Origin of the sequence: Vibrio bathopelagicus, assembly GCF_014879975.1 — a bacterium.
Taxonomy (GTDB): domain Bacteria; phylum Pseudomonadota; class Gammaproteobacteria; order Enterobacterales; family Vibrionaceae; genus Vibrio; species Vibrio bathopelagicus.
In genome coordinates, this window is the sequence record NZ_CP062500.1 from 865073 (window position 1) to 980415 (window position 115343).

Below are 115343 nucleotides of genomic sequence, written 5' to 3' on the forward strand. Positions count from 1 at the left end.
GCGCGGTTACTACTGGGCAACGCGTGCAACCGATACTCGTAAGATGTTCGGCTTCGCACCAGAAAACATGCCACAAAACGCAGAAACATCATTAGACCGTGACGGCAATGGTTTCTCTGGTAAAGGCGAGATTGAATCAAAACCTTTCTACGGTTTATCAGCGCAACTTTGGTCTGAAACAGTACGTACTGACGAGCAATATGAATACATGGTGTTCCCTCGTGTACTTGCAGCAGCTGAGCGTGCATGGCATCGAGCAGATTGGGAAAACGACTACAAAGTGGGTGTTGAATATTCTCAAGATACTGACTTGGTGAATAAGCAGGCTCTAAACAGCGACTTTAATCGCTTCGCGAATATTGTTGGTCAACGTGAACTGGCTAAGCTTGAGAAAGCAGGCATTGATTACCGACTACCAGTACCGGGCGCTCAGGTTGTTGATGGCAAGCTAGCGATGAACGTTCAATTCCCAGGTGTAGAGCTTCAATACTCTGCTGATGGCGAAAACTGGTTAACGTACGATGAGCAACAACGTCCATCGGTTTCAGGCGAAACTTACATCCGCTCTATCTCTGAAAGTGGCGAGAAAGTAAGTCGAGTAACATCGGTTAAATAATCGATAAGCAACATTAATAGAAGAGCTCTCTAGCTATTATCTTACTCAGGTAAAAGTAGGGAGCTCTTTTTGTTTGCTGCGAATTAGGCTCTTCTACAAAACTGAAACATATAGAAACCGTCTTGGTTTATAACGTCAACAATGCACATAAGGTGAGGCTCATCGCAAAAGTGATGCACTTCTCATTATTCTCTTCAAAAAATAAGTCCCCTATAAAAAACTCTAAATCAAATGTGATTCAACCAATTGAATCTAATTTCGCACCGTAAAATAATGTGATCCCGATCTGTTCATTTTTCCATCTTGAGTTTTTTATTAATTTTTATGTTTTTAAGTGGCTGATTTTAATGTGTTAAATAACTTGTTCTTTTTTGATAGTGAGAGAGATCACTCTGTTTACTCTTTTATTTTGAAACGCAAATTAATTCGAGCAACATAGATTTCATGCCAGGGAGGCGACCAACTACTCAAGCGGTGAAGGTGAATGATGTACCGAAGATATGCCGCTGAAAAAATCAAACTAAGGCAGTTTACTATGAAAAAAATTATCGCTCTAAGTGCTCTTTCTCTTGCTTTCGCTTCTAGTGCTTTTGCTGGTTCTTCTTACGTAACAGGTAACATCCAAATTCACGATGACGGCCGTATCCACGGTTCTGATATGACTTCTACGCTAGAAGCCGGTCACACGTTTGACAACTCTCTAGGCGGCTTCACGGTTTACTCTGAGTTCGATGGCATCCAACTGGGTGAGCTTGAAGGTCTGACTTCAGCTGAAACTGGTGGTGCTCCAACAACAGGTAACAATACTCCTGGCATTACTGTCGGTGGTGAGCAATCTTTCAACATTACTGACAAATTATGGGTTGCTGCTGGTTACCAACACCTATTCTCTGCGGGTGAGAGCATTCAGTTCCGTCCACTAGTTAAGATTGGTTACAACTTCGATAACGGTATCTCTATTAGTAACCGTACTCGTGCACACATCGATGATACTTCTGCTAATGCTGACACAGATTACCGCATGGATAACCGCATTGCTTACACAGTTAATGCTGACCTAGCACTTAGTTACAACAACGTATACATGATTGATGCAGAAGCGATGGACCACGAGTTACGTGCTACATGGACTCGTCAAGGTGTTCAACCTTACTTTGAGTTCCGTAGCCAAGCTAACGGTGTAGATTTCGCAAACGGTGCTTCTAAGCAGAACAACGCATTCGTATTCGGTGCTTCTTACGGCTTCTAAGCTGATTCACTTGGCTACATAGTCGATTAGATTATTAGCCAAGTGAACTTCTTCGTTAATTAGCTTTTTGTTAAATAGCGTCTTCGCTAACTAGCGACGAAAACATAGCGGTACCAACAGCCCGGTTGGTGCTGCAACCAGATTTGCTTTACTGTCCAAAAGCAAAGAGCCTAGCAAGTAAACCACAGTCTTGGGTTTACTTAATGCTAGGCTCTATTTTTATAACTCCATTTTAGAATGTTGAGTCGGTTTCCTTATATTCTACTTTCCGTCGTAGTGACGGTATTCAAACACTTGACCTTTCTCGTTAAACGCATACACAGAATACTCGTCTTTCTTATCGCCATACTCCATGCCCGGTGAGCCCATTGGCATACCTGGAACCGCTAAACCAATTGCGTTGCGCGGTGGATTTTCTAAAAAGGCTTTCACGTCCTCTGCTGGAATATGCCCTTCAAATACGTAACCGTCGATCTCTGCTGTGTGGCAAGAGGCTAACTCTGGCGTTATCCCTAATTTCTGCTTGATTGGATTCATGTCATCGTGGAGTTTCTCTGTAACATCGAACCCAGCATCCCGCATATGTTCTGTCCATTCTGTACAGCAGCCACAGTATGGGGATTTGTGGTTTAGAACATCGGTAGCCAGAGCTTGTCCTGAAATTGCAGCGAGTGCAGTAAGAGTCATAATTTTACGAATCATGGTTAACCTCATGAATATGGTTTTTGTTGATATTAGAATGAGTAGGTTTGAACAATCTCAGTCTGTTGGCATTGCTAACTACCGTAATTGACGACATCGCCATAGCAGCTCCCGCAACAACAGGGCTAAGTAGAAACCCGAAAAATGGGTAGAGCACACCTGCAGCGATAGGAATGCCTAGCGAGTTATATATGAAGGCTCCAAACAGGTTTTGTTTCATGTTTCTCACGGTCGCTTGAGACAGCTCGATCGCATTGCTCACGGATAGTGGTGATGAGTTGAGCAGCGTCATTTGCGCACTTTCAATCGCGACATCACTGCCACTGCCCATTGCGATTCCTATATCCGCTTGAGCAAGAGCAGGCGCATCGTTAATACCGTCTCCGACCATGGCAACACTCTTATATTGCTGTTGAAGCTGAACAATATGTTGAGCTTTCTGCTCTGGAAGTACTTCTGAGATAACTTCGTCGATACCGACGTTCTTACCAATGGCCTGAGCAACAGAATCGTTGTCGCCCGTTAACAACACTGTGTGAATTCCGGCGGATTTTAGTTGAGCTATCGCCTGTTTACTATCTATTTTTAACGCGTCTGAAATGCCCAATATGCCTTCCAGTTTTTGGTCAATCACGACGAATATAGGCGTCCACGCTTGTGAGCGACAAAGCTCGATAAAATCTGCGCCAATGTCTGTATTGATGTTGAGTTGGTTTAGATACTTAAGTGAGCCGACTTGAACATTCTTATCGTTAATCCTTGCTTGAACCCCAAGACCTCTGCGGTTTTCAAATTCGCTGTGGGGTAGCGCTGAAACTTGTAAATTCTCTGCGTATTGGCAAACGGCTTTCGCGAGCGGGTGCTCAGATCCCACTTCTACTGAATAAGCATAAGCCAGTAATTCTTGCTCCGTTAGATTAGAGTAAAAGGCCTGTTGAACGGTTGGTTTGCCTTGGGTTAGGGTACCTGTTTTATCAAATACAACAGCATCTATCTTGCTTGCTGACTGCAACACATCGGCATCTTTAATTAGAACGCCGAACTCAGCAGCTTTGCCGACCCCCACAGTAATAGAGAGTGGTGTGGCTAGGCCTAATGCACAAGGGCAAGCAATGATCAGTACTGTGGTTGATACGACAAGCATGTAACTGGCACTAGGTTGGGGGCCGACAAAGAACCAAACTAGGGCGGCAATTGCTGCGATCGCGACGACAACTGGAACGAAAATAGCTGAGATAGAGTCGGCAAGTTTGGCAATCGCTGGTTTGCTGCTTTGCGCTTGGCGTACCATTTGAATGATTCGAGCCAGCATGGTGCTTGAGCCAATCCCGGTCGCTTCAATGATTAGGCTGCCATCACCATTAATGGTGCCTGCAGAAACGCCGTCATTAGCCGATTTTTCGTTAGGAAGTGGTTCACCGGTCAGCATCGATTCATCGATATAAGATTCACCCGATACCACAACACCATCAACCGGCACTTTTTCTCCCGGTTTTACACGCACTTGCATACCGACCTGGATAGCTTCTGCGGCGATGGTTTGTTCTTTTCCGTTGACAATGACCACTGCTTTTTGAGGCTGCAAGTTAATCAGTGCTTGGAGCGATTTTGTGGTGCGAGCTTTGGCTTTGGCTTCAATATAGTGACCCAAAGATATTAAGCCAACAATCATTGCGCTTGCTTCAAAATACACATGACGAGATGCTTCTGGGAACCACGATGGGATAAGCACAACCAACATTGAATAGAACCATGCAGCGCCTGTACCCAGAGCGACTAGCGTATCCATGGTCGCACGCTTATGCATCAGTGACTGCCAAGCATTAGTGAAGAAGCTGCGACCTGAGGTTGCAAGCAGTATCAAACAAACGACACCAATCAAGCCCCAAGCCAGTTGGTCACTAAGTGTAGCAATGGTCATGCTGCCACCGAATACGCCCCATACCATCAGCGGAGCCCCAAGCAGTAGTGCGCTCACTGAGTTTTTCAGGAAGGCTTGTTGGGTACGAAGTTGTTGCTCTTGCTGTTTTTGCTGTTGAGTCGCGGCATCGTCAACGAATTCCGCGCCATAACCTGCGGCTTTAACGGACTCTATTAGATCGCTTTCAATGATTTCTCGTGTTTTTGAGGTGAAAACCAAGGCTGTTTGCTCGGCGAGGTTAATCTGTGCTTGGTCGACGAACTCATTCTTTTTCAGTGCTTTTTCTACAGAAGAAACACAACTCGCACATGTCATACCTTCAAGTACTAGGTGATAGGTATATTGGCTAGCAGCAGGTTTATCTTGTGTCGGTACAGCAGGCGCTGGTTTTTTATCGTCTTCTGAATCTGAATTAGGTAAAAGGTCATTTGCTTCAGAGTAGGGAGTCGCGTGATAACCCCCGCTTTCGATCAGCTCAATCACCTTCGATTCTGCAAGCAAAGTAACCAACGACAATTCATGTTTGGTTACTTCTAGGTTTGAGGCTTGCTCGGTTTGTTCAAGCGCTTGAGTCAGCTTGCTCACGCATTTACCACAGCTGAGCCCTGATAATGAAAGGTGCAGCGAATTACCCATAGAATAACCAAGAGTCGCTAACTGTTTGTTGAGCTCAACATAACTAAAAGGAGTCGAAATATCGATGTACGTCGGCGATATGTTATTGATCGTCGTATTGTCGAGATCATCAAACAGTGTGCGGACTTTCTTCGCACACCCCATGCAATTTAGGCCGTTGAGCGCAGTTGTGTAATGGTTCATATCGATACTCCAATTCTCATCTACGCCTAACATAAACCTTCCCGTAAGGGTAAGGTCAAACATAAATTCAAGAATTTGATATTTGTTGGAATATTGAACGATGGAATAGATGAAGCGTATCGTAAACGTGACTACAATTTGCGTTCTGAGGGGAGATAGCTTGTGTTCGACAGTCGTTTTTCTGCTCCTACGATAGCTTTCGTACCAGATCAGCGCATTAATCATTCACTACTGATTGTAGATTTAAGCGGTGGTGATAAAATAGCGCCCAAAATTTAGTGATATTTGTCTGTTGCAGGCTTTGTAATAGCGACCACTAAAAGAATCACCTACATAATCAAGGTATTTAAATGACGGTTAAAACTCGTTTTGCTCCTAGCCCAACTGGCTATCTTCACGTTGGTGGTGCACGTACTGCACTTTACTCTTGGCTATTCGCTAAGAACCAAGGTGGTGAATTCGTTCTACGTATCGAAGACACGGACCTTGAGCGTAACTCTCAAGAAGCGGTTGATGCAATTCTAGAAGGCATGAAATGGATGGGTATGGAATGGGACGAAGGTCCTTACTACCAATCTAAGCGTTTTGACCGTTACAACGAAATGGTTGATAAGCTACTTGCTGAAGACAAAGCGTTCAAATGTTACGCGTCTAAAGAACTGCTTGATGAAATTCGTGCAGAGCAAGAAGAAAACAAAGAAATGGCTCGTTACGATGCTAACCACCCTAAAATTGTTGCAGCAAACGAAGCAGCAAAAGAAGGTGATGCATGCGTTATCCGTTTCCGTAACCCTAAAGAAGGCAGTGTAGTATTTGATGACCAAATCCGTGGTCGCATTGAAATCTCTAACAGCCAACTAGATGACCTGATCATTCGTCGTACCGATGGCGCTCCTACTTACAACTTCGTAGTAGTTGTGGATGACTGGGACATGGGTATTACACACGTTGTTCGTGGTGAAGACCACATCAACAACACACCTCGTCAAATTAACATCTACGAAGCACTAGGCGCGCCAGTTCCAACTTTCGCTCACTGTGCAATGATCCTAGGTGATGACGGTGCGAAATTGTCTAAGCGTCACGGCGCTGTATCAGTAATGCAATACCGCGATGAAGGTTACCTACCCAATGCACTAAACAACTACCTAGTTCGTTTAGGTTGGTCTCACGGTGACCAAGAGATCTTCTCTCAAGAAGAGATGATTGAATTCTTCAGTCTGAACGCAATCAGCAAGTCTGCATCTGCATTCAACACTGAAAAGCTACTTTGGTTGAACAACCATTACATCAAGACTTCTGAGCCTGAGTACGTTGCAAAATACCTGCAATGGCACCTAGACGCACAGAAGATCGATACAACAAACGGCCCAGCTATCACTGAAGTGATCAAGCTAGTTGGCGAGCGTTGTAACACGCTTATCGAACTTGCTGAGCAATCTCGTTACTTCTACGAAGATTTCTCTGAGTTTGAAGCTGGCGCAGCGAAGAAGCACCTACGTGGTGTTGCTAAAGGCCCACTAGAGCTTGCTCTTGCTAAGGTTGAAGCACTTGAAGAATTCACAACAGCAAACATCAAAGACGGTGTGATTGCAGCGGTATGTGAAGAGCTAGAGATCGGCATGGGTAAAATCGGCATGCCACTTCGCGTAGCAGTAACAGGTGGCGGTCAGTCTCCTTCTGTTGATGCAGTGATGGAGCTTGTTGGTAAAGAGCGCGTCATCGCTCGCATCAAAATGGCTCTTGAGTTCATCGCTGAGCGTGAAGCTAACGCTTAATAGAAGCTTCGCTTTAACTGAGATATAAAAGACAAGCCCGATAGCTGAATTAGCGATCGGGCTTTTTATTTAGGTGTTATTTGACTGGAGCTGTTGTTATCACGTGTCTGGAGTGAGTTACTACCGACTTAAGCCATTCATTTTTTAAGTCACTTAATCCATTTAATTATGGTTGAGCCTCTTTGGATGCGAGTAAGTCGATAGCAGACTGGCATGATAGGGTGATATGAGAGGTTAATACCTCAACCGCTTTTTCTATATTTCTTTCTAGGGCAAGTTGGAGCAACTCACTATGTTGCGCGTCTAATGTTTTACGGATCTCTTGATTCGGTTCAGCGATACGTCGATATTTATCCAAAGCAAGGTGTAGGCGAGCTGAAAAATCGAGTAAATACTTCGAGCCACTCCCTGACAATAGAATAGAATGAAACTCTTCGTGTGCCGCACTCCATGCTTCAAGATCTTTCAAAGATAAGCTTAATCGGTCCAACTTATGGTGAGTTGCAACTAGACTCGCTTCCCAGTCCATATCCCCATTTCTGATCGATAAGCGAAGTGCTTCCGTTTCTACCAATATGCGAGTTTGCTTGATATCAAGAATATCTAAATAACTTAAATTAGGAATGGAAAATCCTTTGTTATTCTCCTGGTCAATCATTCCTTGTGCGGCAAGCTGGCTCAGTGCCTCTCTTAGTGGCGTTAAGCTAATATTATAATTCTCTTTTAAACGAGATATTTTTAGCTTTTCCCCAGCAGGGTACAGCCCATCAGTAAGATCTTGTTTTATTTTTTCGTAGATTATAGAACTTTTAGTCTGACTCACTGTTTCATCCTCTTAACATTCCCTATTGACTACTTTAACACCATGTGATTAATTTGTTGCGCAGTTTTAAAATAATCGATTATTTTAAAAAGTACATAATAACAAGGATGAAATTATATGAATATGAAAAAATCTTTACCGCTTGCAATCCTACTAGGTTCTTTTTCTGTTGCTACCTTCGCTCAAAGTGACCTTGACCTACCATGTAGTACTGCAAAACTGATTGTGCCGTGGGGCGCCGGTGGTGGTACTGATATTATCTTCAGAACAATTGTCGAAGAGGCAAATGCACAAGGAGCGGATCCTAAGCTACAAGTTGTTAATATGCCGGGCCGTAGTGGTAATAAAGGGGCTAAAAAGTTTTTGAAATCTCGCAAAAACGGTTGTGAACTGCTTGCGATTCATCAGTCGGTTATGACGAGTTATCTTGGCGGCCAAGCAAAAGTGAACTGGGATGGCTACCAACCTGTAGTGCAGTTAACAGAAACTGCAGAATATATAGGCGCGAATGGTCAGCAACCATTCTCGACGCTCGCTGAACTTCAAAGTTACGCTAAAGAGCACCCAAATACAGTTGTGGCTGCCGGCTCGCTAGGCTCAACCTCTCACTACACCATGCTTATGTTAGAAGAAGCACTTGATGTTAAATTCCGTCATGTTTCTTATGATGGCACGCGTGAACGTACAACCGCTTTACTATCAGGCAATGCTCATATTGGGTTATCAAACCTAACGTCTTCTCGCAAAAATGTTGAAACCGGTGCAATTACCTTATTAGCAACAACATCCAAAGAGCGCCAAAACCAGCTTCCAGACGTTCCATCAGCGCAAGAACAAGGCTTTGATGTTGAATTTGGTGTGCGTCGCGGGATTGCTCTACCAAAAGGAACATCTCCAGAAATCATTGCTTATTACGAAGCGCTCTTCCAGAAAGCGGTATCAAGTCCAGAAATTCAAGAAACGCTAAGAGTAAAAGGCACAGAAGTTAAATACTTAGCATCTAATGATTATGCCGCAGCACTTGGTGATGAATTTGGTTCATGGGAAGCGCTTGCCAAGCAAGTTGGTATCTACAACGTAAAATAGCCTTAATTGAGGAGGCGGTTGTTTACGACTGCCTTTTTTATAAGACTTCGCGTGTTACGGAGAACAGTAAATATGAACTTCATTAATAAGGACAGTGTTGTCGGACTCATCTTATTACTTGGGTGTGGTGCTTTTATCGATGCACTTGACGATATTGAGCGTACAAACTACGGCACCATGACTTCAAATGTATGGCCAACTATAGTCCTTTCGGTCTTGACCACATTGTGTGTGATTTATTTTTTAACGTCCCTCAAACCAGTACAAAGTGAATCTTTTAACTGGAAGACTTTCTTTCCTCGTAACGTCGCCATTGTGTTTACGTTATTTGCCGGTTTTGTCTATTCGTTACCGTACCTTGGTATGTTAATTGGTGGCAGCACTTTTGTGTTCTTAGTCCTAACCATGATTGGCTATAAGACATTGAAATACATGTTGATTCATATGTGTATTGCGATAGGTAGTGTCGCCGTAATGTATGTGGTGTTTACTTTCGGGCTCAGTGTGATGCTGCCTGAAGGTGAATTACTGTACTCACTCATGTATTAAGGGATGAATTCATGTTTGTAGATGTATTAGAGGCTGCGAGTCAGCTATTTACTTTTGATACCATGATGCTGATGGCTGCGGGTACGTTTGGCGGTCTATTAGCAGGCTCAGTTCCTGGTTTTACGATAACAATGGCGATTGTTCTGACCTTGCCATTTACCTTTGGTATGAGCCCAATCCAAGGTCTGGCTACCATGATTTCAGTGATGGTCGGAGGACTATCTGGTGGCCTAATGTCGGGGATGCTGACTGGTATTCCTGGTACTCCATCTTCTATTGCCACGACATTTGATGGTTTTCCGCTGGTTCGTAAAGGTAAACCTGGTTTAGCGTTAGGTTTGGGGGTTTGGGCTTCGTTTTTTGGTGGTATTTTCTCGGCAGTTGTTTTGGTGTTACTCGCGCCTCAACTCGCTAATATCGGACTAGAGTTTGGGCCTTGGGACTATTTCTCTCTTGTTCTTTTTGCCCTCACTATTACGGCCAGTTTATCGAATGAAAGCCTAGTCAAAGGCTTAATTGCAGGTGCTCTTGGGCTGTTAGTTGCTTGTGTTGGTACTGATGATTTGAATGGTGTCGAACGCTTTACGTTTGGTACCGAGTTCTTAGTTGATGGTTTTGCTTTCTTACCTGTTCTAATTGGTCTATTTGCATTCTCACAGTTACTTGGTGATATCTCAGATAAGAACAAGGCTAAAGAGCCATTAATGAGAGAAACTGGTAAGGCAACGAAAATCAACCATATCGCAGCGATCAGGCAGGTGCTATCTAGCTGGGTAAACCTAGTCCGCTCAAGTGTAATTGGGGTTTTCACAGGTATTCTTCCTGCTGCCGGTAGTTCTATCTCCAATGTACTTGCATATGATCAAGCAAAGAAAGCGTCTAAAGATAAAGAACAATTTGGTAAAGGTCATCCAGACGGCATTATTGCCCCTGAGGCTTCTAATAATGCCACAGCTGGCGGTTCTCTTATTTCTATGATGGCGCTGGGTATCCCTGGAGACGTCGTGACTGCTGTTATGTTGGGAGCATTGATGGTGCATAATATTGTGCCAAGTCCTGGCTTTATTAGTGAACAACCTGTCCTTGCAAACGGAATTTTCATTGCTTTCTTTATTGCTCACTTCTTCATGGTTGCGTTGCAATCGTTATGTTTGAAAGCCTTTGTTCAAGTCACGCGAGTACCTATGTATACGCTTGCCTCAGTGATTCTTCTATATTGCTCAGTTGGAGTGTTTTCATTGAACAACCTTGAGGCTGATATTTGGACATTGTTTATTTTTGGAGTGGTTGGTTTTGTACTGAAAGGGCTTGGTTTTCCACTTGCTCCAATGATTTTGGGTGTGGTGTTAGGTCATATCGCAGAGGTTAACTTTTCCCGATCTCTGTCTACTGATTCCGATTTAATGGTGTTCTTAAGCCGCCCTTGGTCTTTGTTTTTCTTAGTATTAGCTGTGTTCTCGTCATGTTTTCCTGCCTACCAAAAAGGCAAGCGTAATCACGCAATGTGGGCAACCTACTTTATACCTCTGATGATGGTTTCACTCTCAGTCCCTTTATTTATGATGGGCGGTACTGTACGTACTATCATCGCAGTTGTAGTGGTTATAGCAGGTATCTATAACCTTTATAAAAATCTTAATAGTTTTAAAGTTGTTAAAAAGGAAGTTAGCAATGCTTAGTAATGATGGACTCTCTTACCCTTACTCATCTCAGCGTATGGCAACTTACGCAAAGAATGGCATGGTCGCAACGTCTCAACCTCTCGCCGCTCAAATTGGTTCTGATATCTTAAAGCAAGGTGGTAACGCAATTGACGCGGCCATTGCAACGGCCGCAGCACTCACGGTTGTGGAGCCAACGGGCTGTGGGATTGGTGGTGATGCATTCGCCATCGTTTGGGTTAAAGACAAACTCTATGGCTTAAATGGTTCAAGCTTTGCTCCTGAGGCATTGACCCCAGAGTTAATGGAACAACAGGGCAATGAAAAAATGCCTTTATATGGTTGGACTCCTGTCACTGTTCCCGGTATTCCAGCCTCATGGGCAGCTCTTAGTGAGCGATTTGGCAAGCTTCCATTTTCAGATTTAATGGAACCTGCTGCCAAGTTAGCTGAAGAAGGTTTTCCTGTGTCCCCAACAATTAGCTTTCTGTGGGACAAAGCGGCTCAAACTTTTAGTACTGAATTAGATGGTGAGCTAAAACAAGCTTGGTTTGATTTGTTTACCAAAAATGGAAGTACGCCCGTACCCGGCGAACTGTTTACTAGTCCGGGGCATGCTCAGACTTTGCGTGATATCGGTGCGACTAAAGCTGCAACTTTCTATCGAGGAGAGGTTGCCGATAAAATTGATGCCTTTTCTCAAAAGACTGGAGGGCTGATTCGAAAGTCAGATCTTGAGCGTTATGAGGTTGAGTGGGTTAACCCTATTAGTATTAATTATAAGGGCTATGATGTGTGGGAGATCCCACCCAATGGACAAGGCATGGTAGCGTTGATGGCCTTAAACATGTTGAAAAAGGATGAGTTCAAGAGTCGAGATGATTTAGAGACAATCCATAAGCAGTGCGAAGCGATGAAACTTGCTTATGTGGATGGCCAAGCTTATATCACTCAACGCGATAAGATGTCAGTGTCAGTCGAAGGGCTTCTTTCTGACGAATATGCTCAGGCGCGCCGTGATTTAATTGGTGATAAAGCGATCAAACCTTCCATAGGTAAGCCTCCTGCTGGTGGTACAGTTTACCTAGCTGTAGCAGACAATGAAGGCAATATGGTGTCGTTCATTCAAAGTAATTATCATGGCTTTGGTTCAGGGGTTGTTGTACCCGGTACCGGCGTAGCTCTTCAAAATCGAGGTGAGAATTTCTCTCTTGAACCGACTCATGACAATTATCTACAACCTAATAAAAAGACATATCATACGATTATTCCTGGTTTCATAACCAAGGGTGCTCAACCTGTTGGTCCATTCGGTGTGATGGGTGGTTTTATGCAGCCTCAAGGTCATATGCAAGTTGTGATGAATATGATTGATTTTAAATTGAACCCGCAAGCAGCATTAGATGCACCTCGCTGGCAGTGGATGGGGGATATGAACATCGGCCTTGAACAGGCAATGCCTAGCCACATTGTGACCGGGATGCTTCGTAAGGGACACAAAGTACAAGTAGCTTCTGATTATACAACCTATGGCCGTGGCCAAATTATTGTGAAAGACCCAGACTCAGGTGTGTTGTGTGGTGGTACAGAAGCCCGCACCGATGGCTCTATCGCGGCATATTAGGAGTTGGAATGAAAAAACAGATAGATTTATTTAACGCTTTCTTTCGTATTGGTATTTTTGGATTTGGTGGCGGGCCAACGATGATCCCATTAGTCCATAAAGAGGTCGTAGATAATTATAAGTGGATGGACGATGACGAATTCTCCAATGTACTAGCTATTGGTAATACTTTACCGGGGCCAATCGCGACTAAAATGGCCGGATATATTGGTTATAAAGTCGGAGGTATAGGGGGCTGTATCAATGCTGTACTTGCGACAATCGTCCCTTTAATTGTCGTCATGATTGCAGGCTTAGGTTTGCTGAACGAATATCGGGATACTCCTTGGGTAGCTGGGATGGCTATGGGGGTTGTTCCTATTGTGACGTGGATGATGGCGAAGCTGTGCTACGACTTTTTTATTAAAGGGCATAAAGCAGTAGGAGCTGTGGCTACTGGGTTGTTATCGGTAGCTTCTTTGGCGTTGATCCTTGTCTTTAATGTTCATCCCGGATTGATTGTTGCTGCTGTTCTGGTTGGTGTATTGGCTAAACCCGAAAAAAATATTGAACTTAAGACTAGCGAGAAGGAGGGGTAATCATGCAGATCTATATTGATATTTTTCTAGCTTTCTTTATTCCTAATATTGTTGGGTATGGTGGTGGGCCGGCAATTATCCCTCTGATTGAAGCGCAGGTTGTTGGACAGTATCAATGGATGGATGCGACGCGATTCGCTGAGATTTTAGCATTAGGGAATGCACTACCCAGTCCGATTGCAACAAAAATGGCAGGCTATATTGGTTATGAAGTCGGCGGTGTATTTGGTGCGTTTTTAGCTGTATTTGCGACGGCTGCACCAACGATTTTGATTATGATTATTGCGATGAGCATCCTATATAAATACCGTAATGCGCCGAAAGTGAAGGCTCTCAGTGCTTGGGTTTTGCCTGTCATTGCAGCTCTTATGGCCATCCTAACTTATAAGTTGGTGATGTCAGGAGTTGAAGCAGGCGTGATTCATTTCGTGCTGCTATTTGCTTTCGCAGCTATAACATTGGAAAAGTTCAAAGTTCACCCGACATGGGTTATCTCAAGCGGCTTGATTTACGGGGCGGTATTTTTAGGGGCTTAACGAGAGCTTCCTTTTATTGAGGTTAGAGTAACAAAGCCAGCAGGGTTTTCTTTGCTGGCTTTATTTTTGATCACTATAACGTTACATGCATCTAGAGCTTTCTAAAGATGATTGAAGTGTTAATACCGCCAAAAGCAAAGTTGTTGCTCATCAGATATTCAACATCCAATTCGCGACCTGAGCCTGTGATGTAATCGAGCTTGCCGCATTGTTCATCGACATTCTCAAGGTTTAGGGTTGGGCTGAACCAACCACTGTGCATCATCTCAAGGCTGAGCCATGCTTCAATCGCACCGCATGCGCCAAGCGTATGGCCAAAGTAGCTTTTCAATGAACTGATTGGCACTTCACCAAAAATGTTCGCGGTCGCATTACTTTCTGCAATATCGCCTTTTTCAGTCGCGGTACCGTGCGCAGAAACATAACCGATTTTTTCTGCCGGAAGTTGCGCATCTTTCAGAGCTTTTTCCATACAGATTTGCATGGTTTCCATCTGAGGTTGGGTCACATGAGCAGCATCGCAGTTGCTGGCAAAGCCGATGATCTCAGCGTAGATCTTCGCACCACGAGCAACGGCATGTTCATACTCTTCAAGAACAAGCGTGCCTGCACCTTCACCGATAACTAAGCCATCACGCTCGCTGTCGTAAGGACTAGGGGATTTTTCTGGCGTGTCGTTTTTTAAACTGGTAGCAAAAAGGGTATCGAAAACGGCAGACTCAGTTGGACATAGTTCTTCACCACCACCGGCAACCATCACGGTTTGATAGCCGTGTTTGATGGCTTCATAGGCGTATCCAATCGCTTGGCTTCCTGAAGTGCATGCACTGCTGGTGGGAATCACGCGGCCGCGCAGTCCAAAGAACAGACCTACGTTTACCGCAGCAGTGTGTGGCATCATCTGTACGTAGGTTGTCGCCGTGATAGCGCGTGTCGATTTTTCATTAAGCATCACACCAAACGCACCAACCGCATCAGTACTGCCTGTTGAAGAGCCGTAAGCGATGCCGGTTTCCCCATTGGTCAATACATCATGACCAATTAAGCCTGCTTGCTCTAACGCATTCTCGGTGGCAACGGTTGCTAGGCGCGATACACGGCCCATGCCGCGCACTTGCTTGCGCTTATAGTGTTTAGGCAATTGGAAGTCATCAATAGGAGCGGCAAGCTTAGTATTGAGTCCATCATATTGCTCAAAGCTTTGCATATACTGAGTCGCATTTTCACACGCTTTCAGCTTTGGCTCGATTTGTTGCCAGTCGTTACCAAAGGCAGTAACACCTGACATACCAGTTACAACAACGCGACGGGTCATACTAAGCCTCCATTAACTGAAATTACTTGGCGAGTGACATAGCCGGCAATATCAGACATTAGATAACTGACTAGGCCTGCCACTTCTTCTGGTTCGCCCATACGGCGTAGTGGCACCTGTGGAAGAGCATGATCTTTTACGTGCTCATTAACCATGCCTGTGTCAATTAAGCCAGGAGCCACACAATTTACGGTGATCTTGCGCTTTGCGAGCTCTAGAGCAAGAGACTTAGTCGCGCCAATCACTCCAGCTTTCGCTGCAGCATAGTTAGTTTGACCGCGGTTACCCATGATGCCTGATACAGACGCCAGAGTTATGATTCGACCGCCTTTGCGCTTTTGAACCATAGGCATCACACAAGGGTGAAGTACGTTGTAGAAGCTGTCTAGGTTGGTATGGATCACGCCATCCCACTCTTCTTCTGTCATAGCAGGGAATGCGGTGTCACGAGTAATGCCCGCGTTGTTCACCACACCGTAGTAAGCGCCATGTTCAGCAATATCAGACTCAAGCGTTTCGCGACACTCGCTGCGGTTGCTGATATCAAATTGGATAAGACGGCCTGCGCCACCCAGTTCGGTGATCGACTTTAGCGTCTCTTCAGCGCCTTGCTTGTCACCCATGTAATGAACGGCGATTTCAAATCCGTCTTTCGCGAGTTGAATAGCGATCGCTTTACCAATGCCTTTGCTGGCACCAGTGACTAAAACCTGACGGGTCATGATGGGCTCCTAGTTTTCATTTCTTGTAATTTTTGTTCGGTTGGCACGTAGACGTTGAGTTGGCATTGAGCCACCAACTCGCCTTGGTCTTCGACTCTTGCAGTAAACACGGCCATGCCACTGTCTTCCATAAGTTGCTCGGCGTAGATATCAAGGGTCTGACCTTGAGTAAATTCATCACACAGTGACTTGTAGCGACGAGAGCCAAGTAAGAAACCGATCGGGGGAGTGGTGCCGTTTTTCAGTGCATGGTATCCAGACCAAGCAGCAACAGACTGCGCCATAAACTCGATACCGACATAAGCAGGGACCGTTTGAGATTGGGCGTCAAAGAACAGGTTATGTTCACCAATATCAACCTGACAGTGGATCGACAACGCCTCTACGCTGATAGCACGATCGATTAATATCATCGGATCATCGTGGGGGAGGAGTTGGTCTACAGAAGGGAGATCAGTCATTTACTACACCAAAAATCAGGCTAATGTTATTGCCACCAAAAGCGAATGAGTTGCTTAAGATGTTCTTTACTTTAAGTTTCTGCGCACAGTTTACCAAATCAATCTCAATATCTTCAGCTTTATCCTGACATTTTTGTAAGGGAAGCGGTAAGTCATATTTTAAAATATGCCACGCAATTGCAGCCTCAATCGCACTTGCTGCACCAAGAGTATGCCCGGTGAGCGGCTTGGTTGAGCTAACGGGAACCTTGTTTGCAAAAATACGGTAAATGGCTTTGCTTTCCATCGAGTCATTGAGTGGCGTAGCTGTGCCATGAGCATTGATGTAGCCGATGTCTTCTGCTTGTAACTGTGCAGAATCTAACGCTTTTCTCATGGCTTGTTCAGCACCATCGCCCTCAGGGTGGGGCGCTGAAATGTGGTGAGCATCAGAACTATCACCACAGCCTAATAAGGCAATGCTTGACGAATTCTGGTCTGTAGCGACACCATTTAGTTTTGCCTTGCTGAGCAACATAAACGCTGCCGCTTCTCCGATGTTGATGCCATTTCGAGAAGCGCTAAAGGGCTTACAATGTGTGGTTGAAAGTGCTTCAAGACCATGAAAGCCATTGAGCGTAAGCTTACATAAGGTATCTACGCCGCCGACTAATACAGCATCAGCCATCCCGGAATCTAACAAGCGTTGGGCGGTAATAAATACGCGACCACTTGATGAGCAAGCGGTCGAAATTGCGTAGCTTGGCCCTGTTAACGACCAATATTGGCTGACGAATTCAGAGGTATTGCCTAACTCTTGTTTTGAGTAATGGTAATGTTCAGGAAACTCACCGTGTGCCAATTTATGTTTGAGAGCAGTTTCACCGTCAGAGATTCCTGATGTGCTGGTGCCAATAACCACGGCAATCCTGTCTGCGCCAAACTGTGATTTTGCTTGTTCGATAGAATCTTTGATTTGGTTGAGAGCTGATAACGCGAGTTGATTGTTGCGAGTAGCGTATTTTGCTTGATCTGATGGGACCTCTGGTAGTTTGTCCGCCACCTTACCAACGACCGTCGGCTTACCATCGTTGAGCATATCGCTCACTTCAACCATATTTGATTCGCACTCATTTGTGAGGCAGTCATGAATGTCTGCAACGCTGGAGCCTAGCGCTGAGTGGAAACCACAGTCTTGGATGTAAATAGGCATAGTGTTCAACTCTTACTTGGGTTATCAACAATCGTTGAGTTCAATGTTTGTATGGTGATGGTATAGCCTTGGGTCAAATGTTTGAAAACAATATTGCCAGCAGTTTTGTGTGTATTCGGTTCCGCTTGGTAATCAATCTTGATGATTGCCTGCTTCTTGTCATCAAATACAATGCGACTGCTATCTGTATCGACCAAATGCCAGCCAATACCTTGTAGAGGTTGAGCCCATGCTTCTGCCGGCCATAAGGTCAACATTAAGTTAAATAACACCTGTTCAGGCTGCGGCAAGGTTGCGCCAAGGCCGGATAGAACTTGAGTATCAATCGCTTGGTTCTGGTATTGCAGCGATAAGATGCGTGTCCCCCAAGAGGAAAAACCCGCCAAAACGACTTTATCTGGTGTGACTTCGACTTGAACAGGCAGTTGCTGGGTATCATCTTGCCATGTTGCGCTGATCAGCTGGCTCGCCGTAAATGAGTATCCCAGCTCAGCAGGCAGCGGCAAGGCTAGCTCGGTGTCTTTGTCGATTGAGACACTTGCGCCTGTTGGCTGTTGAGACACCATCGAACAAGCACTGAGTAATAAGCCAAATACTACGGCGAGCGCTATCTTGATTGTTTTGTTCATCTAAAAGCCTCTCGAGAGTTTGATTTTTCCGCGGCTTGTTCGTTGTTAATCGCGAGTGGTGAAAGTAACCATGCCACGAAAATACCAGTCAGGACGGTAACACCGAAACTATGAATGGCATGAGTCTGACTCAGTGACAGAAGGCCAAATGAAAGCAGAGTCGTGAGGCCAGACAAGGTGATCGCTAATAAGGTACTCAGCGACTTTTTCTGCTCAGCAAAGAACAGGGTGTAGTCGATACCAATCCCTAAAATCAGAATTAGGCCAAGCAGGTTAAATAGATTCAGTGTCGAGCCTAAAATGCCCGTGACCGCTAAACCTGCCACTCCGGCAATCAATGACGGCAACAGCATCAACAGGCTTTGTTTCACGCCGTAGCGCCAACCTAACACCATGCCAATAGCGGCAAACGCTATCAATAACAGCTCGGTAATTTTAACTCGATATTCAGCAAAGAGAGATGAGATTTCATCGGCTTTATTGAGGTATTTCACGCCTTGCTGTTGAGCAAAGTTTGAATCGAGCCATTGAGAGAACAGCTCTGAATTGGTGACATCCTTGATCATAATCACCGACGCTGCTTGGTTATTGATTGGTTGCAACCAAAGTGGACGAATAGGCTCTGATACTGGAGATTCCAAAAACTCATTCAGTGTGATCGGTTGGTATTTTGGAAGCTCTGGGAAACTCGGCCAACCGAGTGTTGTTTGTAAGGTAGCGCTTTGGTTAGCGTAAAGTTGCTTAACCAATTGATAGTTGTCGAGTTGCTCTTGCTCACTTGGCAGGTGTTGATTGACGCTGCGATAGCCAGAGATGCCTTGCTGATCGACCAACGAATCTAACTCAGAGCTGATCAATGCTAATTTGTTCAGTAACGCCTGATTACTTTTCGCAGTCACCAACAGCATGTTCTGAGCACTACCTAGTCCGGAGATCTCAGAGATGGCTTGCTCTTGTTGTTTTAGCTGGTCTGGCATTGCCTGAAGTTGTCGAATATCGTCGTCGTAGCGAACTTGGTTGATTGAAACCACGCTAATAACAGTAACAACGAGCGGCAAGCCGATTCTGAACTTAGGTTTACTCCATAAGTTTAGCCATGCATGCCATAGGTTTGCTAACGGAAGTTCGCGTTGTTGGCTCGGCTTGAAGGCCAATACTGGATACCAACACACCACACTTGCGTAAGCGGCGATAAGACCAATAGATGAGAACAAAGCAAGCTGCTGTAAGCCAGGGAAAGGAGCCACCAGCAGACCTAAATAACCTATCAAGCTAGTAAGTAGCCCAAAGGTAATTGCAATGAAGATATGTTTTAACCCTTTATCACTCTGCCAGTGACTGCCCGCAGCCAATCGATCAGTGAGATAGTGAAAAGAGTAATCGATGGATACGCCAATCAAGCTGGCCCCAAACACTAAGCTGAACAGGTGGATCTTGCCGAAGATCGCAACAGTACTTGCCAGTGCGACCAATAATCCCGTGCTGATTGAGAGCAAAGATAAGGCAAGCGGTAGGGTGCTACGAAACGTTAGCCACACCAATAAAATCACACCCGCTAATGACCCTAAACCAATGGTGCTGATCTCAGACTTTGCACTTTGAGTACCGTAATTGGCGTAGAACACGACGCCAGTGTGCTGAACTTTGACGTCAAATTGTTTCTCTATATCTCGCTCTAAAGCGTCAAGAGCCGGAAGCTGCTCTTGAATAGCCAAACTGTAGGGAGAGCCTGCTAAGGTTGCGGTAACCAAAATGTGTGATTGATCTTGCGATTGCGCCGTTAGGTAGCCCTCTTTAAGCCCAAAGTTACTCGAACTGGTGCCAACCTCGCTTATATAGTCACGAAATAACAGGAATGGGTCTAAGGTTAACTCAGTCGCTGTCACGCCTGAAAAAGGGTTGTATAGCGATTGAATCACATTCTGTGCACGTGACTCTGGTGCGTGTGCCAGTGTTTCTTTCTGTTGCTCTGTCAGTAGCTGAGCACGGTGACGAAAGTAGAAGTCACTCCACTGGCTTTGCGTGCTAGCGTTGATCTTGCCTTGAACGTGTTTGAAGAGCGGTTGTTTTCCTGTGAAAGAGTCTTGATTTAGCGATTTCTCAAACGCTTTGGTTGCCGCCATGGTGTTCTTGATGTCGGGGCTGCTCAAGATGAACACCACTTGCTCACTCATGGAGTTAGAAATTTGTTGAAAGGCTTGTTCGACCATGGGATCTTGCTGGTTTTCTGGCAGCAATTTCATGATGTTGCTTTCAATGGGGACTGAAGAAGAAAAAGTGAACTGTTTGATCAACAGTCCGCTAAACAGCACCACGACAACTAGCCAGACAATGGCAAGCTTAGAGTTGAAATTGTTGCGCTTCGGCATCTGATAATACTTCCGGTTGATGGCTTAGCTGGCTAAATTCGATCACCGTGCTGTCTCCTCGAATCTCCTTTAGCTCAATGCGCTCAATGTCATTGTGTCCTTGCAACGTGATGGCTTCAAACACCGCATTCATTGGAGAACTTTTTGGCGTTAGGGTCAGTGTCCATAACGTGTTCTCTGCACTTCCACCTGAGCTTGGCTCGTTCGCAGGTTCAAATGACAGAGAGAATTGTTCTTGAAGTGTTTGTGTGTCGCCGTGGAATACCGATAAGAAGATATGGCTGAAATAAAACGCCATTGGGTTTTCTTTGTCAGTAATGATCTTAGCGGGTTGGTCGGCAAACCTTTGGCTCAGCTTGTTATCAGTTAACACTAAGCTCACAGGAAACGGTGTGGTTTGCGTCCAAAGCAAACCACTCGACTTATCTAATAGAAACGTGCCTTGTGACGTCAAAGGCTGGGCGAACATTTCCATGTTGCGTGTTTGAGTAAACTCACCACGCACAATGCTATTCGCGCTCAATACGGTTTGCAGCTCTGAAATAGAGCCGACGGTAACTGCACTTTCATTAGCACCAGCAAAGCTACTCGCTATCATAGAAGCAAGCCCTAGCAGCGCGATGCTGATGTGTTTGCGACTGTGTTTAAACAGACTCATGTTTCACCTGTTGAGTGTTAGAGGCTTGAGATTGATGTTCCACAGCTAGGGGTAAGCAACCGAACTGGTGCCAGTGCTCGACTTTATCGGTAAACACTCTCGGCGACGCGAAGCACATCTCTTGTTCTTCAATGGTCACGGCAACCTGCATGGTGTGAGCTCGCGTCATACGAGCGCCGGTGTTGGCATCGTGAATCTCGTAGTCAACGCGCAAGCGATTTTCCCATTCGGTCAATTTAGCCGTTACTTTAATCTGATGATTAAATGGTATCGCCTTAATGTATTTCACGCGGGTATCGATGATAGGCCACATGTAGCCAGAATCCTTCATCTCATGATAGTTGTACTCAATCTTATCCATCATGATGCGCCTTACTTCTTCAAAAAATCGGAAGTAATTGCCGTGATAGATCACACCCATCGGGTCGGCATCTTGGAATGAGGTAATCAGAGTCACCTCAGATTGTAATGGATGAAGGATTTCAGACATAAATCGCTCTCAACAATATTGCGTAAAGGGGTAGCTACTTTATGAGGTTAGCTATTCTATGAGTAAAGTGACCAATGCTGACTTTGAATACGAGAAATAAAGTGGCGTAGATCGCCTTCAAGCGGGCGATCCTCGACAATAAATTCAAACTCTTTCAGGACTTCATCGCGAATGTGCTTCAGATTTTCACTCATGTGGTGCTCATCAAGCTCATTGTGGCGTTTACGAAGTTCAAGCGCTTGTGTACCCGCTAGAAGTGATGCCGCCGCAACTTGTTCAGTGAGTTCTAGAACACGTAGACAATCACGAGCCGCAATGGTACCCATGCTGACTTTGTCTTGGTTGTGGCACTCAGTTGAACGAGAGAACACGCTTGCTGGCATGGTGTGTTTCAATGCCTCTGCTGTCCAAGCTGATACACCGATCTGTACCGCTTTGAAGCCGTGGTTGATTGGTTTACGTTCGCCTTCTGCGCCTGTTAGGTTAAATGGCAGACCATTATTGAACTTGTAGTCCATTAGCTGAGCCATTTGGCGATCAAGTAGGTCTGCAAGGTTGGCTACCGCTGTTTTTAGGGTATCCATTGCCATTGCGATATGACCACCGTAGAAGTGTCCACCGTGCAATACGCGCTCATTGTCGCCATCGATAATAGGGTTGTCGTTGGCGCTGTTTAGCTCGTTCTCGATCATCTGGCGAAGCCAAGGTAGAGAGTCTTGAACGACACCGATAACATGCGGAGCACAGCGCAGCGAGTAACGATCTTGTAGGCGATCACTGTTACGTGGTGGGCGATCTGCTTGCAGATCATCACGCAGCCATGCCGCAACTTGTTGCTGACCCGGATGAGGTTTAACTGCAAACAGCGCTTCATCGAAGTGGAAGTCATTACCTTGCATACCGACAGACACCATTGCGGTGATCTTAGTCGACAGCTGAGCTAGGTATTCCGCACGTTTGTAGGCAATACAAGCCAGCGCTGTCATCACAGACGTGCCATTCATCAATGCTAAGCCTTCTTTGGGCTTAAGCTTTATAGGGCTAATTTCTAGCTCTTTGTAGACGTCACTAGTCGGGCGAACTTCGCCTTTGTAGATAACATCGCGCTCACCAATGAGTGTGGCCGCCAGATAAGACAGCGGCGTTAAATCGCCACTGGCACCAACCGATCCTTCTTGAGGAATACGCGGTGAGATGTCTTGGTTAATCAGAGTGACGATCTGGTTGAGCAAATCATGAGTCACACCAGAGACACCTTGTGATAAAGAACACAGGCGCGTTGCTAATACTGCACGAGATTGTTCGTGAGACAGTATTTCGCCTAAACCACAGCCGTGAAAACGTGTTAAATGCAGCGGTAGTTCGTCAACTAGGTTCGGCGGAATTGCAACGGTACATGAGTCACCGTAGCCCGTTGTCACACCATAGATCACACCTTCTTCTTTCAATAGGCGTTCTAAAAAAGCGACACCACGGTCGATTTTTGATGTGAACTGGTTACTAGAGTTCATCGAGGCTTTTGCGCCTTGTGAGATAGCGACAACATCCTCAATCGTGAGGCGTTCGGCACCAAAGGTGATGCTATTTGGATTCTTTTTCGTCATGGTGCTTGCTCAATGTCCAAAAATTAAAAAAGTTGTACCACTGAAGCGGTGCTTTCAGTGTGTAATGCTGAAGTCGGTTCGCATATTTTTGCACGACTTGCTGTAAAGATTGTTCGCGTGTCTTTCTTGGTAGCTCGATTTCGTCGCTAAAATGCTCGAAATAGACATTAAAATGCGGCTTAGCTTGTGAGTCATCACGTAGCCCAAATAATAAAAAGACTGGGGCTTTGAGAACAGAGGCTAACATAAATGGCCCTTGAGGGAAGGGCGCTTCCTTCCCCAAGAACTCTGCCCATACTGAACGGCTCTCTTTGCTGGTGGAAGTTCTATCACCAACAATCACAATCCACTCGCCTTGCTCCAACTTCTGCTGCAACAAGATAGCGGTATCTGGCCCCATAGAAGTCACTTGAATCAGGTTTAAATCAGACTGTGGATTGACGGCTTTCATTACCGAATTAAAGCGTTCTGCATGTTCCGTGAAGACCAGTGCATTGATTTTGATGTGTGAGTGTCTACGGCCCAAAGCACGGCATAGTTCGATATTGCCAAGGTGAGAACCAAGAATCAGTATACCTTGCTTATTTTCTACCATGCTCTCGAATTGCTCGTGGCCATGAATGGTCAGGTTATCTACCGAAAAATCGCCTTTCCATGCGGCTAATTTGTCTAGCATTGTGTGACCAAACGAAAGTAGATGCTTATAACTGGTTAACTCGGCTGGTAACTCAATATTCTGTTGCTCAGCGTATGCTTTTAGCTGGAATAGGTATTGCTCAGATGCGGTTCGAGCTCGCTTACCCGTTAGGTGGTAGTAACGCATCACACCACGTAAAATTAGGTTAAATACGCCACGACCCAGCAGAGTATAAATGGCCAATAAAAGCTTGATGCCAAGTACTGTGCCGCGTTCTTGAGTCCGTGACCAGTGTGGCTGTTCAGTGTATTTAGATGTGTTTTGGGGCTGTTGGTGTTCAGACGTTAAGTTACTTACAGACGTCGGCTTAAAATGACGGGCGATCAGTTTCGGTGCTCTTGGAAGCATGCCGAAGAACAATCGCGTATGCATCCAACTGATTTTGACGTTATCCCACAATGCATCGAAATGAGAGATGCCATTTTCAGGATAGATAACCTGAGTTTCAACGAAGTCGATGTCGCAACCTTCCCAATACAGGCGAACCAGAATCTCGATATCGAAGTCCATTCTCGAACCAACATCATACTTATTCAACACCGCTTGAGTTTGGTTTATTGGGTAGGCTCTAAAGCCACACATGCTGTCTTTAATCGATAGAGATAGTGTTTCTATCCACACCCAAATGTGTGTCGCGTAGCGCCCATAGAGTCTTGCTTTGGGCACACTCTCGTCATAGATAGGCTGACCTGATATCAAGTGCTGTGGTTTGTCTTGCGAAGCTTGGATTAATGCGGGTAGGGCGTCTAGGTCATGTTGTCCATCAGCATCAATCTGAATGGCATGACTAAAGCCGAGATCTTGCGCTCGCTTAATCCCAGCCTTTACTGCGCCGCCTTTGCCTTGGTTTTGTTCAAGTGTCACCAAGGTTACGCTTGGGCTATCGGAGAGTGGAGTCAGAAACTGTTTAGTCGTGAGTTCACTGCCATCATCAACAATAATAATCGGAAGTTCGAATTCAAGGAGTGATGAGACTACTGCGGGCATGGTTGCGCCGTGGTTAAAGCACGGGATAAGGAAGCAAGCTTTGTAGCTGCTTTCTTTTAGCGTTTGTTGAGAAACAGCCTCGATGGAAGCGCTATTCACTTTTTTCTCCCAGCTTCATTTTGCCTGAAGAGTGAGTCTGTTCGCCGCTGTTTGAGGTGTAACTAAAGCTCAGCTTGCCTTTGTCAGCATCCCATTTGAGTGATAGCTGAATGGTAGAGTCTGGCAGGATAGGCTCTTGGAACTTGATGACTTCCATGCCTTTAAAGTAACCAGGGACATTCAGCTCTTGGGCTGCGTAGTGAAGTGCCCAATCAATCTGTGTAACACCTGGAAGAATAGGGAAGCTCTTGAAGTGCCCCTTAAAATCGGTGATGTCTCCAGTAACATGGAGGGTCAGAATCGATTCTTTCTCTGTAGTGTCAACAGCAATAACGTTTGGCTTTCTCTTATCCATAGCGTGTGCTTAGAATCCTTGGGCTGAAAATGAGTGTTCTGACAAAAATATAAAAAGATAAACTCAGTGTAAAACACGATAAGTGATTTCTATGATTTTACGAGCTGCTCTATGTGAGAGGTCAATCGCTTACCTTGGCTGTTGAGGGGAATCTCATCAACAATACGATACTTTCTTGGGATAGCGATCGGCTCTAACCACTTTCTGAGTTCTGAGCGTAGCATCAACCAGAATTTCCCTTTACTCGTGGCCGCAAGAGTGGCTTGGCCTTCATCTGATAGTACCAAAACCGACGCTAAGATTAAGCGCTCAGGTTCTTCAAATGGAATCACCACGCATTCACTGATCCAAGGCAGTTGCTCTAGTCGCTTTTCTACTTCAACCAGTGATACTCGTTTTTCTTCAATCTTGATCACGCGATCAGTTCGGCCCTTCAATATGAATTGATTATCCGAGACCATTTCGCACTCATCGGCGGTTTGATACCAGTTGTTTTTATCGATATACGGCGACAATAACTTAATGCAATTCTCACTGTTGAGACTAGCTTCAATACAGTCAAAAAGCTGCCAAGGTGTTTGAGCGTTTTCTTGTTGGCGAAAGGCGATACCGCCGGTCTCTGTGCTGCCAAATACCTCGATAGGTAAATGTCCCAGTAGATCTCGTGACTGATGAGCCGACTCGGTAGGTAGTGGGCCGCCAGAAGAGAACACACCAGCAAGCTGTACGGATTTTGTCTCGTGCTTTAACCGTTTGAGCAGCGCTGGGCTACTGATCAACACGCAGTTTTTATTGGCATGAGACAGAATTTGTTCAGGGTACTCAAGGTTGCTTCGAGCAAATGGAATACCTGAACAAAGCGGCCATAAGATTCTGAATAATAAACCATAGATATGTTGATGCGAAACCGTGCTCTGGATTCGGTTTCCTCTGAGTAACTCGCCCCAGTTTCTATTTAACTGAGCCGTCTCAATATCTAGGTGTTCTAATGTTTTATTGATTGCCTTGGGTGTGCCGCTTGAACCTGAAGTAAACAGGGTCAATTGGATGGCTGCTAAATCAATGGCTGGAAGATTATTGGTTAGAGGTTGCTGTGCCTCGGTGTTTGAGTCCAATAAGGTTTGTATATTGCGAGCGTCATTTACCTCAACCATGCCAATCGAGTCATCAACCAACAGGCAATCAAAATGTTCACTTAACTCGGCAAGCGCACAGGGCTGGTAATTGCCCGGTAAGATAATGTGTTTGTTGGCTGCAGCACATGCCAAAAAGGCCACCGAAAATAGGTAGCTGTCTTGGGTGCAAATCGCGACTCGTTGAAAATGAGATGAAGCTAAAAGGTTCACGAGTTGAGATAAGTCGTCGTTAAATGTTTGCCACGTAATCTCGTTATTGTCGTCAAAGCAGACAATCGATTCAGGGGCTCTTTTTTGGCTGAGAAGCTCAGACAACGAGATGCAAGATACGGTTTGTGTCATAACAATTTAACTCTGACGAATGCGCTGTCTTACTATCCACTCTCCTGCAAAGAGTAACCCTGCGAATAAATAGCTGAGTAAGCCATTGTATAGGGTCCATATTTCAAGAGGTTGGAAGCAGGTGTAAAGAGCAATAGAGCCATTGATAACAAAGAACAAACACCAGACTTTAGTGACTTTTCGAGTGTAATCAATGCCGCTTTGCGGAAGTTCAGGCTCTTGGAGTCGAGCAAGCCGCTCGATAATCGTTTGCGGTTGCCATAGGCTTGAAGCGAACACTGCCAACATACAAACGTTAACGATAACGGGATAATAGGTTAACCAGCCATGTTGCTTAAAGGCTAACCCTAATGCCAGTAGAACAATCCCGGCACTTCCACTGATCCAAGCTAAGTGCTTTAGCTCTTTGATTTTAGCCTGACCGCCGGTAAAAATGCGGACAGCAAAGATAGCGGCTAAGGCGATACCAACAGTTTGTAGGCCAAACTTGTTAAGCCCAAAGTAAACCGCTATTGGATAAGTGAAAAGTATGATTGCCGACAACAAAGTCAGCAGAGGACGCATTATGCGTCCTTCAATAGTTCAACCACAGACTCTACAACGTCATTAACGGTGCGTACTGCTTTGAACTCTTCAGGTTTGATCTTCTTACCTGTTACGTTCTGTAGGTGAACGACCAAATCAACCGCATCAATGCTGTCGAGGTCTAGATCTAGATAAAGGTGGGCTTCAGGAGTGATATCTTCAGCATCAAGCTCGAACAGCTCAATAAGCGCATCTTTAACCTGGTTGTATACTTCTTGTTGGTTAGCTTGTGTCATAAAGATCTGTCTAGTTGTTCGTTTGAGATGAGATGTAATTCGCTAGGTTTTCAACCGATGCAAAATGCTGGCGAGTGTTTGAATCGTCGGCATCGATAACAATGTTGTACTTTTTCTTGATAGCAAGGCCAAGTTCAAGGGCATCGATAGAGTCTAGTCCAAGTCCATCGCCGAATAGTGGAGCTTCAGTTTCAATTTCATCAATGGTCATGTCTTCAAGGTTTAATGCGTCGATGATCAGTTGTTTCAGTTCGTTGTGTAATGTTTCCACTTTGGCCTACTTAATGCTTTATCTAAATGCTGCTTTAAGGGGGCGATTCTACATTATACGAGGTATTTTCGAAATGCTGATATCGCCAGTTGTTTATTGATGAGCTAAATATTTTCTTCGGAAGGGAAAATAGTTTGTGCAAGATGATGATTAAGGCGCCTTGCTGCCGAAGTTAAGTTATTCGAATTCTCAATAAATGGTGTAACTTCTATTTTACCTTTCACCGCGATATGAAAAAAGGGTTTCGTAGCAGGAACTTGATACCATTTTTTCTCTTTCGTTAAGAATGTCGGAGAAACTGTAATATGAATTACACGTAAATCGGTTTGTGTTCGAGTGGCAATTTGCGCCGCACCACGTTGTAAGGATGGTTCAATTCCCGGTGTTGTGCGAGTACCTTCTGGAAAAACTAACAGTACATTGCCACGTGAAAAACGCTCTTCACAACGCTCTAAAAGATCGTCAGGTGCTTGATTAGGGATGTATCCCGCGGCTTTGACAATTCTCTTCATAAAAGGGTTTTCCCATATAGCCGCTTTAACGAGGCAATCACACTGGGGAAGTTGAGAGGCGATGAGTACATAGTCTATCAAACTCGGGTGATTGGCTACGATAATGCAGTTACGATCTTCGCGCAGTAGCTCAGCGCCATCAATCCTGTAATCGATTGCGCCCGTGAACTTCATGATTTGGCCGAATATATTGAATGAGAACTGAATCAGTTGTTGCGCCTTGAGTTCTCTTCGAATGGTGTTCGAGGTTGTGAGTGCTATCGATGGTAAGACCAAAAAGCTCAAAACCAACCCGCCTAAGCCAAAGATCGTAAAACACAGTCCGGTAGCGAAGACTCTCCAGTATTGGTCGGCTTTGCTCACTATGCAGATCCTTCGTTGTTTGTTCTAACCCAAGACCAAGCCTGATGTTTGCCTGAAATAGTCCAACTCTGTTGTTCTAGAAGGATATTCTGCAGCGTTTGAAGGCCTTGTGGTAAGTCGCTATGCGTGTTGTCCGTCTCATTCTCTACCTTCCTTGAAATCGAATAGTCGTTACCTGAAGTCAATACGAGGCCTAACGCGTAATCGGCATAGTGCTGCGTTTCGTATTCTTGGTAGAGCTCAGGTAAAGGTTGGTCGAAGTCGATGACTAATACACGGTGTGACGGGTACTGGTGAAGATAAAGGTAAGCTTCAATCAGGGCATTATGGAAAGTATCTTGCCCAGCAGCGATCGAGGTAAGGGGAATGGGAGCTTTTGCGGCAATGGTTGTTAGGCCTGCTGCGGTATTGTGTACCGACTGCGAGAATGCCATTGGCGAGGCGTCATCACCTTCTAGTATTGATTGAATCAATGTGGCGGTTCGGTGTAGCTCACCATGTCGACTGGCAAAAACCAGATAATCAATCTGGGTGTCTTTTAATAGAGTTGATGCCGTTTGAACGGCCAACTTACTTTGTAAGCTCATTCTGCGGCGCATCATAGGAGGGATGGCTTTAAATTCAGTTGAGCCGCCTTGTGGCCAATCTAAATTAGCACTCCATGTTTGCCATTCGGCATCGGAACTGAGACCGGCCGAATTTGCCGACCATTTCTCAATATTAAACGACATTAATTGGGATTGATTTGACATAGAGTATTGATTTGCTTTGGGTCTAACTAAATACTATGCGTGTTTATAAACAAACACAGATAAGGAATTTAAATGAAATTACTAAAAATAGCCGTTTCAATGTTATTTATATTCGTTCTTGCAGGGTGTGGACGTGTCCAGCCTGTAATGAATGTTGAGGATACTCCAGTTGCACTGAATCTTCAAAGTAAACAGGTGAAATCAGCTATTTATGAATCTGCTGAAAACCGAGGCTGGTTGGTTTCTGAAATTAAACCGGGCTTGATTCGTGCTGAACTGTATGTTCGTTCACACCATGCCGTCGTTGAAATTCCTTATAACGACAAGTTTTACTCTATTCTTTACGTTGAGTCTGAGAATTTGAAGTACAACGATGGTGAAATACACCGTAATTACAACCGTTGGGTGAATAACTTAAACGTTGATATTAAACGTAAGCTTGCGCAAATGGCAGCTGAGTAATCCTCTATTATTTAAAGTTAGGTTTTTTGTGTCGGAATATAAATTAGATCCATTCAATGCATTACAAGCAAAAACAGAAGCGCAAAAATTGTCTTTCGCTCCTATTGTTTTTCACACTGCTCGTACACTTCGTGATTTAGGTATTTTAAAAGCCTTAGATAGCGCGAATAATGATGGCTTACCAGCAGAGACTATTTCTGAATTAACCGGTGTATCCGAGTATGGCGTGAAAGTTCTGCTCGATATGGCGTTAAGTGCTCATATTGTTACTTGGGACAAACCTAACTATAAAATGGCTAACCTCGGTTTTTACCTTTTGCACGATGGCATGACCAATGCAAATATGGATTTTACCGCCGATGTTTGCTACGCCGCGATGATGCATTTGACGGAGGCCATTGAAGAGGGTACTCCGGCAGGACTAAAAGAATTAGGTGATTGGGAAACCATTTATCAAGGTTTGTCTCAATTGCCGGAAAAAGCGAAAGAGAGCTGGTTCAAGTTTGATCATTTCTATTCGGATCGCTCGTTCCCCGTGTTGCTTGAAAAAGTTTTCAGCAAGAACCCTAAATCACTGGTGGATATCGGTGGTAACACGGGTAAATGGGCAATGCAGTGCTGTAACCACGACTCAGATGTAGAGATAACGATTGTCGACTTGCCACAGCAACTAGAAATGGCAATGGCAAACGCGGCAAAGCATGGTCATCAAAACCGAGTGACGCCATTCCCAGCCAACATGCTCGACAAACAACAAGCGTTACCGACGGGCGCGGATGTGTGGTGGATGAGCCAATTCCTTGATTGCTTCTCGCCAATGGAGATTCTGAGCATATTAAAGCGTGTTCGCTCTCATATGTCAGAAGAGGCGACGGTCTATATCCTTGAACTGTTTTGGGATGCACAGAAATACGATGCGGCTTCTTATAGCTTAAACGCGACTTCTCTTTACTTCACTTGCTTAGCCAACGGCAACAGCCGCTTTTACCGCAGTGAAGATTTCTTGGAAATTGTTGAAGAAGCTGGCTTTGAAGTGGTGACCCGTACCGACGATATCGGTCTTGGTCATACGCTTCTTGAATTGAAAGCTGGTATGCAATAAAAATAACAAATATGGCTTAAATGAATGAAAAAACTGTCAACTCAAGTGGTGATCATCGGAGCTGGGCCGTCAGGGTCTATTGCTGCGTCTTTATTGCACCAAAAAGGCATCGATGTTCGAGTGATTGAAAAGAGCCTCTTCCCTCGCTTTTCAATTGGTGAAAGCCTATTGCCGGCTTGTATGGAAGTGATCGAACAGGCGGGAATGAGCGAGGCGGTGGCTAACGCTAACTTTCAATTCAAAGATGGTGCGGCTTTTCGTAAAAGTGGTGTTTATACGGCGTTTAATTTTGAAGATAAGTTCTCTTCAGGGGCGGGGACCACATTTCAGGTTCAACGAGGCGCCTTTGATAAGGTATTAGCTGACACTGCCGAGGCGCAGGGTGTTGCTATTGATTATCAACATGAGTTGATGGGCATTAACTTCACCGAAGACAGTACTATTTTAGACGTACAAGTGCTTGATGGAGAATGTTATCAGCTAGAAGCTCAATATGTTTTGGATGGCAGCGGCTTTGGCCGAGTGCTACCTAAAATGCTTGATTTGGAAGAGCCATCATCGCTTCCTCCACGTAAAGCTATTTTCACGCACATTAACGATCATATTTCAGCAACGGAGACTGACCTTGAATATGACCGCAATAAAATTCTGATTTCTGTTCACCCAACTAATCCCGATGTTTGGTATTGGTTGATCCCGTTTAGTAACGGTGTGTCTTCATTTGGTGTGGTAGGGGAGCCGAAGTTCTTTGAATCTTACCCACAAGACAAGATTACTGCCATTAAGCAATTGGCAATGGAAGAGCCGGGTTTAGCTGAGGTTCTGGCTAATGCAGAGTACCCTAACCCTGCGGGCGAAATCGGAGGCTATTCTGCCAACGTAAAACACCTTGCAACAGACAAGTATGCGCTGTTGGGCAATGCCGGTGAGTTCCTTGATCCTGTGTTTTCATCAGGTGTGACAATTGCGATGAAGTCGGCTCAGTTTGCGGTTGAGTGCGTGGAAAAGCAGCTCAATGGTGAGAAGGTTGATTGGGAGCGTGATTATGCCGATCCATTGATGGTTGGCGTAAACACGTTTAGAACTTATGTTGAAGGTTGGTACTCAGGTACTTTGCAGGATGTGATTTTTTATCAAGATCCCAACCCAAAGATTAAGCAGATGGTGTGCTCAATTTTGGCTGGCTACGCATGGGATCAGACTAATCCTTATGTGAAAGAGTCAAAGCGTCGATTGACGACACTGGCAGAGATATGCCGAAGCTAGGTGGTCGATTTAGGATGTAGCAACATGCTAAAGCACCATAGTGATTTGCCTGCAAATAAAAACAGCCGCAATGCGGCTGTTTTTGTATCCGCTAAATATGGGCAGCTGATTCTCAGCTAACTCGCCTTACTGAGGTTGATACTACTTCAGGTCGATGCTGTTCAGTCGTCCCATAAAGATAAGCAGCTCAATCACATCTTTGTGAGCCTCAAGCAGCGCTCGTTTGGTTTGGCTGTAAGCCGCGAGTCTCCCGTGCTTCCTAATAGAACATACTTTGGTTCTGTATTTGTATTCACCACTTTCAGAAAATACGCGCCACTTAGCGATGTAGCATTCATCTCGATGTTCAGGATCTGTCTGAGTAGGGTTTGGTTTGAAGACTATTTTAGGTTCTAAACTGTGCGGTAAACGTGTCATCAGGTAGGGCTCTCTAAGGACTTTTGGCCAAAACTTTCCCCAGAGCTTTCTGCCAAGCTCATCTCTCAATTTGATGGTTTTCTTTAGTGCTTTGTCTTCACCCATACGAACAAAACCGACAGAACGATGTAACACCGTATCGTCAGGAGTATGGATATGGATTTTAAAAGCGGTTTGGCCTTTCGATATAAATCGATAACCGGTCGCACCAATTAGATTATTCTGGCTCATAGTTTGCTAAATGATGATTATGTTATTAATAAGGTTACGACAAATACGTTAAAACCGAAACTAATCATCATGAAAAAAATAAAGCCTTAGCATTTTTGCTAAGGCTTTATTAGAAACTGCGTGTGGGGAATGTCGTCAACTACATGATTTTCTGCATCACATCACCAATTTGAATGCTTCCCGCTAGGCTAGGTTGATCAATCGTGAGCTCGGCTTCATTTTCATAAACACGAGAAACCGTCAGCGTGATATCACTTTGAGATACCTTGTTACGCGGTAAACCTCGTTGGTCGATAAACGAACCTGTATGCCACAGTTGCAGTTTGTCACCTTTCTGCACGCCATGCATTCGCCCTAAGTCAATGGTCACCGTATTGCCAAATACAGCGGCAACCTCTGGAAGGGTGATCTTACAAGATACCTCTGACTCTAAATCCAACATGATGTTACGACTGACGCGCAACATCATACTGCCGTAGGTCGATGCCCAGAAGCGAGCACTACGGGTATCAACTTCACTGGTCTTAGCAAATGGCCACTTAGCCACTTCACGATAGCTACGGTTGTAAACTTGATGACCTGTCTTACCGTCAAAGACTTGCATCTCTAACGCAAATTGTCGGTTGATAACATCGTCCTTAAGCAACTTAGATTCAATCGTCGCGGTTAAGTCGGTAATGTCGCCACCAATGATGTATTGCGCACCCGTATCTTGAGCAATCATTTTGATCACTTCTGGTTGGCGTTTATCAATATCAAAGTCGGTTGTGCCCACTGAAACGAAACTGCGCGACTCTTGCGCCAATTGTCGGTCTACGACATGGCTGAAGTCATCACCAATGTTATAGATTCTGCCCATAACGGCTTGCTGCGGGGAAGTCACATCAATATTGCCGACGAGAAATGTCTTTTTGTATTGGCTCTCATGGCAAGCATTTGCCGAAGGGTAGATATCGATCCTTGCGGTGATCATTAAATTGCCACCACGAGTTTTCTCTTTCTGAACCAAGATGTAGCGTACTTCATGGTTGGTAAACTGGAATTCTTTTTTACTCGAATCTAGGTAGGGCGTGAGGTTGGAGATACTACCAATATCAGCACCTGAGAACTGCACTGCTTTATACACAGCGTCTTCCAGTGCGTGGATGCGTGCGGTTTCTTCCGACGATACGATGGCTGCTGTACCGGTAACTTCATACCAAGAGGCATGAGCACTGAAGCTTATGGTTATCAGTGAACTTATTGAAAATAAGTAAGATATTATTTTTTTCATCTATTCGTTACCAGTTGGGTATAAATATTGCTTAACAAATAACTATAAGCTTGAAGCTGACTTAAGTGCGTTTTTCTTAATCTGAACCATTAATGAAAAGCAAAGACTGTTCCAACATTGTAATCCATTGAAAAGAATAATGGTGAGAACATATTGGAACTGGTGGCACTAAATATATCTGGAGATAAGAGAATGAAAAATTGGCTCGTAGTAATGAGTGTCATGTTGATGACATCATGTGCTTATTCGCCCATCTATAACGGCAAGTCTGAGTATTCAGGCAGTCAGTTTATGTTGATGGACAGCCCTCGTCATACCATGGACTTTTTCGTAGAAAGTATGACTGAAGATCTGATCATTTCGAATACGAGTATTTCAGCGAGAACTCCAATTGCGATTACTTCGTTTGTGGACCTTCAACATATGGACACAACAAACTGGCTAGGTAATTCAGTTTCAGAAGGCTTCATTCACCAGTTTCAACGTCGTGGCTTCAAGGTCGTTGATTTCAAAACAACGGGCTCGATTCAAGTGACTCACCAAGGTGACTTTGCGTTAAGCCGTGATTGGAAAGACCTCGCACAGGAACAAGACGTGCAATACGTACTAACAGGTACGATGTTACGCCAAGAGGGTGGTGTGCTTGTTAATGCTCGCGTGGTGGGCATGCAAACCCGCATTGTTGTTGCTTCTGCGCAAGGCTTCTTGCCGGCAGACCGTATCGGTCGCGACCTAGATACTCTGAACAGTATTCGAACTCAAGATGGCGTTATCATTCGTTCTGATCCAACGATGACTCAGCCATACACTGTTATTCTTCGCCCTTAGGAGTTCGTGATGAAGAAGTTAATATTTGTTGTTGCTGCCTTACTGCTTGTTGGCTGCCAGCCATTGCAAAGTATGCGACCAGACGACTTTTTAGTTGCTGTTGGTTACGCAAGTATCAGTGAGCAATCAGGTCGTAACGACGAAGAGAAACGCATCCGTGCTATGCGAGCATCTAAAATTGATGCTTACCGTGAACTTGCTGAGCAAGTGTATGGGATGCGAGTGAGTGGCCGAGCTGAATTATCAGATCAGCGCTTGGGTACCGAACGAACGACAGGCGCTGTCGACGGCGTTATTCGTGGTGCAGAAGTGGTGCGCAGTTACCCTGTTGGCGATAGTTACGTGACCGAACTTCAGCTCGATATTCGTAAGATGGAACAGTTGCGTGATTACGGCGAAGTTCAAGCTGTGCCAGAGAAGAGACAACAAACGCTGTTCTAGTCTTTATGACCATTTAAGTTATATGATCGACGAATTGTATAAGTTGCCCTCGCTTTCCAGATGGCAGGGCGGCAATAAATAACGACAGTGAATGAAAAAGCGGCAAGTATGAAAATACTTGCCGCTTTTTTGTATTTACAGGTTGGGTGTGGAATCTAGGTCTGTACGAAATATAAGTGAAGTAGCGAATTAGGGATTGGTGTTGCGAAAGGTACGGGGTGAATTACAGTACTGGCTAGAGAATAGAGAATAGAGAATAGAGAATAGAGAATAGAGAAGGCTGGTGGCTTGATTAGGCTTTAACGTTGGTGCCAAGCGTAGAAATCGTATGCGTTTGACCACCGGCATTGTAGGTCATGCCGATTTTTCCGTGGCTTTGCTGCATCATATTGCTGAGTTTTTTAAAGCTGAGGTGTGCTCGATTCAAGGCTTCACCATTAACAAGGTTCGCTTGATGGCAATCGTACACAATAGATTTGATGGTTTTAACTAACTGGGCTAGATCAGGGTTCTCGGTCAGTTCGGAGATATTGCTATGCGCTTCGATTCGTTGATCGGTTGTTCTTAATTGTTCAACTAGGACAACTTTCTCTTTAGCGATGCGTTCAATGTCGGTCGATTTTCGGCTAGTAATAGCGGTTTTCTCTGAATCTAATAGATCAGATAGGGCTTTGGCATTTTGAAGTTGGAAATTAACTAAATCTGCTAGTGCCGCCATAACTTTATCCTACTAAAACCTTGGTGTTCTTTAAGTGGAGATAGCTTACATTAGGAATCTATCGCTTAAAGGCCTTTTAATTCATTCTCGAACTTGATCATGTTGTCAGCCAGTTTTTCTGGGTCGACAGTGTATGAACCGTTCGCAATCGCTTCTTTGATCGCTGCAACTTTTACTGTGTCAAAGCTTGGTTGTGCTGCCATATCTTGTTGGAGCTGGCCAATTGCTTTGCTTTGTTGACTCAGTGAAACCGCGTCTTTGCTTGTCGGTGATTTAGCTGCAACATCAGAACGTGATGCCTGAGAGCTAGAGTCAGAGCGCGCTGCTGATCGGTTTGTGGTCGTTAGGGTTTGCCCTGAACGAATATTATCAATGCCTGCCATAGTTAAGCCTTTTTCTTCAAAAATGGGAACCTGTACAGTCAATATCGACCAAGGGTTCGATTACTTTAGCAATTTTTAGCCCAATAGTCGAAAAGGGGTAAAACACAGCAGCCGTAATATTCAGCGTTAGAATTGAGAGTAAAATCGCTAACGATTACCACCCATTTAGAAGTAAAGCGTTAAAAGTAAACCGTGACTTCAGACATGTTGGTAACAATACCTTCGATTATACGCTGAGATTTGTCATTTTTCACTCTTACTTGATCGCCCATCGAGCCGTCGGTTAGCGCAGTACCTTTGGTGGTAATGGTCATGCCACCTTTTACTGCTTGTATGATAACCTTCTCGTTTCGACACACGACACAGATATCGCCTCTTTCGACAACATCACCTGGTCTTAGGTTCTTTTTTACCTTAGCGCCGATGACTTGCTTGGGAAGAGTAAACCCTTGACGGCGAAACTTGTTAAGCGAAATCATGGCTGTGGTGACATCGTATTGACCAACGATCTCGCCTCTTGCTAAAGAACGAGTGGTGGTAACGAGCGGTACCGACATTGAAAGCCGAACAGGCACGTAAATCCGCCACTCATCCGGTATACACTGCACTAAAACCGTAATGCTACTGCGGGTATTTGTCGTGGTTGAAGCGCTGGTTTCAAGAGGGACTGGGCAATCTGTTGCTTTTACTCTTGAGTCAATATTTGCTGCATTAACAAAGAGTTCACCACCTCGAGGCTGGTCAATGGTCTCAAGGATGTGTTGTTCCGCCGCAGATTGAATCATTTCAATTTGTTCTGGAGTCGCAGCTTGTACAAAAAAACTAAACAATATTGACAAAATGCCGATAAACTTAGCGACAGTTTTAAAAGTAGCTCTACACATTGCTATAGAAAAAGGAGGCAGATTTGTTTTATAATACGTCATTCTGTTTCTCTGGTAGTTCGTAGCCTGCAGTAGACTAACACTTTTTATCCAAAAAAGTTTGATATGGAGATGAGCTCATGACGGGTATTCTTGATTCGGTGAATCAGCGTACGCAACTCGTCGGTCAAAACCGATTAGAATTACTAACCTTTCGCCTAATGGGGCGTCAGCGTTACGGCATAAATGTCTTTAAAGTAAAAGAAGTGCTTCAATGCCCTAAGCTGACAAAGATGCCAAACTTGAACCCACTAGTTAAAGGTGTAGCACACATTCGTGGCCAAACGATCTCTGTGATCGATTTGAGCTTAGCGATTGGTGGCCGTCCTACAACGGATGTTGAAAAGTGTTTTGTGGTTATCTCTGAGTTTAACCGAACGATTCAAGGTTTCTTGGTCAGTTCAGTTGAGCGCATTATTAACATGCACTGGGAATCGATTCTTCCGCCGCCAGATGGCGCAGGTAGAGCTAACTACCTGACAGCGGTAACCAACATTGATAATGAATTGGTAGAGATTCTTGATGTTGAAAAGATTCTTGCAGAAATTTCGCCTGTTGATGAAACAATGGACAGCAAGATTGCTGAAGACATTGCGAAAGTTGAACAAGAGAAACCATTAGTTCGCCGTATCTTGATTGCTGATGACTCTACAGTTGCTCGTAAGCAGGTTCAGCGTGCGATTGAGTCGATCGGTTTTGAAGTGATCTCGGTGAAAGATGGTAAAGAAGCCTACGAGAAGCTGGTGCAGATGTCATCAGAAGGCAGTATTTACGATCAAATTTCATTGGTGATCTCAGATATCGAAATGCCTGAAATGGACGGTTATACGCTGACTGCTGAGATTCGCCGTCATGCAGAGCTAAAAGATTTATACGTAATTTTACACTCATCATTGAGTGGTGTATTTAACCAAGCCATGGTTGAGCGTGTAGGAGCTAACTCCTTCATCGCGAAATTCAACCCTGATGAGCTTGGTGCAGCGGTTAAAGCTGCGTTAACTAACTAAAAGAGACATTAATGACTGCTATAACAATAAGTGATCAAGAGTATCGCGATTTCAGCCGTTTCTTAGAATCTCAATGTGGCATTGTATTAGGTGATAGTAAGCAGTACTTGGTGCGAAGCCGCCTAAGCCCATTAGTAACGAAGTTTAATTTAGCGTCGTTATCTGATTTGTTGAGAGATGTAGTAACAGGTCGAAACCGTGAGTTGAGAGTGGCAGCAGTGGATGCTATGACGACGAACGAGACACTTTGGTTCCGAGATACTTACCCGTTTGCTGTGCTTGCGGATAAGCTTCTACCGGAAATAGCGGCAAATAAACGTCCTATTAAGATTTGGTCTGCGGCAAGCTCTTCAGGCCAAGAAGCATACTCAATGGCAATGACGATTCTTGAGACTCAAGCTCGTAAGCCGGGTATGTTGCCAAGCGTGTCGATCACGGGAACGGATATCTCAGCGAGTATGTTGGATATGTGTCGTAAAGGCGCTTATGACAATCTAGCGCTGGGTCGAGGCCTTTCTCCTGAACGTCGCCGTACCTTCTTTGAAGATGCGGGTGATGGCCGTATGAAAGTTAAAGATAATGTGAAGCGTATGGTCAATTTCCGTCCGCAGAACTTGATGGACAGCTATGCCTTACTCGGTAAGTTCGACATCATTTTTTGTCGTAACGTATTGATTTACTTCTCGCCTGACATGAAGGCGAAGGTACTGAACCAAATGGCAAACAGCCTAAACCCTGGTGGTTATCTATTATTGGGTGCTTCAGAATCGTTAACAGGTTTAACTGACCGTTTTGAAATGGTTCGTTGTAACCCTGGCATTATTTATAAATTAAAGTAATTACTGACACCGCATAAGGTGTAACGTTACTGTCTAATTTCAAAACCCAGCCTAGTGCTGGGTTTTCTTTTATCCGCTAAAGCTATATCTTTAAGTCAGAGTGACATTCCAATGTACTCTATTTTTTGGCTTGTATATTGCAAGTTTACCCACGAGTAACCTGTAAAAGTATTGATAGCCCGCTTTGTTTTAAAAGTTGGTATATATATTGCTTTGGTTATCTCATAACAGTCAGTTCTTGAGTTGAGGTTTACATGGCTATTTCTTTTGACAATGCTTTGGGCATTCACCAACACACGGTTGGTGTACGTGAGCGTAACGCTGAGGTGCTTTCCACCAATATCGCGCAAGCCAACACGCCTGGGTATAAAGCAAAAGGATTAGACTTTAAGAAATCACTGCAAGCGGCAAGTTCTGGGGCAAGCATTGGTCTTAGTCGTACAGATGGTCGGCACATTTCTGCCTCAACAACGGTGAACGGGGAAACGAAGTATCGAATTCCTACCCAACCTGATACAGGAGATGGCAACACGGTTGATTTGGATTTGGAAAGAAACCTTTTCATGCAAAACCAAATTAGGCATCAAGCCTCTCTCGACTTCTTAGGAAGTAAGTTCAAGAATTTAACTAAAGCGATTAAAGGGGAATAATTAGATGAGTTTATTCAATGTATTCAATGTGACTGGTTCTGCGATGAGTGCTGAATCTGTTCGTCTAAATACGACCTCGAGCAACCTTGCGAATGCGGACAGTGTAAGTAGCTCTGCTGAAGAAACTTACAAGGCTCGCCACGCAGTGTTCGGCGCTGAGTTAAATAAAGCACGCAACAGTGGTCACACTGTGCCTGTGAAAGTATTAGGTATTGTCGAAAGCGATAAGCCGCTGAGCGCGGAGTACAACCCGGATCACCCATTAGCGAACAACGAAGGCTATATCTACAAGCCTAACGTGAACGTTATGGAAGAAATGGCAAACATGATTTCGGCATCACGTGCGTACCAAACAAACGTACAGGTTGCTGACTCGAGTAAACAAATGCTGCTGCGTACGCTGCAGATGGGTCAATAAGGATAAGGAGGTAGCACATGGCTGGAATCAACAACAATGTTGGTCAAAGCGGCTTGTCCTATGTTGACCAGCTAAAGAGTCTTCAAGATGGCGCTAAAAAGCCCGACGAAACAACAGGTAAGCAGGATCTTAAACAAGAAGACTTCTTATCTTTGTTAACTAAGCAATTAGCACAACAAGACCCTTTTAAGCCGGTTAGCAATGACCAGATGATTGCGCAAATGGCTTCATTTGCGACCGTAGATGGCATTGGCAAAATGAATACACAGTTTGAAAGCTTGAATTCATCAATGACCTCTAACCAAGCATTACAGGCTTCCTCTTTGGTTGGCCGCGATGTATTGGTTCCTGGTGCGGCAGGTGTGAAACCCGGTGATGGCGGTATGGCGTCCATGGTTAAGCTTCCTCAGGCAATGGACAATGTAATCGTCCGTGTTGAGAACGAAGTTGGCCAATTGGTTCGCACTTTTGATATCGGCTCTAAACCATCAGGCGACACACGTGTTGAATGGGACGGAAAAGACGAAGACGGTAACCCATTGCCGGCTGGTAAATACAACGTGAAAGCGTCGGGTTTACTGGATGGCGAGAACACAGAGTTCCAAGTGTCGAGTTATGCGAACGTGAACAGTGTGCTTCTTGGTAAGGGTGATGGCAACGTACTACTCAATCTGGCTGGTTTCACATCGCCAGTACGACTTGCTGAAGTACTAGAAGTTGGTAAAGCGTAACTCTTTAAAAGAGTGATTATGCTAGCTAGAGAGATTAGGAGAATATTGGAATGTCATATGTAGCTTTAAGCGGTCTATCCGCTGCACAACTAGACCTGAATACAACCAGTAACAACATTGCGAACGCAAACACATTCGGCTTTAAAGAGTCGCGTGCGGAGTTTGGCGATGTTTACTCAAGTTCGTTATTCACTAACGCAAAAACGACGGCAGGTGGCGGTGCGCAAGCTAGCCAAGTGGCGCAACAGTTCCATGAGGGTTCAAGTATTTATACCAACAACCCAATGGACTTACGTGTAAGTGGTACAGGTTTCTTTGCAGTATCGAAAGACCGAATGGTACCGGAGATCAATGAACTAACGCGTAATGGTGCATTTCACCTAAACAAAGACAACTACATGGTTACTGCTAACGATGAGTTTCTTTTAGGTTACGATGTTGATCCAAACTCGGGTGAAGTTCTTTCTTACGCGCCAAAGCCACTCGACATTCCTGCTGAGTTTGGTAAGCCAAAACAGACAGAAAATATTGAAGTAGGGGTTAACCTTCCTGCAAACGGTGATCTTAAAGACCCGGCTGCATTTAACTTCAAAGATGCTGATACCTATAACCGTGCAACGTCTTCGACGGTATACGATTCTATGGGTCAGTCTTACAAGTTAACGACTTACTACCTCAAAGATCAGACTCAACCAAACACTTGGCAGACGTACTACACCATGTCAGATGAGAACGGTGAAAAGCCGGTCAACATCACTGGCGGTGACGCGACAAATGCACAAGGTCATGTTGGTCACACAATGAAGTTCAACAATGACGGTACGTTGGCTAGCCTTAACAATGGCCAACCAATTAACTCTGAAGCACTAGGTGCCGGAGCTAACCCAATTGATTTGAACGGTGCTGATCCAACGCAAGTACTTAAGTTTGGTCTAGATTCATCAACTCAGTTTGCCGCTCCATTTGAACTGACTAAGTTCGATGAAGATGGCGCGACAACAGGTTTCTTAACCAAAATCGATTTCGATGAGTACGGCAGTGTTTTAGGTACTTACTCAAATGGTGAAAACGTGATGCTTGGCCGTGTAGGCTTGGTTCGTGTACCAAATGAGCAAGGCCTAGATAAGAAAGGCGGCACTCAGTGGGATTCTACTAATGACTCAGGTTCTAAGATCTGGGGTGAATCGAACAAAGGTTCATTTGGTAGTATCAACAACGGCTCGTTAGAGCAGTCGAACATCGATATGACTCAAGAACTGGTTGATTTGATTTCTGCTCAACGTAACTTCCAAGCGAACTCGCGTTCTCTAGAAGTACACAACCAACTGCAACAGAATATTCTTCAGATTCGTTAATCGTTTCGAGCGTTTGAATCATCTGCGAATACCCAATTCAATGTTATTGAATTGGGTATTGTTGGTGAATTTGATATGGCTGTTTGCTTTTCTATTTGCCGCCCCTATTGCCGCACGGTAATGCCACTGGCAACAATTCTTCTTCAATGATCCTTTTGTGATCCCTCTTCTTAGTTGTTTTCTATTTAACGTATTGATAAATAACAGTTAAAAATATTGGCACAGTGTTTGCTTTATTAGCCCCAGAAGATGATTTTTGGAGCAAAATTATGGATCGCGCACTGTTTCTTGCCATGAGTGGCGCTAAGCAAAATATGCAAGCTTTGCAGCTACGTGCTAACAACCTTGCCAACGTAAGTACAACGGGTTTTCGTGCTGATTTAGCGCAAGCACGTTCAATGCAAGCGTACGGTGAAGGCATGCCTACTCGTGTTTTCAGCATGACAGAACGCCCAGGTCATAATTTCGCACAAGGTAGTGTGGTCACCACTGGCCGCGATCTCGATGTCACGATACAAGGTGATGGCTGGATTTCGGTAATGGACAATACTGGCCGTGAAGGTTTAACACGTAACGGTAACCTAAAGGTTGACCAAAACGGTTTGCTAACGAACGCAAGCGGTCATTTGGTGTTAGGCGAGAACGACGCTCCCATCACGCTACCTATTCCTATTAGTAAAGTAGAAATCGGCACTGACGGTACAATTTCGGTGATTCCTCAAGGCGCTCCAGCTGAAGAATTAGCGATTGTCGATCGTATCAAACTTGTGCGTCCAGATAATCAAAGTTTATTTAAAGACACGAATGGTCTATTCCGTTCGAAAAACCCAGATCAGGCATACGAAGCAGATGCAGCGGTAACGTTGCTAAAAGGTGCCATCGAAGGCAGTAACGTAAATGCTGTCGGTGAAATGACCAGCCTAATTGACTTACAACGTCAATTCGAAATGCAGGTCAAGATGATGAGCACAGCAGAGGAAATGGACAAGTCGTCTGATTCACTGCTTCGTATGAGCTAATAGAATTTAAAGGAATTTGCTATGCATCCAGCATTATGGGTAAGTAAAACAGGTTTAGACGCCCAACAAACCAATATCTCAACAATTTCAAACAACCTTGCCAACGCCTCAACCATTGGCTTTAAAAAGAGTCGTGCGGTATTTGAAGATCTGTTCTATCAGAACATCAATCAGCCGGGTGGCCAATCGTCTCAGAACACTGAGCTGCCAAGTGGCTTGATGTTGGGTGCTGGTTCTAAAGTCGTGGCGACTCAAAAAGTTCACACTCACGGTAACGCACAAACGACATCGAACAGCCTAGATATGATGATCGAAGGTGATGGCTTCTTCCAAGTTGAAATGCCAGACGGCGAAACAGGCTACAGCCGAAATGGTCAGTTCACACTGAACGGTGATGGCGCAATCGTAACGTCGGGTCAAGGTTATGCTCTGCAACCAGAAATCGTTATTCCTGAAGATGCAATTTCGGTGACGGTTGGTAACGATGGTGAAGTCTCGGTTCGTCTACGTGGTGAGCAAAATAACGTCGTGGTGGGTCAAATCACCATTACTGACTTCGTAAACCCAGGTGGTTTAGAGCCAGTCGGTCAAAACCTTTACTTACCAACGGGCGCAAGTGGCGATCCGCAAGAGGGCGTTCCGGGCTTTGATGGCTTGGGTAACATCCGTCAATCGATGCTAGAAACATCGAACGTAAACGTAACCGAAGAGCTGGTGAATATGATTGAGGCTCAACGTGTTTACGAAATGAACTCGAAAGTTATCTCGTCAGTAGACAAGATGATGAGCTTTGTTAACCAACAGCTGTAATTGGTTTATTTGCCGTTTACTTATTTACAATTAATAGACCTGTTTCTAATGAATAGACGAGTTTCTACTCATTGATCCATTTACCATTGCCTGCTGAGAGTATATCGCTATGAAACGTATTTTCTGTTTAGCCCTGTTAACATCTATGACTGGCTGTGCTGTCTTGGATCCTATTGAAACTCCAGCACAAGAAAACGCGACCACAGTAGTTGATGCAGTGGAAGGCGATAAGTCGGCTGAAGAGAGCTCTGGCATTATTGACCCCCTTCGCGGCAGAACCGATCCAATCGCGGGCGATCCTGCATGGGCGCCAATCAACCCAAAGAAGAAACCTGAACACTATGCCGCAGCGACGGGTTCGCTGTTCAATGTGAGCCATATTGGCAGCATGTATGACGATTCAAAACCTCGCGGTATCGGTGACATCATTACTGTTGCACTTGATGAGAATACACGAGCGACCAAAAAAGCTAACGCAGACATGTCTAAGTCGAACGACGCATCAATGGAGCCATTGGCCGTTGGTGGGCAAGAGCTAACCATAGACAAGTACAACTTCTCTTACGATTTGAGTAACACCAACACTTTTGCTGGTGATACCTCAGCCAACCAAAGTAACAGCATCAGCGGCTACATCACCGTAGAAGTGATCGAAGTGTTAGCCAATGGCAACTTAGTGGTTCGTGGTGAAAAGTGGATGACATTGAATACGGGCGACGAGTATATCCGCCTAAGTGGCACCATCCGCCCTGACGATATTGATTTCGAGAACACCATTGCTTCGAACCGAGTTTCTAATGCGCGAATTCAGTACTCAGGTACTGGCGTTCAGAAAGATATGCAAGAGCCTGGATTCTTGGCACGATTCTTTAATGTATCTTTGTAGAGCTTGAGACAGTGTCGACATACTGACACTCCCAGAGTTATCTGATTTCAAGCTAACTCATTATAAATTAAAGCAATACAGACAGGTTACTCAATGAAAAAACTGACACTCGTACTATTCGGCATGCTATTTCTTGCCACCAGTGCCCATGCTGCGCGTATTAAAGACGTGGCAAAAGTGGCGGGTGTTCGTAGTAACCAACTTGTCGGCTATGGCTTGGTCACAGGTTTGCCGGGTACTGGTGAGACAACTCCCTTTACCGATCAAACATTTAACGCAATGCTGCAAAACTTTGGCATTCAATTGCCGCCTGGCACCAAGCCAAAAACCAAAAACGTAGCGGCCGTTATTGTTACTGCTGAACTGCCGGCCTTCTCTAAGCAAGGTCAGGAAGTTGACGTCACCGTTTCTTCTATTGGTTCTGCAAAAAGTCTACGCGGTGGTACCTTGCTACAAACTTTCCTAAAAGGTCTGGACGGTCAAGTGTATGCGGTAGCGCAGGGTAACTTAGTGGTAAGTGGCTTTAGTGCACAAGGTAACGACGGTTCTAAGATTGTCGGTAACAACCCTAACGTCGGTATCATCTCTAGCGGTGCGACGGTTGAACAAGAGATCCCAACCCCATTCGGTCGTGGCGATTACATCACTTTCAACCTCATCCAATCAGATTTCACAACGGCTCAGCGTTTGGCTGATGCGGTTAACAACTTCCTCGGTCCACAAATGGCCTCCGCGGTAGACGCGACTTCTGTAAAAGTTCGTGCACCACGTGAAATCAGCCAACGAGTGGCTTTCCTTTCTGCCATCGAAAACATCGAATTTGACCCTGCAGAGGGCTCTGCAAAAATCATCGTTAACTCACGTACTGGTACGATTGTAGTTGGTAAGCATGTTCGCTTAAAAGCTGCTGCGGTAACACACGGTGGTATGACGGTAGCAATCAAAGAAAACCTCAACGTGAGCCAACCGAATGCATTCTCTGGTGGTCAAACGGTGGTGGTTCCTGATTCAGATATCGAAGTAACCGAAGCCGATGGCAAGATGTTCAAGTTTGAACCAGGCTTAACGCTGGATGATTTAGTTCGTGCGGTCAACGAAGTAGGTGCAGCGCCTTCTGATTTAATGGCAATCCTTCAAGCACTGAAACAAGCGGGTGCAATTGAAGGCCAATTGATCATTATCTAAGGAATAAAGCATGATTAAGAATAACAATGACATCGGCTTTATTCACGACATCGGCAGTTTAGACCGTCTTCGTCAACAAGCAGTAAACGGTGAAGAGGGTAGCGAAAAAGAAGCACTCACAGCAGCTGCAAAACAGTTTGAATCTATTTTTACATCTATGTTGTTTAAATCGATGCGTGATGCGAACTCAAGCTTTAAGTCAGATATGTTGAACAGCCAGAACGAACAGTTTTATCGCCAGATGCAAGATGACCAAATGGCGAGTGAACTCAGTGCATCAGGTTCGCTCGGTCTTGCGGATATGATTGTTGCTCAGTTAAGTGCAGGCCAAGCAAGCGACGCGACAGAAGATAAGGTTCGAAGTGAAGGTTTTGATACCTCACTGGAAAGACCTCAGTATTCAGGTCGTTCAGAAGAGAAAATCTCTCAAGTTCAACCAGCATCAGCTATGTCAGCAACAGCCATGTCAGCAGAAAAACAACCCGCTTCATTTGATTCGCCGGAATCGTTTGTTACGTCGATGAAGCCTTACGCTGAAAAAGCGGCGAGTGCACTCGGTGTTGACTCGTCTCTGCTATTAGCACAAGCGGCACTCGAAACAGGTTGGGGCTCTAAGATGATTAAGAACTCTTTGGGCAATAGTAATAACCTATTTAACATCAAAGCAGATAGAAGCTGGAAGGGCGATAAGGTCGCGACTCAAACGCTTGAGTTCCATGGCAAAACAGCCGTTAAAGAGTCAGCTTCTTTCCGTTCTTACTCTAATTTCGAAGATAGCTTTAATGATTACGTGAAGTTCTTGAACGAAAACCCAAGATACGAAACGGCGCTACAGCATCAAGGTAATTCAGAGAATTTCATCAAAGGCATTCATCAGGCCGGTTACGCAACTGACCCTAACTATGCAGACAAGGTTTTACGTGTTAAAGCCAAGATTGATGAGATGAACTAGCGTCATTAATCAACATCGAGAGCTTGCTACTGGCAGGCTCTTTTCTTATTTGCCCCTTCCAATCCTGCCACGTCTTTCATAGTTATCTCCTTATACTTCAACAGATTATTGTCTTCTAGTTACCAGTTATTTCTATTGGCACATATATTGCTTGTTATCTTGGTAATATGCGGTTGTAGTTAATCAGTTAATTCTGATTTGGTTAAGTTTTTTGGGGGCATCATGGCGTCGGATCTTCTGAATGTAGGGGCACAAAGTGTTCTTACGGCTCAGAGACAACTAAACACCACAGGTCATAACATTTCTAACGCCAACACAGAGGGCTATAGCCGTCAGTCTGTGATTCAAGGTGTGAATGACCCGCGCCAGTACGGAGGTCAATCCTACGGTATGGGTGTGCATGTGGAAAATGTTCGCCGCTCTTGGGATCAGTTTGCCGTCAAAGAACTTAACTTATCGACAACCAATGCCGCCAACAAAGGCGATACCGAAGCCAACCTCGATATGCTGTCGAGCATGTTGTCGTCGGTCGCTTCAAAGAAGATTCCAGAAAACCTCAATGAATGGTTTGATTCTGTTAAGACACTCGCCGATACCCCGAATGATGTGGGTGCGCGTAAGGTCGTGTTAGAGAAAGCAGGGCTTGTAACAAAAACCCTGAATGAATTTCATGAAACGGTACGTCAACAGTCTGATTCCACGAATAAAAAGTTAGAAGTCGGCATTGAACGTGTTAACCAAATTGCGGTTGAGATTCGTGACGTTCAGCGTCTGATGATGCGAACACCAGGACCTCACAATGATTTACGAGATCAGCACGAAAAGCTGATCAATGAGCTATCTGGCTACACCAAAGTGACGGTAACACCGCGCTCTAATGCGGAAGGATTTAACGTCCATATTGGTAATGGTCATACCTTGGTTTCTGGTAGTGAAGCAAGTCAACTGAAGTTGGTTGATGGTTTACCTGATACGCATCAGCGTCGACTAGCAATAGTTGAAGGCAAGTCTTTGAAGCCGATTACCAGTAATGATATCGATGGGAAAATCGGTGCCATGCTCGATATGCGAGACGAACATATCCCTGACATCATGGATGAACTAGGACGTTTGGCAACAGCTTTCTCTGAGAAAGTAAACTCACTCCAATCACAAGGTTTGGATCTCAATGGCAACGTTGGCCAAGACATTTTCACCGATGTGAACTCTGAGCGGGTGGCGAAATCACGCGTGACGGCTGGTAGCCAATCAAAGGCTGATGTTGCCGTATATATTGATGACACCTCTGCCTTAAAAGGCGGCGAGTATGGCCTTAAGTATGACGGCAGTGATTATGTTGTGACTAAGCCTGACGGTGAAACGGTAAAAGTCAGCACTAATTCAGCAGGTAATGCTTTTTATCTAGATGGTATGCGAGTCGAAGTTCGAAACCCGCCTGAATTGGGTGAGAAGCTGTTACTGCGCCCAACTCGTAACTTTGCTGCTCAGATTCAGATGGAAACCAAAGACCCAAGAGATATTGCCGCACAAAGTTATGAGGCATCGACCACATTCGCGAAAGGCTCGGCGGGGTTCAAGATCCTAGCGGCCGGTCAATTGCGTGAGTTTGAAGTGATTGTTTCACCAAAAGGTGAGCAGTTTGCCGTGACTGACCCGAAAGGCAATATTTTAATGCAGCCGCAGCCGTACCCACCTGAAGGGCCGGTTACGATTAATGGCACGACTTTCGAGTTGACCTCTGGCGCTGTGGCAAACGATAAATTTACGGCAAACCTTGTCCCATCAGAGGGTGACAACGGTAACTTACGTAAGCTGCAAGATCTCCAAACTGGAAAGATCTTGAATGATGGTGAGTCTACGATTTTAGACCTTTACCACAACTTGAATACCAACACGGGCCTGAAAGCGTCGACGGCAAATCGCTTAAGCGACATTGCCACCTTAGAAAAGGAATCCGCTCAGGAACGTATTGCTTCTGTGTCGGGGGTTAACCTCGATGAAGAAGCGGCAAATATGATGAAATTTCAGCAAGCGTACATGGCTTCCTCACGTATCATGCAAGCGGCCAATGATACGTTCAATACTATTTTGGCTCTGAGGTAGGAAGTATAAATGTTGAATCGTATTTCTAGCTTCCACAATTACCAATCTGTTCAGAACGACTTGCGCCGTCAAGAGAACAAGATACATCACAACCAAGCACAACTTGCCTCCGGTAAGAAGTTGCAGTCACCAAGTGATGATCCTTTGGCTACGCACTATTTACAAAATATTGGTCAGCAATCAGAGCAGCTTAAGCAATATAGTGACGCAATAGTCTTGGTTCGTAATCGATTGGAGCATCACGAGGTATTGGTCTCCAATACCGAGGGCTTTGCTGATGAAGCAAAACGAACTGTAATGGAAATGATCAACGGTGCGCTTTCCCCTGAAGACCGTTTAGCGAAAAAGCGTGAGATCCAAGAGTTAGCGAATAACTTCTTGCACTTGGCCAATTCTCAAGATGAGTCGGGTAACTACACATTTGCAGGCACTAAGCCGAAAAATCAGCCTTTCTTTCGAGATAACGAAGGGAATGTGACGTATCAAGGTGATGACTATCAACGCAAGATGCGTGTAGCGAGTAGCTTCGAGATGGCGATGAATGATCCGGGCAGCAAGTTATTTATGGAAATAGATAACCCTTTTGGTGATTACGAACCTCAGTACGAGCTTGAACCCGCTTCTGAATTACTTTTGGAACGTGCGACGAACTCAGCTGAAGATGGATCAACGTATAAAGTGACGTTCGTTGATATGCAGACAGGAAATTATGCTTATCAACTTGAAAAAGATGGCGCAGTGGTGGCCGCGGAAGATTTTGATCCTTCGACTGGCATTGTCTATGAAGGGCTGAATATCCAAATAAAAGGCCAAATTACTAAAGGTGATTCGATTACCTTGGAACCGCGAGAGACCTTCTCTATCTTTGATACGTTCAAAGAAGCTGCTGAGCAGGCTGAAAACCCGGTATCGGATGCATCAGCAACTGCGAAATTGCACCAAGTAACCGAAGAGTTCCACGCTGCGTTTATCCATTTGACCAAGGCAAGAACCGATGTTGGTGCGCGTTTAAGTACGCTAGATATTCAAGAGCAACAACATGAAGACTTTAAGTTGTCTTTGGCGAAAGCAAAAAGCAACTTTGAAGACTTGGATTACTCGAAGGCCATCATTGAATTCAATGAAAACTCTCGAGCATTGCAAGCTTCTCAACAAGCGTTTGGTAAAACTAAAGACCTGACCTTGTTTAATTATATTTAATGATCAATCAGTATTTAGTGGTGAATTAACACTCACCATTGAAGTTAGATTCTATGCCATATGTGCTATGCCGTATGCGCGAATCACTTCAAATTTTGCCGGGTTTTTATACAGGATATCATCTGTTTGAGAATAGCGGCAAAAAGCGGCAATAGGCGAATGAAGGTACTTTTCGTTCCCCAAGCTAGTTAAATCAAATCGAGTTAAGTTTTAATTTAAGTGATTGATTTTATGTATATTAAAAATTAATCAAAACAGTATCAAACTTGGCATATAACTTGTATCTGTGTTGGTCATAAAATGATTTATACAGATCTTAAACCCTGTATAGGGTTTAGCGAGTAATACACGGTCAGTGCTTATCCATATGAGAGTAAAGCTGGCCGCTTCGCAGAAAGTTTGCGAACTCATAAGGAGAGCAAAATGGCTATTAATGTAAGCACTAACGTTTCTGCTATGACAGCACAGCGTTACCTGAATAAAGCGTCTAATGATTTAGCGACCTCTATGGAGCGTTTGTCATCAGGGCATAAAATCAACAGCGCGAAAGATGATGCAGCCGGTCTGCAAATCTCTAACCGTTTAACGGCACAATCACGTGGTTTAGACGTGGCAATGCGTAATGCCAATGATGGTATTTCAATTGCACAAACCGCTGAAGGCGCGATGAATGAATCAACCAACGTACTACAACGTATGCGTGATCTGGCGATTCAATCATCAAACGGTACGAACTCGGCTGCGGAGCGTACAGCGCTAAATGAAGAGTCTTCGGCACTTCAAGATGAGCTAAACCGTATCGCTGAAACGACCTCGTTTGGTGGCCGTCGTCTGTTGAATGGTTCATTTGGTGAAGCATCTTTCCAGATTGGTTCTAGTTCTGGTGAAGCAATGATTATGGGACTCACTAGTGTTCGTGCTGATGATTTCCGTATGGGCGGTACTACGTTCGATTCTGAAAATGGTAAAGATAAAAGCTGGGAAGTGCCGCCAACCGCGAGCGACCTTAAGTTTGAATTCAGAACCAAAGCAGGTGAAGACATCGTTTTAGATATCAATACCAAAGCGGGTGATGATATCGAAGAGCTTGCTACTTACATTAATGGTCAATCTGATCTTGTTAACGCATCGGTTACCGATGATGGTCGCATACAACTATTCGTTGCTGAACCTGACCTTGACGGTGCAATGTCGATCTCTGGTGGCCTAGCATCTGAGCTAGGTATTAAGAGTGAAGGCCGTGCAACATCGGTTCAAGATATCAGCCTGACTAGCGTTGCAGGTTCACAAAACGCAATCAGCGTAATTGATTCTGCAATGAAGTACGTAGATTCACAGCGTGCTGATTTGGGTGCTAAACAGAACCGTCTAAGCCACAGTATTAATAACTTGGCAAACGTTCAAGAGAACGTAGACGCTTCTAACAGCCGAATCAAAGATACGGACTTTGCGAAAGAGACGACGCAAATGACCAAGTCACAAATTCTGCAACAAGCAGGTACTTCGATACTTGCTCAAGCAAAACAGTTGCCTAACTCTGCAATGACACTATTGCAATAGTTATTGGTTGAACTTGCTGCTCCTGTTCAGACGTGAGCCATGCAGCAAGGGAAACTGGCAAGCATACTTACTATGAGTGTTTAGCTCTCTCATCTCTCACCTGCTATTCATTTTTACGGTAAGAATGCAACGGCGCGTCAGAAATGTGTTCATTTCTCGATGATCTCCACACAGGCTCTGACCTGCCAACTAGCCCCGGTTCTCTCAAAGGAAAAGGGGCTTTTTCCTTTCTGTTTCCTATCTTTCTGATTTCTAAATTTTTGTTTTCCTGTCTTTTGCGTTTCCTGCTGGCTTCTAACTTTAGGTTTCTGATCTTTTACGTTTCAATTCAACCCATTTTCTTCGTTATAAATGTTCTGCTTGGCTAGATGAATTGCACAATCTTTATGCCCATCTGCGACCTTTGGTGATTGATCATTTCTGAGCGTTGACCAATCTTAACGACAGTTAGCGTGTTTTTTGAACAAAGCAGGATCTTTAGCCAATTAAATCCAATAGCGGTTTTAGAAAAACATTAAATTTAACCTACTGATAAATATCAAATTAATATTTTATTTGTGGTTTTTTAAAAGTTTTTCTAAAGCTTCGGGATTTTGAGCCGTTATTAAAAGTAACTTTGAGAGAACTACTTGGTTTTCCGAGACGTCGGAAACCGCTATACCGGAAAATCAATTGGAGAAATCACCATGGCAGTGAATGTAAATACAAACGTTTCAGCGATGACAGCGCAACGTTACCTAAACAACGCAAACAGCGCACAACAAACATCAATGGAGCGTCTAGCTTCAGGCTCAAAAATCAACAGCGCAAAAGATGACGCAGCGGGCCTACAAATCTCTAACCGTTTGAACGTTCAGAGCCGCGGCCTTGATGTTGCAGTACGTAACGCGAACGACGGTATCTCGATTGCACAAACTGCTGAAGGTGCAATGAACGAGACGACTAACATCCTGCAACGTATGCGTGATTTGTCTCTACAATCTTCAAACGGCTCAAACTCAAAATCTGAGCGTGTAGCGATTCAAGAAGAAGTAACAGCACTGAACGACGAACTGAACCGTATCGCGGAAACCACGTCTTTTGGTGGTAACAAGCTGCTCAACGGTACTCACGGTACTAAATCATTCCAAATCGGTGCGGATAACGGTGAAGCGGTAATGCTTCAACTGAAAGACATGCGCTCTGATAACGCTCAGATGGGTGGTAAGAGCTACCAAACTGAGAACGCGAAAGACAAAGACTGGAACGTTCAAGCTGGCGCAAACGACCTAAAAATGTCGTTCACTGATAACTTCGGCCAAGCGCAAGAAATCGATGTGTCTGCGAAAGCGGGTGACGACATCGAAGAGCTAGCAACGTACATCAACGGTCAACAAGATTCTGTTAAAGCGTCTGTAACTGAAGACGGTAAGCTACAAATGTTTACTGGTAACAACAAAGTTGAAGGCGAAGTAGCATTCTCTGGCAGCCTTGCTAGCGAACTAGGCATGCAACCTGGCAAAGATGTAACGGTTGATACTATCGACGTAACATCAGTTGGCGGCGCACAAGAGTCTGTAGCAGTTATCGATGCGGCACTTAAGTACGTAGACAGCCACCGTGCTGAACTGGGTGCTTTCCAAAACCGTTTCGACCACGCTATCAGCAACTTAGACAACATTAACGAGAACGTTAACGCATCTAAGAGCCGTATTAAAGATACCGATTTCGCGAAAGAAACGACTCAGATGACCAAGTCTCAGATCCTTTCTCAAGCTTCAAGCTCGATTCTTGCTCAAGCGAAGCAAGCACCGAACTCGGCACTTAGCCTACTAGGTTAATCGATTGAAAGGCCACGTTGATCATAAGCGTTAACGTTAGGCTTCCACAAATTAGCTCGTGGTGAGAGATGAGCGCTAAACAGACCCAGCTTCGGCTGGGTTTTTTATTGCCTGTTATTTGGTAAAAGAAGGTCTTGGGAAATAGTAGGATTGGTGATCAGGAGCAAAAGTGAGATTCCCTATCACGTTCGTTCCTCACAGTAGGGAATGACGGGATCGGGAAATGATAATTTCATCACTTATTGTACCGAAGCTACCTTTCGTCATTCCAGAACCGAGTAAAAGGAGGTATCAGGAATCTGACTTTTAATGAGAGGACTTGTTTAGTTCTTGCTTACCATTTTAGGGAATGACGAACTACTCATTAGTCGATGAGGAGATTCATCGTCATCCCAGAATCGAGTAGAACGAGATATCGGGGATCTCAGTTGGTTTTTGTATTCAATCCCATGCTTATTAATCTAAGCAAGCGGGGAACTTTAGCGAATGTCGCTCTATTAATTGAAGCCCGATCACACTTTTCTTTGTTGTTGAAAAGAATACGAAAAAAAGCACATTTTTTATTAAAGCTTCTACTTAAGGGGCCGTTAAAGGGATTGAGAGAAATGATATGTACCAATGTAAGGTGAGAGAGACACTGGTGCATAAACAAAATTGACATGTATTTGTGTGAGGTGAGAGTCACATAAGTGCATTAAAAAATGCCTAAAGGAGATCAACTATGGCGATTAATGTAAGCACTAATGTGTCTGCAATGACGGCTCAGCGCTACCTAAATAGCGCGGCTGAAGGTACTCAAAAATCAATGGAGCGTTTGTCTTCTGGCTATAAAATCAATAGCGCAAAAGATGATGCTGCAGGCCTACAAATCTCTAACCGCTTAACGTCGCAAAGCCGTGGCCTAGATATGGCTGTGAAAAACGCGAATGACGGTATCTCTATTGCACAGACAGCTGAAGGTGCAATGAATGAGTCAACCAACATCCTGCAACGTATGCGTGACCTTTCTCTTCAATCTTCAAATGGTTCAAACAGCAAATCTGAACGTGTTGCGATCCAAGAAGAAGTCTCTGCTCTAAACACTGAACTTAACCGTATCGCTGAAACGACCTCTTTTGGTGGTAACAAGCTTCTTAACGGTACTTACGGTAGCCAATCTTTCCAAATCGGTGCTGATTCTGGTGAAGCAGTAATGCTAACGATGAACAACATGCGTACCGACACTCAAGACATGGGTGGCAAAAGCTACGGTGTTACTGAAGGTAAAGATGCTTCATGGCGTGTTGCTGCGGGCTCTGACCTAACGATCAAATACAACGATAAGTTTGGTGAAGCACAAGAGTTGTCTATTTCTGCGAAGGAAGGCAACGATATGGAAGAGCTAGCAACTTACATCAACGGTCAAAGCCAAGACGTAAAAGCGTCGGTAGGCGAAGGCGGCAAACTGCAACTTTTCGCTTCAAGCCAAAAAGTTGAAGGCGATGTTGAGTTCGGCGGCAGCCTTGCTGGTGAACTTGGTATTGGTGCAGCTAAAGACGTGACGGTTAACGATATCGATGTAACTTCTGTTGCTGGTGCAAACGAAGCGGTATCTATCATTGATGGCGCACTAAAATCTGTTGATAGTAACCGTGCTTCTCTTGGTGCTTTCCAAAACCGTTTTGACCACGCAATCAGCAACTTAGATAACATCAACGAAAACGTTAATGCATCTAAGAGCCGTATCAAAGATACTGATTACGCGAAAGAAACGACAGCAATGACGAAGTCTCAAATCCTACAACAGGCGAGTACTTCTATCCTAGCTCAAGCAAAACAATCACCATCAGCAGCTCTAAGCTTATTGGGCTAAACTTACTTCGGTAAGTAGCGGTAAACTCTACTTTGGGTAGAGTTTTACTGTATGGCTCACAAAGGAGGGAGGGAGACTGTTATGGAAATACCATCCAACGCATCGAACATCCAGCCTTATGGCTCACCTAATGGCATTAAATTTGCAAGCGATGAAGGTAGTAGTGCGTCGAGTGTTTCTCGACTGAAAGAAGCAACATCCTATGGCAAGGTAGAGAAATCGAAAGAAGAGGCTACCGAAGCGGCGATTCAATTGGCTCAAGTTAGACAAGAGTTGAATGATGAGGAGCGAGTCAAGATGGTAGAGAAGGTGAACGAGTTCATATCTTCTCTCAATAAAGGTGTTGCCTTTAAAGTCGATGAAGAATCGGGGAGAGATGTGGTCACCATTTATGAGACCACAACTGGCGATATTATTCGTCAGATTCCTGATGAAGAAATGCTTGAAATTCTAAGACGCCTAGCAGCCCAAAACTCAAATAGTAGAATATTTGAGGTGAAGGTTTAAGTCGTATTATTGAGGTGGTTTAATGAGTTTTGGCCCAATGGGGATTTCGTCTGGCATGGATATCAATTCCATGGTCAGCAAAATTGTTGATTCTGAGCGTGTGCCTAAACAGCAACGAATCGACAATGAACGAACGCGAATCGACACCAGCATTAGTGCCTATGGAAGACTCAGAGAATCTCTCGATTCGATGAAAAACCTGATGACAAACTTTCGTCAGGAGAAAGCTTTCGCTGTGAGAACAGTCGAAAGTACCGATGAAGGTCTGGTTTCTGCAACAGCGACTACTGAAGCGATCGCTGGCAAATATGCCATCGATGTGTTGCAGCTTGCCCAAAGCCATAAAGTGGCTTCTGATGTATTGTCAGAAGACATGAAATTTGGTCCAGGCAAGCTGCAGATTTCATTAGGTGACAAGAGCTTTGACGTACAAGTTAGCGATAGATCGAAACTGATCGAGGTTGTTCGCGGAATTAACGGCGCAGATAAAAACCCAGGCGTTCGCGCTTCTATCATTAATGATGTAGAAGGCCCGCGACTTATCGTTGCTTCCAATCAGTCTGGTTCTGATCAACAGATCAATATCAATGTAGAGTCTGACTCTGCAAACCCCTTAAAAAAACTCGAATACAGAACGCTTGAAGAGCGTGTTAAATCGCTAGAGAAAGCTCGCCTAGCGGCTCAAGAGCTCCTTGCGCTAACACCGGCAGGACAAGCTGCCGAACTCATCGATAATGCAATCGCTAACGATGATCCAAATGCGAGTGAAACACTCGATGAAAACGGAAATATCATTCCGGCAACCCAAACTGATTCCACAGCAGCTGACGAAGGCTCCCAAAGCTTGAGCTACGGCGAACAAGCCGCAGCTGACGGCCAGGCTGCCCTAGACGCAGCCCAAGCTGCAAAGTCGGTCATGCCTGAAGACAATATCCCAGGTTGGAGTGAAACGGCCTCTGGTACGCTCCTAGACTCCTATTACTCACCTGAACTTGAGCTTGATGAAAAAGCGATAGAGAAAGCCCCTGATGTTCCAGGTTGGTCAAATGCAGCATCGGGTACGTTGACGGACTCATACGTCACGCCAAAAGAAGCCCAGCAGAAACTAGAAGCCGAACAAGCACGTATCGAAGAGAAAATCGCTCAAGAAAAAACTGAGCTGGCTGAAAAAGTAGAAAAAGGCGAATTGACCGCCGAACAAGCTAAAACCATCGAGCGCTCCAAGTTATCGCCAGAAGAGCGTGAGCAATTGGAAAAAGTCGACAAAGTACAAGCCGACCTGGCTCAAGCACAGCAATCGTTTGATACTTATAGCGGCATGACCGAAGTTCAAGCTGGCCAAGATTCAATGGTGGTTTTGGACGGCGTTGCTCAGCTTTCTAGCAACAACAATGTGATTGAAGATGCCGTTGAAGGTATCGATATTACGGTTAAAGGAAAAACCCCAAAAGATAAGCCGCCGGCAGAAATCGGTGTTGAGTACGACCGTAATAGTGTTCGCCAAGATATCGAATCCTTTGTGAGCTCTTATAACCAGTTCTATCAAGTGTCGAAAGACTTAGCGGGTGTTGATCCAACAACAGGCCAAAAGGGCCCACTCTCTGGTGACAGTACGGTACGTAATGCCGACTCAAGGCTGAAAGGCGTCTTCTCGTCGAGCATTGAAGGGGCGCCTGAGAACCTTAAATCTTTGACGGAGTTTGGTATCACGACCACTAGACAAGGTTCGTTAGAAATCAACTACGATATGCTTGACCGTCAACTCAACAACAACTTCGATAAGTTGGGTGAGTTCTTTGGTGGTAACAATGGTTTCGCCAAAAAAGTGGAAGATGCGATTCAAGGCATCACCGGTATTACGGGTTCTATTCGTACACGAGAAAAGAGCTTGGTCGAACAGAATTATCGCTTGGTTGATGATCAAAGTGCATTGGACCGTCGCATGGACAGCTTAGAAAACCGCACGCACTCTAAGTTTACCGCTATGCAAGATGCAACCAGCAAGATGCAATCTCAGCTGGGCAGTATGATGAATGCGTTGGGCTAATCGATGAATAGCCAGCTTCAAGAGCTTTGTGAACTAGATCAATTAATTATCTCTAAGCTCGAATTTAGTGAAATTAATGCTGAAGAAATAACGCAGCTTGTCGATAACAGAGAACAGTTATTGCAAAACGTGCTTCAATTCATCGACTCACACCCCGACGTTAAGCAAAGTTCTGAATGGTTTGAAGCCATTACCAGAACCAGAAAATTGGTCGAATTGATGCAGTCTGAGACGACTCGAGTAGGTAAGACCCTACACAAATACCGTCACGGCGCTAAATCAGTTCAACAATACAAAAAGTTTTTATAGAAGAGGTTTACTATGCGCGGTTCTTTACAGGCATATAAAAAGGTATCAGTGGATAGTCAGCTAACAGCTGCCTCACCCCATAAGATTGTACAAATGTTGATGGCGGGTGCAATTGAACGCTTGATTCAAGGCAAAGCGGCAATGCAAGCGGGCAACATTCCAGTGAAAGGTGAACGCCTTGGTAAGGCTCTAGATATCATTATTAGCCTACGTAGTTGCCTTTCTATGGCCGATGGTGGTGATATTGCGAAAAACCTAGATCAACTTTATGAGTTCATGATCACGCAAATTTCTGCGGCAAATCACAAAAATGATCCACAGCCAATTGATGATGTTATCGATATTATCCGCGAAATTAAGAGCGCTTGGGACCAAATTCCGAACGAATATCACAACTTGACGTCTGCTGACGTAGGTATTTAAAGAAAAACAATCCTTTCAACTAACGACACTTACGTTAATTGGTTGGTTGCCTTATTTTTTTAATCAAATAAAATAGAAGCCATTAGATAGCCTAATGGCTTTTTTCGTTGCTGATTTCCTTAATTTGTCCACGTAAAACATAATCATTGATATATTCTTCTGTTTTATAGATTACGTTGCTCACCGTTTTTCCGCATCGCACCAAAATAAAGGCAATAATTCCTACTTATGCATGGTTTGGCAAAACTGCTTGTCGTCGATGATAATGCTCAAGATCGTCACAATTTAAGCACAATATTAGAGTTTGTAGGAGAGAGCTGCGAAGTAATCAGCTCGGAACAAGCACGTAAAGTGGATTGGTCACTACAGTGGTCAGGCTGCATTATTGGCTCAATTAAAGGTAAAGGCTTCAACGCTTTACTCAATGAAAAGCTCGTTCACGCAAATCACATCCCATTGCTTGTTATTGGCAAGCATAATCATTCGGTCGATGAACTTCCCAACTTTGTTGGCGAATTGGAGCTGCCCCTTAACTACCCTCAATTAAGTGATGCATTAAGACACTGTAAAGACTTCTTAGGTCGTAAAGGTGTTCAAGTCGTCTCTTCAGCACGTAAGAACACACTGTTTCGCAGCCTCGTTGGGCAAAGTGCTGGTATTCAAGAAGTTCGCCACTTAATTGAACAAGTTTCTTCAACGGACGCGAACGTACTGATTCTTGGTGAATCAGGCACGGGCAAAGAAGTGGTAGCGCGTAATATACATTATCATTCTAAGCGTCGCTCAGGGCCTTTCGTGCCAGTAAACTGTGGCGCGATTCCGCCAGACTTATTGGAAAGTGAACTGTTTGGTCATGAAAAAGGCGCGTTTACCGGTGCGATTACCGCACGTAAAGGCCGCTTTGAATTGGCTGAAGGTGGTACGCTGTTTCTTGATGAAATTGGCGACATGCCAATGGCAATGCAAGTTAAGCTACTACGTGTATTACAAGAGCGATGCTTTGAACGCGTAGGCGGTAATAACACGATTCAAGTTGATGTTCGCGTGATTGCGGCAACACACCGCAATCTTGAAGACATGATCGACGATGATTCTTTCCGCGAAGATCTGTATTACCGACTGAATGTGTTCCCGATTGAAATGCCAGCTCTACAAGACCGTAAAGAGGATGTGCCTCTTTTACTGCAAGAGTTGATGACGAGAATGGAAGCGGAAGGCAGCATGCCTATTTGTTTCACGCCTCGTGCGATTAACTCCTTAATGGAGCATCAATGGCCAGGTAACGTTCGTGAATTAGCAAACTTAGTTGAGCGTATGGTTATCCTCTATCCAAACAGTTTGGTCGACGTTAATCACCTGCCAACAAAATATCGATACAGCGATATTCCTGAATTCCAACCAGAGTTTAATAGCTTTGTATCAGAAGAAGAGCAAGAGCGTGATGCATTGGCTGATCTATTCTCAGAAGATTTCAGCTTTGACCAACAAGATGATCTCGCTGATAACGCCAATGCTCCTCAAGAATTGCCTCCGGAAGGGGTTAACTTGAAAGAGCTTCTCGCTGATATGGAAGTGAATATGATCAATCAAGCTTTGGAAGCTCAGGGTGGAATCGTTGCTCGTGCTGCCGATATGCTTGGAATGCGCAGAACAACTCTGGTTGAAAAAATGCGTAAGTATAACCTACAGCGATAGAGCTCAGGTTCGCGTTCAGCGATATCAAATTAAGACGGGTGTTGAGTTAAACGTCGTTTTGATTGAGTGAATAGAGAGGACATAGTCGAGTTGTTGCTTGCTTAACTATGTGATAAATATAGCAAATAGCCTGACGCGTGTTTTACGTGTCAGGCTGTTTTAGTATTTGAGGCAAATTTTTGACATGCACGGATCTAACGAATCAGAAAATCAGTCACACCTAGATTCAGTTGAACAGCAGGTTGAGCGCTATAAGCAAGTGCTTGATGTGATGCCAGCAGGTGTCATCTTGTTAGATACTCATGGTGAAGTAAGAGAAGCTAACCCTGAAGCGCACCGAATTTTAGGTGTTGAACTGGTGGGCGAGAAGTGGTTTTCGGTTATTCAAAGTGCCTTTGACCCAAAAGACGATGACGGACATGAGATCTCACTGAAGAATGGGCGTAAGGTTCGTTTGGCGATTTCAGCTTCTACCACGGGTCAGCTTATCTTGATTACCGACCTGACGGAAACTCGTCTTCTACAGTCTCGCGTGAGTGATCTTCAGCGTTTGTCGTCGTTAGGCAGAATGGTAGCCTCGTTGGCACATCAGGTACGTACACCGCTTTCTAGCGCGATGCTGTATGCATCAAACCTTGCCGCGCCAAATTTACCGCCGGCAACAAAGACACGTTTTCAATCTAAGCTTATGGATAGATTGCATGACTTAGAGAAACAAGTGAATGACATGCTGTTGTTTGCCAAAGGCGGCGACAATAAGGTTGTGAAGCCATTTACAGTCGCTGAATTGATCACTGAATTTCACCCAATGGTGGAAGCGGCATTAAAATCGAACCAGATTGATTACTGCCAGGAAGTTGAAGGCGAAGATACTCAGATGTTTGGCAATGCCAACGCTATTGCTTCTGCTCTGAGCAACCTAGTTTTGAACGCAGTGCAAATTGCTGGCAAGGAATCGCAGATTGATGTGTTCTTTAGGCCCGTAAACGGCGAACTTAAAATATCAGTACAAGACAGTGGTCCCGGCGTACCGAAAGAGCTTCAAGGTAAAATTATGGAACCCTTCTTTACCACTCGCTCGCAAGGTACAGGTTTGGGGCTAGCGGTTGTGCAAATGGTCTGTCGAGCACATGAAGGCCGATTGGAATTAATATCAGAAGAAGGGGACGGCGCCTGTTTTACAATGTGCTTGCCGTTAGAGAGAAGCACTTCTTCTGAAAATGAATAAGTTTTAACTGAATTTACACTGGAGAATCCTATGGCTCAAAGCAAAGTGTTAATCGTCGAAGATGATGAAGGTCTACGCGAAGCCCTTGTCGATACACTCGCGCTTGCTGGCTATGAATGGCTAGAAGCGGATTGTGCGGAAGATGCTCTGGTAAAATTGAAATCGAACTCCGTTGATATCGTTGTCTCTGATGTACAGATGGCAGGTATGGGCGGCTTAGCATTGTTAAGAAACATCAAGCAGCATTGGCCAAATCTTCCGGTTTTATTGATGACGGCTTACGCCAACATTGAAGACGCGGTAGCGGCAATGAAAGAAGGCGCTATTGATTACATGGCAAAGCCATTTGCGCCTGAAGTGCTGCTCAATATGGTGAGCCGTTACGCTCCTGTGAAATCGGACGATAATGGTGATGCCATCGTTGCCGACGAGAAAAGCATCAAGTTAATGATGCTGGCCGACAAGGTGGCTAAAACCGACGCCAACGTGATGGTGCTAGGGCCAAGTGGTTCTGGTAAAGAGGTCATGTCTCGTTATATTCACAACGCTTCGAGCCGTAAAGACGGCCCGTTTGTAGCGATTAACTGTGCCGCGATTCCAGATAATATGTTGGAAGCGACACTGTTTGGCTACGACAAAGGCGCATTTACTGGCGCTATTCAAGCTTGCCCGGGTAAATTTGAACAAGCGCAGGGCGGTACTATTTTGTTGGATGAGATCAGTGAAATGGATCTTAGCCTACAAGCGAAACTGCTGCGTGTGTTGCAAGAGCGTGAAGTTGAACGTCTTGGCAGTCGCAAGAGCATCAAACTGGATGTCCGCGTTCTGGCAACCAGTAACCGAGATCTAAAACAGTATGTTTCTGAAGGGAATTTCCGTGAGGATTTATACTACCGACTGAATGTATTCCCAATTACTTGGCCAGCTCTGTGTGAACGTAAAGGCGATATTGAGCCTTTAGCGAAGCATTTGGTGGAGCGTCATTGCACCAAACTTGGAATGCCTGTTCCTTCTCTTTCCGAGCAAGCCATCAGTAAACTCGTCAATTATCCGTGGCCGGGTAATGTGCGTGAACTGGATAATGTCGTGCAGCGTGCCCTAATTCTGAGTGAGCAAGAAAATATTTCTGGTGAGCATATCTTACTTGAAGGTGTTGATTGGCAAGACGCTACTGGCCTACAACAAATTGTTGAAGGAAATAGTGTTGCAGCGCCTGAAATTAAGCCGATTGCTGAAGCGAATCCTATCAGTAAAGTTGTGGCAAGCAGTGAAGGTCTTGGAAATGAGCTTCGAGATCAAGAGTATGCGATTATTCTTGAAACACTGATTGCTTGTAATGGTCGACGCAAAGATATGGCTGAAAAGTTAGGGATTAGTCCACGTACGCTGCGTTATAAGCTGGCAAAAATGCGTGATGCTGGAATAGATATCCCAAACTGAGGTTAGATTAGTGGTGCCAGCTTTCTGACTGTTGTAGTACGATGTCTAGTCAAATTAATGTGTGGCACGCTAATTGCTCTGTCAATAATACAGCTAAATAGATAGTCATAATTTTGACTCCTGAGGTAGTAGATGAGAATAGATGGTTTACAAGGCGAAATGCAGGCAATGATGGTTGAAGCTGCTAGCGCGCGTCCTGCTGCAACGGGGCAAGCGGTTGGTGCAGACTTTGGCAACATGTTGACGCAAGCCATCAATAATGTGAACTCACTACAAAAGACCTCTGGCGATCTTCAAGCTCGCTTTGATAGCGGCGACCAGAGTGTGTCTCTATCCGATGTGATGATCGCTCGGAATAAATCTAGTGTGGCCTTTGAAGCGACGATCCAAATTAGAAATAAATTGGTCGAGTCGTACAAAGAGCTTATGAATATGCCGGTATAAGTTAGGTAGTTGAATAGTGGCAGAAAATAGTCAAACAACAGATTTAGCCGTAAGCGATAGCAACGACCACGCACTTATTGCCGGTTCAGAGCTAGACGGAGAAGGGCAAAATCCCGATCTAGGTGAACGCAGTTCATCGAAGTTCGATATGGCAGTAGGTGATCTTGATTTACTTCGTCAGGTCGTCTTAGTCCTTTCGATCTCTATCTGTGTTGCGCTTATTGTGATGCTGTTTTTCTGGGTAAAAGAACCAGAAATGCGTCCATTAGGGGCTTATGAAACAGAAGAGTTGATCCCAGTTCTTGATTACTTAGATCTACAGAAGATCGAGTATTCTCTTGATGGCAACACAATTTCAGTACCTGCTAGTGAGTACAACTCGCTGAAGCTGAATATGGTACGAGCGGGATTGAACCAAGAGAGAAACGCAGGTGATGACATCCTCATGCAAGACATGGGCTTTGGTGTATCACAACGTTTAGAACAAGAACGCCTCAAATTAAGTCGTGAAAGACAACTTGCGAAAGCCATTGAACAGATGAAACAAGTGCGTAAAGCGCAGGTTTTACTGGCCTTGCCAAAGCAAAGTGTGTTTGTTCGACACAATCAAGAAGCGTCCGCTTCGGTATTCCTAACGGTGAAAACCGGCGCCAACTTAAAACAACAAGAAGTGGATTCTGTTGTCGATATGGTGGCTAGTGCCGTGCCAGGAATGAAGACCTCGCGTATTACTGTGACCGATCAGCATGGTCGACTTCTGAGTTCCGGTTCTCAAGATCCAATGTCAACGGCTCGTCGCAAAGAGCACGAATTAGAGCGTAACCAAGAGCAAGCGTTGCGAGAGAAAATTGACTCTATTCTTATCCCTATTCTTGGTTTTGGTAATTACACCGCTCAGGTTGATATTCAACTCGACTTTAGCGCGGTAGAGCAAACAAGAAAGCGTTTTGACCCGAACACCCCAGCGACACGAAGTGAATACACGCTAGAAGATTACAACAATGGTAATACAGTGGCAGGTATTCCAGGTGCTTTGAGTAATCAACCGCCTGCAGATGCTTCTATCCCTCAAGATGTTGCCCAGATGAAAGACGGTGCGATGACAGGGCAAGGATCGGTTCACAAAGAAGCGACTCGAAACTTCGAACTAGATACCACCATCAGCCATGAGCGTAAGCAGAGCGGCACGGTGAATCGCCAAACAGTTTCTGTCGCAATCAAAGATCGCCAGTCGTTGAATCCAGATACAGGTGAAGTGGTACATACGCCAATCCCTGCCAGTGAAATTAATGCCATTCGTCAGGTTCTTATCGGCACCGTAGGTTTTGATGAAACTCGTGGTGACCTACTTAATGTATTGAGTATGCAGTTTGCGCCTCAAGTCACTGATATCGTCGCCGATGTGCCTATTTGGGAGCATCCAAACTTTAACGATTGGGTTCGTTGGTTTGCAAGCGCGTTGGTTATTATTGTGGTGGTGTTGGTTCTGGTTCGCCCAGCCATGAAGAAATTGCTTAACCCAGCTGCAGACAATGATGATCAGATGTATGGCCCTGATGGCATGCCAATCGGCGCCGATGGCGAAACCAGCCTAATTGGTGGTGATATTGAAGGTGGTGAGTTGTTCGAATTCGGTTCGAGCATTGATTTACCTAACCTTCATAAAGACGAAGATGTACTGAAAGCAGTACGTGCTCTTGTAGCGAATGAACCAGAGCTAGCAGCTCAAGTAGTTAAGAATTGGATGGCAGATGGCTAACGAAATTGTTCCACAACAAGCTGAAGGCGGTGAAGTGCTTGATGTCGCTAATGTGGACATCGACTCTATATCGGGTGATGAACGCGCAGCGATCTTGTTATTGAGTCTCAATGAAGAAGATGCGGCTGGTATTATTCGTCACTTAGAGCCTAAGCAGGTGCAACGTGTGGGTAGTGCGATGGCGCGTGCCACTGACTTGTCACAAGAGAAAGTAGGTGCAGTGCATCGTGCTTTCTTAGATGATATTCAGAAGTACACCAACATCGGTATGGGCAGTGAAGACTTCATGCGTAACGCATTGGTGGCTGCTCTGGGTGAAGATAAGGCGAATAACCTTGTTGACCAGATTCTTCTGGGTACCGGTTCGAAAGGCTTGGATTCTCTTAAGTGGATGGATCCTCGTCAGGTGGCAAGTATCATCATCAACGAGCACCCTCAGATTCAAACGATTGTATTGTCTTACCTAGAAGCCGATCAGTCAGCCGAGATCTTGTCTCAGTTCCCTGAGCGTGTACGTCTAGACTTAATGATGCGTATTGCTAACCTTGAAGAAGTTCAACCTTCAGCGCTTGCTGAACTGAACGAAATCATGGAGAAACAGTTTGCGGGTCAAGCTGGTGCTCAAGCAGCCAAAATTGGTGGCCTGAAAGCTGCGGCTGAAATCATGAACTACATGGATAACAACGTCGAAGGTGTCTTGATGGATCAAATCCGAGATCAAGACGAAGACATGGCAACACAGATTCAAGATCTTATGTTTGTCTTTGAAAACCTTATCGAAGTTGATGACCAAGGCGTTCAACGATTGTTGCGTGATGTTCCACAAGATATTCTTCAGAAAGCACTTAAGGGTGCCGATGAAAGTCTACGTGAGAAGATCTTCAAGAATATGTCTAAACGTGCTGCAGATATGATGAGAGACGATATTGAGGCGATGCCGCCAGTGAAAGTCTCTGAAGTGGAAGCGGCTCAGAAAGAGATCTTGGGTATTGCGAGGAAAATGGCAGACAGTGGCGAGATTATGCTATCTGGCGGTGCCGACGAGTTCCTGTAATACGAAATCTCAAAGCCCCACAGTGTTGGGGCTTTTCTTTATCCAATCTCGAAACCCGATTATTTAAGTCTAACTCTCTGAATTTAAATAGTAGTTTGACTCACACATAGATAGGTACTGATATGTCAGGTGATAGAAAACGCGGCTTCCTTCGTCCCGATGAAGATAATACGGTTGCCCAGCCTCAAAAATGGGGGCTCCCTGATTACACTTCTGACGTGAGTAAAAATGCTAAAGAGACGGCGTTTAATTACGACCCTAGCTGGATGCCTACGGTTGAAGAAGCCATTGAAGATGAAGAACTTGTTCTGACTGAAGAACAGATTGAACTGATCAAGCAAGGCGCTTATCAGGAAGGCCTTCATCAAGGGCAAGAAGCAGGTTTTAAGCAGGGCTACGAAAAAGGCAAAGAAGAAGGGTTTGTTGCAGGTCATGCAGAGGGCAATGAAGCCGGTAAGCTTGAAGGTGTTACTGCTGGGCAAGAATATATTCAACAACAAGTCGCGGTTTTTATGGGGCTTGCTAACCAATTCGCACAGCCGTTAGAGTTAATGAATGCTCAGGTAGAGAAGCAATTGGTCGACATGGTGTTAACCATGGTTAAAGAAGTCGTTCATGTTGAAGTTCAAACCAATCCGCAAATCATATTAGATACCGTGAAAGAATCGGTCGAGTCATTGCCGATCTCTGGTCACGCAATCACTTTAAAACTTAACCCTGAAGATGTCGCGATTATTCGTTCTGCACATGGTGAGTCAGAACTGGAATGTCGTAATTGGAATTTAGTGGCAGAGCCTGCACTCAACCGTGGTGATGTGCAAATTGAAGCGGGTGAGTCGAGCGTTAACTACCGCATGGAAGATCGTGTCAAAAACGTGATTCAAAACTTCTGTGGCGCCAATCGTCATCAAGGTCATGAGTAATGCTTGAACTCGCGAATCGCCTAAGCCAATACAAAGTCGAAGGGCTGAAATCACGACCAATTGCTTCGGGTAAGTTGGTGCGCGTTGTTGGCTTAACGCTAGAGGCGACTGGCTGTAAAGCACCCATCGGCAGCTTGTGTATGGTCGAAACCATGTCTGGTCAGATGGAAGCTGAAGTGGTTGGCTTCTCGGGTGATAATCTGTTTTTGATGCCGAGTGAACAAATCACGGGGATCTTACCGGGTGCACGTGTCACTCCAGTGACCTCTGAAAGTGGCATTCCTGTCGGGATGGAACTGCTTGGTCGTGTGATCGATGGTGTGGGTAATCCACTCGATGGGCTGGGTCCAATCTATACCGAGCAACGCGCTTCATTTAACGCGGAACCCATCAACCCTTTAGCTCGTAAACCTATTTCTGAGCCACTCGATGTCGGCTTGAAGGCCATCAATGGTTTGCTTACGGTGGGTAAAGGTCAACGTATTGGTCTGTTTGCTGGCTCTGGTGTCGGTAAATCGGTCACGCTTGGCATGATGACTCGAGGCACAACGGCGCAAGTGGTTGTGGTGGGTTTGATTGGTGAACGTGGACGCGAAGTAAAAGAATTTATTGAAGAGATTCTTGGCGAAGATGGCCGTAAACGTTCGGTTGTTGTCGCAGCTCCTGCGGATTCGTCTCCACTAATGCGTTTGAAAGGCTGTCAGACAGCGTTGGCTGTTGCCGAATATTTCCGAGACCAAGGTTTAGATGTTCTGCTGTTGATGGATTCACTGACCCGTTTTGCTCAAGCACAACGTGAGATCGCTCTGTCGGTCGGTGAGCCTCCTGCAACTAAAGGTTATCCGCCATCTGTATTTGCCAAGCTTCCTGCGCTGGTGGAAAGAGCGGGTAACGGCAACGATGAACAAGGTTCGATCACCGCTTTCTTCACTGTTCTAACCGAAGGTGATGACTTACAAGATCCTATTGCCGATGCGTCGCGAGCGATTTTGGATGGACACATCGTATTGTCCCGAGAGATGGCCGATGCGGGTCATTACCCTGCGATTGATGTAGAGAAGTCAGTCAGTCGTGTTATGCCTCAAATTACCACTGAAGAACATGTTTTGATGTCGAAAGCGGTGCGTCAAGTACTGTCTATCTGTCGTAAGAACCAAGACTTGGTGTCGATTGGTGCCTATAAACCGGGGACTGACCCTGCGATTGATAGTGCCTTCACCCTGAAACCGAGATTGGATGAATACTTACAACAGAAAATGAAAGAAACGGTTCCCTATGACATGTGCGTCAACATGTTGAAGCATGTGTTAGGCGGGTAAGCCGTGTTGAATAAGGTCAATCATGGATAACGCGTTAGAATTTCTTCTCGATCAAGCGAAAGACCAAGAGAACCAAGCTGTATTGGCGCTAAACAAAGCGAATTCTGAGTTGCAAGGTTACTACGATCAGGTCACGCAGATTGAAAAATACCGACTCGATTATTGTCAGCAATTAGTCGACCGAGGTAAAGCGGGGCTTACAGCCAGCCAATATGGTCACTTGAATCGATTCCTGACTCAGCTTGACGAAACGCTTTCCAAGCAAAGAGAAGCGGAACACCACTTTAAAAATCAGGTCGACAACTGCCAAGACTATTGGATGGAACTACGTAAAAAGCGTAAATCCTACGAGTGGTTGATGGAGAAAAAGCAGAAAGAGAAAGCCAAACTGCAAGACCAAAGAGAACAAAAACAAATGGATGAGTTCTCGACTCTGATGTATGGCCGAAAGAAGATGTGATCTTAAGCCACGAACGATACAGGTATTGTTCGGCAGATTGTAAAATCGAAACTTATAGGCATGTTTCTTGCTCCGTTTTATATAAAATTGCGTGTTATGCCCCACAAAGGTATGAAAAACGCCCGACTTTCTTTTTGTTGCCTAGTTTGTGGCAGCAAAGCTAGTAGATAGAGCTTGTATATATGAATGTTAGTCTTTCCTCAAACTCAGCGACCAACAAAACGTCATCATTGTTGGACACCGGTTCTGCATCTCCAAAGGTAGAAGAAACCGGCGACTCAAAAGGTTTCTTTGAGTCTTTTAAAGAAGCGCTTGGCTTTGAAGAAAGTGACAGCAAAACAACAAAAGATGCTGACAGCGCCTCCAAATCTGACGGTAAGCAAGCCTCTACTTCGGGTGATGACAGTGCATCGGTTAAATCGAGTTCAGCTGAAGCTTCTTCTGAAGTGACTAAAGGCGATGGTAGCGAACCTAAGAGCATAGACGCTGCAAGTGAAGCTCAAACTAAGCAAGCTTCTGCAAAGTTGGAGGCTGAAAAAGTGTCTAATGAAAAAGCAGTCACTGAAAAAATTGCTGCTGAACAAACGTCTGAATTAGAACCGACACTGCAAGGTACAAGCCCATCGAATCCAACCGATGACAATACACTCACCGATAAGTCACTAGCCAAAGGGGAACAACCTCAAGGTGCATCTCAAGCTAATGCTGCGATGAATGAGGGTAATAAGTTACTTGGTCAGTTGGATGAGGCAAAGAAAACACTTAATCAAACACCGAACGGCAAGGGCTTGCCTCAGCAAACTCAGTTAGACCAAGCTCAAGGTCATATCGCGGGCGCTTCTGTTGCAGGAGCTTCCGCTACAGGCGAAGTGGGCAAGGCGGTACAACAAGCCAATGTCGCAAATCAAGATAGTGGCTTGGACGTCGATTCTGAAATCGCAGTGCTTACCGGTGGTAAAGGCGTTTCTCAACTGACAGATGATGAAATCCGTCAATTGATGGATAAAGGCGTTACTCCCGAACAAATCGAAGCGAGTATGAGCCGAGAACTGAGCCAAAAAAATGTGGCTAGTGATGTTGCGGCTGTTCAAGGTCAAGCAATCTCGCCAGCAGATATTGAGCTCGCAAAGCAGGTTGATGCTCATACCAAAGCGTTGAACCAATTGAATGCGCAAATCGACTCAGAACAGTCAATCGTCGATGGTCTGCTTCAAAAGCAACAAAGCGGCGCTAAGTTGTCGGTTGATGAGCAAACCGCTCTGGCTAAAGCGACGTCTAACCTTGAAGTATTGAACCAGCAACTCATGGATGTTCAACAGCAAGCAAACGCTCTGTTAAGCCAAGCTCCGGACTTGAACGGTGTATCAGGTAAACCAGCAGCAATTGACTGGGATAATACGGATTCGGCTGAAGCGAAAGCGCTAGCTGCAGTGGCATCGACAGCGGCTGTCGCGACGGCAGCCCAACAAGCGACGTCACAGATGTCATCTCAAGCTGCAACTAATGCTGTTGCGGACAAGGCAACAATGTTACATGCCAATAATGCGCACGCGGCGCAACAGGCTGCCGCTCAACAGTTGGCAGCTCAGCAGGGTAATGCAGCTTCTACACAACAAGCAGCCTTGGATCCGAGTTTAACGGCGCAAAGCCTAGCAATGAATGCACCAGTAGCAGCGACTAAAGCGGGTTTAACGGATATGTTGCTCAAAGCTGGCGCTGGCACGGCCGCATTGTCCGGTCTTGGAAAGACTGGTGCTAAAGAAGACTCCAAAGATTCGACATTAGCTCAGCAGATAGCGTCTGCCGCTGGTGTTCAGGGTACTGCAACGACAGGTTCGGCTCCTACTCGAGCTGAAATTCAAGCGGCTCAACAGGCTCCTTTGCTGCTCACTAAAGAGCTAGCCAACGAGCAAGTGGCAGAAAAAGTACAGATGATGATGTCTAAGAACCTTAAGAACTTGGACATCCGTCTCGACCCGCCAGAATTGGGTCAAATGAAAATTCGCATGACCATGAATAATGACGTGGCGAACGTGCACTTTACGGTGAGCAATCAACAAGCCAGAGATGTGATTGAGCAGACTTTGCCACGCTTGAGAGAGATGCTTGCTCAACAAGGTATGCAACTGGCCGATTCGTCTGTCCAACAACAGAATTCTGGGCAGAGCCAAGATAGCTATAACAATGGTGAACAACAATCAGGCTCTAACCGCACAAATGATGGGCAAGGTGATGAAAACCTTGATAACGGCAGCAATCTTGAATTGAATGTCGCATCAAAGCGTGATGGAATTAGTTATTATGCCTAGTATCAGGTTTAGATCCGTTAGTCTGTGGAAATAACAGGAAGTTAGAGAAGAATATGTTTGCAGAACAAGCCCCAGGTCAAAAGAAAAGTAAGCTACTTATAATCATAATTGCTGTCGTTGTTTTACTGCTTGCTATCGGTGCTGCTGTGTTCTTTTTCATGGGCTCTAGTGACGATGCCTCTGAATCGAAATCTCAGTCTGCTACCGCTGTAGTCGCGGTTGAACCTGTGATGTATGTTAATATTCCACAACCTTTTTTGTTCAATGTCACCGGTGACAAAAAAGATCGTCTGGTACAGATCAAAGCGCAGCTTATGGTACGAGGTAGCAAGAATGAAGACCTTGCTCGATACCACTCTCCACTCGTTGAAAGTACATTATTGGCGACATTTGCCTCTGCAACGGTAGACCAATTGCGCTCACCAATAGGGCGAGTAGAACTTCGTGACAAGGCAACAGAAGATATTAAAGCAAGTCTGGCTCAAGCAGTGGGTCAGCCTGTTATTGAAAAAGTGTTATTCACTGACTTCGTAATTCAATAGGTAATTTGTGACCGATTTATTAAGCCAAGACGAAATTGATGCGCTATTACATGGTGTCGACGATGTTGAAGAAGTTGAAGATGTCTTAGAGTCCGAAAACGAGAATGCGGTTAATTTCGACTTCTCATCTCAAGACCGAATCGTTCGTGGTCGAATGCCGACCCTTGAACTTATTAATGAGCGTTTCGCGCGTCATATGCGGATCAGCTTGTTTAATATGTTGCGAAAAACGGCTGAAGTGTCGATCAATGGCGTACAAATGATGAAATTTGGTGAGTACCAAAACACATTGTATGTGCCGACCAGTTTAAACATGGTGCGCTTCCGACCGCTAAAAGGCACGGCGCTAATCACCATGGAAGCTCGTCTTGTTTTCATTTTGGTAGAGAACTTCTTTGGTGGCGATGGACGCTTCCACGCCAAGATTGAAGGTCGTGAATTTACGCCAACTGAAAGACGAATCATCCAGCTACTGCTTAAAATTGTATTTGAAGACTACAAAGAAGCTTGGTCTCCCGTGATGGGCGTTGAGTTTGAATACTTGGATTCAGAAGTGAACCCGAGTATGGCGAATATCGTCAGCCCAACAGAAGTGATTGTTGTGAGTTCGTTCCATATTGAGGTTGATGGCGGCGGCGGTGATTTCCACGTGGTTATGCCTTATTCCATGGTAGAACCGATTCGTGAATTGCTTGATGCGGGTGTGCAATCAGACAAGATGGAAACCGACGTTCGTTGGAGTTCGGCACTGCGTGATGAAATCATGGATGTACCGGTTAACTTCCGTGTTAATTTACTCGAGCAAGATATCTCGCTGCGTGATTTGATGGAACTTCGTCCTGGGGATGTTATCCCGATGAATATGCCAGAGCATGCGACGATGTTTGTTGAAGAACTACCAACCTATCGTGTGAAAATGGGCCGCTCAGGTGAAAAGCTGGCCGTACAGATTTCTGAAAAAATTCAAAGACCGCACGTGGTTAAAACCGATCTCGCTTTCCTAGGTAAAGACTTGATGTCTGAACTAGAAAATAGCGATGATAACGATTAGCAAAATATAAATGTATAGGAATTGGTAATGGAACCTAGTGAAGATCAAAAGCTAGCAGACGAATGGGCTGCAGCACTTGGTGAAGACCCTTCAGCACCGTCAATTGATGTTGATGATGTTCTCGCGGCACCACTGGATGAGTTAACGGATTCGTCATCGCCGATTTCTGAAGATGAGCGTCGTAAGCTGGATACCATCATGGATATCCCAGTGACCATTTCAATGGAAGTGGGCCGCTCTCAGATCAGTATCCGTAACTTACTTCAATTGAACCAAGGTTCGGTTGTTGAGCTAGACAGAATTGCTGGTGAATCATTAGATGTGATGGTAAACGGCACTTTGATCGCTCACGGCGAAGTGGTTGTCGTGAATGACAAGTTTGGTATTCGTTTGACTGACGTGATTAGCCAAACAGAACGTATTAAGAAGCTACGTTAATGAGCCTTTCGTCTCCAAGACTAGTGGGTTTGTATCGCGGAGTCTTAGGCATCGGCCTATTGTCTATGCCTTCCATTGCCTTTGCTGCAACGCCGCCTTCTCTTGATTTAGCGACCACCTTTGGGTCGCTAATTTTCGTTATAGCCTTCATCTTGTTTATCGCTTGGCTGCTTAAGAGAATGCAAGTGCCAACAATGTCCAACCAACAAGGCTTGTCCATTGTGAGACAGATAGCGGTTGGGACAAAAGAACGTATTGCTATCGTTCAAGCGGGTGAGGATCAGTATTTAGTGGGTATCACTACACAATCAATTCAGCTGATCTCTAAGCTTGATAAACCACTTACTCAGGAGATGCTGGAAAAAAGCACATTCTCAAGTCAGCTTTCCCAGCTAATAAAAAAAGATGCAAACAAGTAACGGACTTTTGAACTCATCTTACTTTTGCCAAAGCGGAGCTTTTCGAATGGTGAAAGTGTGGTTGGTTCCGCTCATTCTCCTATGCTCCCTAGTATTCAGCGTGTCGGTATTTGCACAAGCTGAAGATGGCACCGTGATTCCAGCGAATACAGCTGGCTCAGAGTCAGTCACTATTAGTACGATGGAGCAAGATCAAGCCAAATCGACAACCATGACCACAGGTAGTCTTACAGGTAATGGTGGCGGTATTCCGGCCTTTACTATGACCACTAATGCCAATGGTGGCGAAGACTACTCGATCAATCTACAAATTTTAGCCTTAATGACCATGCTTGGCTTCTTGCCGGCGATGGTGATTTTGATGACGTCGTTCACCCGTATTGTGGTGGTGATGTCTATCTTGCGTCAGGCGATGGGTTTGCAACAAACACCTTCAAACCAAGTCATCATTGGTATCGCAATATTTTTGACCTTCTTCATCATGTCTCCGGTGATCAATCAGGTCAATGAGCAAGCCGTTCAGCCTTATCTGAATGAACAGATATCGGCACGACAGGCATTCGATGTCGCCCAAGGTCCGATTAAGTCGTTTATGCTCAAACAGACTCGAATCAAAGATCTGGAAACCTTTGTTGAGATCTCGGGTGCGGAAGTGACCAACCCTGAAGATGTTTCAATGGCGGTTTTAATCCCTGCGTTTATCACGTCAGAGTTGAAAACGGCATTCCAAATCGGCTTTATGCTGTTCTTGCCGTTCCTAATTATTGATTTAGTCGTTGCCTCGGTGTTGATGGCCATGGGTATGATGATGTTGTCACCAATGATTGTATCTTTGCCGTTCAAGCTAATGCTGTTTGTCCTTGTTGATGGTTGGAACTTGATACTCTCCACACTCGCCGGCAGTTTTGCCTTGTAGCTGGGGGAATAATGAATCCTGAAATATTCGTAGAATTGTTCCGAGATGCACTTTGGATGGTACTGATAATGGTGTGCGCCATTATTATTCCTAGTCTGCTGATTGGTTTGGTGGTGGCGGTATTCCAAGCTGCAACCTCAATCAATGAACAAACCCTCAGCTTCTTGCCTCGTTTGATCGTAACTTTGTTGGCGTTAATGTTGTTTGCTCACTGGATGACGCAGATGATGATGGAGTTCTTTTTTGAACTTATTGAACGCTTACCACAAGTGTTGTATTAAACTGCAATGGAATACCCAACAAGCTTAGTACTCGAGTGGTTAGCCAATTACTTTTGGCCATACACTCGCATCTCAGCCATGCTGATGGTGATGACGGTAACTGGTGCGCGCTTTGTGTCGCCACGAATTCGTCTGTATCTGGGCTTAGCGATTACACTTGCCGTTATGCCAGCGATTCCTGCCGTCCCTAAAGATATTGAACTGTTGTCGTTTCAAGGCTTCCTCACGGTTTTTGAGCAGATCGTGATTGGTGTTGCGATGGGGTTCGTCACTCAGTTTTTGATTCAAACCTTTGTTATGCTCGGTCAGATTCTGGGTATGCAATCGAGTTTGGGCTTCGCCTCAATGGTTGACCCAGCAAACGGTCAGAATACGCCAGTACTTGGTCAGCTGTTTATGTTGCTCGCGACCATGTTCTTTCTGGCGACAGACGGTCACTTGAAAATGCTGCAGCTGGTGGTGTTTAGCTTTACAACATTACCTATAGGTAGTGGTTCTTTAACCGCGGTCGATTTCAGAGAGCTCGCCTTGTGGTTGGGCATCATGTTCAAAACAGCGCTGGCGATGTCATTATCTGGCATTATTGCGCTGCTCACGATTAACCTCTCTTTTGGTGTAATGACACGTGCTGCACCTCAGTTAAATATATTCTCTTTGGGTTTTGCGTTTGCGCTACTCGTGGGTCTGTTACTTTGTTGGTACATCCTTGGCGGCTTATTCAGTCACTATGAACTATTCTGGATGCTCGGCGAACAACAGATATGTCGTCTCATCAGATTGGATTGCTAGGAGACTGAAATGGCAGAGTCAGACGGTCAAGAACGCACAGAAGACGCCACGCCCAAACGCTTGCAACAGGCCAAAGAAAAAGGGCAGGTTGCAAGGTCAAAAGAGTTAGCGTCAGCGTCGGTACTGATTGTAGGCGCGATTTCTTTAATGTGGTTTGGCGAATCGATGGCGAAAGCTTTGTTCGAAGCCATGCAACGTCTGTTTTCGCTCAGTCGTGACGAAATCTTTGATACCAATAAGCTGCTGGAAATCGCTGGTGGCGCCTTGGTCAACTTGCTGTTTCCACTGTTCTTGATTCTCATCACTTTGTTCGTGGCTGCTGTGATTGGCGCTGCGGGTGTCGGTGGTGTCAACTTCTCGATGCAAGCTGCAATGCCTAAAGCGTCTAAGCTCAATCCTTTAAGCGGTATTAAGCGTATGTTTGGCCTACAAAGTTGGGTTGAATTGCTGAAATCTATTTTGAAGGTCGCTCTGGTGTCGGGTATGGCTATCTATCTTATCCAAGCCTCTCAACATGACTTAATGCAATTGAGCATGGATGTGTATCCGCAGAATATCTTCCACGCTTTGGACATATTGCTTAACTTTATTCTGCTTATTAGTTGCTCTTTGTTGATTGTGGTGGCGATTGATATCCCATTTCAGATTTGGCAACACGCCGATCAACTTAAAATGACCAAGCAAGAAGTTAAAGATGAGTTTAAAGACACTGAAGGTAAGCCTGAAGTGAAAGGGCGTATTCGTATGTTGCAGAGGGAAGCGGCTCAGCGACGTATGATGGCCGATGTTCCTCAGGCCGATGTGATTGTCACCAACCCGGAACACTTCTCAGTCGCTCTACGCTATAAACAGAATCAAGATAAAGCACCGATAGTCGTTGCCAAAGGTGTCGATCATATGGCGATGAAGATCCGTGAAATTGCACGTGCAAACGACATCTATATTATTCCAGCGCCTCCGTTAGCTAGGGCGCTATATCACACTACCGAGCTAGAACAGCAAATTCCTGACGGTCTGTTTACGGCCGTTGCTCAAGTTCTTGCATATGTGTTCCAGCTGAAACAGTACAGAAAAAGAGGAGGGGAGAGGCCGAAATTGCAAGATTCTAATATGCCGATCCCACCTGATTTACGTCATTAGATCAATTGCTTGAGCTCAGCCCAATGAAGCTGGATAATGGTGGCGTATCCGAGCGTCTTTATTTGTAAGCTGTGACGATAAATTGACGTTGAGATATTGGTACAGTGCTTGCTATATCAATGCCGAACCTTATAAGTCCGATCATGATAAACCTGATCATCATAAACCTTATTGCTATAAATTTTGGCAATATAGCTTAGCCCTGAGCCTCGAGTTGCTTAGTGGAAGAGCTACAACATAGCGATACTACCCAGATTTATGAAATTTACCCTCCCTTTTGCGGACAAGCTACCTAAAATTCCTAACCGTGCCATGCCTGCGATTGGCGCGCCTGTTATGGTACTTGCCACGCTCGCTATGGTGGTGCTACCAATTCCAGCTTTCTTGTTGGATATGTTCTTCACCTTCAACATTGCATTGTCTATGGTTGTGCTTTTGGTTTCGGTTTATACCCGCAGGCCTTTGGACTTCGCTGCATTCCCAACGGTACTTCTGATTGCAACGCTACTTCGACTGGCCTTGAACGTTGCTTCGACACGTGTGGTACTGCTCCACGGTCATGAAGGGGGCGATGCGGCCGGTAACGTGATTGAAGCTTTCGGTAACGTGGTTATTGGTGGTAACTATGCGGTTGGTTTAGTGGTGTTCTTGATTCTGATGATCATCAACTTCATGGTTGTAACCAAAGGTGCAGGTCGTATCTCGGAAGTAAGTGCACGTTTCACGTTGGATGCCTTACCCGGTAAACAAATGGCAATCGATGCCGATTTAAACGCAGGTTTGATCGACCAAGATCAGGCTCGTACCAGACGTTTTGAAGTCACCAAAGAAGCCGATTTCTACGGTTCGATGGATGGTGCGTCTAAGTTTGTGAAAGGCGATGCAATCGCCGGTATTTTGATCCTGTTCATCAACATCATTGGTGGCTTGAGTATCGGTATGGCTCAGTTCGATCTTGGTTTTGGCGAAGCAATCGAAATCTATACGCTGCTGACTATCGGTGATGGTCTGGTTGCGCAAATCCCATCGCTGCTACTTTCTATTGCTGCTGCGATGATGGTAACGCGTCAAAACACCGATGAAGACATGGGCGAGCAACTTGTCTTCCAAATGTTCGACAACCCTAAAGCCCTAATGATCACTGCCGCTATCCTTGGCATTATGGGTATTGTTCCTGGCATGCCGCATTTCTCATTCTTGAGCCTTGCCATCGTTGCGGGTGCAGGTGCGTATTACATCGATAAAAAGAACAAGAAGAAGGCTGAACAACCCAACCTTCCCGCCACGGTTGAAGCGAACGGAGAAACGGGTTCCCAGAAAGAGCTCTCTTGGGATGACGTTCAACCTGTCGATATTATTGGTTTGGAGGTCGGGTATCGTTTGATCCCGCTCGTGGATAGAGATCAAGGTGGCGAACTGCTAGAGCGTGTGAAAGGGGTTCGTAAGAAGCTGTCTCAAGATTTCGGTTTCCTGATTCCGGCGGTACACATTCGAGATAACCTAGAACTCACGCCAAACAGCTACCGTATCACTCTGATGGGTGTTGCCGTTGGCGAGGCTGAGATTAAGCCTGATATGGAACTGGCGATTAACCCGGGTCAAGTCTATGGGATGATCGATGGTGAGCCGACGATTGATCCCGCATTTGGCCTTGAAGCGGTATGGATTAGAGAAGAGCAGCGTGAACACGCCCAAGCTTTAGGCTACACGGTTGTGGATTCATCGACCGTACTGGCAACGCACCTCAGCCAATTGCTAACCAACAATGCATCACAGCTTATTGGTCATGAAGAAGTACAAAACTTACTCGAGATGCTGAGTCGCTCGACACCTAAGTTGGTGGAAGGCTTTGTACCGGATCAGCTGCCGCTTGGTGTGGTCGTAAAAGTGCTGCAAAACCTACTCAATGAAGCCATTCCAATTCGAGATATCCGCACTATAGTCCAAACTTTGTCGGAGTATTCAAGTAAGAGTCAAGAACCTGACATACTTACTGCTGCGGTTCGTATCTCCTTGAAACGATTAATTGTTCAAGAAATCAATGGTATAGAGCCTGAATTGCCAGTGATTACCTTGATTCCTGAGCTGGAACAAATCTTGCATCAAACCATGCAGGCATCCGGCGGAGAATCTGCTGGTATTGAACCTGGCTTAGCTGAACGTTTACAGACATCCCTCAGCCATGCAACGCAAGAGCAAGAACTGAAAGGTGAGCCAGCCGTGTTACTGACTTCTGGTGTATTACGTTCCACTCTCGCGAAGTTCGTGAAAAACACGATCCCAAGCTTAAGAGTTTTATCTTACCAAGAGATACCGGACGAAAAGCAGATACGCATTGTACAAGCTGTTGGTAATTAAGCCGCCTAATTAGAACGGACGATCGAATTGAAAATTAAACGATTTTTTGCAAAAGATATGCGAACCGCGCTGCTCCAAGTTAAAGAAGAACTTGGTTCAGAAGCGGTGATCATGTCTAACAAAAAGGTCGCAGGTGGCGTTGAAATTGTGGCCGCTATTGATGGCGAGTCTAGCCCGTCGACAGCCAGCCCAAAACTCAACAAGCCTCAGCAGCCTGCGCAAAGTCAATATACCCAAATGGCTGCACCAGCCGTTCCATCTGGGCGTCGTCAGTTAGATGATGACAAAGTCAGCCTGCAGTCGAATGCTGAAGGCGGACGTTCAATGACTAAGCGCTTCGCTAACATGCTCAAGCAATATAGCCATGGCGCAGACGACGAACCGCAGCACCGAGCTGAAAATGAAGACTCGTTATCCGCGTTGCTTAACCGCCAGTCTGGCAGTAATCAATCGTCTCTAGGTAACCATCAGTCTCGTGGCAGCAGCAACGTAGATTCGGCTTTTGCTCGTGAATCTGGTTTATCTAAATTGATTGCCGAAGATCGCAGAGTCGAGCGTCCAGCTCCTCGCTTAGACCCTACTCGCTACGATCGTGGCCGTGATCCTGGTCAGTCGAAAGGTTCAGACACCGAAATGGAAACGATGCGCGAAGAGATGACCTCAATTCGCCGTCTGTTAGAGCATCAAGTCTCTGGACTGATGTGGCAGGAAGTCGAACGTCGCGAACCTTTGAGAGCGATGCTTATCAAGCGCCTAGAACGTATGGGTGTTTCGGCAGAACTCGCCGATCAAATGGCCTGCTACATTCCAGAAGACACAAAACCAGCACGAGCATGGAAAGCCTTGCTTGCTCTGGTCGCTGATCAAATCTCAGTGACACAAAAAGATATTTTAAAACGCGGTGGTATTGTGGCCTTACTTGGCCCGACTGGCGTAGGTAAAACAACAACCGTTGCTAAGCTCGCAGCCCGTGCAGCAATGGAGTACGGCGCAGATAACGTCGCACTAGTGACAACAGACACATATCGCATAGGTGCACATGAGCAGTTATCGATTTATGGTCGAATTATGGGTTGTCCTGTAAGAGTTGCTAAAGATTCTAGTGAACTGGCCGATGTAATATATCAATTACGTAATCGTCGCCTGATTCTGGTTGATACTGCTGGTATGGGACAGCGAGATGTTCGTCTATCTGAGCAGTTAGACACATTGATGCAAGAGAGTGGTTCCGTTATCAATAGCTACCTTGTGTTGCCGGCAACCGCGCAACGTAAAGTGCTGCAAGAAACCATTGAACACTTTAGAAGAATCCCGTTGTCAGGATGTATCCTGACTAAGCTGGATGAATCGCTCAGTTTGGGTGAGTTCATCAGTGTGGTAATACAAAATGCATTACCAGTTGCTTACATAGCAAATGGTCAACGAGTTCCTGAGGATATCGTTATAGCTCAGCCAAAGTACATGATTGCTAAGGCGAATGAGTTATTAGAGAAATCTACAGAGAATGAACCTCATTACTGGAATAGCGATTCTGAAGGACTCTAGGCGGCGGATAAATATGAATGAAAATATGATACATGATCAAGCTAGCGGCCTCCGTCGCTTAACGAAGCCTTCAATCACTAAAGTTATCGCTGTAACTGGCGGTAAGGGTGGGGTAGGTAAATCTAATGTGACGTTAGGTATGGCTATTTGCATGGCTCGCCAAGGCAAAAAAGTCATGGTACTGGATGCCGATTTAGGATTGGCTAACGTCGACATAATGCTGGGTATTCGTTCTAAACGAAACCTAGGGCATGTTTTGGCGGGTGAGTGTGAACTTAAGGATGCGATTGTCGAAGGGCCGCATGGAATTAAGATAATTCCAGCGACATCGGGTACACAAAGCATGACTGAACTTTCACATGCTCAACATGCTGGTTTGATTCGAGCGTTCGGTTCTCTTGAAGACGAGATGGACATCTTGCTAGTCGATACGGCAGCGGGCATCTCGGACATGGTGATTAGCTTTTCGAGAGCAGCGCAAGATGTCGTGGTTGTGGTCTGTGATGAACCAACTTCGATCACTGATGCCTATGCCTTAATTAAGCTGTTGAGCCGAGAGCACCAAGTTCAGCGATTCAAAATTGTTGCAAATATGGTCAGAAGCTATCGCGAAGGCCGAGAATTATTTGCAAAGTTGACTTTGGTCACAGAGCGTTTCTTGAATGTGAGCCTCGAACTCGTAGCATGTATTCCTTTAGATGATAAAGTACGTCAATCAGTCAAGAGACAGAAAATCGTAGTAGATGCGTTCCCTCGCTCTCCTGCCGCATTGGCAATCAGTTCATTAGCAAATAAAGCATTGACGTGGCCAATACCAAAAACGCCAAGCGGACATTTGGAATTTTTTGTTGAAAGGCTGCTGAACCGTACTGAATTTGTAGAGGAACCATTTGGTGAATAAAGCGCTTACCTACGATCAGCATGCAAATCTCAATAGCCAGCAGGCATTTTTTGAGAAGTACTCTGTGTTGGTTAAACGTATCGCTCATCACTTGTTGGGGCGATTGCCGCCTAATGTATTGGTTGATGACTTAATTCAAGCTGGCATGATTGGCTTGATTGAAGCGCAACAAAACTATGATGGTACGAAAGGCGCAAGCTTTGAGACGTATGCTGGTATTCGAATTCGCGGGGCTATGTTGGATGACATTCGCCGTGGGGATTGGGTGCCAAGATCGGTTCACAAAAATAATCGAGAAATCAGCAGTGCGATTGCAGAATTGGAAAGTGTTCTGAATCGAGACCCAAGTGATGCCGAAGTAGCAAAACATATGGGGCTCAGTTTAGATCAGTACCACAGTGCATTGACCGATATTAACTGTTCAAGATTGGTCGGTATCGAAGATTTAGGCGTCTCAGATGATGTCATATCTCCGAATGAAGACTCTCAAGACAATACGCCTTTTCAAGGGGTTGCTGATGAGTCATTTCGCCAAGCTTTGATCGATTCGATAAAACAACTTCCGGAAAGGGAAGGCCTCGTGCTTTCACTTTATTACGACGAAGAACTCAATTTAAAAGAGATTGGGGAAGTGTTAGGTGTCAGCGAATCTCGTGTCAGCCAAATACTGAGCCAATCTATGCAGCGTCTACGCACTAAGTTAAGTGCTTGGACACAGAACGACTAACAACACTGGTTTTATTCAGTGGAGGCTAATTTGAACAAAAACATGAAAATTCTCATTGTTGACGACTTTTCAACGATGCGCCGAATTGTTAAAAACCTACTACGCGATTTAGGTTTCAACAACACTCAAGAAGCAGACGATGGCTTGACCGCGTTACCAATGCTGAAAAAAGGCGAATTTGATTTCGTGGTAACCGACTGGAACATGCCTGGTATGCAAGGTATTGACCTGTTAAAACACGTTCGTGCAGACGCAGAACTTAAGCACCTTCCAGTGCTTATGATCACGGCAGAAGCGAAACGTGAACAGATCATCGAAGCTGCTCAAGCAGGTGTTAATGGTTACATTGTGAAGCCTTTCACAGCGGCAACTCTGAAAGAGAAACTTGATAAGATTTTTGATCGCTTATAAGCGTCAATAATAACCTGTTTTTAGGCGCTTCTAGAGAAACACTCACAGTTAAGTTTGTTGTTTATCTCAATAGTCGAAGCGTCACAAAGTATGCGGAGTAAGGCCGAACTCAGGATGATTTCATTAGAACAAGCAAAAAAATTAGTAGAGCTGCTTGAAAACGATGAGCAGCAAGGTGCTGATTCTCTTGTTAGAAGCATTTATGAAGATAATTTTAGTCTTCAAGACAATCCAATGCTTCAAGAAATAGGTAGTCTGACTCGCGACCTCCATGACTCTTTGGCTCAATTCAATTTCGATGAGCGCATCAGCGTTATCGCAAATGATGAAATCCCTGATGCTAGGGATCGCCTTCAATATGTCATTGATAAAACGGAAGTTGCAGCAAACAAGACGATGGACGCAGTCGATCGTTGTATGCCAATAGCGGACAACCTACACGAGTGTTTACTTCAAGTAAGGCCTCAATGGAATGAACTGATGCATGGCCGCATTGAGCTGGCACAATTTAAAGCTTTATGTCACCGCATTGATGGATTACTTGTCCAAGTAGAAGGCGATAGTACTGAACTACGTGGACAATTGACTGAAATCTTGATGGCTCAGGATTTCCAAGATTTAACTGGGCAGATCATTAGCAAAGTTATTACCTTGGTAAATGAGGTTGAAGGACGTTTGGTCGAGATTCTCACGGTATTCGGTGCGAATCAGATAGAGCCAACTCCAGAGAAAGAGAAGAAAGCATCTATTGCTCCTGAGGGTCCAATCATGAACCCAGAAGCGCGCGAAGACGCTGTGGCATCTCAAGATGAAGTCGACGATTTGTTATCCAGTCTTGGATTTTAAAGGTAACGTATGAGCTACGATTTAGACGAAGATATTCTTCAGGACTTTTTAGTCGAAGCAGGAGAGATTCTTGAACTCCTATCAGAACAATTGGTAGAGCTTGAGAATAACCCTGACGACAAAGACCTATTAAATGCTATTTTCCGTGGTTTCCATACAGTAAAAGGTGGTGCTGGTTTCCTAGCATTGACTGAGCTGGTGGATACTTGTCATGGTGCTGAGAATGTGTTCGACATTCTAAGAAACGGCCAACGCAGCGTAACATCAGGCTTGATGGATACGATGCTGCAGGCTCTCGATACAGTTAATGTACAGTTTCGAGCCGTGCAAGATCAGGAAGCTTTAGTACCCGCTGACCAATCTTTATTGGATGAACTTCATCGTCTCTGTAAACCAGAGGCTGCTGATGAAGTTGCGCTAGCACCTGTCATCCCTGAACCTATTGTTGTTGCGCCTGAGCCTGTTGTAGAAAGCTCTAGCATCAGTGCATCTTCAGTCGATGATATCTCTGAAGATGAGTTTGAACGCCTACTTGATGAACTTCATGGTAAAGGTGGTTCACCAACAGCAGCTTCTGCACCAACACCGCCGCCAGCGCCAGCGCCAGCGCCCGCAGCACCTCAGCCAGTTGCTGACAGTGGTGATATTACTGATGACGAATTTGAAAAGTTATTAGATGAACTGCACGGTGCGGGCAATAGTCCGACAGCGGCAAGTTCAACGCCGCCACCGCCACCGCCCCCTGTTGCTGCTCCAGTTTCGGCGATGTCTGAAGGCGATGACCTGATGACGGACGAAGAGTTTGAGAAGTTACTTGACCAGTTACATGGTTCAGGCAATGGCCCGTCGATTGAAGAGCTGGATGCTGCAACTAAGCCTGCTGATGTAAAAGCTGCTTCTGTTGCACCTGCACCACAAATTGCGCCTAAGCCACAGCCTGCAACCCCTGTTGTTGCTAAACCTGCTGTTGCTAAAGCTGAACCTAAGCCGAATGTTCCAGCTAAGGCTGAAGTTAAAACGCCAGCGAAGAAGCAACAAGCGGAAGCAACGGTTCGTGTTGATACATCAACTCTCGATACCATTATGAACATGGTGGGCGAGTTGGTATTGGTTCGTAATCGACTGGTTAGTTTAGGCTTAAACAGCAACGACGAAGAAATGGCGAAAGCCGTCTCGAATTTAGACGTTGTTACCGCAGACCTTCAAGGTGCGGTAATGAAGACTCGTATGCAGCCGATCAAGAAAGTTTTTGGCCGCTTCCCACGAGTTGTCCGCGACCTTGCTCGTAGTTTGAAGAAAGACATTGTTCTTGAAATGCGCGGTGAAGAAACGGATCTTGATAAGAATTTAGTAGAAGCACTTGCCGATCCACTGATTCACTTAGTGAGAAACTCTGTGGACCACGGTATTGAGATGCCTGAAGCTCGTATTGCAGCTGGCAAATCACAAACAGGTAAAGTGATCCTATCTGCCTCGCAAGAAGGTGACCATATTGAATTGGCTATCGTTGATGACGGTGGCGGTATGGACCCTGATAAGCTTCGTGCTATTGCGGTTAAACGTGGCCTGATGGACGAAGACGCAGCGTCTCGCTTATCAAACAAAGAGTGTTTCAATCTTATTTTTGCACCTGGCTTCTCAAGCAAAGAGCAAATCTCAGATATCTCTGGCCGTGGTGTTGGCATGGACGTTGTGAAAACAGCGATCAATACGCTGAATGGCTCGATCGATATCGATTCTGAAATGGGTCAAGGCACCAAGATTACGATCAAGGTTCCACTGACGCTTGCGATTCTACCAACCTTGATGGTCGGTGTTGCGGGTCACCCATTCGCATTGCCATTGGCTTCTGTGAACGAGATTTTCCACTTAGACCTTAGCCGCACTAACGTGGTTGATGGCCAGTTGACTATCATCGTCCGTGATAAATCTATCCCGTTGTTCTATTTGCAAAATTGGCTTGCACCAAAAGCCGGTATTGTTGAACTACGCAAAGGACATGGCCACGTTGTTATCGTTCAGCTTGGCAGCCAAAGAGTTGGCTTTGTTGTCGATACGCTGATTGGCCAAGAAGAAGTCGTTATCAAGCCACTTGATAAGTTGTTGCAAGGTACGCCAGGTATGGCCGGCGCGACAATTACAAGTGATGGACACATTGCATTGATTCTCGATGTGCCTGACTTGTTGAAGCAGTACGCTGCAGCATCAAGAATTTAATTTAAGGATAAATATGGCGATTAAAGTATTAGTCGTTGATGATTCGAGCTTTTTCCGCCGTCGCGTAAGCGAGATCATCAACTCAGAGGCTCGCCTAGAAGTCATCGATGTAGCTGTAAATGGTAAAGAAGCGGTTGAAAAAGCAAAGAAGCTAAGACCTGACGTCATTACTATGGACATCGAAATGCCAGTCATGGACGGCATCACAGCCGTTCGTGAAATTATGGCCGCGTCTCCAACGCCTATTTTGATGTTTTCATCGTTAACGCATGATGGTGCTAGAGCAACATTGGATGCGTTAGATGCCGGAGCTCTGGATTTCTTACCTAAGAAGTTCGAAGACATCGCTCGAAACCGTGACGATGCTGTCGCTCTGCTTCAGCAGCGTGTGATTCAAATTGCCGCTAAGCGCGCGTTTATGCGTCGTACACCTGTTGCTCCTCGATCAACGGCAGCAGCAACAGCGTCAACAGCTTCATCGCTGCGTCAAACTACTTCAGCGGCAACGCCTGCCGCGAAGCCTGTTGTTGCATCGACTGCAAAATTTAGAGCGTCAGGTAAAAAGTATCAGTTAACTGCCATTGGTACGTCGACTGGCGGTCCTGTTGCACTGCAGAAGATTTTGACTCGCATTCCAGCTCACTATCCACATCCGATCGTGTTAGTTCAGCACATGCCAGCAACTTTTACAGCTGCATTTGCAAGCCGACTGAATACCTTGTGTAAGATTGAAGTTCGCGAAGCGCAAGACGGAGATGTGTTGAAACCAGGAGTGGCTTACCTTGCTCCCGGTGGTAAACAGATGATGGTTGATGGTCGTGCAGGGTCTGCTCGCTTGAGAATTATCGATGGCGGCGACCGAATGAACTACAAGCCTTGTGTGGATGTCACATTCGGCTCTGCTGCGAAGATTTACGGTGACAAAGTCTTGTCTATGATACTGACAGGTATGGGTGCAGATGGTCGAGAAGGTTCGCGTATGTTAAAAACTGCGGGCTCGACGATTTGGGCGCAAGACGAAGATAGCTGTGTTGTATATGGTATGCCTCAAGCTGTAGCAAAAGCTGGCATTTCTACTGAAGACCTACCTCTAGACCGCATTGCGGAAAGAATCTTGGTTGAAGTTGGCTTAGCTTAGGTAAATCGACATGATTGTTTGGAGTGTTGCAAACCAAAAAGGTGGTGTTGGCAAAACAACCACGACAGTGACCTTAGCAGGCTTGCTTGCTTTGAAAGGGCACCGTGTTCTGTTGGTTGATACCGATCCGCATGCATCACTGACCACTTATCTGGGTTACGACTCAGATACGGTGGCGTCGAGTTTGTTTGATCTATTTCAGTTGCGTGAGTTTACTGCTCAGACGGTAAGACCTTTGACATTGCAAACTGAAGTTGAAGGCATTGATATTATCCCTGCACATATGTCGCTCGCGACATTAGATCGTGTGATGGGTAATCGCAGTGGAATGGGCTTAATTTTAAAGCGTGCGCTTGCCGCTTTGAAAGATGACTATGACTATGTATTGATCGATTGTCCGCCGATTCTTGGCGTTATGATGGTGAATGCATTGGCAGCCAGTGATCGTATCCTCATCCCAGTACAGACTGAGTTTTTAGCAATGAAAGGGTTGGAGCGCATGATTCGCACTCTGACTATCATGCAAAAATCACGCAAAACACCGTTTAAAGTGACGGTGGTACCAACGATGTATGACAAGCGAACCAAAGCTTCATTACAGACGTTAACTCAGCTGAAAGAAGATTATCCAAATCAAGTTTGGACATCTGCAGTCCCTATTGACACTAAGTTTAGAGATGCAAGCCTAAAGCGCTTACCAGCATCTCATTTTGCATCGGGTAGTCGTGGTGTATTTGCTTACAAACAGCTGCTTATTTATCTCGAAAGGCTGGCGATAAATGAGCGCGAATAGAGAATCAACAATGGCGCGACCAAGTTTATCGAGTGAACAAGCACTTGATGATTACTTTACCGCGCTGCTAGGCGATGAAGTTCTGGATTCCGACGAATTTTTTGTTGACGAGCCTAACGATGAGTCATCATCTGCAGAGCCAGAGCCAGAGCCAGAGCCAGAGCCAGAGCCAGAGCCAGAGCCAGAGCCAGAGCCAGAGCCAGAGCCAGAGCCAGAGCCAGAGCCAGAGCCAGAGCCAGAGCCAGAGCCAGAGCCAGAGCCAGAGCCAGAGCCAGAGCCAGAGCCAGAGCCAGAGCCAGAGCCAGAGCCAGAGCCAGAGCCAGAGCCAGAGCCAGAGCCAGAGCCAGAGCCAGAGCCAGAGCCAGAGCCAGAGCCAGAGCCAGAGCCAGAGCCAGAGCCAGAGCCAGAGCCAGAGCCAGAGCCAGAGCCAGAGCCAGAGCCAGAGCGTTCTAGTTACTCTACCTATGCAGAGTTGCGAGAGGCGGAGTTCGAGGTTCCAAACCTTGAGGATGTGCAGAAGCTACTTAGTCGTTTAGAAGCGACTAACGTGGTTGATGAACTGAATCTTGATGAATTGATGGATCAAAACACGCAGAAAATTGCTCAACACGCAGACATGCAAATGTTTGATGCTGCCGTGGAATCCGTTCAGCTTTCTGTAGAGCCTGAAATTCAAGACTGGAATCTCCCAGAGCCAGACTTATCAATGGTTATTGATCAACCTGTTGAGCAGATAATTGAGTCTCCAATAGCTGAAGAGCTGAACGTCGAAGCTCAGCAAGATCAAACGAACGCTGAAGAACCAGAGATTGAATCGATCAGTGAACCTGAGGTTGAGCTTGAAACTCAATCAGGCGGCATTGAACGGTTTACATCATGGGAAAGCACAGCTCGAACAGAAGACTTTCAAGTCTTGTATTTTGATGTAAACGGCGTGACCTTTGCGGTGCCACTTGATGAGCTTGGCGGCATCCATCGCCTTGAAGAGTTAAGTCATATCATTGGTAAGCCAGCTTGGTATTTAGGTTTACAAACTAGCCGTGATAGTCAGTTAGATGTTGTCGACACCGCCAAGTGGGTGATGTCTGAGAAACTAACGAATGATGAATACAAAGAAAACTATCAATATATAGTCATGCTTGGAGAGAGCTTGTGGGGGCTTGCCGGCACTGAGCTGAAAGGCACCGAGCTTCTCAATACAGATAAAGTACGTTGGCGAGAGATGGCTGGGAAACGGCCTTGGCTCGCTGGTATGGTTAAGGAAAAAATGTGTGCTTTGATTCATGTCGAAGCATTGATCGCCATGCTAAATGCAGGGCTAGACGTAAAAGCATTGGGCTAGTACTAATCACAGTAAGTAAGTGATCAAAAATAGCGTAGGAAAAAGGCTTGAGAACAAGGCAGAACTTTTCGATAAGTAGTTATTCTACAATCAAAAATTCTAACGCCGTTATTGAGCATTTTAACAAGCTAGTGTGAGCAGTTATTTACTACGATTGGTACAATATAAGCATCAAGTTAACAATAGTGGTCGGTAACGACGGCAAGAGGATTAAATATGTCTCATATGAGTGAAATTGAAGTAAGAAAAGACCCAACTAACGATGAAGTACTTCAATGGGTGACATTCCAGCTAGAAGAAGAAACTTACGGCATTAATGTTATGCAGGTACGTGAAGTACTGCGCTATAGCGAAATCGCTCCAGTACCGGGTGCTCCAGACTACGTTCTAGGTATTATCAACCTACGTGGTAACGTTGTGACTGTTATCGACACTCGTTCTCGCTTTGGTTTGATGCAAGGTGAAATCACAGACAACACTCGTATCATCGTTATCGAATCTGAGCGTCAAGTTATTGGCATCTTAGTGGATAGCGTTGCTGAAGTAGTTTACCTACGTTCTTCTGAGATCGACACGACTCCAAGTGTTGGTACTGACGAAAGTGCTAAGTTCATCCAAGGTGTAAGCAACCGTGATGGCAAGCTGCTTATCTTAGTAGATCTAAACAAACTACTAAGCGAAGACGAATGGGATGAGATGGCTCACCTGTAATGTTTGAAGCGCTTCCTTTGAGTCCTGCAGTGTTAATTGCAGGAGTCGGCGTGTTTACGTTGTTCATCTTGATTTTGCTTAGTAAAGTGAAAAGTGCTATTCAAAAACAGGTAGACCAATCACGTCTACAAGTTCGTAACCTAGATAAAGAGCTGCAAAAATCGAGTAAGCAATTACTTGAGGTTCGCTCTGTTGTTCTTGGTCTTGGTCAAAAAGTGACCGAGCAACAAGATGTGATTAAGCATTTGAATGAGCGTATCGTTGAACTCGAACACGCTGATACTGATGGCCGTTTGTACACCCGAGCGACCAAAATGGTTCAGCTTGGTGCTGGGATCAACGAACTGATTGAAGAATGCGAATTGCCCAAAGCAGAAGCTGAGCTAATGATGTCTCTGCAGAATAAGCTTGCAGGCAAAGAGAAGGTTCCTTCATTAAGAAGTAATCCGTCATCTTTTGACGAACAACCCTCTTCTCACGATCGTAAGCCTCCGCCTCGACGTCGTTAAATTGAGCGATCAATCAGTATTAATAATCAGATGTTTATTATGTACTCCTCAAAAAAGAAGCTTCGGCTTCTTTTTTTATGGCTGTCGATTTATTTATAGAACGATGTTTATAAGTACTTGTATCTAAGGCAATATCTGCTTCAAGAATAAAAATGTGTAAATTGTGATGCGGTAGTAACAGTTTCTTACGGAGTTTGTTCCCTCGAAAACGCCTAGTCCTGTTTTGTCACCTTATTGGTGTGCTACTATAGCCCTCTCATTACTCGACTAAATTTACCTATGCTAGAAGTCTCTAATTTAACTGCTATTCGTGACGACAGGGTTCTATTTGAATCGTTGTCTTTTCAGCTAAAACCAGGCGAACTGGTTCAAGTTGAAGGTCGTAACGGTACTGGGAAAACGACACTCCTGAGAATCATTACTGGGTTAGGTGACCGTGATGAAGGCTCTATCTCTTGGGATGGCCATTCTATTGAGTCGAGTCGAGATATTTATCATCAAAATTTGCTTTTTCTTGGTCACCAAACTGGCGTGAAACGCGAGCTTAGTGCATACGAGAACCTTAGCTTTTATCAATCGATTCATAACTCTGATACAACTAAGGAAGAGCTCTATCATGCCCTGACTCAAGTGGGTCTGGCTGGAAGAGAGGATGTCCCAGCTGGTCAACTTTCTGCAGGTCAGCAACGCCGTGTTGCGTTGGCGCGTCTTTGGTTGAGCAAGCAAATGTTATGGATTTTAGATGAACCACTGACTGCGATTGATAAGCAGGGTGTGAAAGTTCTGGAATCTCTTTTTTCTCAGCATGCTGATAATGGTGGCATTGTGTTACTGACCACTCACCAAGACATGTTTGCTGATAGCCCGAAACTAAGAAAAATAAAGTTGGGTGAGTAATATGATCTCTTCAATGACAATGATCATTCGACGTGAACTGCTAATCGCATTTCGCCGTCAAGCGGATATTTTTAACCCACTGTGGTTTTTCATCATTGTAATTACCCTTTTTCCATTAAGTATTGGGCCAGAGCCAAACTTACTTGCACGCATTGCAGCAGGCATTGTTTGGGTAGCCGCTTTACTCTCTGCGTTGCTCTCTTTAGAGCGCTTGTTTCGCGATGATTTTCAAGATGGCGCCCTTGAGCAGATGATGTTGATGCCCATCCCGTTGCAGTTGGTAGTATTGTCCAAGGTCATAGCACACTGGTTATTGACCGGGTTACCATTAATTTTGATTAGTCCGCTATTGGCGGTATTGCTCTCTTTGGATTTCGATACCTGGCTGTCGGTTGTTTTAACGTTATTGGTCGGTACGCCAGCATTGAGTTTTATTGGTGCGATTGGTGTGGCTTTAACGGTAGGGCTTCAGAAGGGCGGTGTGCTTTTAAGCCTGCTTATTTTACCGCTTTACATCCCAATACTTATATTTGCTACATCAGCGATTGATGCGGCGGCACTAGGTGTTGCGTATAACGGACAGTTAGCGGTGTTGGGAGCGATGTTAATGGGCGCAATGACACTGACCCCATTTGCTATTAGTGCAGCATTGAGAGTGAGTGTTAATTAGTTCGCTACCTAATTGAACTCGTTAACTTAGCGTTCACTTCCACTTTGCTTGTTCAGAGTGAACTAATCAAAGCTTTCAAACTCATAGAGTCACTGGAAATGATACAAGCCAACTAAATTATAATAATTATAGCTGTTATAGCTGTAAGCAATATGAAGTAAGAGTGAGATTACAACATGTGGAAATGGCTCCATCCCTATGCCAAAGCAGAAACGTCTTATCAGCTCGCTGGTAAACTTTTGCCATGGTTCTCTATCCTAGCGCTATTGTGTCTATCAGCTGGTACGGTGTGGGGCCTCGCGTTCGCCCCTTCAGATTACCAACAAGGTGATAGCTTCCGAATCATTTACATCCATGTTCCGTCTGCGATTTGGTCTATGGGCGTGTACATGTCTATGGCGATTGCTGCCTTTATCGGTTTGGTGTGGCAAGTGAGATTGTCTGAAATGGCTGCGTTGGCCATGGCTCCAGTTGGTGCTGTGTTTACTTTTATCGCTCTATTAACAGGTGCGGTTTGGGGTAAGCCAATGTGGGGAGCTTGGTGGGTTTGGGATGCACGTTTAACTTCAGAGCTGATTCTTCTATTCCTATATTTAGGTGTGATTGCACTACATCATGCTTTTGATGACCAAAAAACAGCAGCGAAAGCGGCAGGCATTTTGGCTATCGTTGGTGTCATCAACCTACCTATCATTCACTTTTCAGTAGAGTGGTGGAACACACTTCACCAGGGTGCGACGATCACTAAGTTCGACAAGCCTTCTATTTCAAGTGACATGTTATGGCCGCTTCTTCTTAACATATTCGGCTTCGCCTTCTTCTTTGGTGCCGTCACTATGGTTCGTTTTAGAAACGAAATCATCAGTAAAGAAAGTCACCGTCCGTGGGTTCGTAAACTCGCGGCTGATAAAGCGTAGTAGGGTAGGTAATTATGTATTTTGAATCTCTGAGTGATTTCTTTGCCATGGGTGGCTACGCCTCATATGTATGGAGTGCATTTGGAATCACATTCCTCGCGATGATTATCTTACTGGTAGTAAGTGTTCGTCGTAGTAAGCAATTACTAACTGAAGTACAAGCTAAGATTGATCGTCAAGCTCGTATCGATGCAGCAAAAAATATGGAGAACACTCTATGAACCCAAGACGTAAAAAGAGGCTTGGCATTGTCTTAGCGATCTTTTTTGGTATCAGTGCGACTGTTGGATTGATGGTTTACGCACTTAACCAGAACATGGATCTGTTCTACACACCAACTGAGCTGGTCAACGGCAAAGATGGTAAAAAACCTGAAGTTGGTCAGCGCCTACGTATTGGTGGCATGGTCGTAGTCGGCTCTGTAAGCCGTGACAATGAATCACTACGTGTAAGCTTTGATTTGCAAGATGTAGGCCCTAAAGTAACGATTTTATACGATGGCATCCTTCCTGATCTTTTCCGTGAAGGCCAAGGTATTGTTGCTCAGGGTGTTCTAAAAAATGCAACGACAATCGAAGCGTTTGAGGTGTTGGCAAAGCACGATGAAGAGTACATGCCTTCTGAAGTTGCGGAAGCAATGAAGAAAACCCATGAGCCTTTGCAATACACGACTGAACAAAAAGAAGGAAATGCTCAATGATAGCCGAGATCGGCCATTTTGCGATGATCCTGTCATTGGGACTTGCATTGCTGCTAAGCGTGCTCCCATTGTATGGAGCCGCTCGAAATAACACATTATTGATGAACAGCGCACGACCATTGTCGTGGGGCATGTTCGGATTCTTAGCGATTTCGTTCTTTATCTTGTGTTACGCGTTTTACACAAATGATTTTACGATTCAATACGTAGCAAGTAACTCGAATAGCCAGCTGCCTTGGTACTACCGAATTACAGCTGTTTGGGGCGCTCACGAAGGTTCATTATTGCTTTGGGTTCTTATCCAAGCAGGTTGGACGGTTGCAGTAGCGACGTTTAGCCGTGGTATGCCTCAAGAGTCGGTGGCTCGCGTACTGGCTATCATGGGTTTGATTACTGTCGGCTTCTTGCTGTTCATTATCGTAACCTCTAACCCGTTCTTACGTACATTGCCTTTCTTCCCTGTAGATGGCCGTGACTTGAACCCATTACTGCAAGATCCGGGTTTGATTATTCACCCGCCAATGCTTTACATGGGTTATGTAGGCTTCTCTGTTGCGTTCTCTTTCGCAATCGCTTCTCTAATGAGTGGTCGTCTTGATACGGCATGGGCTCGTTGGTCGCGTCCTTGGACAATCGCAGCTTGGTTATTCCTAACAGTAGGTATCGCACTAGGTTCATGGTGGGCTTACTACGAACTTGGCTGGGGTGGCTGGTGGTTCTGGGATCCAGTAGAAAATGCTTCATTCATGCCTTGGTTAGCTGGTACTGCACTGATGCACTCACTAGCTGTAACCGAAAAGCGTGGCACATTTAAAGCTTGGACAGTCTTACTGGCTATCTCTGCATTCTCGCTAAGCTTACTAGGTACATTCCTAGTTCGTTCAGGCATCTTGGTATCGGTTCACGCATTTGCGTCGGATCCTGCTCGCGGTATGTTTATTCTAGGTTTCCTAGTCTTTGTTATCGGTGGTTCACTACTGTTGTTTGCGGTTAAAGGCGCATCAGTTCGTGTTCGCGGTAATTTTGATTTGGTTTCTCGTGAAAACGCACTGCTTGGTAACAACATATTATTGATTGCAGCGCTCGTCGTTGTGTTAGTAGGTACGCTACTACCATTAGTTCACAAACAGTTAGGCTTGGGCTCGGTATCAATCGGTGCTCCATTCTTTGATATGTTGTTCTTCTGGTTAATGATTCCGTTCTCGTTCCTACTTGGTATCGGTCCACTGATCCGTTGGAAACGTGACAACCTGTCTAAGCTCGTTAAACCAATGCTGATTTCAGGTGCATTCTCACTTGGCTTGAGTGCGCTAATGGTTGCTCTACTGGCTGACCGCTTCAGCGGTACTGCTTTTGCTGGTTGGGTAATGGCGTTTTGGATCATATTCATGCATGGCTTTGAGCTGCATGAGCGTGCGACTCACCGTCATACATTCCTGAAAGGTCTAACTAAGCTGCCTCGTAGCCACTGGGCAATGATGTGTGGTCACATTGGTTTAGCCGTGACAGTGATTGGTATCGCGATGGTGCAAAACTACAGCATCGAACGCGATGTGCGCTTAGCGCCAGGTGAAAGCTACCAGCTTGAAGAATACAGCTTCCTGTTTACAGGGGTTCGTGACAAAGATGGTCCTAACTATGATGGTTATATTGCTGACTTTGAAATTACCAAAGAAGGCAAATACATCAACACGCTTCACGCTGAAAAACGTTTCTACACCACAGCTAAGTCTATGATGACAGAAGCAGCGATTGACCGTGGCGTAACGCGTGACTTATACATCGCAATGGGTGAACGTTTAGACGACAACAAATCTTGGGCTGTACGTATCTACTACAAACCATTTGTACGTTGGATCTGGGCAGGTTCTTTGATCATGTCGATTGGTGGTGTTATTGCTATCAGTGACCGTCGTTACCGTTTCCGTAAGCCAACAAAAAAGTCGGCTGAAGAGCAGGAGGCTTAATTCGAATGAACAAGAAGATTTTATTCATTCCATTGATTGCTTTTATGATTCTAGCTGGAGTCTTTGCAACTCAATTAGTTCGCAATCAGTCGGGTGATGACCCGACTAAACTTGAATCGGTGTTGATTGGTAAGCCTGTACCTGAGTTCGGTCTAGAAGACTTAGAACAACCGGGTAAGTTTCATGATCAAGCGATCTTCAAAGGCGAACCTCTGCTGCTTAATGTGTGGGCTACTTGGTGTCCTACCTGTTATGCAGAGCACTCTTACCTGAATAAATTGGCCGCTCAAGGCGTTAAGATCATTGGTATGAACTACAAAGATGATCGCAACAAAGCTGTCGGTTGGCTAAAAGAACTAGGTAACCCGTACTTAATCAGCTTATTTGACGGCGATGGTATGCTAGGCCTAGATCTTGGCGTGTATGGCGCTCCTGAGACTTTCTTAATTGATGCTAACGGTGTGGTTCGTTACCGCCATGTTGGTGACGTGAATCCAACTAACTGGGCATCGACGCTTGAGCCTATGTATCAAGAGTTGCTGGAGGAAGCGAAATGATTAAAAAGGCACTGATCACTCTATTCGCTACGTTTGCCATTTCAGCGACTGTTTCTGCTGCGCCTATCGAGTTTCATGAGTTTGATACCGTTGAGCAAGAACAGCAGTTCAAAGAACTGAGTAATACGTTGCGTTGCCCTAAATGTCAGAACAATACGATTGGTGATTCGAATGCTGAGCTAGCAGTCGACTTACGCCAGAAAGTGTACGAGATGACAAAAGACGGTAAGTCTAAGCAAGATATCATTGATTACATGATTGCTCGCTACGGCAACTTTGTTACTTACAACCCTCCACTGACACTAGCAACATCAATCCTTTGGGTTGGCCCTTTTGCGGTGGTTGTGTTTGGTTTTGGTTTGATCATTTTACGAAGCAGAAAGTCAAAGTCGAAAGCAGTTGAGTCAGATAAAGGCTGGGATGCGGACAAAGAAGCTCGCTTAAAAGCGTTACTCGATGAAGAGAACGACGGAGATAAGAAGTAATGACTCTATTTTGGATTTCTACCATTATCCTTTCGCTAGCGGCAATTTTCTTAGTTGTTCTGCCCTTCATTAATAAAAAGGCAAACAACGATGATGTGCTTCGCGATGAGTTGAATAAAGCATTCTACAAAGATCGTCTAGATGAGCTAGAAGTAGAAGCAGAAGAAGGTCTTGTTGATAATCAACAGGAGCTGATCGCTGACTTAAAACAGTCGCTACTTGATGATGTTCCAACACAAGAAAAGATCAAGAAAACACAAATCTCTACGCTGGGTGTGGTTGTACCATCAGTGATTCTTGTTTTGGTTGTTACATACGGTATGTACTTTAAGTTCGGGGCGTTAGATAAAGTTCAGCACTGGCAAGAAGTGAGTTCAAACCTTCCTGAGTTGTCTAAAAAGCTAATGTCATCGGAAGGTGGCGCGCTAACAGACGATGAACTAGAAGATTTGACACTAGCACTACGTACTCGCTTGCATTACCAACCTAAAGACTCAACCGGTTGGTTGCTACTAGGTCGTATTGCTCTTGCTAACCGAGATGCGCAAACAGCGATTGATGCTATGGAGCGTGCTTATAAGTTAGAGCCAAAAAACGAAGACGTTCAACTTGGCTTTGCACAGGCGCTGATGCTATCGCCAGATGAGGCAGAGCAAAATCAAGCTCGTTTGCTTCTTAGTCGTTTGGTTCAAAACGATTACGTTGACCTTCGTGTGTTCTCACTGCTTGCGTTCGATGCGTTTGAGCGTCAAGACTACCCAGGTGCTGTGAAGTACTGGAGCATCATGCAGCAGATGATTGGTCCACAAGACAGCCGCTACGAAATGTTGTCACGCAGCATCGAAAGCGCACAGAAGAAAATGGGCGATACCATGGGTGTTGATCAAGGTAAGAGTGTTGCAGTAACACTTGAACTGGCTGGCGATGTCAATGTTGATCCTAAGTCTGTACTGGTTGTTTCAGTGCACAGAGCTGATGGCTCGCCAATGCCTGTTGCAGCTGCTCGTTACCCATTGGGCACTTTCCCACGCACTGTTGTCCTTGATGATGGCAATAGCATGATGGAAGGTCAGAAGTTGTCTAGCCTTGAAACATTAATGGTTCGAGCTAGGCTTGATACAGATGGCAACGTTTCTACACGTGACGGTGATTGGTACGGTGAGAGTGAAGTGGTTGAATTGGGGTCACCCGTTACTATTGATATCAATAAACAATATTAATCATCACTTTGCATAAGTGTTAGCTATTCCGCTTTAGTAATAAACGGTATAGACTTACGCAAACAATTGAGGCCAGCGATTGCTGGCCTTTTTTATTATTCCTTATGGAAAAGGTGATATGTCTGCCAGTGTTTTAAGACTCTCGAGTTTACTTTTTATCGCAAGCTTAACGGTTGGATGTTCTAGTGCGCCGGACGAAAGCGTTAACGATGATAATCTCGAAACCTCTGAATACGTCGAAGAGTCCCACCCGAATGATCCTTTCGAAGGATTTAACCGAGCGATGTGGGATATCAACTACGAATATCTAGACCCTTATTTAGTTCGTCCTGTTTCTCTCGCTTATGTTGGCTACACTCCTGTACCCGTTCGATCTGGTATCTCCAATTTTTTAGCCAACTTAGACGAACCATCGAGCATGGTGAATAACCTGATCATGGGGAATGGCCATAAAGCGCTCGATCATTTTAACCGATTTTGGATTAACTCCACCTTTGGCCTGTTAGGCCTAATTGATATTGCCAGTGAAGCGGGAATCACCAAATACGATGACAAGTCATTTTCCGATGCGATTGGCCATTACGGGGTAGGGAATGGACCATATTTTATGGTGCCAGGTTACGGTCCGGTAACGACACGTGAAGTAACAGAAACCGTAGATGGTTTATATGTACCTTTATCTTTCTTGAACTTTTGGGCAAGCTTAGGCAAGTGGGCATTTGAAGGAATGGAAACGCGTGCTCAGCTAGTGTCGCAAGAAGCGTTGTTGGATGATTCTCCGGATCCGTATGCGTTAACACGTGATGTTTACATCCAACGTCGTGACTTTAAAGCCGAGATTGAGCCTGAAGAGGTTGATCTTGAAGAAGAAGATTTCATCGATGGATACCTAGAAGATTACTAGATATAACACTTGAATAATTGATAAAAGAAAGGCTCGATGTTGATAACAACATCGAGCCTTTTTAATGTTTATGACTTTAGATTAAGTCAAACAGATTAGAAACGGTAGTTAGCTTGTATGCCTACTAGCCAAACATTACCAGTTGTTGTACCTACAAATTGGCCACCAACAGCTTCTGCGGCATCGTCAGATGCATAGCCACGTGATTCTGTGATTGGAGCATCTTTAGCAATGATATATGTAAAGCCAGCATCTAGTGACAGTTGCTCAGACCATTGGTAACCAGCACCAACACTTAGCCAAGTACGATCTGTTTCCGGGATTGTAATAGTACGATTTTTGTCGCTAACTGCCGAAGTATCGTAAGCCACACCAGTACGTAGTGCTAGTTTTGGGTCAACTTGGTAAGTTGCACCTAAAGCAAGGCGGTAGTTATCTTCCCAGTTTTCAACTTTAACTGTATGGCTGCCATATGTATTTAGCTCTGCTTGAAGCTTCTCGAATGAACTCCAATCAGTCCAGTTGAAGCTAGCATGAACAGCCAATGCTTCTGTTAGTTGATGGAAGCTTGCAAGTTCTGCTGTTGCAGGAAGCGCTAGCATCATATGACCGTTGTCGCGTTGGCCAGGTGTCATGCCAAAGCCAATGCCTTCTGCGTGACCTTCCAATTTCAGTTCAACCTCAGATTTGTAGGCAAAACCGATGCGGTGATCTTCGTTGATCTGCCAAGCAGTACCTACTTGCCAACCCCATGCCGTGTCATCGCCTTCCATGTACTTTAGTGTTGTACCTTCTGGAGCTGAGATTGGCATTTGGTTTGAATCTAGACCGATTGCATTTTTTGCTGGTGCTGTAGCGCCAAAGCTACCTTCTCCCATTACGTAGCGAATACCGCCACCAATGCTAATTTGCTCAACGATTTGATAAGCAAAGTTTAAGTTAGCTTCTTTAGTGATTACGCTTGCTTCATTACCGAAATGGGAAGCATTGAAATCATCACCTAGGTTGGTTTCCATGCCGTAGTTCGTGCCAAATGCAAAGCCGATAGCAAACTTCTCGTTGTAACGGTGAGAAATGTAAAGGTTCGGAATAATAGCGTCATCTGCGAAATCGTTTGAAGATGCTTGGCTTGTACCTATCGCAGGGTGAGCGTGGTTTACTTCTCCTTTAACATCAATGTTTGGGTTAACGTAAATACCACCAACAGAAACTTGTGTGCCTTCTAGGTAAGTCAGCATTGCAGGGTTACGCCATTGAGCATCTGCACCGTCTGCCATTGCAGCTTCACCAGCGTACGCACGGCCAAGGCCTGTTGCTGAGTATTCTGCTAGTTGAAAACCTGCCGCTTGAGTCACGGTAGAAGTCGAAAGTAGTCCAACTGCCACTGCAGCAGATAGAAGAGTCTTATTCATTTTCATTATTATGTTCGCTGAATCATAAGTATTTAGTGGCGTGATTCTACGTTTAGAGCTATTACTTTAAAAATGAAATTCGAATAAAACAGTGTTTTAGGGATTTAATGATCAAATGTGACTAATTATTAGGTAATTAGTCTGAATGTTTCGGCTGTGTTGCGAAGTTTGAGCGTACACTTGTAGCCATATATTGGCCTTGCAGGCTACACATGTAAGCTTAAATTGAGATTGGTCAGTGGGTTAGGTAATAAAAAAGGGTCGCGTAATGCGACCCTTTGAGATTTATAGCTTAGCTTATATTAGAAGCTACGGCTGTACTGTAGACCAAACAGAATAGCATCTGCATGAGTTGTTGCTGTTAATGGTGTACCTGAAGAGGTTTCTGTAACGTCTACATCGTCACCTAGTAGGTACGTAAAGCCAAAGTCAACATTTGATGCAGTATCAATATGGTACGTGAAACCAGCAGAGAACCATTGACGATCTGAATCTGGAACAGAGATCGAAGTTAGCTCGTCTTGTGCGCTAGTGTCATACATGTAACCAGTACGTAGTGTCCAAGTATCGTTTAGGTAGTAAGTACCACCAATCGCGTAGTGCCAACCATCTTGCCATTGGTATTCTTTATTATAAGCACCTTGGATTGCACCTTGAGACAGGTTGTCGAATTCGATTCGATCGAATGTACCCCAACCGATCCACTGTACAGAGTAGTGTACTGCGAATTTAGTATCTTCGATTTTGTGGTAACCAGAGAATTCAGCGATATCAGGTAATGGAAGTGTGATCTCTTGACCTTTATCATCTTTAGCTGTCATTTCTGGGCTGTAACGGTACGATAGACCAAAACGGTTATTTTCATCTAGCTCATAAACCGTACCAACGTTAAAGCCTACAGCCCAACCGTCAGCTTCGTCTACGTTTAATAAAGGAGTTCCTAAAGGTACGTTACCTGCTTGCATGCCTACACCAGAGGTACGTTTCATTGTACCTTGACCATAGATAAGGTCTAAGCCAGCACCGAAGCTCCATTGGTTATTAAGTCGGTATGAACCGGCTAGACCAAAGTTAATGCTTTTAACATCAGTTAAGCCGCCGTATTCAGCCGCAGGGTAGCTGTCTTCAAACTCGGTTTTAGTACCGAAGTTTGAGTAAGCATTCACACCCCAAGCAAACTTATCATTTACTGGAACGATTAAATGGATGTTCGGAGCGATTGACGTATCACCTACATCATCTGTATCGCCTACTGGAACTGCACCACCAACGTAATTAACGTCGTTTACTTCAATCATTGAAGTAATACTTTCAAAACCAAGAGATAACTCAGTTTTATCAAATAGTGCCATTGCTGCAGGGTTACGTGCCATTACTGACGCGTTATCTGCGATTACTGCATCACCAGCGAAAGCGCGGCCGATACCGGTTGCTGATTGTGCGTTAAGTTGGAAACCTGCTGCCATCGCTTGCGAAGACGCCAGTGTGATTGTTACTGCTAAAAGAGACTTTTTAAACAGACGCGTGTTGTTGGTAGTCATTCATTTATTCCTTTATATATCCGCCTCTACAGGGCGATTAATTTGAGCAATTGCTCAATGGTGGCTGATCCTATTCGCAAGTATACGATATACAAATCCGACCATTGGTAATTTTGAGTGGAAAATTATGGAAATGACGCCTATCTGGCACGAAATTGGTGGGAAATGCTGCTTTTTAGAGTTTTAACTCTAGAGGTATTGGTTTGGTGAATGATTTTGCGGGTTATTTATAAATAAAGCCCAGCAATATCAAGAGTATAATTGCTGGGCCTTATAATACGGGGCTTCGAGAGCGAATTAGCTCATCGGTTTGATCATTTTGGTTAGCTTTTCGGCGATTTTAGAAACATCCTCGCCATCTTCACCGACAAGGATCAAACTGCTGTCATCAATAGGTGTTACCGAACCAGACATACCTTTCTCGTCAAAGTCGATCGATTTGTCTGTCGGAATTCCAGTCAAAAACAGCGTGACTTTGCCTTTTTGACCTTGGAAGACCATATGTACAGCGTTGGACTTACCAAAGCCACAATGGTTCAAGTAGTAAACGTGATAAGGAAACGCTTCATCAAACTGAAAAGCAAATGGGTTCATCTTGGCATTGATTTGTTGCGATGTAACTTGTTCATCGATCGCGCTAACGAAACTCTTTTCATTAACCACATGTTTCATTGCCGTATCAGCCAAACTTGCTTGAGCTGGAGAAACTAAAGCATTTCCCCAATTAACTTGGCCAACGAGCAAACCTGCAACGAATGCAACTGAGGCTGCCATTGCCATCGCTCGCCTTGCAAAAGTAGGCCTTACTACTTTACTTTCTTCGCTTGAGGTCTGATTGAACAGAATACGATCAGCGAGATCGTCTGGCACATCCACGTTCATTGCTGAATGGATCTGCTTATCAAGCGATATTACATCGTCTAAAAAATTACTATTGGCTTCGCTATTTGCAGCTGCATCAACAATATCTTGTGTACGTTGCTTAGGTTCCGACAATACACGACGACGAAATTCCAAATCATCCATTATGTTGCCCCCTCTCTGCCTCTTCTGTATCCAGCATCTCTTTCAACTGATTGCGAGCTCTGAATAAACGTGTCATTACCGTGTTTTTGTTGAGATCGAGAATGTCTGCGATCTCATCACCACTAAACCCACCAATGACTTGTAAGAAGAGCGGTTCACGATAATCAATTTCAAGTTTCATGATCTGAGCTTGCAACCACAGATGTTGATGGTGTTGGTCATCACTGACACTAGCATCATTACCATGATCGTCGATATCAACCAGATCAAACTGTTTGCGTTCAAAACGTCGAGCATTCTCGCGTCGCAAGATGGTAATCAGCCAAGACTTAGCGGCTTTTTCATCTTGTAGGCTATCGAGTGACTTCCATGCACGAAGGCAAGTTTCTTGTACTAAATCTTCGGCAATGCTTTTGTCTTTACATAACCAATAGGCGTAGCGAAAGAGGTCACGATGATAGGCACGCACGAGTGCTTCGTATTTTCTTTGTTTGTCCATATCAGAGTTGACCGGACGCTTGGCTGTTTTCTTTCCAAACATTTTTATTATTGACACACGAGCCTCCATAATTGCTCTGCGTATAGCTGTCCTCTATACGTTGTGCTTCATTTTTATATTTTTAGAGCTAACGATCGGCAGGAAATCGTAAAATCACATTAAAATTGATCTACTTCAAAATCTAAGGCCTCGAACAAGCTATAGTACACCTTGTCGTCTAGTTAGTCATTCGTGGCTAGCATGTTGAGCAAGACGACACTTCCTTTTGAAGGCTGACTTTACTTTCTCCTAATCAGGAAACTGATTATTTCAATTGGCGCTAAGTTAATTGCTTTATATACATTCCGACCACACAGCTTTGTGTGGTTTTTTTTTGCCTTCAGAAAAACTCCGATACAAAACCATCGACTCTTTACCTACGCTTAACAGTCTCTACTAGCAATAGCTTAGTCTCTTAGGACAACCTTTCCCCCAAAAAGGTTCGCCTGAATACCCAGTTATATTTTCAAACAGTGAGATACTCGTATCACGTTTATTTAAACGCCCGTTTGATTTAATTAACAACTTCTTTACAATGCTTCAGGTCAGACCTCTTAACTTTAAGGAGAAATCATGGGCAAACAGGAAGTCAAAACCCGTTCTGGAGAACGTGTTGCCGTTGTCGCTGGATTACGAACCCCATTCGCTCGTCAGAGCACAGAATTTAGTCAGGTGCCTGCAGTCGACCTAGGTAAAATGGTTGTGAGCGAGATGCTTGCACGAACGGATATCGACCCTGCACTTATTGAGCAAGTCGTTTTCGGCCAAGTTGTGCAGATGCCAGAAGCACCCAATATTGCGCGTGAAATCGTATTAGGTACAGGTATGGACATTAATACCGATGCTTACAGTGTGACGCGTGCTTGTGCAACGAGCTTCCAAGCGGCAGTTAACGTCACTGAGAGCATTATGGCAGGCACGATTGATGTTGGTATTGCAGGTGGCGCTGATTCTTCTTCTGTATTGCCAATCGGTGTTTCGAAAAAGTTAGCGGCAAACTTATTAGCGCTCAGCAAAACCAAAACAATGGGTCAAAAGCTTAAGATTCTTAAAACGCTTTCCGTTAAAGATCTTATGCCTGTACCGCCTGCTGTTGCTGAATACTCGACCGGTTTATCAATGGGTCAAACCGCTGAGCAGATGGCAAAAACTCATGGTATCACCCGTCAAGAACAAGATGCACTTGCTCACCGTTCTCACTCTTTGGCTTCTCAAGCCTGGAAAGAGGGCAAGATCCAAGGTGAAGTGATGACAGCCTTCCCTGCGCCTTATAAAAAGTATCTAGCAGAAGACAACAACATTCGTCATGACTCGACGGTTGAAGGTTACGCTAAATTGCGCCCTGCATTCGACAGACAATACGGCAGCGTAACGGCAGCCAATGCCACGCCTCTTACCGATGGCGGTGCCGCGGTGATGTTGATGCGCGAAGGCAAAGCGAAAGAGCTAGGCTTAGAAGTACTTGGTTACATTCGTGGTTACGCGTTCTCTGCTATTGGTGTTGAAACGGATATGTTGATGGGGCCGACTTACGCGACCTCTCAAGTGTTGAAGAACACAGGCCTAGAATTGTCAGATCTAACACTTATCGAGATGCATGAAGCGTTTGCAGCGCAAGTTCTGGCTAATGTCAAAATGTTTGCTAGCGATGAGTTCGCACAGAAGAATCTTGGCCGTGATAAAGCGATCGGTGAGATTGATATGGAGAAGTTCAACGTTCTGGGTAGCTCAATTGCTTACGGTCACCCGTTTGCAGCAACTGGCGCGCGTATGATGACTCAAACACTGCGTGAACTTAAACGTCGTGGTGGTGGCCTAGCATTGAATACAGCTTGTGCGGCTGGTGGTTTAGGTGCAGCAATGATCTTGGAGGTGGAATAATGTCTACGACTCTTGATGTGAAAAAAGAAAAGAAAGCAGTCAAAAAAACGGATTCAACGCCAGTGGCTGCATCCAAAAGTGACAAGACGGTTACAAACGACGAAGCTGTAAAACAGGCAACCGCATTTTCTTTAACTATCGATGACCAAGATATTGCATGGCTTGCGATCGATGTGCCAAATGAAAAAATGAACACGTTACAAGCTGCGTTTGCTGAAGAAATGAAAGCAATCTTCGAGCAGTTGAAAGAAAAGCAAAGTCGAGTTAAGGGCTTAATCGTTCATTCATTGAAGCCAGACAACTTTATTGCTGGTGCTGATGTTCGAATGCTGGATGCCTGTAAGACGGCTGATGAAGCGCAGTCTCTCGCTCGTCAGGGGCAAGAGATGTTCCAAGCGCTGTCTGATTTACCTTATCCTGTTGTGGCAGCGATTCATGGCCCATGTTTAGGTGGTGGCCTAGAGCTCGCATTGGCGTGTGATTACCGTGTATGTACGGATTCAGACAAGACTCGCCTTGGCTTGCCAGAAGTGCAGCTCGGTCTGTTACCTGGATCTGGCGGCACGCAACGTCTTCCTCGCCTTATCGGTTTACTGCCTTCTCTTGATCTTATTCTTACGGGTAAGCAGCTGCGCGCTAAGAAAGCGAAATCGCTAGGTGTTGTGGATGCTTGCGTGCCAGAAACTATCTTGCTTGAAGTCGCTAAGAGCTTTGTTGAAAAGAACTCAGGCGGTAAAAAAGGCAAGCGCTTGGCGTCTAAAAGCCAAGCTTCGACCAAAGAAAAACTGATTTCACGTACGGGTCTGGGTCGTAAAGTGATTTTTGAACAGGCTTCAAAGAAGACCAATCAGAAAACACGCGGTAATTACCCTGCCGCTGATGCGATTCTTGATGTGATTCGTTATGGCTTAGAGAACGGCTTTGATAAAGGCCTTCAGTATGAAGCGAAACGTTTCTCTGAATTGGTGATGACCGCTGAATCTAAAGCCCTTCGTTCGATTTTCTTTGCAACGACTGAAATGAAAAAAGAACACGGCGCAGACGCAGAACCGAAAGCAGTTAAACGTGTTGGCGTATTAGGCGGTGGTCTAATGGGTGCAGGTATCAGCCATGTTAGTGTTGCTAAAGCGAAAGTACCGGTTCGTATTAAAGATGTGTCTAACGAAGGTGTACTGAATGCGCTTAACTACAACTACAAGTTGTTCGATAAGCAGCGTAAACGTCGCATTTTGAGCCGATCTGGCCTTGAAAGTAAGATGCTTCAGCTTTCTGGTGGTATCGACTTTACAAGCTTTAACCACACTGATGTTGTGATTGAAGCGGTATTCGAAGACCTTGATCTTAAGCAGTCGATGGTTGCGGACATTGAAGCCAATGCCAAGCCTGAGACAATCTTCGCGACCAACACTTCTTCATTGCCAATCCATAAGATTGCAGAGAAGGCGCAACGACCAGAAAACGTGGTCGGTCTTCACTATTTCAGCCCAGCAGAAAAAATGCCACTGGTTGAGGTTATTCCTCATGAAACAACGTCAGAAGAAACTATTTCGACGGTTGTTGCATTAGCGAAGAAGCAAGGTAAAACCCCGATTGTTGTTAAAGATACGGCTGGCTTCTATGTGAACCGTATTCTTGCTCCATACATGAATGAGGCGGCGCATCTGTTATTGGCAAATGAGCCGATTGAAAAGCTCGACAGCACGCTATTGGACTTTGGTTTCCCAGTTGGTCCAATTACTTTGCTAGACGAGGTGGGTGTTGATATCGGTGCGAAAATCATTCCGATTTTGGTGAATGAATTAGGTGAACGCTTCCAAGGCCCTGATGTGTTCGATATTCTGTTGAATGACAACCGTAAAGGCCGTAAGAGTGGCAAAGGTTTCTACACTTACAAAGGGAAAAAGAAGGAAGTTGATAAGTCAGTTTACAAGCTGCTTAAGCTGCAACCTGAACCTAAGCTAAGCGATAACGACATCGCAATGCGTTGTGTGTTACCGATGCTTAACGAAGCGGTTCGTTGTCTAGATGACGGTATTATCCGTAGTCCGAGAGATGGCGATATTGGTGCTATTTTCGGTATCGGTTTCCCACCATTCTTAGGTGGTCCGTTCCGTTATATGGATCAAATCGGTATTAAGTCATTGGTTGAGATGATGAACGACTTCGCTAAGAAGTACGGTGATCGTTTCGCGCCATGTGATGGTCTACTGACACGTGCTGGATTGGATGAGTCTTTCTACAAGTAACTCTCTCTAGAAGTAACTTTCTAGTACATTAATTATGAAGCCCGTATCAAACGATTGATGCGGGCTTTTTTGTTTTAAGGAGTATGCGAAAGGAATCAGATTCCCGACTCGGTCGTTCCTTCCTCTCGGGAATGACGGCGAGTGGAAGTCGGTAACTGCATTTAGGTTTCGTAGGAGAGCGTATCGGCTCTTTTTACCGTCATCTCCTAAAGCGACGAAGGAGCGTAATAGGAGATCTGCTTGTAATATTGCGCTCAATAAAAAAGGTTGATGCTCTCACATCAACCTTCTGTTTTTTTATCTAGAATTACTAGCCAAGCTCGCAGTCTTTTGGTCGCAGTTGAAACTCATCAATCGAACCAATTTCTACTCCTGCCGATAGCTTCTCTTCTTCGTTATGAGCGTTACCTTGAGCATGCATAATCAATCGATTTGCGGTGCGTGGTTTAAGTTGATTAACCACGAAACGCATCATGTCAGAGCGAGTCAGACCTTTGAGTTCTTCTAATACACGATCCCTCTGATTGAATTCCAAATCCTTATTGCCTATAGCAACCCATAAGCGCTGAGCTCGGCCTCGTAAGGTGGTATCTGGCGTTGAAATCTGATTCCAGAGGCCACGTTTACTGCTGTGCCATTGATAGTCGTTAAGCTCCAACAACACCATGTAAAAGGCATTGAGGAACTCGTCTATAGAGGCCAACAAGTCTGCCGGAGCTGCATTCGGCGATTGCACGTACAACACAATACCAGGGTGGCGGTTGAGTGGCATATTGCCAGTGCCGACCATATAACCTAGCTGCTGCTTGGTTCGGATCTCATGGAAGAAAGTGGCCGACATCAAGTGGTTAGCTAATGAATACAGCGCAATGTTTTTAGGCGAAATATCAGGGCATTGATAATAAACCACGATGGCTGAATCATCTTGATTACACACCACTTCACGTTGGAAGCTGCCGTTCTCACCCAACATGATTAACGGGCGTAATGACTCTTCGTAAGCTTGGTCTTGAACACGTAAGGCATCTTTGAGCGTTTCAGCCATCTTGTGCGCATCGGCTTTTTTCCAATCGCCATATACAAACATTTCGACGTGCAGTTCCGCCAAGATAGCTTGAACAAAAGAAGAGAGCTCATCGACCTCTATCGTTTCTAGCGCTTCAATTAACACAGAATAGGGTGGATTATTAGGCTGTAAAATTCCCGTCATTGCATTAAACAGCTGCGAAATAGGACGGTCTTGCGACGCATTATTCCAGTTTCGGAGCAATTGATGCTTAATCGTTTCGAAGCGTGTTGGACTAAAGTCGCGTGCTTGAAAGCGTTCAAGGATCATATTGAGCAATTGTGGTTGTTTCTCGCTGAATCCAGAAAGTGTGAGCGTTACACCACCTTGATGGGTATACATGTTGTAGCCCATACCGGCGATTTCTGCCTGATAAGTATCCTTTTCAAGCGAGTCTAAGAACATCTCTACACACAAGCGAGTTTTGACGATGTTTCTAGGGCTAGCAACTGAGTGCGGGCTATCGATTGCTATATACACCACACCTTTAGGTACTCGAAATTGATGATCTTGTAGGTGCCACAATTTAAAGCCGTCTAACTCTTCGAGCAGCTGTGGAAATTCAGTTTTCTCTTCAAGCTCTGCAGGGTCTAAGTCATAACAAATAAATGGGTTTCTATCGGGTAATTCAAACTGCCAACCGGGGTTGATGCAGGTAAAACACTGCTGTTGTTCGCTGTTAAACGGTGTGACGGAGTAGGGCGTAAAGTACCACTTCGCTTCTCGGTCGTATTCGAAACCTTGTGCAACGATGGTCGCTCGCATGTTGTCGACGGTTAAGTAAGGAAGCAGAGAGCGTTGTAATTCGTCATCGAAATGCGACATTTTGTAGTCGGCATACACCACATCTTGCTCTTGATAGTGCTGCATGTTGATCACGAGATGGCTAACGACATCAAGTGGTCTTGCTGGCTCTTGAAAGCGGAACGCAGATTCTAAAACCGCACGTTTTTCTAGGTAGCGCCACTCTTCAATGCCTTGTTGTTCAATGAGTTTGATGTACTGGAATACGGCTTGAATGATGTTATCTGTTTTGGTTAAACCTTCGATGGTCAATGAGCAACTGACCGTGAAATCACGATAGTTACTGCCACTTGCGCCACCACCGGCGGAAAGAGAGGTAATCCAACCTTTTTCTTTCAGTTGCATCATTAAGCTGCCGTCACCCTCATAACCTAGTAGGTGTGCAAAGAACGACATTGGCTTAATACCGTAGTGCTCATCCATGCTTGGCATTGGGAAGGTCAAAATTAGCTTTCGTACTTCTTTTATCGGCTCTACGTGTACCTGTACGCCAGTACTTAACTCGCCAACAATTGGAACCGCAACCTTCTTGCCTTGTAGATTATGGTTGGTAATAGAACTGAAGCGTTCCTCAACCCAATTCTGCATATCATCAAGTGACTGGCTTCCAGATAACGTCAGTGTCATCAGGTCGGCGGAATATTGTTGCTGGTGGAACGATAGGATCTCTTGTCGAATCGTCTCGCCATTTCTGTCGCCCAACGTATCGATATTACCGACAGAAAACTTCGAGAATGGGTGATTGTGGTTCACCAGTTCTTTGGTAACTTGGTACAAGCGTCGTGAATCGTCGTTGAGTTTCATTTTGTATTCTGAGTCAACGGCTTGGCGTTCTTTATCTAGAGCTTCTTCATTGAATAAAGGGGCGGTGAAAAATTGGCTAAAACGATCAAGTGCGGTTTCAAACGCATTTAATTCGATGTCAAAAAAGAAGCAGGTGTGTTCAGTTCCGGTCCAAGCATTGTTACTACCACCATGTTGGCTGATAAAACTTTGAAACTCTCCGACCTTTGGATACTTTTCAGTTCCCAAAAATAGCATATGCTCTAAGTAGTGAGCTAACCCCTCTCTGTCAGAAGGGTCATCGAAATGGCCAACATTGACGGCTAACGCAGCTGCTGCTTTTTGAGCATTTTGGTCCTGAACTAACAGTACGCGTAACCCGTTATTTAAGGTTATGTAACGGTATTGATGTTCATCGTTTGGGCTTAAGTGCAAAGGAGCATCTCCAGAGAAGGTGGTTTTTAAATTATGTACCCGATGATTCGGGGTGCAAACCTTGAGATCATATTTTGGGATATGAAGAGCTATTTGGCGATTTCTAAATCACTTTTATCGATTTTTATCAGTGATTTATTTTCTTTTAATAAGATTGTTAAGAAAGTCGAACTCTTTGGCAAGTGACTTGATATAATTATTTATATTGACTGAGGTTTCTCTAGGTTGAGAGCCAAACCTAAGTAGCGTATCGCTGATATATGGGATATATCGACGTTCGGCATGTTACATAGACAGGATTGAACATGAAAATATTCATTATGCGCCATGGTGAAGCAGAACATTTTGCGAACTCGGATGCAGAACGAGCGTTAACTAAGCGCGGTAAAATGGCTTCTCTTGCGGTGGCTCAAGCTGCAAATGAGCAAGGGTTCAGCCAGTTTGATAAAGTGCTAGTTAGCCCATATTTAAGGGCACAAGAAACATGGTTGGAAATCTCTCAGTCGTTTTCTGGAAAGAAAATCGAAACCTGTGATGATATAACGCCATATGGGATGTCTGACGATGTGTTTGATTTGACCTTAGCAATGGCTGAAGTAGAAAAACTAGAGACCATTTTATTTGTTTCTCATTTACCTCTAGTAGGCTACTTAACAGCGGAATTTGCAACGGGCATGGCACCGCCTATGTTCCCAACGTCAGGTTTAGCCTGTATTGAATTCGACCTTGAGACACAAAAGGGCGAGTTGCTTTGGAACATTAATCCGTAGCGATAGACAGTTTTTAAAGATAAATAAAAGGGCTCCTCATGATTATTGAGATGCCCTTTGTTGTTTCTAACGGACTACTTTTACCTAACGATAAGGTGCTGGACTTACTTTTTAGAATAAACAACAAATCGATGGCTATTTATCGGGGATAGAAAGTAAAACCAATAGCGCACCATGACCGCCAAACTCTAACGGTGCTTGGTGAAAGGCCATTACGTCTGGGTGCTGTGCTAACCACAGTGGAACTTTCTGCTTCAAGATGTGCTTGCCGATACCATGTTGAACACAGGCACATGCCACACTTTCTTTAATACAGTGTGCAATCATAGCCCCAAGCTCACGTTTGGCTTCTTGCTGCGTCATGCCATGCATATCGAGATACACGTCGGGTACATAAACCCCACGACGTAGGCGTTTCACTTCGTATTTAGAGACATCATCGCGCGCATAACGTGTTGGTCCTTCCTCGCTAAGGTGCGGAATGAACTCGTCAGAGAAGTAAAACTCGCTATCACTGGCTTGTCTGGCCGTTCGAGTAATTTCTTTTTGCTTGGTATTTCTTTTTGGCTGCTGGACTATGGTATCCTGTTGCAACTTTTTAACGCCCTTTACTGCATCGTTGAATAAGGCGAAATCGTCATCAAAGTCGGTGTCTTTTTTGCTCATCAGGTTATGAATTCTAAATTAGAAACGTAATTAGCAGTATTGTAGCGCTTTTCGGAGACAATTTTGGATAAGATTTTTGTAGAAGAAGCGGTATCAGAACTACACACGCTTCAAGATGTGATTCGTTGGACTGTTAGCCGCTTTAACGCAGCGGGCCTATTTTATGGTCACGGCACTGATAACGCGTGGGATGAGGCGGTACAACTTATTTTACCTACTCTGTATCTACCGATTGATGTTCCTCCGCATGTTTTGAACTCTCGTTTAACAAGCAGTGAGCGTCTACGTATTGTTGAGCGTGTGATCAAGCGTATCAATGATCGTACCCCAACCGCTTACCTAACCAACAAAGCTTGGTTCTGTGGTCTTGAGTTCTTTGTTGATGAGCGCGTTCTTGTGCCTCGTTCTCCAATTGGTGAGTTGATTGAAGCTCAATTCCAACCTTGGTTAACTGAAGAACCTGTTCGTATCATGGATATGTGTACGGGTAGTGGCTGTATTGCGATTGCATGTGCTCATGCTTTCCCTGATGCGGAAGTGGATGCGATTGATATCTCTACAGACGCACTACAAGTTGCAGAGCAGAACGTTCAAGATCACGGCATGGAGCAACAAGTGTTCCCAATCCGCTCAGATCTTTTCCGTGATTTGCCAAAAGAAAAATACAACCTGATCGTATCGAACCCACCTTACGTGGATGAAGAAGATATGAACAGCCTGCCAGATGAGTTCACTCACGAACCAGAACTTGGCCTCGCTGCAGGTACAGACGGACTTAAATTGGTTCGCCGTATCTTGGCAAATGCACCAGACTACCTAACTGATGATGGTATTCTGATCTGTGAAGTTGGCAACTCAATGGTTCACATGATGGATCAGTACCCAGAGCTTCCATTCACTTGGATTGAATTCTCAAACGGTGGTCACGGTGTATTCATGATCACTCGCGAGCAGCTCGTAGCTTGCGCTGACGAGTTCTCTATCTACAAAGATTAGGTTACTGCTCGTTTTAGCTTAGAAAACAAGCTTGAAACTTAAGGTCAGAACCTTGTAAGACGTTCTATTTGAAACGTTTGAATTTAAACGCCATGCAGTGATGCATGGCGTTTTTTATTGCCGAAATTTAAGGGATAAGTAGTCAACACAGAGTGAACACGCTCAATATTGAGTTGCTTAATATGAATAGCTATTACATATTGGTGCTTAATGTTTAGTCGTTTTAGTGAGTTAAGGAGAATTCGCGATGACCTTTGATACATGGATTTATTATTTGTTGGCGGTGTTGATTTTAACTGCCTCGCCAGGGCCAAGTTCTTTGTTGTGCATGACTAAGGGTGTGCAATCTGGCTTTAAGTTATCGATATTTACCGCCCTGGGTAGCGTGACTGCCATTACCGGAATCCTAACGTTATCGTTTACCGGTTTAGGGGTGATTATTGCTTCGTCAGAAGTGGTGTTTACTATCATTAAGTGGACGGGTGCTGCTTACCTTATTTATCTCGGTTGGAAGTCGCTACGGTCGAGTCAGCAAGATTATGACAAGCTATCGAATCAGCAAGCAGGCTCTCAACCTGTTAAAGAAAGTGCTGCACAGCATTATGTCAGTGGCTTTATTGTTGGTGCGAGTAACCCAAAAGCTATCCTGTTTTTTACCGCACTTTTCCCTCAGTTTATTGACCCATCGATAGCGCTATTTCCTCAATTTGTGGTGTTCGCTTTGACCTTCGTTGTCATGGAGTTGTCTTGGTTATTGGTCTACGCCTATCTAGGTGCAAAATCATCAACTTGGTTATTTGCAAAGGGTCGAGCCAAGGTATTTAACCGTGTTACAGGGGGCGTGTTTATTGGTGCAGGAGCGTTACTTTCTACGACAAGCCGAGCATAACTTTTCGATTTATCAAAGGGCTGAATAGTTACAGAAAATTCTTAATGCTGTCATAAAAGGTTAATATTAATATGCTTGCTGCTTTTAGCGAAAAGCCGATATATTGTAGTTACACCATCACGTTCTCAAGGAGAGACATATGCAGCATCAAGAAATGATTCAACACAGTAACTTTGGCGTTATCAGCCGCACTTGGCTTTTCTCTACCCTGTCTCTAGTGGGTATTCTTGCTCTAATGTAGTCAGCTTTATGGCTCTATATTTTTAGTTTTTATTATGAACACACTTGTTAAAAAGTCTTCAAAGTTAGAACTCCTCTTCTTTTAAATGTGGCTCTTCTCATCAGGCTAGCCACTTAACTTTTTCTTAGCTGTACTTTTCCCTCAGTAACCCCTTTATCTCAATAAACTCACTGCATAACCTGATCTGAAGTTGTTATCAAACTGTGATAATCTTAAGTTATCTTTTATCTACAGTGTATCTCTCATGTCTGCCTGGGATTCTATTTCATTTAACAATCGATTTACTGTATTACCTCGACTGTTCTATACCCCAATTCAACCTACACCGCTCAGCAATGTCCAATGGCTCGCATGGAACCATAACCTTGCGAATGAACTCGGCTTTCCGTTATTTGAGGATGCCTCAGAGGAATTGCTTGAGACGTTATCGGGCAATGTTGAACCTGAGCAATTCTTACCCGTAGCAATGAAATACGCAGGCCATCAGTTTGGCTCTTATAACCCTGATTTAGGTGATGGAAGAGGGCTGTTATTAGCTCAAATTGTCGCGAAAAGTGGTGAAACTTTTGACTTACACCTTAAAGGTGCAGGTA

110 protein-coding genes and 2 pseudogenes (2 of these 112 running past the window's edge) are annotated in these 115343 nt (G+C 44.9%); 81 read left to right on the plus strand and 31 right to left on the minus strand.

Annotated features, from left to right (window positions below):
- Together IHV80_RS03930 and IHV80_RS03935 are read left to right on the plus strand one after the other, a co-directional pair.
- Positions 1–616 carry the final stretch of a beta-N-acetylhexosaminidase gene (locus IHV80_RS03930; protein ID WP_192890119.1) on the plus strand. Its footprint begins 2036 nt before the window's first position, so the window shows 616 of its 2652 coding nt (coding positions 2037–2652); the start codon falls outside the window, past its left edge; its stop codon occupies positions 614–616.
- A 535-nt stretch (positions 617–1151) separates the two neighbouring features.
- Positions 1152–1865, plus strand: coding sequence for an oligogalacturonate-specific porin KdgM family protein (locus tag IHV80_RS03935; RefSeq protein WP_048615708.1), 714 nt, complete (start codon positions 1152–1154; stop codon positions 1863–1865).
- 261 nt (positions 1866–2126) lie between these two features.
- Here the strand turns inward: IHV80_RS03935 and IHV80_RS03940 are convergent, their stop codons facing one another.
- Both IHV80_RS03940 and IHV80_RS03945 read right to left on the minus strand, forming a co-directional pair.
- Positions 2127–2567 (minus strand): DUF411 domain-containing protein, encoded by a 441-nt coding sequence (locus IHV80_RS03940; RefSeq protein WP_192890120.1) that lies wholly within the window; start codon positions 2565–2567, stop codon positions 2127–2129.
- A complete protein-coding gene (locus IHV80_RS03945; RefSeq protein ID WP_192890121.1) occupies positions 2557–5370 on the minus strand; it encodes a heavy metal translocating P-type ATPase in 2814 nt (937 codons plus the stop codon). The genes IHV80_RS03940 and IHV80_RS03945 overlap by 11 nt, the downstream gene beginning before the upstream one ends.
- Positions 5371–5657: 287 nt before the next feature.
- On the opposite strand from IHV80_RS03945, the gene gltX reads away from it, so the two are divergent.
- Entirely contained in the window at positions 5658–7085 is a 1428-nt protein-coding gene (gene gltX, locus IHV80_RS03950) for a glutamate--tRNA ligase (RefSeq protein ID WP_192890122.1), read from the plus strand.
- Positions 7086–7251: 166 nt separating this feature from the next.
- Here gltX and IHV80_RS03955 read toward each other — a convergent pair whose 3' ends face one another.
- Positions 7252–7908, minus strand: coding sequence for a GntR family transcriptional regulator (locus IHV80_RS03955; protein ID WP_192890123.1), 657 nt, complete (start codon positions 7906–7908; stop codon positions 7252–7254).
- A 117-nt stretch (positions 7909–8025) separates the two neighbouring features.
- Between IHV80_RS03955 and IHV80_RS03960 the strand changes: the two genes are divergently transcribed.
- The 6 genes from IHV80_RS03960 to IHV80_RS03985 all read left to right on the plus strand — a co-directional run bounded on the left by IHV80_RS03960 (position 8026) and on the right by IHV80_RS03985 (position 13942).
- Entirely contained in the window at positions 8026–8994 is a 969-nt protein-coding gene (locus IHV80_RS03960; protein ID WP_065584055.1) for a Bug family tripartite tricarboxylate transporter substrate binding protein, read from the plus strand.
- A 72-nt stretch (positions 8995–9066) separates the two neighbouring features.
- Positions 9067–9543: a tripartite tricarboxylate transporter TctB family protein gene (locus IHV80_RS03965; protein ID WP_192890124.1), complete on the plus strand. Its 477-nt coding sequence runs from the start codon at positions 9067–9069 to the stop codon at positions 9541–9543.
- An 11-nt stretch (positions 9544–9554) separates the two neighbouring features.
- Positions 9555–11222: a tripartite tricarboxylate transporter permease gene (locus IHV80_RS03970; RefSeq protein ID WP_192890125.1), complete on the plus strand. Its 1668-nt coding sequence runs from the start codon at positions 9555–9557 to the stop codon at positions 11220–11222.
- Positions 11215–12828 (plus strand): gamma-glutamyltransferase family protein, encoded by a 1614-nt coding sequence (locus IHV80_RS03975; RefSeq protein WP_192890126.1) that lies wholly within the window; start codon positions 11215–11217, stop codon positions 12826–12828. Before IHV80_RS03970 ends, IHV80_RS03975 begins: the two co-directional genes overlap by 8 nt.
- 8 nt (positions 12829–12836) lie before the next feature.
- Positions 12837–13406: a chromate transporter gene (locus IHV80_RS03980; protein ID WP_192890127.1), complete on the plus strand. Its 570-nt coding sequence runs from the start codon at positions 12837–12839 to the stop codon at positions 13404–13406.
- Positions 13407–13408: 2 nt separating this feature from the next.
- Positions 13409–13942, plus strand: coding sequence for a chromate transporter (locus IHV80_RS03985; protein WP_192890128.1), 534 nt, complete (start codon positions 13409–13411; stop codon positions 13940–13942).
- Positions 13943–14033: 91 nt separating this feature from the next.
- Here IHV80_RS03985 and IHV80_RS03990 read toward each other — a convergent pair whose 3' ends face one another.
- From IHV80_RS03990 to IHV80_RS04070, 17 genes are all read right to left on the minus strand, one after another.
- A complete protein-coding gene (locus IHV80_RS03990; RefSeq protein WP_192890129.1) occupies positions 14034–15257 on the minus strand; it encodes a beta-ketoacyl-ACP synthase in 1224 nt (407 codons plus the stop codon).
- Entirely contained in the window at positions 15254–15979 is a 726-nt protein-coding gene (locus IHV80_RS03995; RefSeq protein ID WP_192890130.1) for a 3-ketoacyl-ACP reductase FabG2, read from the minus strand. The genes IHV80_RS03990 and IHV80_RS03995 overlap by 4 nt, the downstream gene beginning before the upstream one ends.
- The gene (locus tag IHV80_RS04000) at positions 15976–16440 is read right to left on the minus strand and encodes a hotdog family protein (protein WP_192890131.1); all 465 of its coding nucleotides are present in this window, start codon (positions 16438–16440) and stop codon (positions 15976–15978) included. Before IHV80_RS04000 ends, IHV80_RS03995 begins: the two co-directional genes overlap by 4 nt.
- Entirely contained in the window at positions 16433–17632 is a 1200-nt protein-coding gene (locus IHV80_RS04005; RefSeq protein ID WP_192890132.1) for a beta-ketoacyl-[acyl-carrier-protein] synthase family protein, read from the minus strand. Before IHV80_RS04005 ends, IHV80_RS04000 begins: the two co-directional genes overlap by 8 nt.
- A gap of 5 nt (positions 17633–17637) precedes the next feature.
- A complete protein-coding gene (locus IHV80_RS04010; RefSeq protein WP_192890133.1) occupies positions 17638–18261 on the minus strand; it encodes a DUF3261 domain-containing protein in 624 nt (207 codons plus the stop codon).
- Entirely contained in the window at positions 18258–20630 is a 2373-nt protein-coding gene (locus IHV80_RS04015) for an MMPL family transporter (protein ID WP_192890134.1), read from the minus strand. The genes IHV80_RS04010 and IHV80_RS04015 overlap by 4 nt, the downstream gene beginning before the upstream one ends.
- Positions 20602–21288: a LolA family protein gene (locus IHV80_RS04020; protein WP_192890135.1), complete on the minus strand. Its 687-nt coding sequence runs from the start codon at positions 21286–21288 to the stop codon at positions 20602–20604. Before IHV80_RS04020 ends, IHV80_RS04015 begins: the two co-directional genes overlap by 29 nt.
- On the minus strand, positions 21275–21778 hold the full coding sequence (locus IHV80_RS04025; RefSeq protein WP_192890136.1) for an acyl-CoA thioesterase: 504 nt from the start codon (positions 21776–21778) through the stop codon (positions 21275–21277). Before IHV80_RS04025 ends, IHV80_RS04020 begins: the two co-directional genes overlap by 14 nt.
- 56 nt (positions 21779–21834) lie before the next feature.
- A complete protein-coding gene (locus IHV80_RS04030; RefSeq protein WP_192890137.1) occupies positions 21835–23382 on the minus strand; it encodes an HAL/PAL/TAL family ammonia-lyase in 1548 nt (515 codons plus the stop codon).
- On the minus strand, positions 23360–25165 hold the full coding sequence (locus IHV80_RS04035; protein WP_192890138.1) for a glycosyltransferase family 2 protein: 1806 nt from the start codon (positions 25163–25165) through the stop codon (positions 23360–23362). The genes IHV80_RS04030 and IHV80_RS04035 overlap by 23 nt, the downstream gene beginning before the upstream one ends.
- Positions 25158–25520: an ApeI family dehydratase gene (locus tag IHV80_RS04040; RefSeq protein ID WP_192890139.1), complete on the minus strand. Its 363-nt coding sequence runs from the start codon at positions 25518–25520 to the stop codon at positions 25158–25160. The genes IHV80_RS04035 and IHV80_RS04040 overlap by 8 nt, the downstream gene beginning before the upstream one ends.
- An 89-nt stretch (positions 25521–25609) precedes the next feature.
- Entirely contained in the window at positions 25610–26998 is a 1389-nt protein-coding gene (locus IHV80_RS04045) for an AMP-binding protein (protein ID WP_192890140.1), read from the minus strand.
- 6 nt (positions 26999–27004) lie between these two features.
- On the minus strand, positions 27005–27562 hold the full coding sequence (locus IHV80_RS04050; protein WP_192890141.1) for a COG4648 family protein: 558 nt from the start codon (positions 27560–27562) through the stop codon (positions 27005–27007).
- Positions 27562–27819: an acyl carrier protein gene (locus IHV80_RS04055; protein ID WP_004739745.1), complete on the minus strand. Its 258-nt coding sequence runs from the start codon at positions 27817–27819 to the stop codon at positions 27562–27564. Before IHV80_RS04055 ends, IHV80_RS04050 begins: the two co-directional genes overlap by 1 nt.
- 10 nt (positions 27820–27829) lie before the next feature.
- Positions 27830–28090, minus strand: a complete 261-nt coding sequence (locus tag IHV80_RS04060) for a phosphopantetheine-binding protein (RefSeq protein WP_192890142.1) — start codon at positions 28088–28090, stop codon at positions 27830–27832.
- A gap of 104 nt (positions 28091–28194) precedes the next feature.
- On the minus strand, positions 28195–28965 hold the full coding sequence (locus IHV80_RS04065) for a lysophospholipid acyltransferase family protein (protein ID WP_192890143.1): 771 nt from the start codon (positions 28963–28965) through the stop codon (positions 28195–28197).
- Positions 28965–29717, minus strand: coding sequence for a beta-ketoacyl synthase chain length factor (locus tag IHV80_RS04070; protein ID WP_192890144.1), 753 nt, complete (start codon positions 29715–29717; stop codon positions 28965–28967). The genes IHV80_RS04065 and IHV80_RS04070 overlap by 1 nt, the downstream gene beginning before the upstream one ends.
- Before the next feature lie 72 nt (positions 29718–29789).
- Between IHV80_RS04070 and IHV80_RS04075 the strand changes: the two genes are divergently transcribed.
- From IHV80_RS04075 to IHV80_RS04085, 3 genes are read left to right on the plus strand one after another with little or no spacing between them, the layout of a single operon-like run.
- Positions 29790–30179 (plus strand): hypothetical protein, encoded by a 390-nt coding sequence (locus IHV80_RS04075; RefSeq protein ID WP_192890145.1) that lies wholly within the window; start codon positions 29790–29792, stop codon positions 30177–30179.
- A gap of 28 nt (positions 30180–30207) precedes the next feature.
- Positions 30208–31281 (plus strand): methyltransferase, encoded by a 1074-nt coding sequence (locus tag IHV80_RS04080; RefSeq protein WP_192890146.1) that lies wholly within the window; start codon positions 30208–30210, stop codon positions 31279–31281.
- A gap of 24 nt (positions 31282–31305) precedes the next feature.
- Positions 31306–32547 (plus strand): NAD(P)/FAD-dependent oxidoreductase, encoded by a 1242-nt coding sequence (locus IHV80_RS04085; protein ID WP_192890147.1) that lies wholly within the window; start codon positions 31306–31308, stop codon positions 32545–32547.
- Between the two features lie 141 nt (positions 32548–32688).
- Here IHV80_RS04085 and IHV80_RS04090 read toward each other — a convergent pair whose 3' ends face one another.
- Positions 32689–33195 (minus strand): Fe3+-citrate ABC transporter substrate-binding protein, encoded by a 507-nt coding sequence (locus IHV80_RS04090; protein ID WP_192890148.1) that lies wholly within the window; start codon positions 33193–33195, stop codon positions 32689–32691.
- 139 nt (positions 33196–33334) lie between these two features.
- Positions 33335–34468 (minus strand): flagellar assembly protein FlgT, encoded by a 1134-nt coding sequence (locus IHV80_RS04095; RefSeq protein WP_192890149.1) that lies wholly within the window; start codon positions 34466–34468, stop codon positions 33335–33337.
- A 192-nt stretch (positions 34469–34660) separates the two neighbouring features.
- Here IHV80_RS04095 and IHV80_RS04100 point away from each other — a divergent pair, with 192 nt between their 5' ends.
- Positions 34661–35296 (plus strand): FlgO family outer membrane protein, encoded by a 636-nt coding sequence (locus IHV80_RS04100; protein ID WP_017106341.1) that lies wholly within the window; start codon positions 34661–34663, stop codon positions 35294–35296.
- 9 nt (positions 35297–35305) lie between these two features.
- Positions 35306–35737 (plus strand): flagellar assembly lipoprotein FlgP, encoded by a 432-nt coding sequence (flgP, locus tag IHV80_RS04105; RefSeq protein ID WP_102436433.1) that lies wholly within the window; start codon positions 35306–35308, stop codon positions 35735–35737.
- Between the two features lie 292 nt (positions 35738–36029).
- Here the strand turns inward: flgP and IHV80_RS04110 are convergent, their stop codons facing one another.
- The 3 genes from IHV80_RS04110 to flgA all read right to left on the minus strand — a co-directional run bounded on the left by IHV80_RS04110 (position 36030) and on the right by flgA (position 37764).
- Positions 36030–36455 (minus strand): flagella synthesis protein FlgN, encoded by a 426-nt coding sequence (locus IHV80_RS04110; protein WP_102436435.1) that lies wholly within the window; start codon positions 36453–36455, stop codon positions 36030–36032.
- Positions 36456–36520: 65 nt separating this feature from the next.
- A complete protein-coding gene (flgM, locus tag IHV80_RS04115; protein ID WP_029223448.1) occupies positions 36521–36838 on the minus strand; it encodes a flagellar biosynthesis anti-sigma factor FlgM in 318 nt (105 codons plus the stop codon).
- A gap of 179 nt (positions 36839–37017) precedes the next feature.
- On the minus strand, positions 37018–37764 hold the full coding sequence (gene flgA / locus IHV80_RS04120; RefSeq protein WP_192890150.1) for a flagellar basal body P-ring formation chaperone FlgA: 747 nt from the start codon (positions 37762–37764) through the stop codon (positions 37018–37020).
- A gap of 77 nt (positions 37765–37841) precedes the next feature.
- Between flgA and IHV80_RS04125 the strand changes: the two genes are divergently transcribed.
- The 61 genes and pseudogenes from IHV80_RS04125 to IHV80_RS04425 all read left to right on the plus strand — a co-directional run bounded on the left by IHV80_RS04125 (position 37842) and on the right by IHV80_RS04425 (position 99456).
- Positions 37842–38768: a chemotaxis protein CheV gene (locus tag IHV80_RS04125; protein ID WP_017106345.1), complete on the plus strand. Its 927-nt coding sequence runs from the start codon at positions 37842–37844 to the stop codon at positions 38766–38768.
- A gap of 11 nt (positions 38769–38779) precedes the next feature.
- Entirely contained in the window at positions 38780–39607 is an 828-nt protein-coding gene (locus tag IHV80_RS04130; protein ID WP_102436439.1) for a protein-glutamate O-methyltransferase, read from the plus strand.
- A 254-nt stretch (positions 39608–39861) separates the two neighbouring features.
- Complete coding sequence (flgB, locus tag IHV80_RS04135) at positions 39862–40257, plus strand: flagellar basal body rod protein FlgB (RefSeq protein ID WP_004736175.1); 396 nt, start codon at positions 39862–39864, stop codon at positions 40255–40257.
- A 4-nt stretch (positions 40258–40261) separates the two neighbouring features.
- The gene (gene flgC, locus IHV80_RS04140) at positions 40262–40675 is read left to right on the plus strand and encodes a flagellar basal body rod protein FlgC (protein WP_004736176.1); all 414 of its coding nucleotides are present in this window, start codon (positions 40262–40264) and stop codon (positions 40673–40675) included.
- Between the two features lie 17 nt (positions 40676–40692).
- The gene (gene flgD, locus IHV80_RS04145) at positions 40693–41406 is read left to right on the plus strand and encodes a flagellar hook assembly protein FlgD (protein WP_004736177.1); all 714 of its coding nucleotides are present in this window, start codon (positions 40693–40695) and stop codon (positions 41404–41406) included.
- Between the two features lie 50 nt (positions 41407–41456).
- Positions 41457–42761, plus strand: coding sequence for a flagellar hook protein FlgE (gene flgE, locus IHV80_RS04150; RefSeq protein WP_017076830.1), 1305 nt, complete (start codon positions 41457–41459; stop codon positions 42759–42761).
- Positions 42762–43030: 269 nt separating this feature from the next.
- Entirely contained in the window at positions 43031–43780 is a 750-nt protein-coding gene (locus tag IHV80_RS04155; RefSeq protein ID WP_004736179.1) for a flagellar basal body rod protein FlgF, read from the plus strand.
- 21 nt (positions 43781–43801) lie between these two features.
- The gene (gene flgG / locus IHV80_RS04160; protein WP_004736180.1) at positions 43802–44590 is read left to right on the plus strand and encodes a flagellar basal-body rod protein FlgG; all 789 of its coding nucleotides are present in this window, start codon (positions 43802–43804) and stop codon (positions 44588–44590) included.
- A gap of 109 nt (positions 44591–44699) precedes the next feature.
- Positions 44700–45476 carry a flagellar basal body L-ring protein FlgH gene (gene flgH / locus IHV80_RS04165; protein ID WP_192890151.1) on the plus strand — a complete coding sequence of 259 codons (777 nt, stop codon included), beginning with the start codon at positions 44700–44702 and terminating at the stop codon, positions 45474–45476.
- A gap of 93 nt (positions 45477–45569) precedes the next feature.
- Positions 45570–46661, plus strand: coding sequence for a flagellar basal body P-ring protein FlgI (locus IHV80_RS04170; protein WP_017106350.1), 1092 nt, complete (start codon positions 45570–45572; stop codon positions 46659–46661).
- A 10-nt stretch (positions 46662–46671) separates the two neighbouring features.
- Positions 46672–47613, plus strand: coding sequence for a flagellar assembly peptidoglycan hydrolase FlgJ (flgJ, locus tag IHV80_RS04175; RefSeq protein ID WP_192890152.1), 942 nt, complete (start codon positions 46672–46674; stop codon positions 47611–47613).
- 222 nt (positions 47614–47835) lie between these two features.
- Positions 47836–49716: a flagellar hook-associated protein FlgK gene (flgK, locus tag IHV80_RS04180; RefSeq protein WP_004736185.1), complete on the plus strand. Its 1881-nt coding sequence runs from the start codon at positions 47836–47838 to the stop codon at positions 49714–49716.
- 9 nt (positions 49717–49725) lie between these two features.
- A complete protein-coding gene (gene flgL, locus IHV80_RS04185; RefSeq protein WP_192890153.1) occupies positions 49726–50916 on the plus strand; it encodes a flagellar hook-associated protein FlgL in 1191 nt (396 codons plus the stop codon).
- 423 nt (positions 50917–51339) lie between these two features.
- A complete protein-coding gene (locus IHV80_RS04190; RefSeq protein WP_004736187.1) occupies positions 51340–52476 on the plus strand; it encodes a flagellin in 1137 nt (378 codons plus the stop codon).
- A gap of 686 nt (positions 52477–53162) precedes the next feature.
- Positions 53163–54296, plus strand: a complete 1134-nt coding sequence (locus IHV80_RS04195; protein ID WP_192889190.1) for a flagellin — start codon at positions 53163–53165, stop codon at positions 54294–54296.
- A gap of 721 nt (positions 54297–55017) precedes the next feature.
- Positions 55018–56148, plus strand: a complete 1131-nt coding sequence (locus tag IHV80_RS04200) for a flagellin (protein WP_004736190.1) — start codon at positions 55018–55020, stop codon at positions 56146–56148.
- An 81-nt stretch (positions 56149–56229) separates the two neighbouring features.
- Positions 56230–56655 carry a flagellar protein FlaG gene (gene flaG / locus IHV80_RS04205; protein ID WP_102436935.1) on the plus strand — a complete coding sequence of 142 codons (426 nt, stop codon included), beginning with the start codon at positions 56230–56232 and terminating at the stop codon, positions 56653–56655.
- A gap of 22 nt (positions 56656–56677) precedes the next feature.
- Entirely contained in the window at positions 56678–58702 is a 2025-nt protein-coding gene (gene fliD, locus IHV80_RS04210) for a flagellar filament capping protein FliD (protein ID WP_192890154.1), read from the plus strand.
- Between the two features lie 3 nt (positions 58703–58705).
- Positions 58706–59011, plus strand: a complete 306-nt coding sequence (locus tag IHV80_RS04215) for a flagellar protein FliT (RefSeq protein WP_192890155.1) — start codon at positions 58706–58708, stop codon at positions 59009–59011.
- Between the two features lie 12 nt (positions 59012–59023).
- Complete coding sequence (fliS, locus tag IHV80_RS04220; RefSeq protein WP_017104821.1) at positions 59024–59434, plus strand: flagellar export chaperone FliS; 411 nt, start codon at positions 59024–59026, stop codon at positions 59432–59434.
- 228 nt (positions 59435–59662) lie between these two features.
- Complete coding sequence (locus IHV80_RS04225; protein ID WP_192890156.1) at positions 59663–61129, plus strand: sigma-54 dependent transcriptional regulator; 1467 nt, start codon at positions 59663–59665, stop codon at positions 61127–61129.
- A 184-nt stretch (positions 61130–61313) separates the two neighbouring features.
- Positions 61314–62357: a sensor histidine kinase gene (locus tag IHV80_RS04230; protein ID WP_192890157.1), complete on the plus strand. Its 1044-nt coding sequence runs from the start codon at positions 61314–61316 to the stop codon at positions 62355–62357.
- A 30-nt stretch (positions 62358–62387) separates the two neighbouring features.
- The gene (locus tag IHV80_RS04235) at positions 62388–63797 is read left to right on the plus strand and encodes a sigma-54-dependent transcriptional regulator (RefSeq protein WP_192890158.1); all 1410 of its coding nucleotides are present in this window, start codon (positions 62388–62390) and stop codon (positions 63795–63797) included.
- 132 nt (positions 63798–63929) lie between these two features.
- The gene (gene fliE, locus IHV80_RS04240) at positions 63930–64241 is read left to right on the plus strand and encodes a flagellar hook-basal body complex protein FliE (RefSeq protein WP_010439327.1); all 312 of its coding nucleotides are present in this window, start codon (positions 63930–63932) and stop codon (positions 64239–64241) included.
- Positions 64242–64257: 16 nt separating this feature from the next.
- Positions 64258–66000 carry a flagellar basal-body MS-ring/collar protein FliF gene (gene fliF, locus IHV80_RS04245; protein WP_192890159.1) on the plus strand — a complete coding sequence of 581 codons (1743 nt, stop codon included), beginning with the start codon at positions 64258–64260 and terminating at the stop codon, positions 65998–66000.
- A complete protein-coding gene (gene fliG / locus IHV80_RS04250; protein ID WP_192890160.1) occupies positions 65993–67054 on the plus strand; it encodes a flagellar motor switch protein FliG in 1062 nt (353 codons plus the stop codon). The genes fliF and fliG overlap by 8 nt, the downstream gene beginning before the upstream one ends.
- 122 nt (positions 67055–67176) lie before the next feature.
- Positions 67177–67977 carry a flagellar assembly protein FliH gene (gene fliH, locus IHV80_RS04255; RefSeq protein WP_192890161.1) on the plus strand — a complete coding sequence of 267 codons (801 nt, stop codon included), beginning with the start codon at positions 67177–67179 and terminating at the stop codon, positions 67975–67977.
- Positions 67977–69296, plus strand: a complete 1320-nt coding sequence (fliI, locus tag IHV80_RS04260) for a flagellar protein export ATPase FliI (protein ID WP_102544306.1) — start codon at positions 67977–67979, stop codon at positions 69294–69296. The genes fliH and fliI overlap by 1 nt, the downstream gene beginning before the upstream one ends.
- 22 nt (positions 69297–69318) lie before the next feature.
- Complete coding sequence (gene fliJ / locus IHV80_RS04265) at positions 69319–69756, plus strand: flagellar export protein FliJ (RefSeq protein WP_192890162.1); 438 nt, start codon at positions 69319–69321, stop codon at positions 69754–69756.
- A gap of 182 nt (positions 69757–69938) precedes the next feature.
- Positions 69939–70149: pseudogene (locus tag IHV80_RS25455) on the plus strand (flagellar hook-length control protein FliK); the annotation flags it as partial.
- Positions 70150–70430: 281 nt separating this feature from the next.
- A pseudogene (locus IHV80_RS04270) lies at positions 70431–72065 on the plus strand (flagellar hook-length control protein FliK); the annotation flags it as partial.
- Positions 72066–72118: 53 nt separating this feature from the next.
- Positions 72119–72607, plus strand: coding sequence for a flagellar basal body-associated protein FliL (fliL, locus tag IHV80_RS04275; protein WP_065104900.1), 489 nt, complete (start codon positions 72119–72121; stop codon positions 72605–72607).
- A 7-nt stretch (positions 72608–72614) separates the two neighbouring features.
- A complete protein-coding gene (gene fliM, locus IHV80_RS04280) occupies positions 72615–73658 on the plus strand; it encodes a flagellar motor switch protein FliM (RefSeq protein ID WP_017110130.1) in 1044 nt (347 codons plus the stop codon).
- A 27-nt stretch (positions 73659–73685) separates the two neighbouring features.
- A complete protein-coding gene (fliN, locus tag IHV80_RS04285) occupies positions 73686–74096 on the plus strand; it encodes a flagellar motor switch protein FliN (RefSeq protein WP_004739851.1) in 411 nt (136 codons plus the stop codon).
- Positions 74096–74515, plus strand: coding sequence for a flagellar biosynthetic protein FliO (fliO, locus tag IHV80_RS04290; protein ID WP_192890164.1), 420 nt, complete (start codon positions 74096–74098; stop codon positions 74513–74515). The genes fliN and fliO overlap by 1 nt, the downstream gene beginning before the upstream one ends.
- Positions 74502–75431, plus strand: a complete 930-nt coding sequence (gene fliP, locus IHV80_RS04295) for a flagellar type III secretion system pore protein FliP (protein ID WP_192890165.1) — start codon at positions 74502–74504, stop codon at positions 75429–75431. The genes fliO and fliP overlap by 14 nt, the downstream gene beginning before the upstream one ends.
- 11 nt (positions 75432–75442) lie before the next feature.
- On the plus strand, positions 75443–75712 hold the full coding sequence (gene fliQ / locus IHV80_RS04300; RefSeq protein WP_029235191.1) for a flagellar biosynthesis protein FliQ: 270 nt from the start codon (positions 75443–75445) through the stop codon (positions 75710–75712).
- A 6-nt stretch (positions 75713–75718) separates the two neighbouring features.
- Positions 75719–76501 (plus strand): flagellar biosynthetic protein FliR, encoded by a 783-nt coding sequence (gene fliR, locus IHV80_RS04305; RefSeq protein WP_192890166.1) that lies wholly within the window; start codon positions 75719–75721, stop codon positions 76499–76501.
- Between the two features lie 9 nt (positions 76502–76510).
- On the plus strand, positions 76511–77641 hold the full coding sequence (gene flhB / locus IHV80_RS04310; RefSeq protein ID WP_017110125.1) for a flagellar biosynthesis protein FlhB: 1131 nt from the start codon (positions 76511–76513) through the stop codon (positions 77639–77641).
- A 258-nt stretch (positions 77642–77899) separates the two neighbouring features.
- On the plus strand, positions 77900–79999 hold the full coding sequence (gene flhA / locus IHV80_RS04315) for a flagellar biosynthesis protein FlhA (protein WP_065104897.1): 2100 nt from the start codon (positions 77900–77902) through the stop codon (positions 79997–79999).
- A gap of 27 nt (positions 80000–80026) precedes the next feature.
- Positions 80027–81544, plus strand: coding sequence for a flagellar biosynthesis protein FlhF (flhF, locus tag IHV80_RS04320; protein WP_192890167.1), 1518 nt, complete (start codon positions 80027–80029; stop codon positions 81542–81544).
- 13 nt (positions 81545–81557) lie between these two features.
- Positions 81558–82445, plus strand: coding sequence for a MinD/ParA family protein (locus IHV80_RS04325; RefSeq protein WP_102436967.1), 888 nt, complete (start codon positions 81558–81560; stop codon positions 82443–82445).
- The gene (locus IHV80_RS04330; RefSeq protein WP_017104840.1) at positions 82438–83172 is read left to right on the plus strand and encodes an RNA polymerase sigma factor FliA; all 735 of its coding nucleotides are present in this window, start codon (positions 82438–82440) and stop codon (positions 83170–83172) included. The genes IHV80_RS04325 and IHV80_RS04330 overlap by 8 nt, the downstream gene beginning before the upstream one ends.
- Positions 83173–83214: 42 nt before the next feature.
- Positions 83215–83583, plus strand: a complete 369-nt coding sequence (gene cheY / locus IHV80_RS04335; RefSeq protein ID WP_017104841.1) for a chemotaxis response regulator CheY — start codon at positions 83215–83217, stop codon at positions 83581–83583.
- A gap of 114 nt (positions 83584–83697) precedes the next feature.
- Positions 83698–84429, plus strand: a complete 732-nt coding sequence (locus IHV80_RS04340) for a protein phosphatase CheZ (RefSeq protein WP_017104842.1) — start codon at positions 83698–83700, stop codon at positions 84427–84429.
- A gap of 9 nt (positions 84430–84438) precedes the next feature.
- The gene (locus IHV80_RS04345; RefSeq protein ID WP_192890168.1) at positions 84439–86646 is read left to right on the plus strand and encodes a chemotaxis protein CheA; all 2208 of its coding nucleotides are present in this window, start codon (positions 84439–84441) and stop codon (positions 86644–86646) included.
- Positions 86647–86659: 13 nt separating this feature from the next.
- On the plus strand, positions 86660–87784 hold the full coding sequence (locus tag IHV80_RS04350; protein ID WP_192890169.1) for a protein-glutamate methylesterase/protein-glutamine glutaminase: 1125 nt from the start codon (positions 86660–86662) through the stop codon (positions 87782–87784).
- Positions 87785–87794: 10 nt separating this feature from the next.
- Positions 87795–88577 carry a ParA family protein gene (locus tag IHV80_RS04355; RefSeq protein ID WP_192890170.1) on the plus strand — a complete coding sequence of 261 codons (783 nt, stop codon included), beginning with the start codon at positions 87795–87797 and terminating at the stop codon, positions 88575–88577.
- Positions 88564–89919, plus strand: coding sequence for a chemotaxis protein CheW (locus tag IHV80_RS04365; RefSeq protein ID WP_226088508.1), 1356 nt, complete (start codon positions 88564–88566; stop codon positions 89917–89919). The genes IHV80_RS04355 and IHV80_RS04365 overlap by 14 nt, the downstream gene beginning before the upstream one ends.
- Positions 89920–90135: 216 nt before the next feature.
- Positions 90136–90630, plus strand: coding sequence for a chemotaxis protein CheW (locus IHV80_RS04370; protein WP_004736225.1), 495 nt, complete (start codon positions 90136–90138; stop codon positions 90628–90630).
- Positions 90630–91139: a DUF2802 domain-containing protein gene (locus IHV80_RS04375; RefSeq protein WP_192890171.1), complete on the plus strand. Its 510-nt coding sequence runs from the start codon at positions 90630–90632 to the stop codon at positions 91137–91139. The genes IHV80_RS04370 and IHV80_RS04375 overlap by 1 nt, the downstream gene beginning before the upstream one ends.
- 279 nt (positions 91140–91418) lie before the next feature.
- Positions 91419–92036 carry a cytochrome c biogenesis heme-transporting ATPase CcmA gene (gene ccmA, locus IHV80_RS04380; protein ID WP_192890172.1) on the plus strand — a complete coding sequence of 206 codons (618 nt, stop codon included), beginning with the start codon at positions 91419–91421 and terminating at the stop codon, positions 92034–92036.
- A 1-nt stretch (position 92037) separates the two neighbouring features.
- Positions 92038–92706, plus strand: a complete 669-nt coding sequence (gene ccmB, locus IHV80_RS04385; RefSeq protein WP_122053846.1) for a heme exporter protein CcmB — start codon at positions 92038–92040, stop codon at positions 92704–92706.
- Between the two features lie 176 nt (positions 92707–92882).
- Positions 92883–93623: a heme ABC transporter permease gene (locus IHV80_RS04390; RefSeq protein WP_192890173.1), complete on the plus strand. Its 741-nt coding sequence runs from the start codon at positions 92883–92885 to the stop codon at positions 93621–93623.
- A gap of 14 nt (positions 93624–93637) precedes the next feature.
- The gene (gene ccmD, locus IHV80_RS04395) at positions 93638–93844 is read left to right on the plus strand and encodes a heme exporter protein CcmD (RefSeq protein WP_102435298.1); all 207 of its coding nucleotides are present in this window, start codon (positions 93638–93640) and stop codon (positions 93842–93844) included.
- Positions 93841–94323 (plus strand): cytochrome c maturation protein CcmE, encoded by a 483-nt coding sequence (ccmE, locus tag IHV80_RS04400; RefSeq protein ID WP_017064106.1) that lies wholly within the window; start codon positions 93841–93843, stop codon positions 94321–94323. Before ccmD ends, ccmE begins: the two co-directional genes overlap by 4 nt.
- Positions 94320–96290, plus strand: coding sequence for a heme lyase CcmF/NrfE family subunit (locus IHV80_RS04405; RefSeq protein WP_192890174.1), 1971 nt, complete (start codon positions 94320–94322; stop codon positions 96288–96290). The genes ccmE and IHV80_RS04405 overlap by 4 nt, the downstream gene beginning before the upstream one ends.
- A 5-nt stretch (positions 96291–96295) precedes the next feature.
- Positions 96296–96847: a DsbE family thiol:disulfide interchange protein gene (locus IHV80_RS04410; protein WP_086712360.1), complete on the plus strand. Its 552-nt coding sequence runs from the start codon at positions 96296–96298 to the stop codon at positions 96845–96847.
- Complete coding sequence (locus IHV80_RS04415) at positions 96844–97332, plus strand: cytochrome c-type biogenesis protein (protein ID WP_192890175.1); 489 nt, start codon at positions 96844–96846, stop codon at positions 97330–97332. Before IHV80_RS04410 ends, IHV80_RS04415 begins: the two co-directional genes overlap by 4 nt.
- Positions 97332–98552: a c-type cytochrome biogenesis protein CcmI gene (ccmI, locus tag IHV80_RS04420; RefSeq protein ID WP_192890176.1), complete on the plus strand. Its 1221-nt coding sequence runs from the start codon at positions 97332–97334 to the stop codon at positions 98550–98552. The genes IHV80_RS04415 and ccmI overlap by 1 nt, the downstream gene beginning before the upstream one ends.
- 118 nt (positions 98553–98670) lie before the next feature.
- Positions 98671–99456: an MlaA family lipoprotein gene (locus IHV80_RS04425; RefSeq protein WP_192890177.1), complete on the plus strand. Its 786-nt coding sequence runs from the start codon at positions 98671–98673 to the stop codon at positions 99454–99456.
- A 95-nt stretch (positions 99457–99551) separates the two neighbouring features.
- Here the strand turns inward: IHV80_RS04425 and IHV80_RS04430 are convergent, their stop codons facing one another.
- The 4 genes from IHV80_RS04430 to IHV80_RS04445 form a co-directional block, all read right to left on the minus strand.
- Positions 99552–100874, minus strand: coding sequence for an outer membrane protein transport protein (locus IHV80_RS04430; protein WP_192890178.1), 1323 nt, complete (start codon positions 100872–100874; stop codon positions 99552–99554).
- 296 nt (positions 100875–101170) lie between these two features.
- On the minus strand, positions 101171–102409 hold the full coding sequence (locus IHV80_RS04435) for an outer membrane protein transport protein (protein ID WP_192890179.1): 1239 nt from the start codon (positions 102407–102409) through the stop codon (positions 101171–101173).
- A gap of 297 nt (positions 102410–102706) precedes the next feature.
- Positions 102707–103435, minus strand: coding sequence for a DUF3379 domain-containing protein (locus tag IHV80_RS04440; protein WP_192890180.1), 729 nt, complete (start codon positions 103433–103435; stop codon positions 102707–102709).
- Positions 103428–103976, minus strand: a complete 549-nt coding sequence (locus IHV80_RS04445) for a sigma-70 family RNA polymerase sigma factor (protein WP_192890717.1) — start codon at positions 103974–103976, stop codon at positions 103428–103430. Before IHV80_RS04445 ends, IHV80_RS04440 begins: the two co-directional genes overlap by 8 nt.
- A gap of 570 nt (positions 103977–104546) precedes the next feature.
- Between IHV80_RS04445 and fadI the strand changes: the two genes are divergently transcribed.
- Both fadI and fadJ read left to right on the plus strand, forming a co-directional pair.
- Complete coding sequence (gene fadI / locus IHV80_RS04450) at positions 104547–105854, plus strand: acetyl-CoA C-acyltransferase FadI (RefSeq protein ID WP_102351303.1); 1308 nt, start codon at positions 104547–104549, stop codon at positions 105852–105854.
- Entirely contained in the window at positions 105854–108100 is a 2247-nt protein-coding gene (fadJ, locus tag IHV80_RS04455; RefSeq protein ID WP_192890181.1) for a fatty acid oxidation complex subunit alpha FadJ, read from the plus strand. The genes fadI and fadJ overlap by 1 nt, the downstream gene beginning before the upstream one ends.
- Before the next feature lie 310 nt (positions 108101–108410).
- Here fadJ and IHV80_RS04460 read toward each other — a convergent pair whose 3' ends face one another.
- Complete coding sequence (locus IHV80_RS04460) at positions 108411–111188, minus strand: insulinase family protein (RefSeq protein ID WP_192890182.1); 2778 nt, start codon at positions 111186–111188, stop codon at positions 108411–108413.
- Between the two features lie 305 nt (positions 111189–111493).
- Between IHV80_RS04460 and sixA the strand changes: the two genes are divergently transcribed.
- The gene (gene sixA / locus IHV80_RS04465) at positions 111494–111958 is read left to right on the plus strand and encodes a phosphohistidine phosphatase SixA (RefSeq protein WP_192890183.1); all 465 of its coding nucleotides are present in this window, start codon (positions 111494–111496) and stop codon (positions 111956–111958) included.
- A 135-nt stretch (positions 111959–112093) separates the two neighbouring features.
- Here the strand turns inward: sixA and smrB are convergent, their stop codons facing one another.
- Positions 112094–112624 (minus strand): endonuclease SmrB, encoded by a 531-nt coding sequence (gene smrB, locus IHV80_RS04470; RefSeq protein ID WP_076671161.1) that lies wholly within the window; start codon positions 112622–112624, stop codon positions 112094–112096.
- A gap of 63 nt (positions 112625–112687) precedes the next feature.
- On the opposite strand from smrB, the gene prmB reads away from it, so the two are divergent.
- The 3 genes from prmB to IHV80_RS04485 all read left to right on the plus strand — a co-directional run.
- Positions 112688–113620, plus strand: coding sequence for a 50S ribosomal protein L3 N(5)-glutamine methyltransferase (prmB, locus tag IHV80_RS04475; RefSeq protein WP_017104863.1), 933 nt, complete (start codon positions 112688–112690; stop codon positions 113618–113620).
- A gap of 247 nt (positions 113621–113867) precedes the next feature.
- A complete protein-coding gene (locus IHV80_RS04480) occupies positions 113868–114509 on the plus strand; it encodes a LysE family translocator (RefSeq protein ID WP_192890184.1) in 642 nt (213 codons plus the stop codon).
- A 485-nt stretch (positions 114510–114994) separates the two neighbouring features.
- Positions 114995–115343, plus strand: the 5' portion of a protein-coding gene (locus IHV80_RS04485; RefSeq protein WP_192890185.1) for a protein adenylyltransferase SelO. Its footprint extends 1109 nt past the window's final position; the window shows 349 of its 1458 coding nt (coding positions 1–349); the start codon lies at positions 114995–114997; its stop codon lies beyond the right edge, outside the window.

Bases quoted from the DNA above. Each gene is read 5' to 3' on its own strand.
- IHV80_RS03935 (WP_048615708.1), top strand. From the start codon at position 1,152: ATGAAAAAAATTATCGCTCTAAGTGCTCTTTCTCTTGCTTTCGCTTCT.
- IHV80_RS03940 (WP_192890120.1), bottom strand. From the start codon at position 2,567: ATGATTCGTAAAATTATGACTCTTACTGCACTCGCTGCAATTTCAGGA.
- IHV80_RS03945 (WP_192890121.1), bottom strand. From the start codon at position 5,370: ATGTTTGACCTTACCCTTACGGGAAGGTTTATGTTAGGCGTAGATGAG.
- gltX (WP_192890122.1), top strand. From the start codon at position 5,658: ATGACGGTTAAAACTCGTTTTGCTCCTAGCCCAACTGGCTATCTTCAC.
- IHV80_RS03960 (WP_065584055.1), top strand. From the start codon at position 8,026: ATGAATATGAAAAAATCTTTACCGCTTGCAATCCTACTAGGTTCTTTT.
- IHV80_RS03965 (WP_192890124.1), top strand. From the start codon at position 9,067: ATGAACTTCATTAATAAGGACAGTGTTGTCGGACTCATCTTATTACTT.
- IHV80_RS03970 (WP_192890125.1), top strand. From the start codon at position 9,555: ATGTTTGTAGATGTATTAGAGGCTGCGAGTCAGCTATTTACTTTTGAT.
- IHV80_RS03975 (WP_192890126.1), top strand. From the start codon at position 11,215: ATGCTTAGTAATGATGGACTCTCTTACCCTTACTCATCTCAGCGTATG.
- IHV80_RS03980 (WP_192890127.1), top strand. From the start codon at position 12,837: ATGAAAAAACAGATAGATTTATTTAACGCTTTCTTTCGTATTGGTATT.
- IHV80_RS03985 (WP_192890128.1), top strand. From the start codon at position 13,409: ATGCAGATCTATATTGATATTTTTCTAGCTTTCTTTATTCCTAATATT.
- IHV80_RS03990 (WP_192890129.1), bottom strand. From the start codon at position 15,257: ATGACCCGTCGCGTTGTTGTAACTGGTATGTCAGGTGTTACTGCCTTT.
- IHV80_RS03995 (WP_192890130.1), bottom strand. From the start codon at position 15,979: ATGACCCGTCAGGTTTTAGTCACTGGTGCCAGCAAAGGCATTGGTAAA.
- IHV80_RS04000 (WP_192890131.1), bottom strand. From the start codon at position 16,440: ATGACTGATCTCCCTTCTGTAGACCAACTCCTCCCCCACGATGATCCG.
- IHV80_RS04005 (WP_192890132.1), bottom strand. From the start codon at position 17,632: ATGCCTATTTACATCCAAGACTGTGGTTTCCACTCAGCGCTAGGCTCC.
- IHV80_RS04010 (WP_192890133.1), bottom strand. From the start codon at position 18,261: ATGAACAAAACAATCAAGATAGCGCTCGCCGTAGTATTTGGCTTATTA.
- IHV80_RS04015 (WP_192890134.1), bottom strand. From the start codon at position 20,630: ATGCCGAAGCGCAACAATTTCAACTCTAAGCTTGCCATTGTCTGGCTA.
- IHV80_RS04020 (WP_192890135.1), bottom strand. From the start codon at position 21,288: ATGAGTCTGTTTAAACACAGTCGCAAACACATCAGCATCGCGCTGCTA.
- IHV80_RS04025 (WP_192890136.1), bottom strand. From the start codon at position 21,778: ATGTCTGAAATCCTTCATCCATTACAATCTGAGGTGACTCTGATTACC.
- IHV80_RS04030 (WP_192890137.1), bottom strand. From the start codon at position 23,382: ATGACGAAAAAGAATCCAAATAGCATCACCTTTGGTGCCGAACGCCTC.
- IHV80_RS04040 (WP_192890139.1), bottom strand. From the start codon at position 25,520: ATGGATAAGAGAAAGCCAAACGTTATTGCTGTTGACACTACAGAGAAA.
- IHV80_RS04045 (WP_192890140.1), bottom strand. From the start codon at position 26,998: ATGACACAAACCGTATCTTGCATCTCGTTGTCTGAGCTTCTCAGCCAA.
- IHV80_RS04050 (WP_192890141.1), bottom strand. From the start codon at position 27,562: ATGCGTCCTCTGCTGACTTTGTTGTCGGCAATCATACTTTTCACTTAT.
- IHV80_RS04055 (WP_004739745.1), bottom strand. From the start codon at position 27,819: ATGACACAAGCTAACCAACAAGAAGTATACAACCAGGTTAAAGATGCG.
- IHV80_RS04070 (WP_192890144.1), bottom strand. From the start codon at position 29,717: ATGTCAAATCAATCCCAATTAATGTCGTTTAATATTGAGAAATGGTCG.
- IHV80_RS04075 (WP_192890145.1), top strand. From the start codon at position 29,790: ATGAAATTACTAAAAATAGCCGTTTCAATGTTATTTATATTCGTTCTT.
- IHV80_RS04085 (WP_192890147.1), top strand. From the start codon at position 31,306: ATGAAAAAACTGTCAACTCAAGTGGTGATCATCGGAGCTGGGCCGTCA.
- IHV80_RS04090 (WP_192890148.1), bottom strand. From the start codon at position 33,195: ATGAGCCAGAATAATCTAATTGGTGCGACCGGTTATCGATTTATATCG.
- IHV80_RS04095 (WP_192890149.1), bottom strand. From the start codon at position 34,468: ATGAAAAAAATAATATCTTACTTATTTTCAATAAGTTCACTGATAACC.
- IHV80_RS04100 (WP_017106341.1), top strand. From the start codon at position 34,661: ATGAAAAATTGGCTCGTAGTAATGAGTGTCATGTTGATGACATCATGT.
- flgP (WP_102436433.1), top strand. From the start codon at position 35,306: ATGAAGAAGTTAATATTTGTTGTTGCTGCCTTACTGCTTGTTGGCTGC.
- IHV80_RS04110 (WP_102436435.1), bottom strand. From the start codon at position 36,455: ATGGCGGCACTAGCAGATTTAGTTAATTTCCAACTTCAAAATGCCAAA.
- flgM (WP_029223448.1), bottom strand. From the start codon at position 36,838: ATGGCAGGCATTGATAATATTCGTTCAGGGCAAACCCTAACGACCACA.
- flgA (WP_192890150.1), bottom strand. From the start codon at position 37,764: ATGACGTATTATAAAACAAATCTGCCTCCTTTTTCTATAGCAATGTGT.
- IHV80_RS04125 (WP_017106345.1), top strand. From the start codon at position 37,842: ATGACGGGTATTCTTGATTCGGTGAATCAGCGTACGCAACTCGTCGGT.
- IHV80_RS04130 (WP_102436439.1), top strand. From the start codon at position 38,780: ATGACTGCTATAACAATAAGTGATCAAGAGTATCGCGATTTCAGCCGT.
- flgB (WP_004736175.1), top strand. From the start codon at position 39,862: ATGGCTATTTCTTTTGACAATGCTTTGGGCATTCACCAACACACGGTT.
- flgC (WP_004736176.1), top strand. From the start codon at position 40,262: ATGAGTTTATTCAATGTATTCAATGTGACTGGTTCTGCGATGAGTGCT.
- flgD (WP_004736177.1), top strand. From the start codon at position 40,693: ATGGCTGGAATCAACAACAATGTTGGTCAAAGCGGCTTGTCCTATGTT.
- flgE (WP_017076830.1), top strand. From the start codon at position 41,457: ATGTCATATGTAGCTTTAAGCGGTCTATCCGCTGCACAACTAGACCTG.
- IHV80_RS04155 (WP_004736179.1), top strand. From the start codon at position 43,031: ATGGATCGCGCACTGTTTCTTGCCATGAGTGGCGCTAAGCAAAATATG.
- flgG (WP_004736180.1), top strand. From the start codon at position 43,802: ATGCATCCAGCATTATGGGTAAGTAAAACAGGTTTAGACGCCCAACAA.
- flgH (WP_192890151.1), top strand. From the start codon at position 44,700: ATGAAACGTATTTTCTGTTTAGCCCTGTTAACATCTATGACTGGCTGT.
- IHV80_RS04170 (WP_017106350.1), top strand. From the start codon at position 45,570: ATGAAAAAACTGACACTCGTACTATTCGGCATGCTATTTCTTGCCACC.
- flgJ (WP_192890152.1), top strand. From the start codon at position 46,672: ATGATTAAGAATAACAATGACATCGGCTTTATTCACGACATCGGCAGT.
- flgK (WP_004736185.1), top strand. From the start codon at position 47,836: ATGGCGTCGGATCTTCTGAATGTAGGGGCACAAAGTGTTCTTACGGCT.
- flgL (WP_192890153.1), top strand. From the start codon at position 49,726: ATGTTGAATCGTATTTCTAGCTTCCACAATTACCAATCTGTTCAGAAC.
- IHV80_RS04190 (WP_004736187.1), top strand. From the start codon at position 51,340: ATGGCTATTAATGTAAGCACTAACGTTTCTGCTATGACAGCACAGCGT.
- IHV80_RS04195 (WP_192889190.1), top strand. From the start codon at position 53,163: ATGGCAGTGAATGTAAATACAAACGTTTCAGCGATGACAGCGCAACGT.
- IHV80_RS04200 (WP_004736190.1), top strand. From the start codon at position 55,018: ATGGCGATTAATGTAAGCACTAATGTGTCTGCAATGACGGCTCAGCGC.
- flaG (WP_102436935.1), top strand. From the start codon at position 56,230: ATGGAAATACCATCCAACGCATCGAACATCCAGCCTTATGGCTCACCT.
- fliD (WP_192890154.1), top strand. From the start codon at position 56,678: ATGAGTTTTGGCCCAATGGGGATTTCGTCTGGCATGGATATCAATTCC.
- IHV80_RS04215 (WP_192890155.1), top strand. From the start codon at position 58,706: ATGAATAGCCAGCTTCAAGAGCTTTGTGAACTAGATCAATTAATTATC.
- fliS (WP_017104821.1), top strand. From the start codon at position 59,024: ATGCGCGGTTCTTTACAGGCATATAAAAAGGTATCAGTGGATAGTCAG.
- IHV80_RS04225 (WP_192890156.1), top strand. From the start codon at position 59,663: ATGCATGGTTTGGCAAAACTGCTTGTCGTCGATGATAATGCTCAAGAT.
- IHV80_RS04230 (WP_192890157.1), top strand. From the start codon at position 61,314: ATGCACGGATCTAACGAATCAGAAAATCAGTCACACCTAGATTCAGTT.
- IHV80_RS04235 (WP_192890158.1), top strand. From the start codon at position 62,388: ATGGCTCAAAGCAAAGTGTTAATCGTCGAAGATGATGAAGGTCTACGC.
- fliE (WP_010439327.1), top strand. From the start codon at position 63,930: ATGAGAATAGATGGTTTACAAGGCGAAATGCAGGCAATGATGGTTGAA.
- fliG (WP_192890160.1), top strand. From the start codon at position 65,993: ATGGCTAACGAAATTGTTCCACAACAAGCTGAAGGCGGTGAAGTGCTT.
- fliH (WP_192890161.1), top strand. From the start codon at position 67,177: ATGTCAGGTGATAGAAAACGCGGCTTCCTTCGTCCCGATGAAGATAAT.
- fliI (WP_102544306.1), top strand. From the start codon at position 67,977: ATGCTTGAACTCGCGAATCGCCTAAGCCAATACAAAGTCGAAGGGCTG.
- fliJ (WP_192890162.1), top strand. From the start codon at position 69,319: ATGGATAACGCGTTAGAATTTCTTCTCGATCAAGCGAAAGACCAAGAG.
- fliL (WP_065104900.1), top strand. From the start codon at position 72,119: ATGTTTGCAGAACAAGCCCCAGGTCAAAAGAAAAGTAAGCTACTTATA.
- fliN (WP_004739851.1), top strand. From the start codon at position 73,686: ATGGAACCTAGTGAAGATCAAAAGCTAGCAGACGAATGGGCTGCAGCA.
- fliO (WP_192890164.1), top strand. From the start codon at position 74,096: ATGAGCCTTTCGTCTCCAAGACTAGTGGGTTTGTATCGCGGAGTCTTA.
- fliP (WP_192890165.1), top strand. From the start codon at position 74,502: ATGCAAACAAGTAACGGACTTTTGAACTCATCTTACTTTTGCCAAAGC.
- fliQ (WP_029235191.1), top strand. From the start codon at position 75,443: ATGAATCCTGAAATATTCGTAGAATTGTTCCGAGATGCACTTTGGATG.
- fliR (WP_192890166.1), top strand. From the start codon at position 75,719: ATGGAATACCCAACAAGCTTAGTACTCGAGTGGTTAGCCAATTACTTT.
- flhB (WP_017110125.1), top strand. From the start codon at position 76,511: ATGGCAGAGTCAGACGGTCAAGAACGCACAGAAGACGCCACGCCCAAA.
- flhA (WP_065104897.1), top strand. From the start codon at position 77,900: ATGAAATTTACCCTCCCTTTTGCGGACAAGCTACCTAAAATTCCTAAC.
- IHV80_RS04325 (WP_102436967.1), top strand. From the start codon at position 81,558: ATGAATGAAAATATGATACATGATCAAGCTAGCGGCCTCCGTCGCTTA.
- cheY (WP_017104841.1), top strand. From the start codon at position 83,215: ATGAAAATTCTCATTGTTGACGACTTTTCAACGATGCGCCGAATTGTT.
- IHV80_RS04340 (WP_017104842.1), top strand. From the start codon at position 83,698: ATGATTTCATTAGAACAAGCAAAAAAATTAGTAGAGCTGCTTGAAAAC.
- IHV80_RS04345 (WP_192890168.1), top strand. From the start codon at position 84,439: ATGAGCTACGATTTAGACGAAGATATTCTTCAGGACTTTTTAGTCGAA.
- IHV80_RS04350 (WP_192890169.1), top strand. From the start codon at position 86,660: ATGGCGATTAAAGTATTAGTCGTTGATGATTCGAGCTTTTTCCGCCGT.
- IHV80_RS04355 (WP_192890170.1), top strand. From the start codon at position 87,795: ATGATTGTTTGGAGTGTTGCAAACCAAAAAGGTGGTGTTGGCAAAACA.
- IHV80_RS04365 (WP_226088508.1), top strand. From the start codon at position 88,564: ATGAGCGCGAATAGAGAATCAACAATGGCGCGACCAAGTTTATCGAGT.
- IHV80_RS04370 (WP_004736225.1), top strand. From the start codon at position 90,136: ATGTCTCATATGAGTGAAATTGAAGTAAGAAAAGACCCAACTAACGAT.
- IHV80_RS04375 (WP_192890171.1), top strand. From the start codon at position 90,630: ATGTTTGAAGCGCTTCCTTTGAGTCCTGCAGTGTTAATTGCAGGAGTC.
- ccmA (WP_192890172.1), top strand. From the start codon at position 91,419: ATGCTAGAAGTCTCTAATTTAACTGCTATTCGTGACGACAGGGTTCTA.
- ccmB (WP_122053846.1), top strand. From the start codon at position 92,038: ATGATCTCTTCAATGACAATGATCATTCGACGTGAACTGCTAATCGCA.
- IHV80_RS04390 (WP_192890173.1), top strand. From the start codon at position 92,883: ATGTGGAAATGGCTCCATCCCTATGCCAAAGCAGAAACGTCTTATCAG.
- ccmD (WP_102435298.1), top strand. From the start codon at position 93,638: ATGTATTTTGAATCTCTGAGTGATTTCTTTGCCATGGGTGGCTACGCC.
- ccmE (WP_017064106.1), top strand. From the start codon at position 93,841: ATGAACCCAAGACGTAAAAAGAGGCTTGGCATTGTCTTAGCGATCTTT.
- IHV80_RS04405 (WP_192890174.1), top strand. From the start codon at position 94,320: ATGATAGCCGAGATCGGCCATTTTGCGATGATCCTGTCATTGGGACTT.
- IHV80_RS04410 (WP_086712360.1), top strand. From the start codon at position 96,296: ATGAACAAGAAGATTTTATTCATTCCATTGATTGCTTTTATGATTCTA.
- IHV80_RS04415 (WP_192890175.1), top strand. From the start codon at position 96,844: ATGATTAAAAAGGCACTGATCACTCTATTCGCTACGTTTGCCATTTCA.
- ccmI (WP_192890176.1), top strand. From the start codon at position 97,332: ATGACTCTATTTTGGATTTCTACCATTATCCTTTCGCTAGCGGCAATT.
- IHV80_RS04425 (WP_192890177.1), top strand. From the start codon at position 98,671: ATGTCTGCCAGTGTTTTAAGACTCTCGAGTTTACTTTTTATCGCAAGC.
- IHV80_RS04430 (WP_192890178.1), bottom strand. From the start codon at position 100,874: ATGAAAATGAATAAGACTCTTCTATCTGCTGCAGTGGCAGTTGGACTA.
- IHV80_RS04435 (WP_192890179.1), bottom strand. From the start codon at position 102,409: ATGACTACCAACAACACGCGTCTGTTTAAAAAGTCTCTTTTAGCAGTA.
- IHV80_RS04440 (WP_192890180.1), bottom strand. From the start codon at position 103,435: ATGGATGATTTGGAATTTCGTCGTCGTGTATTGTCGGAACCTAAGCAA.
- IHV80_RS04445 (WP_192890717.1), bottom strand. From the start codon at position 103,976: ATGTTTGGAAAGAAAACAGCCAAGCGTCCGGTCAACTCTGATATGGAC.
- fadI (WP_102351303.1), top strand. From the start codon at position 104,547: ATGGGCAAACAGGAAGTCAAAACCCGTTCTGGAGAACGTGTTGCCGTT.
- fadJ (WP_192890181.1), top strand. From the start codon at position 105,854: ATGTCTACGACTCTTGATGTGAAAAAAGAAAAGAAAGCAGTCAAAAAA.
- sixA (WP_192890183.1), top strand. From the start codon at position 111,494: ATGAAAATATTCATTATGCGCCATGGTGAAGCAGAACATTTTGCGAAC.
- smrB (WP_076671161.1), bottom strand. From the start codon at position 112,624: ATGAGCAAAAAAGACACCGACTTTGATGACGATTTCGCCTTATTCAAC.
- IHV80_RS04480 (WP_192890184.1), top strand. From the start codon at position 113,868: ATGACCTTTGATACATGGATTTATTATTTGTTGGCGGTGTTGATTTTA.